Consider the following 110,773-nt stretch of genomic DNA (forward strand, 5'->3'; position numbering starts at 1 on the left):
AACCGCTCGCGAGACGCTGCGGCCGGTCGCCCCGGCGCTGGAGGAAATCCTCTACCAGGCGCTGCCGGTGCTCGATCACGGCTTCGTCCGGGTGGTGGACTATATGGGTGACGACGCGGCGGTCGTGCAGGCGGCGCGCGTGAGCTACGGCCGCGGAACCAGGAAGGTGAGCGAGGATCGCGGGCTGATCAACTATCTCATGCGTCATCGCCACACGACGCCCTTCGAGATGTGCGAGATCAAGTATCACGTGAAGCTGCCCATCTTCGTGGCGCGACAGTGGATCCGCCATCGCACGGCCAACGTGAACGAATATTCGGCACGCTATTCGATTCTCGACAACGAATTCTACGTGCCGAGGCCCGAGCACCTCGCGGCTCAAAGCAAGGCCAACCGCCAGGGCCGCGACAAGGTCCTGGGCGGCAGGGAGGCCGAACGCGTCTTCACGCTCCTCAGGAAGGACGCCGAGCTGGTTTACGAGCACTACATGGAGATGCTGAACGAGGGCGAGGCGGGCGAGCCGCTCGATCCCGAGCGTTCGGGCCTCGCCCGCGAGCTTGCGCGCATGAACCTCTCGCTCGCCTTCTATACGCAGTGGTACTGGAAGACGAACCTGCACAATCTCATGCACTTCCTGTCGCTGCGCGCCGACGCCCATGCGCAGTACGAGATCCGCGCCTATGCCGAGACCATGATCGAGACGCTCAGGCGCTGGTGTCCGATTTGCCACGACGCCTTCATGGAATACCGCATGGGCGGGGCGCACCTGTCGAAGACCGGGCTTGCCGCCGTCAGGCGCATGATCTCGGGCGAGAAGGTCGACCAGAAGTCGAGTGGTCTCAATCCGCGCGAATGGCGCGAGCTGATGGCTTCCCTCGGCCTGCCGTCGCAATGACCGGCATGCGCCCGGTCCGCGATCCCGGCCGGCTGCGGCTGTTGCGCGAGCGGCCGCGCGACCGTGAAGCGATCGAGGAGATGACGGCGGCGGCCTTCGGGCCCGACCGTTTCCACAAGACGGTCTACCGGCTGCGCGAGGATGTGCCGCCGCTGCGCGATCTCTGCTTCGTGGCCCTCGATCAGAAGGGCAGGCTCGTCGCTTCGATCCGCAACTGGCCGGTCCTGATCTACGAGCGCTGGCCGGCCGTCATGCTCGGTCCGCTCGCCATCGCACCGGAGCTGCGCGGCCTGGGCTACGGCAAGGCGCTGATGTGGCATTCGATGGCCCAGTCGCGCATCCAGGGTCACAGTCGCGTCATCCTCGTGGGCGATCCCGAGTACTACAACCAGTTCGGCTTCCGCCGCGACCTCGCCCTCAACATCCAGCTCCCCGGCTGGGTCGAGGAGCGCCGCTTCCTGGCCCTCGAGCTGGTCGCCGGCTCGATGATCGGCGTGCACGGCATGGTCGGCAAGGCGCAGCCGCCGAAACGTCCGGCCGCCAGGAAGAGAAGAAGCGGCGGATAGCCGGTCAGCGCATCACGATCCGCGGCGCCGCGCGCGGGCCGCGCTGGTTGGCCGAGAGCTGCTTCCAGACGCGGCCGGCGATGTTCCTGTAGGTCCGGGCGTGAGCGCTGTCGGGCTGAGCGACGACGATGGGGTTGCCGCCGTCCGACGTGGTGCGGATGTCGAGATGCAGCGGGATCTCGCCCAGGAACGGCACGCCCAGCCTCTTCGCCTCCTCACGCGCGCCGCCATGGCCGAAGATCTCCGACCGCTCGCCGCATTTGGGACAGAGGAAATAGCTCATGTTCTCGACAATGCCGAGCACCGGCACGGCGACCTTGCGGAACATGTTGAGTCCCTTGCGGGCGTCGACCAGGGCAATATCCTGCGGCGTCGAAACGATCACCGCGCCCGACAGCGCCACCCGCTGCGCTAGCGTGAGCTGGGCGTCGCCGGTGCCGGGGGGCATGTCGACCACCAGCACGTCGAGCTCGCCCCACTGCACATCGCGCAGCATCTGCTCGAGCGCGCTCGACACCATCGGGCCACGCCAGATCATCGGCGCTTCCTCGTTGACGATATAGCCGATCGACATGGTGCGAAGGCCGTAGCGTTCGATCGGCTTGAGCTGCCTGCCGTCGACCGATTCCGGCTTTTCCTTCACCGCCAGCATGCGCGGCATCGAGGGCCCGTAGATGTCGGCATCGAGCAAGCCGGTGCCGACGCCATTGGCGGCAAGGCCGAGCGCCAGATTGACGGCCGTCGTCGACTTGCCGACACCGCCCTTGCCCGAGGCGATCGCGATGATGTGTTTCACCCCCGGCACATCGATGCGCCCGGCCCCTGCCGCATGCGCGGCGCCGCGCGCATGGCCCGCGCGTGCCGGCCGGGCCGGCGGCGTTGGCGGCGGCGCAGGGGCGGCGCGTTCGGCGGTCATGACCGCGGTCGCGGAGAGGACGCCCGGCATCGCGCGCACGGCCTGCTCACAGGCCAGCCGCAGGGGCTCGAGGGAGGCGCCGCGCGCCGGATCGACCTCGAGGGTCACGGCGACATGGCCGCCACGGGTGGCGATGCCGCCCACCATGCCCGACGCCACGACGCTCTTCGCGGTGACGGGATCGATGACCGTGTCGAGAACGCTGCGCACGGCCGATTCGGTTATTTCCGCCATGTTCGCTCGCTCCCGGCAATAACTGTCGCGCTTGATTGAGGGTAGTGTTGCCGTCACATATATGCAGCGCGGCATGAAAGCAAAGTCCCGCTGCGGGCCCTGAGGTGATGGATGGCGTGGAACAGCAATAGCGGCGGCCCCTGGGGCGGCGGCGGAAGCGGCGGCGGAGGCGGCGGTCCGTGGGGCGGCGGCGGACGCGGTGGCGGCCCCTTCGGCTCGCGTCGGCCGCCGGACATGGACGATGTAATCCGCAAGGGCCAGGAGCGGCTGCGCAATCTCCTTCCGGGCGGCTTCGGCTCCGCCAAGGGCCTGCTGCTGATCGCGCTCGCGGCGATCGTGGTCTGGCTGCTCACCGGCTTCTTCCGTGTGCAGCCCAACCAGCAGGCGATCCAGCTCATCTTCGGCAAGCCCTATGGCGGCGCGGTCGAGCCGGGACTGCACTACAATCTGCCGGCGCCGATCGGCCACGTCGTGGTCGTGAACGTCCAGGACCAGCGGCGCACCGTGCTCGGCGCGCGCAACTCGCCGGGCTACAGCCGCAATTCGCGCGCCGCCAGCTCGTCGGAGAACCTGATGCTGACCGGCGACGAGAATATCGTCGACATCGAGTTCGCCGTCCTGTGGCAGGTCAAGGACGTGTTCAAATACGCTTTTGCCGTGCGCAACGGCGAGGAGACGGTCCGCGCCGCCTCGGAAGCGGCGATGCGCGAGGTGATCGGCCAGTCCAACCTGCAATACGCCCAGACCGAGGGTCGGACGAAGATCGAGCAGGACACCAAGGATCTGCTGCAGCGCATTCTCGACGAGTACGGAGTCGGCGTGCGCATCTCCCAAGTGCAGCTCCTGAGAGTCGATCCACCGCAGGAGGTGATCGCGGCCTTCCGCGACGTCCAGGCCGCTCGCGCCGACAAGGAGAAGAAGATCAACGAAGCCAACACCTACCGCAACCAGGTGCTGCCGCGGGCCAAGGGCGAGGCCGCCTCGATCGTTCAGAAAGCCGAGGCCTACAAGGCCGAGACCGTCGCGCGCGCCAAGGGCGACACCCGGCGTTTCGACCAGGTCTATGAGCAATACGTCAAGGCCAAGGACGTGACGACCGAGCGCCTCTATCTGGAGACGATCGAGGATGTGCTGCACAACATGAACAAGGTCGTGGTTGACAAGAAGACTGCCGGGCCGGGCGTTCTGCCCTACCTGCCGCTGCCCGAGCTCAAGCCCTCGCAACCATCGCCGCCGCCGCCGCGGGCGAGCACCGCCGACCAGGGAGGCTCGCGATGAGCAACCGCGCGATCATGGTCCTGGTCGGGCTGGCGGTCGTCATCTTCCTGCTCACCCAGACCTTCTACACGGTCGACCCGACCACCCAGGTGCTGGTCCGGCAATTCGGTGCGCTGGTCGGCAAGCCGAAGACCGAACCCGGCCTCTATGCCAAGATCCCCCTCGTCCAGGACATCGTACGGATCGACCGGCGGCTGCTCGACTACGAGGCCGACGAATTCGAGGTCATTGCCGGCGACCAGAAGCGGCTGGTGGTCGATGCGTTCGCACGATACCGGATTACCGATGCGCGCCTGTTCGCCGAGCGCGTGCCGGCCGGCGAGCCGGCGCTGCGGGGCTTGCTCGACTCGCTGATCAATTCCGAGATCCGAGGCGTGCTGAGCTCGGTGCCGCTGCATGCCGTGCTGACCGAGCAGCGCGCCTCGCTGATGGACGACATCACCAAGCGGGTGAACGGCAAGACCACCGATCTCGGCGTCCAGGTGGTCGACGTCCGCATCAAGCGTGCGGACCTGCCGCAGGCCAACTCGCAGTCGGTCTACAACCGAATGAAGACCGACCGCGAGCGGGAAGCCGGCCAGCTGCGGGCCGAGGGCGACGAGGAGAACCAGCGTATCCGCGCCACGGCCGATCGCGAGGTCGCGGTCATCAAGGCCGAGGCCGGCCTCAAGGCGCAGGTCACCCGGGGCGAGGCCGACGCCGAGGCCACGCGCATCTACGCTGCGGCCTTCGACCAGGACAAGGATTTCTATGCCTTCTGGCGGCGCATGGAAGCCTACCGGCAGGCCTTCTCCGGCGGCGGCACGATGATCCTGAGCCCGGACAACGATTTCTTCCGCTATTTCAACCAGCCACCGGCAGTGGCGATCACGGGGAAGAAATAGTCCGGCGGAAAGATCGTGCCGGCGGCTGTGGCAGACTTGCCACGCCGCCGGGCCCTTTTCGCCCGAATCGCCGAAATGGCCCGGCCTCCGGCCACATGACAGCCTCTTTATTTGCGCCATAATCGGCGCCCATGTAGACACTGGATCGAACGCGCGGTGCCGGCCGTTCCGACTTGGGCCTCGAGCGCCGCGGGAGGTCGGGCGTGAATCTGAGGGAATTCCAAAGTCTTTCGAGGGGGGCCGTCGCCTTCGTGGCGGCGCTCGGGCTCGTGCTGGTCCAGCCATTGGTGGCGGCGCCGGCCGCTGCGCGCGAGGCACCGCAGAGCTTCGCCGATCTGGTCGAGGTGCTGATGCCGACCGTGGTCAACATCACCACGACCCAGAACCTGCCGCAGCAAGGGCCGCGTTTGCGGGATATGCCGCAGCTTCCGCCGGGCTCGCCGTTCGAGGAGCTGTTCAAGGAGTTTTTCGACCGACGCGGCGGCGAGGAACAGCAGCGGCGGCGCGGCACGTCGCTTGGCTCGGGCTTCATCGTCGACCCGTCGGGCTACATCGTCACCAATAACCACGTCATCCAGGGGGCGGAGGACATCACCGTCATCCTGAAGGACGACACGCAGCTCAAGGCCAAGCTGATCGGCGCCGACAGCCGGGCGGACCTCGCGGTGCTGAAGGTCAATCCGCCGGGCGGCAAGCCGCTGCCGGCCGTGAAGTTCGGCGATTCGGACAAGGTGCGGGTCGGCGACTGGGTGATCGCGATCGGCAATCCATTTGGCCTCGGCCATTCGGTGACGGCGGGCATCATCTCCGCCCGCGGGCGCGCCCTGTCCGATTCGCTCGACGACTACCTGCAGACCGACGCTGCCATCAACAAGGGCAACTCGGGCGGGCCGCTGTTCGATGCCGACGGCGAGGTGATCGGCGTCAACACGGCGATCTATTCGCCCTCCGGCACCAATGCGGGCCTCGCCTTTTCCATCCCGTCGAACCAGGTCAAGCAGGTCGCCGAACAGCTGCGCGAGTACGGTCGCGTGCGGCGCGGCTGGATCGGCGTCAGCTATCAAAGCGTGACCGACGACATCGCCGACAGCTTCGGTCTCGATCGTGCGCGCGGGGTGCTGGTGGCCAACGTGGTGGCCGACAGTCCGGCGGCCAAGGCCGGCATCAAGCGCAACGACATCATCCTGTCCTTCAACGGTCACGACGTGGCGGATCTGCGGCATTTCCCGCGGCTGGTCGCCAACGCTCGCGTCGGCAGCACCGTCGAGACGGTCGTGTGGCGGCAAGGCAAGCAGCAGACGCTGAAGCTCAAGATCGGCGAGCAGGATTCGGCCGAGAAGCAGAACGCCTCGGTGCAGGAGTCGACGCCCTCCAAGAAGCCGGCGGAGCACGACCGGTCGGTCAGTTCGACGGTCGAGCAGCTCGGGCTCACGTTGCAGAAGGTGAGCGACCAGTTGCGCGAGAAATATGGCCTCAGCGACAATGTGAAAGGTGTCGTGGTGACCCGCGTTGCGCCCGACAGCCCGGCGGCGGAGAAGCAGCTCCAGGCCGGCGACGTGATCGTCGAGGTCGACCAGAAAGCGGTGAGCACGCCGCAGGAGGTGGCCGATATAGTGGCCAAGCTGCAGGCGCAGAAGAAGCGTTCGGTCCTGCTGTTCGTCGAACGCCAAGGCGACCCGCGCTTCGCCGCTCTCAAGCTGACCAAGTAGCCGGATAAGGCCGCAGCACCGCCCTGACGACCGGCGGGCCCGATCTGTTCATGCTGTTCTGCGGCGCGCCGATCGACCGGACGCGGCGGCGCTCGTTCTTCAGCGAGTTCCCGCGTGCGGCGCCTCTCGACGCGTGAGGAACTAAGCGTCGATCTTCACCACCAGCTTGCCGAAGTTCTCGCCCTTCAGCAGCCCCATGAAGGCCTGAGGCGCCCGGGCGAGCCCCTCGACGATGGTCTCGCGGCTCTTGAGCCTGCCGGCCTTCAGAAGGCCACCGACCTCGTTCACGAACTCGCCCATCAGCGCCGTGTGGTCGGAAATGATGAAGCCCTGCAGGGTCAGCCGTCGCTGCACGATGGTGAACATCTTGGGCGGCCCCGCCATCGGCTCCTTGTCCTGGTACTCGGAAATGGCGCCGCAGAAGGCGACCCGGCCGAAGTTGTTGAGCCGCGCGAACACGGCGTGGAAGATCGGCCCGCCGACATTCTCGAAATCCGCGTCGATGCCCTGCGGACAGAGCCTGTCGAGCACGGCGCCGTAGTCGCGCTCGGTACGATGGTTGAAGCAGGCGTCGTAGCCCGCTTCGCGCACGGCCCAGACGCATTTGTCCTCGCCACCGGCGCAGCCCACCACCTTGGCGCCGGCAAGCCTGGCGAGCTGGCCCGCCACCTGGCCGACCGCGCCGGTCGCCGCCGACACGAACGCCGTCTCGCCCGCCTTGGGCTTGCAGATATGCTTCATGCCGTACCAGGCGGTGAAGCTCGGCATGCCGAGCACGCCGAGATGGGCCGGCAGCGGCGCGACGGCCGGATCGATCTTGCGCAGGCCCTTGCCGTCATGGACGGTATGAGTTGCCCAGTTCAGCATGCCGATCACGGTATCGCCCTTGGCGAAGCGGTCGTTGCGCGAGTCCACGACTTCGCCGACCGAGCCGCCGGTCAGCGGCTTGCCGACCTCGAAGGGCGGGGTATAGGAATGCAGCTCGCTCATGCGCGGCCGCATGTAGGGATCGAGCGAGAGGAAGCGCTGGCGCACCAGGATCTGGCCCTCGGCGAGCGCCGGAATCGCAACCGTCTCCTGCCGGAAACAGTCGCCGTTCACGTCGCCCACCGGGCGCTTGGCGAGAACGATCTGCAGGGCGTCGGTCATGGACATGTCCTCATGGGTCGGGCCTTTCGATGAAGTCGCTGCGGCGATAGCCCTGGAGATAGAGCAGGGCCGTGAGATCGCCATGGATGATTCGCGCCGGGACCTGGGCCGCCACGACGGGCTTGGCATGGAAGGCCACGCCCAGCCCTGCCGCCTGCAGCATGGGCAGGTCATTGGCGCCATCGCCGACGGTCAGGGCCGCGCCGACCGCCACCTGCCGCTCGACGCACAGCCGGTCCAGCGTCGCGAGCTTCGCCTCCCTGCCCAGGATCGGCGGCTCGACGTCACCCGTGAGCGCTTGCCCGTCATGGCGCAGCACGTTGGCGACATCGAGGTCGAAGCCCAGCGCCTGGCGAACCTTGGAGGTGAAATGGGTGAAGCCGCCGGACACGAGCGCGCAGAACGCGCCGTTCTTGTGCATCGTGGCCACCAGCGTGGCGGCGCCCGGCGCATAGCGAATGCGTTTCGCCGCCTCGTCGAGCTTCGCGACCGGCAGGCCCTTCAGGAGGCCAACCCGTTCCTCGAGAGCGCGGGCGAAGTCGATCTCGCCGTTCATGGCGCGCGCCGTGATGCCCGCGATCTTCTCGCGCAAGCCCAGGAAATCCGCGAGCTCGTCGAGCATCTCGTTCTCGATGACGGTCGATTCCATGTCGGCCACCAGGAGCTTCTTGCGCCGCAGAAGGGCCGGCACGACGACGGCGTCGATGCCCGGCAATGAGACTTCCGGCGGCCGGCCCTCGAACGGCACATCGCAGGCGATGCCGGGGGAGAGCCAGTCGGGATTGCCGACGGCGACGCCGCTGGCATGCAAGGCCTCGGTCGCCCGCCGGACATGCGCTTCGTCGAGCCTGGCTGCGGCGGGATTGGAGATCAGGACCAGGACGTTCTTCACGCTCCGCCTCTAGCGGCGCGCTGCAGGATTTGCAAACGCAGCGGCGTCATGGCCAAAAGAAGCATGGCCAGACCGGATGTGATCATCGTCACGGGACCGACCGCGAGCGGGAAGTCGGCGCTGGCCCTGGCGCTGGCGCAACGCCGCCATGGCACGGTGATCAATGCCGACGCGATGCAGACCTACGATGCGTTCCCGATCCTGACCGCCCAGCCGAGCGCGGCGGAACGCGCCGTCGCGCCGCATCTTCTCTACGGCGTGCTGCCTGTCGGCGAGACCCTGTCGGCGGCGCGCTGGCGAGCGCTCGCCGAGACCGCGATCGAGCGCTCTCTCGGGGAGGGACGATTGCCCGTCCTATGCGGAGGTTCCGGTCTCTACCTGCGCGCCCTGATGCAGGGCTTCGCGGAGATTCCGTCAGTGCCGGCCGGCCTTCGCGCGCAGGCCAATGAAGACTGGCTCCGGCTGGGGCCGGCGATCTTTCGCGCCCGGCTGGCCGAGCACGATCCCGAGATCGTGGCACGCCTCGCACCCGGCGACCGGCAGCGGCACGTGCGCGCCTGGGAGGTCTGGCAGGCAACTGGCCGGCCGCTCAGCGACTGGCAGGAAGGTCAGGTGCCGCCCGCGCCCTGGCGCTTCGCATTGATCCTTCTTGCCCCCGAGCGGGCCTGGCTGCGCGACAGGATCGCGGCGCGCTTCGATGCCATGTTGCGGGCGGGCATGCTGGACGAAGTGCGCGCCGTGTTCGACCGCCATCCCGATCCGTCCTGGCCGGGGCTGAAGGCCCATGGCGCGCCCGAGCTCTTCCGCTATTTCCGCGGCGAGCTCACGCTCGAGGAGGCGCGGCGAATCGCCATCGATCACACGCGCCAATATGCTAAACGCCAGATGACGTGGTTTCGGCATCAACTGACCCCAGACCTTGTGGTCGAAGCTTGTTCAAATCTGGCTTTAGAGGCGGCTGAGAAATTTTTGGATAAAATCGAGGTCTGAACCTTTGCGTTTCGTGCCGATTTTGATTGACCCTCCGGACCCCCATCTCTACCTTCCGCGCCGCCGCAAACCTCGTTTTGCGGCGCATTTGTCCCAGAGGAGACCCGTGTCATGAAGCCCGAGGAGTCCGCCACGACTGGCGCCGATCTGTTGGTGAAAGCCCTGATCGACGAGGAAGTCGAGGTCGTCTTCGGCTATCCAGGCGGCGCGGTCCTTCCGATCTACGACTCGCTCTTCAAGCAGAACCGGCTGCGCCACATCCTCGTGCGCCACGAGCAGGCGGCGGTGCATGCGGCCGAGGGCTATGCCCGTTCGACCGGGAAGGTGGGCGTGGTGCTGGTGACGTCCGGCCCGGGCGCGACCAATGCCGTGACCGGGCTCACCGACGCGCTGATGGACTCGATCCCTGTCGTCTGCCTCACCGGCCAGGTGCCGACGCACCTGATCGGCAACGATGCCTTCCAGGAAGCCGACACGACCGGCATCACGCGTCCCTGCACCAAGCACAATTATCTGGTGAAGGCGGTGGGCGATCTCGCACGCACGGTCCATGAGGCGTTCTACGTGGCGCGGTCGGGCCGGCCCGGCCCGGTCGTGATCGACCTGCCCAAGGACGTGCTGATGAACAGGCACGAGTACGAAGCGCCCAAGAAGCCGGTGCAGCACAAGAGCTATCGCCCGCAGGTGAAGCCCGACCCGAGGAAGATCGAGCAGGCGATCGACCTGATCGCGGCAGCCAAGCGCCCGGTCTTCTATACCGGGGGCGGCGTCATCAATTCGGGCCCCAAAGCCAGCAAGCTGCTGGCGCAGTTCGTGCGGCTGACCGGCTATCCCATCACCAACACGCTGATGGGGCTCGGCGCCTTCCCGGCCTCGGACAAGCAGTTCCTTGGCATGCTCGGCATGCATGGGACCTACGAGGCGAACCTCGCCATGTACAATTGCGACGTGCTGATCGATATCGGCGCGCGCTTCGACGATCGCATCACCGGCAAGCTCGCCGAGTTCTCGCCGAAGTCGAAGAAGATCCATGTCGATATCGATCCCAGCTCGATCAACAAGAACGTGCGCGTCGACCTGCCGATCGTGGGCGACGCCGCGCATGTGCTGGAAGAGCTGATCCGCGTCTGGAAGGCCCGGCAGCCGCGCACCGACCAGAAGGCGTTGAAGGCGTGGTGGGCGGAGATCGAGAAATGGCGCGGCCGCAACTGCCTCGCCTACAAGCAGGACAAGGAAACGATCAAGCCGCAATACGCGCTCGAGCGCCTCTACCACCACATCAAGGACCGCGACCACTACATCACCACCGAGGTCGGCCAGCACCAGATGTGGGCGGCGCAGTTCCTGAAGTTCGAGCAGCCCAACCACTGGATGACCTCGGGCGGACTCGGCACCATGGGCTACGGCTTTCCGGCGGCGATCGGCGTGCAGATCGCCCACCCCGATTCGCTGGTGATCGACGTCGCCGGCGAGGCCTCGATCATGATGAACATCCAGGAACTCTCCACCGTGGCGCAGTACCAGCTTCCGGTGAAGATCTTCGTGCTCAACAACCAGTACATGGGCATGGTGCGGCAGTGGCAGGAGCTGCTGCACGGCGGCCGCTACTCCGAGAGCTACATGGAATCGCTGCCCGACTTCGTGAAGCTCGCCGACGCGTTCGGCGCGGTCGGCCTGCGGACCGGCAATCCGGCCGAGCTCGACGGGGTCATCCAGGAGATGATCAAGATCAGGAAGCCGGTCATCGTCGACGTACTGGTCGACAAGGCCGAGAACTGCTTCCCGATGATCCCTTCGGGAGCGGCGCACTACGACATGCTGCTGGGTCCGAACGACCGCGCGGAGAAGCCGGTGTCGGAGGAAGGGATGGTGCTGGTGTGAGCGCCGTCGAGACGGCCTCGCGCCATACCATCTCCATCCTCGTCGACAACGAACCCGGCATCCTGGCAAGGGTGGTCGGCTTGTTCTCCGGCCGCGGCTACAACATCGAGAGCCTCACGGTCGCCAGGACCAACGAGAAGGAGAACCTTTCGCGCATCACCATCGTCACCGCCGGTACGCCGATGGTGATCGAGCAGATCAAGGCCCAGCTCGACCGGCTGGTGCCGGTCCATCGCGTGCGCGATCTCACGCTCGAGGGCGCCCATGTCGAGCGCGAGCTGGCGCTGGTGAAGGTGAAGAGCACCGGCGAGAAGCGTGTCGAGGCGCTGCGGCTGGCCGACGTGTTCCGCGCCAAGGTGATCGACGCCAAGAACGATTCCTTCGTCTTCGAGGTCACCGGCGCCTCCGACAAGGTCGACACCTTCATCGGCCTGATGGAGGCGCTGGGCCTGGTCGATGTCGGCCGCACCGGCATCGTCGCCACCACCCGCGGCGGCGAGGCGATCTGATGATTTGGCTGGGCGCGCGCCACTCCAATGGCCCTCATGGTCTTCTGGACCGCGCGCTTCCAGCGCGCCTCATGAGCGTGCTGGAAGCGCGCGGTCCGATATGACCGATCTGCTGCCCCTTCTTGGTCTCGCGGCCGTCCATCTGATGGCCGCGGCGAGCCCGGGCCCGAGCTTCGTGCTGGTGGCGCAGACGGCCGTCGGCTCCGGCCGGCGAGCCGGGCTGCTGGCCGCCTTCGCCATGATGCTGGGAGCGGTCCTGTGGGCGGCCGCCGCGCTCTACGGGCTGCAGGCGCTGTTCGCGCGCTTCGAGTGGCTGTATCTCGCCATGCGCGTCGGCGGCGGTCTCTATCTCCTGTATCTCGCCGTGATGCTGTGGCGCCACGCCCCCGAGCCGCTGCCCGAGCCGACGGCCGATGGCGCCGAGACGGGGGCGATGCAAGGCTTCGTCCGCGCGTTGCTGCTGCAGCTCAGCAATCCCAAGGTCATGGTCTTCTTCGGCAGCATCTTCCTGGCGCTGTTGCCGGCCGATCCGCCCCCGGAAATGCAGGCCGCGACGCTCGCCATCGTGGCCTTCAACGAATTCACCTGGTACGCGCTGATCACCTTGCTGTTCTCCGGCGGGCCGGCACGGGCCATCTATCGCCGGGCCAAGTTCTGGCTCGACCGGCTGATGGGCAGTGCGCTGGCGCTTCTTGGCTTGCGCCTCGCCCTGCTCAGCCGCTAGACAGCGCGCCATTCGAGAGGAGCAGGAAAATGCGGGTCTACTACGATCGTGACGCCGACGTGAACTTGATCAAGGGCAAGAAGGTCCTGATCGTCGGCTACGGCAGCCAGGGCCATGCCCATGCCATGAATCTCCGCGATTCGGGCGTGAAGGACGTGCGCATTGCGCTGAAGCCGAGCTCGGCCACGGTCAAGAAAGCAGAGGGCGCGGGCTTCAAGGTCATGAGCCCGGCCGAGGGCGCCAAGTGGGCGGACATCGTCATGGTGCTGACGCCGGACGAGCTGCAGAGCGACATCTACAATGCCGATCTCGCGCCCAACATGCGCGCCGGCTCGGCCCTCGCCTTCGCCCACGGCCTCAACGTGCACTTCAACCTGATCAGCCCGCGCGCCGACATCGACGTGTTCATGATCGCGCCCAAGGGGCCCGGCCATACCGTGCGCTCCGAGTATCTGCGCGGCGGCGGGGTGCCCTGCCTCGTGGCGGTGGCGCAAAACGCCTCGGGCAACGCGCTCGAGATCGGGCTCAGCTACTCCTCGGCGATCGGCGGCGGTCGCGCCGGCACGATCGAGACGACCTTCAAGGAGGAGTGCGAGACCGACCTGTTCGGCGAGCAGGTGGTGCTGTGCGGCGGCCTCGTCGAGCTGATCAAGGCGGGCTACGAGACGCTGGTCGAGGCGGGCTATGCGCCGGAGATGGCCTATTTCGAGTGCCTGCACGAGGTGAAGCTGATCGTGGACCTGATCTACGAGGGCGGCATCGCCAACATGAACTACTCGATCTCCAACACGGCCGAGTACGGCGAGTACATGTCCGGACCGCGGATCGTGACGGCCGAGACCAAGGCCGAGATGAAGCGGGTGCTGGCCGACATCCAGTCCGGCCGGTTCGCGCGCGACTGGATGCTCGAGAACAAGGTCAACCAGGCCTCGTTCAAGGCGATGCGCAAGCGCATGTCGGAGCACCCGATCGAGGAGATCGGCATGAAGCTGCGCGGCATGATGCCCTGGATCAAGGAAAAGGCGCTGGTCGACAAGACGCGCAACTGACGGCTTTTCTGGACCGCGAGCGTCCCGCTCGCTCTTGCTCATGAAGCGGGCAGGATGCCCGCGGTCCGGAAGATTCAGATGATGTACCCGCCGCCGGCGGCATCGAGCATGGCGCCGGTGATGAAGGAAGCTTCATCCGAAAGAAGCCACAGGATCGCCTCGGCAATTTCGTGCGTTTCGCCGACGCGCCGCATCGGGATCGAGGCCTCGATGCCCGAGCGGAAGGCCTTGTCGCTCAATCGGCCCTCGGTCATCTCGCTCAGCACCATGCCGGGCCGGATCGAATTCACGCGAACGCCCTCGGAGGCGACCTCTCGCGCGAAGCCTTTGGTGAAGGCGTCGACGGCGCCCTTGGTGGCGGCGTAGGCGGACGAGCCGGACCGCCCGCCCAGCGTCGCTGCCATCGACGAGACGTTGACGATCGCACCGCCCTTGCCGCCACGGCGGGTCGACATGCGGCGGCCGGCTTCCCGGCAGCACAGCATCAGGCCGACGACATTCACCGCGAAGACCTCGGCAAGGGCCGCCGCGTCGTAGTCCTCGACGCGCCCGCGCCGACCGTTGATACCGGCGCTGTTCACGAGGTGGGTGATGGGGCCCAGTGATTTCTCGGTCTCGTCGAACAGCCGCACGATCTCCGCTTCGCGCGCCATGTCGGCCGGGATGGCGATGGCCTCGCCGCCTCCGGCCTCGATCTCGGCCACGATGGCCTTCGCCTGCGCCTCCCGCGAGCGGTAGTTGATCGCGATCCGGTAGCCCCGCGCCGCCGCGCGGCGAGCGGTCTCGGCGCCGATGCCCGAGGCGCCGCCGGTGATCAGGAGAGTTCTTGCCATGGAACGGATGATATACTCGCGAATGCCCAGGGAGGACCATCGATGAAGGCTGCCATTCTGTTCGAGCCCAATACGCCGCTCCAGGTCGTCGACTGCGAGCTCGATCCGCCCAAGGCGAACGAGGTGCGTGTGAAGATGAAGGCCTCCGGCGTCTGCCAGAGCGACTGGCACGTCATGAACGGCGACTGGCCCTCGCCGATGCCGATCGTGCCGGGCCACGAAGCGGCTGGCGAGATCGCCGAATGCGGACCGGGCGTCACCACGGTGAAGCCGGGCGACCACGTCATCTTCTCCTTCCGCCCGCATTGCGGCCGCTGCCGGTACTGCACGCAGGGACGCACCGTCCTCTGTATCGGCCGGTCGGGTGCGCCGCCGGGCGCGCTCTACGACGGGACCCTGCGGCTGAAGCACAGGGGCCAGGGCATCAACCAGATGGCGCGCATCGGCACCTTCGCCGAGGAGGTTGTCGTCCCCGAGGAGATGGTGGTGCCGATCCGCAAGGACATGCCGTGGCCGCAGGCGGCGCTGGTCGGCTGCTGCGTCGCCACCGGCGTCGGTGCCGTCACACGGCATGCGAAGATCGAGGCGGGGTCGTCGGTGCTGGTGATCGGCTGCGGGGGCGTGGGCCTCAACGCCATCCAGGGCGCGATGCTTTCGGGCGCCCGCATCATCGTTGCCGCCGACATCCTCGACAACAAGCTCGAGATGGCGAAGACCTTCGGTGCCACCCACACCATCAACACGGCCAAGGACAACGATCCGGTGAAGAAGGTCAAGGAGATCGCGGGCCTCGGCGTCGACTATTCCTTCGATGCGGTTTCCAACGACAAGACGCAGGCGCTGGCCTTCGACGCCCTGGCGCCCGGCGGCCATGCCGTCGCCGTCGGCATTTCGGCCGCCTCCATCAAGGCGCAATACTCGCCCTTCATGATGGTCTTCACCGAGAAGACGGTCAGCGGCACGTTCTATGGCTCGGTGCGGCCCAACGTCGACTTCCCGGTGCTGGTCGATCACTACATGAACCGCAAGCTCAACATCGACGGCCTGATCAGCCGCACGTACAAGCTCGGCGAGATCAACGAGGGCTTCAAGCGCATGATGGCCGGCGAGGTGGCGCGCGGCGTCGTGGTGTTCGAGTGAGTTGTCCCGCGCCGATATTTGAATCGCCTTGCGGGACTCTGCGCGCCGGTTTAAACCCAGCGCATCTTGGCGCCCATGTCAGGCGGACGCCTCTGTCGAAGTTTATCCAATAATAACAGAGACTTAAGCGAATGCTGTCGAGAGTGATCGGGCTGTTTTCGGCGGACATGGGCATCGACCTCGGGACAGCCAATACGCTGGTCTATGTGAAGGGGCGGGGGATCGTTCTCAACGAACCGTCAGTGGTTGCGCTCACCACGCAAACCGGCAAGCGCCAGGTCCTGGCGGTCGGCGAGGAAGCCAAGATGATGCTGGGCCGCACGCCCGGCAACATCCAGGCGATCCGCCCGCTGCGCGACGGCGTGATCGCCGACTTCGAAGTCGCCGAGGCGATGATCAAGCACTTCATCAGCAAGGTGCACAACCGCCGCTCCTTCGCCCATCCGCAGATCGTGGTCTGCGTGCCATCGGGCTCGACCGCCGTCGAGCGCCGCGCCATCCAGGAGTCGGCGGAGAGCGCGGGCGCCCGCAAGGTCTGGCTGATCGAGGAACCGATGGCCGCCGCGATCGGCGCCGGTCTGCCGGTCACCGAACCCACCGGCTCGATGGTGGTCGATATCGGCGGCGGCACGACCGAGGTCGCCGTCCTGTCGTTGGGCGGCATCGTCTATCCGCGCTCGGTGCGCGTGGGCGGCGACAAGATGGACGAGGCGATCATCGCCTATATCCGCCGCAACCATAACCTGCTGGTCGGCGAGAGCTCGGCCGAGCGCATCAAGAAGACCATCGCCTCGGCCTGCGCCCCGGACGACGGCGAGGGCCGGACGATGGAGATCAAGGGCCGCGATCTGATGAACGGGGTTCCCAAGGAGCTGGTCATCACCGAGCGCCAGATCGCCGAGAGCCTGCAGGAGCCGGTCAGCGCGATCGTCGAGGCGGTCAAGGTGGCGCTGGAGAACACTGCGCCCGAGCTTGCGGCCGACATCGTCGACAAGGGCATTGTGCTCACCGGCGGCGGCGCCATGCTCACGAACATGGACACCGTCCTGCGCCAATCCACCGGCCTGCCGGTCTCGGTGGCCGAGGATCCGCTTCTCTGCGTCGCTCTCGGCACGGGGCATGCAGTGGAGAACATCGACCGTCTGCGCGGCGTCTTGTCGTCCATGTACTGAGACACCGCGCGCCGCGGCCCGCTTGGAGTAGAATGGGTCGGACATGGCGATTCGCGACGATTTCGAGGTAGCGACCCAGCAACTGCGCACGGTCCTGCAGCGCTTTGCGCTCGTGCTGCTGGTGGTCGCGGCCTTCGTCGCCATGTTGATCGGCAAGGCCGATTCCGTGCTAGTCGAGAAAGCGCGCGTGCTGGCGCTCGATCTGGCCAGTCCGGCGCTCGAGGCCATCGCCCGGCCGGTCGCCGCTGCCAACCGCGCCATCGCCGACCTCAAGGAGTTCGCCTCCCTGCGCGAGGAGAATGCGCGCCTGCGCGAGGAGAACAGCCGCCTGCTCGCCTGGCAGACCGCCGCGCGCCGGCTGGAGAACGAGAACGCACGGCTGCGCGAGCTGGCCCATTTCCGCGAGGGGCCGGAGGCCGCCTACATCACCGCGCGCGTGGTCGGCGACAGCGTCAGCGCCTATGTGCGCGGCGCCCTGCTGAATGTCGGCCGCAAGGCCGGCGTGACGCCGGGCCAGGCCGTCCTGACGGGCGAGGGGCTGGCCGGCCGCATCGCCGAGGTCGGCGAGAACAGCGCGCGCGTGCTGTTCGTGACCGACGTCAATTCGCGGCTGCCCGTCCAGGTCGAGCGTACGCGCGAGCGCGCCATTCTCGCCGGCAACAATTCGGCGTTGCTGCGACTCACCCTCCTGCAGGGCATGGCGGGCGTTCAGCCGGGCGACCGCATCGTCACTTCCGGCAGCGGCGGCAGCTTCCCGATCGGCATTCCCGTCGGCGAGGTGGTGCGCGGCGGCAAGGAGGGCAGCATCCGAGTCCGGCCGTTCGCCGACTTCTCGCGGATGGAATTCGTGCGGGTCGTCGACTACGGCATCACCGGCCTGGTCGATACGGGCGCCACGGCGTCCGACAGGCATTGAGATGCGGGCCGACGGGGTCCTCGCCAGGCTCGATCGGGTGGGGCGGCTCGCGCTGCCCGGCACGGTGCTGCTCTTCTTCGTGATCCTCACCCTGGCGCCGCTGCGCGTTCCCTATCTCTCCGACACCCTGCCGCTGCTGCCGGCGTTGGTGGTGTTCCAGTTCAGCCTCGCCACGCCCGAACGCCTGCCGGGGCCGCTGCTCCTGGCGATGGGCGTGCTGCTGGATCTGCTGCTGGGCGGGCCGGGCGCGCCGGTCGGGGTGAGCGCGCTGGGGTTCGTGCTGATCCGCGCCGCCGTGGTCGCCAATCGCCGCTATCTGGTCGGCGTGCCGTTCCTGTTCCAGTGGATCGGCTTCTGCATCCTTTGCTGGCTCTTCATGGTGCTGGTGTGGGGCTTCACGGCCCTCTGGACCTGGACGCCGATCGATCCGGTGCCGGCCATGGCGCAGTATGCCGTGGTGATCGTGATCTATCCGCTGCTCGCGCCGTTGATTGCCCGTGTGCGGCCGCGCGACCCGCTCAACGTGCCCGAGCTGTCGCGCGGCACCGCCGAGCCGGGGGAGACCGCGACGTGATCCGCTTCCGCAAGGACGACGGCGCGCGGGCGGGCCTCTTCACGCGCCGCGCCCTGCTGCTGGGCGGCGCGCAGCTCACGCTGATGTCGGCGCTGGCGGGCCGCCTCTATCAGCTCCAGATCCTCGAAAGCGAGCGCTTCTCCACGCTCGCCGAGGAGAACCGGGTCAACGTCCGGCTGCTCGCGCCGACGCGCGGCCTGATCTTCGATCGCACCGGCGAGCCGCTCGCCGTCAACCGCAACAACTTCCGCGCCATGCTGGCCTCCGACCGCGACCGCGGCCGCAGCGCCGAGATCGTGCTCGGCCGGCTCGATCAGATCCTCGACATCGGCGAGGCCGAGCGCACCCGCCTGCTGCGCGAGCTTCGCCGCAGCCGCAACTTCCAGCCCGTGGTGGTGCGCGAGAATCTCGACTGGGAACAGGTGTCGCGGATCGAGTTCAACGCGCCTGATCTGCCCGGCGTGTTCATCGATATCGGCCAGACGCGCGACTATCCGCAGGGCGAGCTCATGAGCCATATCGTGGGCTACACGGGCCGCGTCTCGGAGGAGGATCTCGCCGGTCGCGACGATCCCCTGCTGCAGCTCCCCACGATACGCTTCGGCAAGAAAGGGGTGGAGCGGGCGCTCGAGGACGACCTGCGCGGTCATGCCGGTGCGGTGCAGGTCGAGGTCAACGCCGTCGGCCGCATCGTGCGCGAGCTCGATCGCACCGAAGGGCAGCCCGGCGACAATGTGCTGCTGACGGTCGATGTCGAGCTGCAGCGCTTTGCCGCCGACCGCCTGCGCGCCCAGCAGGCCAACGCCGAGCACAAGAGCGGCTCGCTGGTCGTGATGGATATCGTCACCGGCGACATCCTCGCCATGGTCTCCGAGCCGGGCTTCGATCCCAATGTCTTCGCCCGCGGCATCACGCCGGCCGAATGGCGCGATCTGCTGGAGGATCCGGCCCATCCGCTCAACAACAAGGCGATCGCCGGCGTCTATCCGCCGGGCTCGACCTACAAGGTCGCGGTCGCACTCGCCGCGCTCGAGTCGGGAGCCATCGACGGCGGGACCATCCTCAACTGTCCCGGCTTCATCGAGCTCGGCAACATCAAGTTCCATTGCTGGTGGAAGGGCGGCCACGGCGGACTCAACGTGGTCGGTGGAATTTCCAATTCCTGCGACTGCTTCTTCTACCAGGCGGCGCAGCGCACCGGTGTCGACAAGATCGACGAGATGGCGACGAAGCTGGGCTTCGGCCAGGTGAGCACGCTCGGCCTGCCGGGCGAGGCGGCGGGCAACCAGCCGTCGCGCGCCTGGAAGCAGGACAAATACAACGTGCCCTGGCAGCCGGGCGACACCTTCAATCTCGGCATCGGCCAGGGCTACATGACGGCCACACCGCTGCAGCTTGCCATCATGACGTCGCGCATCGCCAACGGCGGCTACGACGTGCAGCCGAACCTCCTGCTCGCCAAGGCGGCGCCGCGCCAGGAGCTGGCGCCGCCCACGCCGCAGCTCAAGGTTTCGGCCTCCTCGCTGCGCATCGATCGCAGGCATCTCGCCCTGGTGCACGAGGGCATGAACCAGGTGGTGAACTCGCCCACCGGCACGGCAGCCCAGCTCCGCCTCGATGCCGAGAACAAGCCGATCGATCCCGCCTTCCACTTCGCCGGCAAGACCGGCACCGCGCAGGTCAAGCGCATCACCGAGCGTGAGCGCGCCATGGGCATCACGCAGGAGCAGCTTCCCTGGCACCTGCGCCACCACGCGCTGTTCGTCTGCTTCGGTCCGGTCGACAATCCGCGCTATGCCTGCGCCGTCGTGGTCGAGCACGGCATGGCGGGCGGCGCGACCGCCGGCCCGATCGGCCGCGACGTCCTGCTCGAGACCATGAAGCGCGATCCGTCGCGCCGGCTCGACCGCTTCCGCAAGACGGCCTCGCTATGACCTCGCTCTCGCTCGGCGCGCCCGCGCCCATCGGCTTCGGCGAGAAGCTCTGGCGCATCAACTGGGGGCTGGTCCTGGTCCTCAGCCTGATCGCCGGCATCGGCGTGGTGGCGCTCTACTCGGCGGCCGGCGGGCATTTCGAGCCGTGGGCGGCCAAGCATGCCATCCGCTACGGCGTCGCCCTCGCGCTGATGCTGGTGGTGGCGCTGGTGCATCCGAAGGTCTGGCTGTCGCTCGCCTGGCCGCTCTATATCGCCTCGCTGCTGCTGCTGGTCGCGGTCGACGTCGCCGGCAAGATCGGCATGGGCGCCCAGCGCTGGCTGGTGATCGGGCCGCTGCAGGTGCAGCCGTCGGAGATCACCAAGGTCGCGGTGATCCTGGTCCTGGCGCGCTACTATCACGGCCTCAGCCGCGAACAGGCCGGCCGCCTGGTCTACACGCTGGCGCCGGTCGTCGTGATCCTGGCGCCGGTCGGGCTGGTGATGGTGCAGCCCGATCTCGGCACGGCCATGATGGTGATGCTTGGCGGGGCGGCGCTGCTGTTCGTAGCCGGGGTGCGGCTCTGGATGTTCCTCGCCGCCGCCGTCTGCGCGGTCGGCTGCCTGCCGATCGCCTGGACCTTCATGCACGAATACCAGCGCAAGCGGGTGCTGACCTTCCTCGACCCCGACCGCGATCCGCTGGGCGCGGGCTATCACATCACCCAGTCGAAGATCGCGATCGGTTCGGGCGGCCTGTTCGGCAAAGGCTTCCTGCACGGCACGCAATCCTCGCTCAACTTCCTGCCCGAGAAGCAGACCGACTTCATCTTCACGACCTTCGTCGAGGAATGGGGCATGGTCGGCGCCTGCGTGCTGCTGGCGCTGTTCGCCCTGGTGCTGATCTGGGGCTTCTCGATCGCGCTGCGCAGCCAGCATCACTTCGGCCGCCTGGTGGCGCTCGGCGTGACCGCGATGATGTTCCTCTACGTCTTCATCAACACCGCCATGGTGATGGGGCTCCTGCCGGTGGTCGGCGTGCCGCTGCCGCTGGTGAGCAACGGCGGCACGGCCATGGTCTCGGTCATGTTCGCCTGCGGCCTGCTGATCGGGGTGAATGTCTACCGCGATGCGCAGTTGCCGCTGGCGCGGTGAAATCGCCGCAGATTCGCCGAAATTCCCCGGCCCGGGGCTATCGACAAGCCGGAACCGCCTTGCTATAGCCCGCCCGCTTGCGGCAATGGCCCGAACGAACGGGCGCATAGCTCAGTTGGTAGAGCAGCTGACTCTTAATCAGCGGGTCCCAGGTTCGAGCCCTGGTGCGCCCACCATTGCCGGACAGAGCAAAGGCCCCGCTGTGCGGGGCTTCTTGCTGTCTGATGGGTATGTCACCAATGATGACGAGGCAGGGGAGACGGACGGTCGGGCTCACCCGCGGCGACAGCCAGAGGCGAAAGAAGAATGACTGACATTCCGGATGGCTACCAGCCGCTCTTGGAGACGGAGGGATTCATCGGTCTGTCGGGGCCGTTCTTCTGGCGTCGTGACGAGGAAGGGCATTTCGTCTACGGCTTTCGCAGCGACGCCCGCCATGGCAATCCCAACGGCGTGCTTCACGGGGCCGCTATCATAACGCTCGTCGACACGATCCTCGGCCATGCCGTTGTCTGCGCCACGGGCCGACAGTGCGCCACGGTTGCGCTCACGTCGCAGTTCGTCGCCGGCGTTCCGACCGGAGGATGGGTATCGGGCCGGGCGGAGATCCGCAAGCTGACGAGGTCGCCGGCCTTTCTCGATGCCGAAGCGTGCGCCGGCGACACGCTGCTTCTGACGGCGACCGGCATATTCCGGGTGTTCGAGCCGCAATAGGCCGGCCGCACGCAACGCTCCGGCCTCAGCCGAATGCCCGGGTGTAGGTCGCCATGTCGAAATAGTCGCGCCACACGTTGATCTTTCCGTCCCGCATCTCGAATACGCCGGTGCAGGGAAGCTCCACGCGGCGGTCGCCGATCCGGGTCCTGTCGACGCGCTCGGCGACGACGATATCGTCGTGCGACAGGAGACTGACGATTTCCCATGCCGTCTCCGACCAGCCCGAGACGAACCGATCGATGTAGGGCAGCAGTTTTTCTCGGCCGGTCACCGGCGGCAGCATCATGTTGTGATAGGTGCCGTCGTCCGTGAAGAAGGTGACGAGTTCCTTTGCGTCCAGCCGCGACCATGCGGCGATGAATGAACGAACGGCCGCCTCGTTCTTCGACATGGCGATGCTCTCCGTAGCGAGTCCTCTCCCGACGCCGGCCGGTGGATCGGTGCCGTCATTGGTTCGGGCCCACGCGAAGAAGATTGGGCGAATGCCGCCGGCTTGTCCCGATCCGAGCGACCACGGATGGCGTTCCGAGCGCCGATTGCGCCCGAACGCGGTCGCCCTCCGGTCACGCCGTAGAGATGGCGCCGAGGCGCTGGAAGTAGAGCAGGTCGAGTTCGGGCGCGGGCTTGCCGAGCGCCGTCAGGATCGTGTGGGCCTGGCCGCGATGATGGGTCTGGTGGTTGAACCAGTGGTCGAGTGCGGGCATCAGCGGCTGGACGAATTCCTCCGGCGTGGAGACGCGACGGTAGCGGATGACGCCGGCGAGCCGCGCCTCGTCGAGGCTCTCGACGTAGGCGACGATCCGGCGGTCCTCGTCCTCGCGCGCCTGCCGCAATTCATCGAAGCGATCGTGCAGGATGGCGTCGAGCCGTTGCGGCGCATCGCCTTCGCCGGTGAAGCGATGCAGCCAGATGCGGTCGGTCGCCAGCAGGTGGTTGAGCGTGCCGTGCATCGACCTGAAGAAGGCGCCCTTGTCGGCGCGGTACTCGCGGTCGGAAAGTGTCGCGGCGGCGTCGTAGAGCCGCCGGTTGGCCCACGCATTGTAGGCCGCGAACCGGAGATAGTGCGCTCTCATGCGCGTATCCTGCGGCCGCCGGGGTCCGCTGCTCAAGATTGATCGAGCCGGTCAATCGAATTTTTGGCCGATCTTCAAGGGCACCACCGCCGCGAAGCCCAGCATGCCCGCGGCCAGCGCGAACGCGATCGCCCATCGATGGTCTCCCGAGAGATCGACGATCGCGCCGGCCAGGGGCGGCCCGATGACCGCGGCGATGCCCGAGGCGGTGAAGAAGGCGCCGAGCACCGCACCCAGATCCCGCGTCCCGAAGGCCTCGATCAGCACGCCCGGCATCAGGGCGATACGGACTCCGTAGGCCAGGCCCAGAACGACGGTGAATCCGACCAGCGACGCGTAGGACGTCGCCGCGAGCCACCAGCCATAGCTCGCGGCCATGGCGAAGACCGAGATCTTGAAGAGGGTCACGATGCCGATCCTGCTGCCCAGGGCGCCGATGCCGACGCGGCCGAGAATGCTTACGCCGCCGAACAGCGAGAGCAGCGCCGAGGCCGCCACCGGGCCGACGCCGCGCTCGAGCGCGAATGCCGGCAGGTACACGAAGGGCACGAACAGCGCCGTGGTGGCGAGCACCCACGAGACGTAGAGCAGGACGAACGCGCGCGAGCGGACCGTCCGACCCAAGGGGCGGTGTTCCTCCGCCCCTGCCAGCGGCGGCGACGCCACCACGGCGGCGCAGATGGCGAGCAGGCCGGCGCTACCGACACCCAAGACCATGAAGGCGGTGCGCCAGCCGAAGGCGGCGATCAGGGCGGCGGCGGCCAGCGGCACGATCAGCATGCCGCATCCCGTTCCGGCGGCGGCAAGACCGAGCGCGGTGGTGCGGTGCCTGGCGAACCATCCGCCGACCAGCGCGAGAGTAGGCACGTAGACGCAGGCCGCGCCGAGGCCGACTCCGAGACCATAGACGAGGTAGCCGATCCACAGCTGCTGCAGGAGGCTGGCAAGCACCAGACTCGCGCCCATCAGGGCGGCGCCCGTGCCGACCACGGGGGCCGGGCCGAATCGATCGCTCAGACGGCCGGTGAGCGATCCGGAGAGGTAGAAGACGAGGCCGGTGATCGAGAACAGGACCGAGGTGGCTGCGTGGCTCACCTGGAATTCCGCCGCAATGGGCTCGAGAAAGACGCCGAAACTGTAGGTGACGCCGAAAACCACGAAGCCCGCCACGAAGGCTGCCGCCACGATCAGCCAGGCGCGCACCGAGTCGGGTTTTCCCGTGGCGCGGGGGAGGGCCGGCTTGCGTCGGGCGGCGAATTCGGCTGGTTTCACGGCGTGCGCGTCTTCCGGTTGAACGGGCGACGGACATTCCTTCGCCGACCGCAAGGTGATGGCGCGCCGACATGCCCGCTATCCGGTTTCGTCCGTCATATTCGGTGGCGGCCGAATGCCGGGGTTCGGGTGGAGGACGCCATGACGAAGCGGATCGGCATTCTCACGAGCGGCGGCGACTGCGCCGGCCTGAACGCCACCATCCGGGCCGTGGCGCTGCGCGCCCATCACGGTTACGGCTGGCAGACGGTGGGCATCCAGCGCGGCACGCTCGGCCTGCTGTCGCGCCCGGTGGGCGCGATCCCACTCGATCCGAGCCGGCTGGATGCGGCCATTGCCCGCCAGGGCGGGACGTTCCTCGGCAGCACCAACTGGGGCAATCCCTTTGCCTTCCCGATGCCGGACGGCAGCGTGAAGGACAGGTCGGGCGAGATGGTGGAGGGGTTGCGCAGCCTCGAGCTGGACGGGCTGATCGGCGTCGGCGGCGACGGCAGCCTCGCCATCCTTCGGCGGCTGCTGGAGCCCGTCGACATTCATTTTATCGGCGTGCCCAAGACGATCGACAACGACGTGCACCGGACCGAGCGTGCGGTCGGCTACTCGACCGCCGTGGCGATCGCGACGGAAGCGCTCGACCGCCTCCATCCCACGGGCGCGAGCCACGACCGTGTCATGGTGCTGGAGGTGATGGGCCGCGATGCCGGTCACATCGCGCTGGCGGCGGGCATCGCCGGCGGCGCCGACGTGGTGCTGATCCCCGAGGTGCGCTGGCGGCTGCCGGTCGTCGTCGATCACATCGCCACCCTGCGGCGCACGGCCCGCACATCGGCGCTGGTCGTCGTGGCGGAAGCGGCGGGCAGCTCCGAAGAAGGCCGACCGAAGGCCGAGACTATCCCGGCCGAGGTGAGCGTCGGCGAATGGCTGGCCCACCGCCTGACCGCCGCGACAGGAGCGGAATCGCGCGCCACCGTGCTGGGCCACGTCCAACGCGGCGCCATGCCGACCGCCGAGGACCGCCTGCTTGCCTCGGCGCTCGGCGTGCGCGCGGTCGATCTCCTGGCCGCCGGCAAGGCCGACCGCATGGTGGCCTGGTGGAACCGCACCGTGATCGACGTGCCGCTGGAGAAGGTGGTCGGCCGCTCGCGCACGCTCGACATCGACGGCGCCATGATCCGCACCGCCCGCGCGCTCGGCATCTGCCTGGGCGACGGCGCCTAGAGATCCGCGCGCGCGATCCAGAACACCTCGCCCTGGCTGAGCTCGGTGTCGAGCCAGACGAAAGGCAGTCGGGGGCAGGCGCGCTCCAGCGCCCCTCGGCCACGTCCGATCTCGCAGACGAGGCCACCGTTCTTCGTCAGGTGGCGATTCGCCTGGCCGAGGATGCGGCGCACCAGGTCCAGTCCATCGTCGCCGGCCACCAGGGCCATGCGCGGCTCGTGCCGGTACTCGGGCGACAGCCTCGCCATGCCGGCCGCATCGACATAGGGCGGGTTGCTGATGATCAGGTCGTAACGCTTGCCGCTCAGCGGCTGGAAAAGGTCGCCGCGATGCAGCGCGATGCGGTCCGCCAGGCGATGCTTGCCGACGTTGCGCCGGGCCAGCGCCAGCGCTCCGGCGGAAAGGTCGACGGCGTCGATGCGGGCGCGCGGGAAGGCCAGCGCCGCCAAGATCGCGAGGCAGCCCGAGCCCGTGCAGAGGTCGAGCACACGCCTCACGCGGCGCGGATCGGCGATGGGCAGGGCGGACCGGGCCAGAAGATCGCCGATGAAGGAGCGGGGAATGAGCGACCGCCGGTCGATCTGGAACCGCACGCCGTGCATATAGGCGGCGCCCAGCAGATAGGGCGCCGGCATGCGCAGGCTCACGCGCGCATCGATCAGCGTGAGAAGCCGCGCCCGCTCCGCCGCGGTCGGCCGGAGATCGAGCCAGGGTTCGATGTCGTGGATGGGCAATCGCAGCGCTTCGAGCACCAGGAAAGCCGCCTCGTCGACCGCGTTGGTGGTACCGTGACCATAGGCGAGGCGCGCGGCCCGAAAGCGCCGCACCGCCAAATGGAAGAAATCGCCCAAGGTGACGAGAGAAGATTTGGAGGCCGCGCGCATGCCAGCCTAGATTAGCCGACATGGCAGGCGCACTCGACGGCTTGGTGGTTCTCGACCTGACGACGCATCTGTCGGGTCCCTTTTGCGGCATGCAGCTCGGCGATCTCGGTGCCGACGTGATCAAGGTGGAGAGCCCGCAGGGTGATTCGATGCGCGGTGCGCCGCCCTTCGTCGAGGGCGAATCGGCGCCCTTCATGCTGTGGAACCGCAACAAGCGCGGCGTCCGCCTCGACCTCAAGGACGCGGCCGACCTCGAGATTTTCTGGGGCCTCGTCGACCAGGCCGACGTCATGCTGGAGAATTTCCGGCCGGGCGTGATCGACAAGCTCGGCATCGGCTGGAAGGCGCTGCATGCGCGCAATCCCAGACTGGTGCTGGGCTCGATCTCGGGCTTCGGCCAGACCGGACCCTATGCCCGGCGCGGTGGCTTCGACCTCGTGATACAGGCCATGTCCGGCCTGATGTCGGTCACCGGGCCGAAGGACGGGCCGCCCTATCGCATTCCGCTCGCCATCTCCGACGTTGGCGCAGGGCTCTATCTCACGATTGCCGTGCTGGCGGCCCTGCAGGCTCGGCAGAAGACGGGGCAGGGCCAGTGGGTGGAGACGTCGCTCCTGGAGGCGACGGTGTCGCTCGGCGCCTACGAGGCGGCGAACTATTTCGCCACCGGCAAGCGGCCGGAGAAGCTCGGCCAGGGTCATCGCGGCTCGTCACCCTACCAGGTGTTCCAGACCGCGGACGGCTGGCTGACGATCGGTGCGGCACAGCAGAACTTCTTCCGCCGGCTTTGCGAGATGATCGGCAAACCCGACCTCGCCGACGATCCGCGCTTCAAGACCAATGCGCTGCGCGTCAGGAACAACGACGCGATCGTGGCGATCCTGCAGACGGAGCTTGCGAAGCGCACGACGGCCGAGTGGATGACGGCCCTCGAAGCGGAAGGCATTCCGGCCGGCCCGGTGCTGCACCATGACGAGGTCTTCGCCGACCCGCAGATGCTGGCCCGCGACATGGTCGTCGAGGTCGAGCATGCCAGGGCGGGCCGGCAGAAGACGCTCGGTGTGCCGATCAAGATGTCGGCGAGCAAAACCGGCGTCCGTCGCGCCGCGCCGACGCTGGGCCAGCACGACGGCGAGCTGAAGAAACGTCGGCGTTGAGCCGCTCGAGGCGCCATTAACAAGAAACAGCGGTTGAGGGGGTGTCCTCCCGATCGGCCGCTTCGCATGCGCCGGCACTGCATGAGCGCAACTGGAGTTGCGCGCTCCGATGAGCGTTCGGAGGAGCGCGCCACTCCCGTGGCGCAATCTTCGCGTTTCGTTCCCGAGGGTCGGCTTCGCCGGCGGCGAACTCAGTGGTGCAGTCTTCCTTTTCGTGGCTCTCGCGAGGGGCGAACGCCGGACGGCACATCGCAAACGTGACCAGAGCCGCGCACTCGGTCGGGCATCACCAGTGGCGCTGCCGGCGGTCGGGCACGCCGTCGCCGTTCTTGTCGCGGTCATAGCGATCCGGGACGCCGTCGTGATCGCGGTCGCGCGCGTGGTAGCGCGGCGGCGATGCCACCGGCACGGGCACGTAGCGCGTCCGGGTCACGACCGGCGGCCGCGGCGTGTAGGGCGTGTAATAGTAGTTGGTGACCGGCGCCGGCCGGTAGTAGCGGGGCTGGCTGTAGTAGCTGCTCGAATAGTAGCCGCCGCTGTAGCCATTGTAGTAACCGGGGCTGCTGTAGCCGTAGCCCGTCGGATAGCCGGCCGCGACGCAGCCCGCCGTGGAAAGCCCGAGTGCCGCCGTGATCAGCCAGATTGCCTTGCCCATGTCGCCTCCGCGGGGGTCGCTGTCGAGAGACCTTCCCATCAGGCATCTACGGCGGCGACAATGGCGGGCGGGCGGCGCAATCGGGTTATGTTGAAGGCAGCGCGTCCTGCCGACCGGCATTCGGCCTAGCCGTCGGATCGCCGATCCTGCCAGAAGCCGTAGTCGTAATGGTGGTGATGGTGATGATGCCACCGATGGGCGTAGCCGTACGGCCCATATCCATAATAGGATGGCCGGTACCCATAGTAGGACGACCGGTATCCATAGCCGTAGTAGGCTGGTCGGCCATAGTAGTAACTGTTGGGATAGCCGTAACCACCATAGTAGGCGCAGCCGGCCGTCGAGATCAGCAGGCCGGCGCCGATGACCAGCTTGAGCATGCGCATGATCGCCTCCCTGGGCAGCCCGCATTCGGGCTCCAGGGAGATAACGAAACCGATGGTGGCGGCTCGGCGGCGTTACGAAGGTTTGATGAAGGCCGCGGGGCCGCGCCGACGACGCCGATCTAGAGAGCGGCCGGTGCGGGTCCGCGCGTCGGCTTGGCGTTGCGCTTGGGCGGATGGGTGACGATCGATTTCAGCGCCGGCACCGACTTCTCGAGCTTCTTCAGGTTGGGCAGCGGGCGCCGAAGCTCCGGAATGCCGTTGAAGGCCTGCTCCATCGCGTGTGCGGCGCCCAGCACCTCGCCGTCGCCGCGGAAGCGGCCGATCACCTGGAGGCCGAAGGGCATCTTCTTGTGGTCGGTGCCGCAGGGCAGCGAGACCGCAGGATTGCTCGTCAGGGTGATCCAGTAGGTGGGCGCGAGCCAGTGGTAGTAGTTGCGCAGCTTCTTGCCTTCCAGTTCCTCGACATAGAGCTGCTTCCACGGGAACGGCGTCACGCCGATCGTGGGCCCGAGCACGAGGTCGTAGTCCTTGTAGAGCTCCTGGAACATGCGGAAGATCCTGGTCTGCTCGCCATGGGCCCAGGCGAAGTCCGCGAGCGTCATCTTGGCGCCGATCTCGTAGTTGGCGCGGATGTTGGGGCCGAGCAGCGCCTTGTTCTTCTCGTAGGCCTCTCGGTAGCGCGCGACGAAGTTGACGGCGCGGATGACGTCGAAGCAGCGGTCGGCCTCGCCGAAATCCATCGTCACCCGATCGACGCGGCGGAAGAGATGCTTCATCGCCTTAATTTTGGCGCGCATCGTGGCGCGGATGCCCTTCTCGACCGGCGTGCCGCCGAAGTCCTCCGTCCAGGCGACACGCAGGCTGCCGAGATCGACCGGCCACGGCTCGGCGAAGGCGGCGCCCTCGACCGGGAAGGACAGCGGATCCGTGTCGTGCTGGCCGATCTGCGTCGCGTAGAGCAGGCAGGTGTCGGCCACCGTGCGGCCCATCGGTCCCAGCACCGAGATCGGCGTCCAGCCCATGCCGCGGCGCTCGACCGCGACCATGCCAGGCGAGGGACGGAAGCCGACCACGCCGCAAAGCGCGGCCGGAATGCGCAGCGAGCCGCCGGTGTCCGAGCCGGTGCAGACTGGCAGCATGTCGGTCGCCAGTGCCACCGCCGAGCCGCCCGACGATCCGCCGGGATTGAGCATCGGATTGAAGGGATTGCCCGTCGCGCCCCAGACAGGGTTGCGGCTGTTGGCGCCGGCGCCGAACTCCGGAACGTTGGTCTTGCCGACCACCACCGCGCCCGCCGCGCGCACGCGCGCCACCATCACATTGTCCCAGGCCGGCACGAAATCGCGGTAGAGCGGCGAGCCGTAGGTGGTGAGAAGACCCTTGGTCTCCTCGAGATCCTTGATGCCCGTCGGCAAGCCGTGCAGCAGCGGCAGGTCCTCGCCGCGACGCACCGCCGCCTCGGCTGCCTTCGCTTCCTTGCGTGCGCGCTCCACGCACATGGCGGTCACCGCATTGACTGCCGGATTGATTCTCCTGATGCGCCGGAGACTCGCTTCCAGCAATTCGACCGGCGAAATTTCCTTCGTCCCAATACGCCGGCGCAGCTCCACCGCCGACAATGCAAGCAGCTCTTCGTTGGCCATCGATCTCCCTTTCGTTGGCCGGACCTTAGCCCTTCCCGTCTCGCCGAGGGAAGGGCACGATGGCCGCGGAGGATAAGAGCATGGCGCATGCGCTCCGCGACAAGGCCGCCATCAGCGGCATCGGTGAGACGGCTTACACGCGCGGCACGACCAAGAGCGGGCTTGCCCTGCAGCTCGAGGCGAGCCTCAAGGCGATCGACGATGCGGGATTGAGCCCGCGCGACATCGACGGCGTCGTTCCTTATTTTCCCGGCGGCGGCATCGCCGAGGACTTCATCGCCAATCTCGGTCTGCCCGACCTCGCCGTGTCGGCATTCGTTCCGATGGGCGGCGCCAGCTGCGTGGCGGCGTTGCAGATGGCGGCGATGGCGGTCGCGACCGGCGTCTGCCGGAACGTGCTGATCTCCGTGGGCCGCACAGGCTATTCCGGCGCGCGTGTCAGCACGCGTCTGCAGCAGTTCCCGCAATTCGCGCTGGCGGCCGAGTTCGAGGCGCCGATCGGCATGTTCGCGCCGGCCCAGCTCTACGCCCAGGGCGCGCGCCGTCACATGGAACTCTACGGTACCACGACGCGGCAGTTCGCCGAGGTCGCCGTGGTGACGCGCCGGCACGCGATCCTGAACGGCAATGTGGTGATGAACAAGCCGCTCACCGTCGAGGAGCATCACGCCTCGCGCATGATCGCCGATCCGTTCCGGCTCTACGATTGCAGCCTGGAGAGCGACGGCGGCGCCGCCGTGGTCGTGAGCGCCAGCGATCGGGCGCGCGATCTGCGGCAGCGGCTGGTGACGATCTCGGGTGTGGCCGAGGGCCATCCCGAGTCGCCGGCGTCAATCGCCCAGCGTCCGGACCTGCTGGAATTCGGCCTCGCCAAGGCCGCGCCGCGCGCTTTCGGCATGGCCGGTGTGGGGCCGAAGGACATCGACGTGGCCGAGATCTACGACTGCTTCACCTTCACCGTCATCAACCAGCTCGAGCTGCTGGGCTTCTGCAAGAAGGGCGAGGGCGGGCCATTCGTGATGGACGGCCGCATTGCGTTGGGCGGCGAGCTGCCGATCAACACCCATGGCGGCCTTTTGAGCCAGGGCCATGTCGTCGGCCTCAACCACGTGGTCGAGCTCACGCGTCAGCTTCGGCACGCTGCCGGCAAGGCGCAGGTGAAGGATGCCGAGCTGGGGCTCGTCACCGGCTACGGCGACATGGGCGACGGCTCGGTCGCGATCCTGAGGAGGGCCGCATGAGCACCGTCTCCGCCGCGACTCCGCCAGTGCCTGAACGGCCGCTGCCGACGCCGACGCGCGACAGCCAGCCCTACTGGGATGGCCTGCGCGAGGGTCGGCTCATGCTCCAGCACTGCGCCGGATGTGGAAAGGTGCGGCACTATCCGCGCCCCGTCTGCCCGCACTGCTTTTCGATGGAGAGCCAATGGCGCCAGGCCCCGCTCGACGGCCGCATCCATAGCTGGACCGTCTGTCATCATCCGTTCAACTTCTTCTTCAAGTCGACGACGCCCTACACCATCGCGCTGGTCGACATGGCGGCCGGCGTCCGGATCAATGCACCCTTGCGTGGGATGGCGGAGAGCGCGCTGAAGATCGGCGCACCCGTGCGGCTGGCGTTCGAGCCGGTGAGCAAGGACGTGACCCTGCCCTATTTCGTCCCGGGCTGATCGAATGTCATGTCATTCCTCGCTAGGCTCGGGGTGACATCGTACGATGGTCACCGGCATGGACCGGCGCATCGCCTTGCGCCACCATGACGGTGCATGCCCTCCGCCGCCTCCCGCCGCCCGTCGCCGATCGCCTGGCTGATCGCGCCGGCACTGCTGCTGTTCGTGCTCTTCTTCGTCCTGCCGTTCGCCATCATGGCGGCGATGTCGTTCTTCTCGTCGAACCCGATCGGCAACCCCCACGCCGTGATGACGACACGCCATTACGAGCGCTTTATCGTAGATTCGGCCGGCATCTTCCACGATGCGCTGTGGGAGACGCTGCGCATCGGCCTCGTCACGACCGTGGTTTCGCTCCTGATCGGCTATCCGCTGGCGCACTGGATGGCCCGCATGCAGTCCCGGCTCGGCCATGCGCTGGCGCTGATGGCGGTGATCACGCCGCTGCTCACCGGCATCGTCGTGCGCACCTTCGCCTGGATGACGATCCTGCAGGACAAGGGTGTCATCAACACGACGCTGATTGCCTGGGGCCTCATCCATAAACCCCTGCCGCTGATGTACAACGAGTTCGGCACGGTGGTGGCGCTGGTCCATATCTACGTGCCGTTCATGATGCTCACCCTGATCGGGGTCATCGGCCGCATCGACGAGCGGCTGGAGCAGGCGGCGCGCAGCCTGGGGGCGGGCCGCCTGCGGGCCTTCGTCGAAGTCACCTTGCCGCTCAGCCTGCCGGGCATCCTGGCCGGCTCGCTGCTCGTGTTCGCGCTCTCGATCAGCGCCTACGTGACGCCATCTCTGATGGGCGGGACGGCAGTGCTCACTCTGCCCATGCTGATCGCCCAGCAGGTCGGCACCAGCTTCAACCCGGGTTTCGCCGGCGCGCTGGGCGTGGTTCTGCTCAGCGTCTCGCTCGTGATCGTGATCGCCTACAACCGCATCCTGGCGCGGCTCGCCGGCGAGCAGGGGCTGGCATGAGCGCCGCCCTCAACAGACGGCCGTTCGATCTCGGCAAGGCGGCCTATCTCGGCCTCAATCTCCTGCTGCTGGCGTTCTTGCTGGTGCCGATCGCGATCATCCTGGTGTTCGCGCTCAACCCGACGCCCTACATCTCCTTCCCGCCCGTCGGCGTCACCCTGCACTGGTTCGACAAGTTCTTCGAGACCGGCGACTTCATGCGCTCGTTGTGGCTGTCGCTCTGGATCGCCGCCTGCGTGCTGGTGCTGTCGGTCGTGATCGGCGGGGCCTGCGCCCTAGCGCTGGCGCGCGGCCGGCTGCCGGGACAGGCGTTCCTCACCGCCTTCTTCATGTCGCCCTTGATGCTGCCCGCCATCCTGACCGGCCTGGCGCTGTTCCAGAGCTATCTGCTGGCCGGGATCGGCCGCCCGGTCTGGGGCCTGATCATGGCCCATACGCTGATCGCGGTGCCCTATGTGCTGCGCACGACGCTGGCCGTCCTGCACAATTTCGACCGCCGCATCGAGGAGGCGGCCTCGGTGCTGGGAGCGAGCCCAGCCCGCGTCTTCTTCGAGGTCACCCTGCCGCTCATCCAGCCAGGCGTGTTCGCGGGCGGCGTGTTCGCCTTCATCGTCTCGTTCGACCAGTTCCCGGTCTCGCTCTTCCTCGTCGTTCCCAAGGGCGAGACGCTGCCGGTGGTGCTGTTCAACTACATGAAATTCGACCTCGACGGCGCGATCGCGGCGGCGTCGATGGTCTCCATCCTGCTGGCGCTTGCCGTCGTGCTGACGCTGGAAAGGCTGATCGGCCTCAAGGCCTACGTTAAACTCTGATCGTCAAACAGGAGATTTCGACCATGACCTCACGTCCTCCCGTCTCAAGACGGACCATGCTGCGGGCCGGCGCCAGTCTGGCCGCCGCCGCGTCGTTCGGCGCGCCCGCGATCCTCCATGCCGAGACCAAGACGCTCAAGATCACCACCTGGGGCGGCAAGTGGGGCGACATCATGAAGGGCACGGTCCTGCCGGCCTTCGAGAAAGAGCATGGCTGCACCGTGTCGGCCGACCAGGCCTTCCCCTATGTGCCCAAGCTGCAGGTGAGCCCCAGGAACGATCCGCTCTACGACGTGCTGCACACCAACTCCAACGAGCAGTGGCTCGCGGTCGTCGACGGGCTGGTGATGGACAGGATCACGGCCAAGGAGGTGCCGAACGTCGCCGATGTCTACCCCTATGCGGTGAGCGACAAGATCGTCGGCGTCTCGATCTTCACCAGCGCGATCGGGCTCGGCTACCGCACCGACAAGGGCATCACGCCGCCCAGGTCGTGGAAGGACCTGGCCGATCCCAAGCTCGCCGGCGCCCGCGGCGGCTATCTCATCCCGGTGAACAGCCTCGGCCAGTGCCATCTCATGATGCTGGGCAAGGTCTACGGCAAGGGGCTGCAGGATCTCGACGCCGCCTACAAGGCGCTGGAGCAGCTCAAGCCCATCAAGCTGGTCGATTTCACCGGCCAGATGGAGAAGATGCTGCTGTCGGGCGAGGTGACCGAGGGCGTCATCCACGATTCCGGCGTTTACCGCTACGACGGCCAGAACCAGCCGGTGGACTTCGCCAGCCCGAGCGAGGGCGTGATGGCGCTGGAGCAGGTGCTGAACGTGACACCGGGCTCCAAGGTGAAGGAGCTGGCCTTCGCCTACATCGACTACATGCTGCGGCCCGACGTGCAGAAGCTGCTGGCCGAGGGTGTCTGGTACTCGCCGGCGAACAAGAAGGTGAAGCTCGAGGCCAAGTATGACGCCAAGCTCCTCACCACACCGGCGAAGGTCGCGACCCTGATCCAGCCCGACTGGAAATGGTACAACGCCCGCAAGGACGATATCGACGCCCGCGTGACGAAGATTCTGAAAGGCTGATCGAGGGTGTCATCCCGAGCGCAGCGAGGGATCTTTAAGAGCCCTCGGCCTTCGGCCTCGAATGACACTGTGTAGTGCATGACTTCCGCCGCCATCAAGCTCCAACACGTCACCAAGACCTTCGACGGCAAGGTGGTTGCCGTCGACGGTGTCACACTCGACATCAGGGCGGGCGAGTTCTTCTCGCTGCTGGGGCCGTCGGGCTGCGGCAAGACCACGTCGCTGCGCATGATCGCGGGCTTCGAGATGCCCGACACCGGTCGTGTCCATGTCGGCGGCCAGGACATCACAGACGTTCCCGTGCATCGCCGCGACATGGGCATGGTGTTCCAGTCCTATGCGCTCTTTCCCCATCGCACGGTCGCGGAGAACGTGGCCTTCGGCCTGCGCATGCGCGACGTGCCCAGGCCCGAGATCGCCAAGCGCGTCGCCGCTGCCCTGGCGCAAGTCGCGTTGACGGGACTTGAGGATCGGCGGCCGGGCCAGCTTTCCGGCGGTCAGCAGCAGCGCGTGGCGCTGGCGCGGGCGCTGGTGATCGAGCCGCGCGTGCTGCTGTGCGACGAGCCACTGGGCGCGCTCGACCGCAAGCTCCGTCAGCAGATGCAGTTCGAGCTGAAGGAGCTGCAGCGGCGGCTGGGCGTCACGCTGGTGTTCGTGACGCACGACCAGGAAGAGGCGCTCGCGATGAGCGACCGCATCGCCGTCATGAACAAGGGCAGGGTCGAGCAGGTCGGCGCGCCGACCGAGATCTACGAGCGCCCGCGCACCCGCTTCGTCGCCGACTTCATCGGCGAGATCAATCTCCTGGACGACGGTCCCCGTCCCGGTGCGCTGCGGCCCGAGAAGATCCGGCTGGTGCCGGCCGCCCAGGCGCGGCTCAGGGGCACGGTCGAGACGGCGAACTTTCTGGGCGGCGCGACGCTTTATCGTGTGGCGGCGGGCGGTCGCACGTTCCTTGCCCGCGAAACGCATTCCGGCGACCGCAGCCCACGGGCGGCCGGCGATGCGGTGGGACTTGCCTGGAACGACGCCGACGTGGTGCCGTTGGAATCATAGGAGGGGAGCATGGGTCGCACTCTCGGCATCGTCACCATCGGTCAGGCGCCGCGCGACGACATCGCCGCGCTCTTTGCCCGACATGCGCCCGCGAGCACCAGGGTCGTGCTGCGTGGCGCGCTCGACGGGCTGAGCGATGTCGAGGTCGACAAGCTCAGACCCGAGAGTGGCGGGGATACGCTTTACACGCGCCTGCGCGGCGGCCGCGACGTGAAGATCTCCAAGAAGGCGGTGATCGCCCGCTCGCCGCGAGCGCTGGCCAGGCTGCGCGAGGACGGCTGCGATGCGATCGTCTATGCCTGCACCGGCGACTTCCCGCCCATGGAAGGCGACGAGGGCGTCCTTTTCCCGTCTCGCGTCCTGAACGGGCTCGCGACCGGCCTGCTGCCCAAAGGCCGTCTGGGGCTTCTGATCCCGCTTGCCGAGCAGGCCGAGAAGCTCGCCTCCAAATGGGCGCGTCCGGGACTCGAGGTCGTGGCCGAGGCGCTGGCGCCGAGCGCCGACGCAAAGGAAGCCGACGCGGCGGCACAGCGGCTGGCGGCCAAGAAGCCCGACCTCGTCGCCATGGATTGCATGAGCTACACGCCCGCGACCAAGGAGCAGGTGAAGCCGGCGCTCGGCGTGCCGACCTTGCTTGCCATCACGGCGACCGGCCGCGTGCTGCGCGAAATGCTCGAATGAAGGTCGGCTGCTGCATCGTGGGCGGCGGCCCGGCCGGCATGATGCTGGGCTTCCTGCTGGCGCGCGCCGGCGTCGATGTGGCGGTGCTCGAAAAACACGGCGATTTCCTCCGTGACTTCCGCGGCGACACGGTCCATCCCTCGACGCTCGGCGTGATGGACGAGCTCGGCCTGCTCGACGATTTCCTGGCGCTGCCGCACCAGAAGCTGTCGCACTTCGCGGCGCAATTCGGTGAAGAGTCGGTCGATATCGCCGACTTCAGCGGCCTGCCGCCACGCATCCGATACATCGCCATGATGCCGCAATGGGATTTCCTCGATTTCCTGGCCGCGAGGGGCAAACGATATCCCCGCTTCAAGCTCCTGATGAACGCCGAGGCGAACGCGTTGGTGGAGCATGGAGGTCGCGTGGCGGGCGTGCGCGCGACCGCGGAAGGCCGGGATCAGGAAATCCGGGCGGATCTGGTGGTGGGGGCCGACGGCCGGCACTCGACCGTCCGGGCCGCGGCGGGGCTGCAGGTGGACGATATCGGCGCGCCGATGGATGTCTTGTGGTTCCGCTTGCCGCACCGCAATGGCGATCCGGCCGAATTCATGGGCCGGTTCGATATCGGCAGCATCCTGGTCCTGCTCGATCGCGGCGACTACTGGCAGTGCGCCTATGTCATTCCCAAGGGCTCGGCGGAAAAGGTGCGGGCCGAGGGCATCGGGAAGGTGCGGCAGACGGTGAGTCGCCTGATGCCGGCTTTTGCCGACCGCGTCGGCGAGCTTCGGACAATGGACGATCTCAAGCTCCTCACCGTCGGCGTCGATCGGTTGCGGACTTGGTGGAAGCCGGGCGTGCTCTGCATCGGCGATGCCGCCCATACGATGTCGCCGATCGGCGGCGTCGGCATCAACATCGCCATCCAGGACGCGGTCGCCGCCTCGAACATCCTCGCCGCGCCGCTGCGCGAAGGGCGGCTGAAGGACTCCGACCTCGCCGCGGTCCAGCAACGCCGGCTGTTCCCGGCGCGGGCGACGCAGGCGATGCAGGTGTTCCTGCAAAAGCGCGTGATCGCGGCGTCGCTCTATGGCCGCGGCGGCACGATGAAGGTGCCGTTCTTCATGCGCCTGCTGCAGTGGTTCCCGTTCCTGCGCCGACTGCCGGCCCGGCTCCTGGGCCTCGGCGTGCGGCCCGAGCACGTCCGTACAAGCCCTGCTTAACGGGCGGCTGCGACCAGCAGGAAAGGCGGGCGTTCGCGTTCGCAGGCCCATTCGGGATGCGCGGCGACCTGATCGTCGGTCGGTCCCCACTCCTCCATCCTCAGGATGGAGAAGCCGGCGGCAATCAGCAGGTTGAGATAGGTCGCGATCGTGCGATGGTGCTTGACGACACCCTTGGCGAGCCAGTCGGTCGTGCGCGGCCCTTCGTCGAGATAACGATCGACCGCCCAGACCTCGCGGTTGTCCTCCGTTCGCCAGCCCGGCCGGTCAGGCGCGGTGTAGATCGGGTGCTCGATCGAGAAAACGAACCGGCCGCCAGCGACCAGGGTGCGATGGATCTGGCGAAACAACACAGCAAGCTTGTCGAGGTAATGCAGCGTGAGGGAGCTGTACACGAGATCGAATGCGGCGTCGTCCAGGGTCAGCGTCTCGAGGTCGGCCCGGCGATAGCCGATGGCGCGATCCGACGTCATCTCGCGGGCGCGCGCCAGCATGTTCTCCGAGACATCGATGCCCAGCACCTGGCGCGCGCCGGCCTCGCGCGCGAAGCGGCAGAACCAGCCGAAGCCGCAGCCGAGATCGACCACCCGGCGGCCTCGCAGTTCCGGCAGCATGGCGCGCAAGGCCGGCCATTCCGGCGCTCCATCCAGGCCATGGATGGAACGCGGCAGCGCGCTGTAGCCCGCGAAGAACTCCGGGTTGTCGTAGACGTTCTGCGTCACTTCACCGTGGCCGCCGCCTTCGCCTGACGGATGGCGAGCGCCAGCGCGACACCGAAATCCACCAGCAGCTTGCCCGTCGCCTCGTCGGTGAGCTTGCCGTCGACGAACTTGCTTTGCGCCACGCCGATCATGACCTCGGGCTTGTTGATCGGCCGGCCGTCGAGGAACACCAGCGTCTGGCGCAGTTGATACTGTGCCCGCGCGGTCCCGAGTGCGCCGCCCGAAGCGCCGAACAGGCCGATCGTCTTGCCGGCAAAGGGTTGGGGCGTCATGCGCGACAGCCAGTCGATGGCGTTCTTCAGCACGCCCGAGATTCCGTAGTTGTACTCCGGGGTCACGAACAGAACTCCGTCGGCCGCCAGAATGGTCTTTTGCGCCGCCTGCACCTTGTCCGGAAAGCCCTGGGCCTGGATGTCCGCGTTGTAGAGCGGCCAATCGCCGATCTCGATGGTGTCGATCGTCATGTCCTTGGGGGCACGCTCGATGAAGGCCTGCAGCGCCATCCGGTTGAACGATCCCTTGCGCAGGCTGCCGCAGAAGGCGGCGAGCTTGATGGACTCAGGCATTGCGTATTGTCTCCGCTGGAAGTGGTCCCTTTGTCAGCCGTGAGGCAGCCGGCTACATAGAAGGCGCTGGAGGAGTTGGCAAACGCAATGCCGCTAAGCGACATCACACTTGATGACATCGAATCGCTGGCCGTGGGCGCCTGGATCCTGGGCACCGGCGGCGGCGGCAGCCCTTATCTCGGCCTGCTCAACATGCGGGCGCTCTACAGGGAAGGCTATCGCGTTCGGCTCATGCCGGCTTCCGAGCTCGCCGACGACGACTGGGTGGCGGCTGTCTCGAACATGGGCGCACCGCTGGTGGGCCAGGAGCGCCTGACGGACAGCCGCACCATCGCTCGCGCCGTCGATCTGATGGAGCGTCATACCGGCTACACCTTCCGCGGCATCATGGCGCTCGAGATCGGCGGCGGGAACTCCATCCAGCCCTTCATGGCGGCGGCACACCTCAAGCGTCCCGTGATCGACTCCGACATGATGGGTCGGGCCTATCCGGAGGCCCAGATGACCTCGGTCGCGGTCGGCGATCTCAGGCCCTGTCCGCTCACCACCGTCGACGTGCGCGGCCTGGAATCGGTGGTCGAGAAGGTGCCGACCTGGAAATGGATGGAGCGCGTGAGCCGCAAGATCTGCGTCGAGTACGGCTCGATCGCCTCGACCTGCAAGGCCCCGCGCACCGGCGCCGAGGTCAAGAAGTGGGGCATCCACGGCACGACGACCAAGGCGATCGCCATCGGCCGCGCCGTGCGCGAGGCCCAGCGCAAGCACGAGGACCCCGTCGCCGCGATCCTGAAGGTCGAGCCTGGCAAGGTCCTGTTCCGGGGCAAGGTGGTCGACGTCGAGCGTCGCGCCACCGAAGGCTTCCTGCGTGGCAGGACGAAGTTCGACGGCATGGACGACGATCGCGGCTCGGTATTCGAGATTGCCTTCCAGAACGAGTGGATCGTGGCCTGGCGCGATGGCAAGCCGGTCGCCATGTCGCCGGATTTGATCTGCGTGCTCGACTCGGTGGCCGGCGAAGCGGTCGGCACCGAGACCATTCGCTACGGCCAGCGGGTCACGGTGATCGCACTGCCGCCGCCGCCGGTGTTCCTGTCCGAAAAGGGCCTGCAGCATGTCGGCCCGCGCGCCTTCGGCTACGACATCGACTTCAAGAGCGTGTTCGCGTGAGCCTGCGCGAGATCACATCGGACGACATCGAGTCGCTCGCCGTCGGTGCCTGGATCCTGGGAACCGGTGGCGGCGGCAATCCCTATCTGCCGCTTCTCAACATGCGGGCGCTCTACCGCGAGGGCCATCGCGTGCAGCTCATGGACGCCGCCGATCTCGCCGACGACGACTGGGTCGGCACCGTCGCCAACATGGGTGCGCCGCTCGTGGGCCAGGAGCGGCTGACGGACAGCCTGACGCTGGCGCGCGCCGTCAGCGTGATGGAGGAGCATATCGGCCAGCGCTTCCGCGCCCTCATGAGCATGGAGATCGGCGGCGCCAACGGCGTTCGCCCGCTGATGGCGGCGGCGCACCTCGGGCGGCCGGTGCTCGATTGCGACACCATGGGCCGGGCCTATCCCGAGGCCCAGATGACCTCGGTCTCGGTCGGCGGCCTCACACCCTATCCGCTGAGCGCCGTCGATGTGCGCGGTCTCGAATCGATCGTGAAGAAGGTGCCGAGCTGGAGATGGACCGAGCGGATCGCCCGCAAGATCTGCGTCGAGTACGGCTCGGTCGCCGCGACCTGCCAGCCGCCGCGCACCGGCGCCGAGGTCAAGAAATGGGGCATTCACGGCACGACGACCAAGGCGATCGCCATCGGCCGCGCCGTGCGCGAGGCCCAGCGCAGGCATGACGATCCCGTTGCCGCCATCCTGTCGGCCGAGCCGGGGAAGCTGCTCTACAAGGGCAAGGTGATCGACGTCGCCCGCCGGGCCACCGAGGGTTTCCTGCGCGGCGTGGTGCGCTTCGACGGTCTCGACGACTGGAGGGGCTCGGCGATGACGATCAACTTCCAGAACGAATGGATCGTGGCGTCGCGCGACGAGGCGCCGGTCGCCATGACGCCCGACCTGATCTGCGTCCTCGACTCGGTGTCGGGCGAGGCGGTCGGCAGCGAGACCATCCGCTACGGCCAGCGCGTCACCGTGATCGCCCTGCCGCCACCGGCGGTCTTCCTTTCGCCGAAGGGGCTGGAATATGTCGGCCCGCGCGCTTTCGGCTACGACCTCGAGTTCAGGAGCGTGTTTTCGACATGAGACGCATCGGCATCGACGTGGGCGGCACCAATACCGACGCCGTCCTGATCGAAGAGGGCAAGGTGATCCGCGCCGTCAAGGCGCCGACCAGCGAGGATGTCACGACCGGCATCCTGGAGTCGCTCGGGAGCCTGGGCGCGACCGGCGTGCTGAAGGGCAAGCAGATCGACGGCGTGATGATCGGCACCACGCATTTCATCAATGCCGTGGTGCAGCGCCGGCAACTGACGAAGGTCGCGGCGCTGCGGCTCGGTATGCCGGCCTCGGCCTCCCTGCCGCCGTTCTGCGACTGGCCGGAGGACCTCGCGATGCTGGTGCGCGGCGGAGTCTGGATGGTCGAGGGCGGGCACGAATACGACGGCCGGCCATTCATGCCGCTCGACGAGGCGGCCGTGACGGAGGCGGCCCGGGAGATGAAGGCGGCCGGGCTGAAGTCGGTCGGCATCTCGGCGATCTTCTCGCCGCTCGATCCGTCGCACGAGCGCCGCGCGGCCGAGCTGGTGGCTGAGGTGATGCCTGACGCCGTCATCACCTGCTCGTCCGATCTCGGCCGCATCGGCCTCCTGGAGCGCGAGAATGCCGGCCTGCTGAATGCGGCGCTCGCCGATCTGGCGCGCGACACGATCGCCGCCTTCGAGCAGGCGATCCGCGATTCCGGCATCGCCGCGCCGCTGTTCATCACCCAGAACGACGGCACCGTCGCCGAGGCCGGCCAGGCGCGGCGCCTGCCGGTCTACAGCTTCGCCTCCGGCGCCACCAACTCCATGCGCGGCGCGGCCTATCTCTCCGGGTTGCAGGACGCCATGGTGATCGATGTCGGCGGCACCACGACCGATGTCGGCCAGCTCAAGCACGGCTTCCCGCGCGAGGCCAACTCGGTGGTGAAGGTGGGCGGCGTGCGCACGCTTTTCCGCATGCCCGACCTGCTGTCGATCGGGCTGGGCGGCGGCAGCCATGTCGAGCTCGATCCCGTGAAGGTGGGGCCTGTATCGGTCGGCTACCGCCTGCTGATGGACGGCATCGCCTTCGGCGGCAGGCAGCTCACCACGACCGACGTCGCGATCGCCGCCGGCCTGCTGGCGCTGGGCGACAAGGCGAAGGTGGCGCATCTCGATGCGGCCGCCTGCCGGAAGGTGTTTGCCGAGGCGGCAAGAATGGCCGAGGAGGCGATCGACCGCATGAAGACGGAAGCGGGTGATGTGCCGCTGATCGCCGTGGGCGGCGGTGCTTTCCTGATCCCCGAGAGACTTCCGGGTGTCTCCCGGGTGATGCACGTCGAGCATGGCGACTGCGCCAATGCCGTGGGCGCGGCCATCGCCCAGGTATCGGGCGAGTGCGATCAGATCTTCAAGGATCTGTCCCGCACCGAGGCGCTGTCGGCCGCGCAGGGCATCGCCAACGATCGCGCCGTCGCCGCGGGCGCCGAGCGCGCGACGCTCAAGACGATCGAAAGCGAGGACATGCCACTCGCCTACCTGCCCGGCAATTCGGTCCGCGTCCGGGTGCGCGTGGTGGGCGACGTCGCGGCGAGTTGATCGTCACACGACCTCGGCCGGCGCCAGCCGGCAGGGATGGTCGGGATCGCCCGACTCGACCTGGATGGTGCTGTGCGCGATGCCGAACCGCTCCGAGAGCTCGCGGGCGGACCGGCCCAGCAGCCCGTCGTCGACCGGGCAGGCCGGCCGGACGAGGTGGGCCGTCAGCGCCACCTCAGTCGTGCTCATGGCCCAGATGTGGAGGTCGTGCACCTCGGCGACCCCGGGAAGGCCTGCAAGATAGGCCTCGATCGCCGGCCGGTCGATATTCTCCGGCACGGCATCGAGGGCGAGATTGAGCGACGACCTGAGAAGCGACCACGTGCCCAGCGTGATCACGATCGCGATCGCGATGCTGACCGCGGGATCGAGCCACAGCCAGCCGGTCGCCATGACCGCGAGCGCGGCGATCACGACGCCGAGCGATACCGCCGCGTCGGCCGCCATGTGCAGGAAGGCGCCGCGGATGTTGATGTCGTTCTTGCCGCCGCGTACGAACATCAGGGCGGTGACGGTGTTGATGACGATGCCGATGGCGGCGACCCAGAGGACCGTGCTCTCGGCCACAGGCTGGGGCTCGCCGAGCCGGCGCACCGCCTCCCATACGATCATGCCGACCGCGACCAGCAGCAGGATCGCATTGGCGAGCGAGGCGAGGATGGAGCTGCGCTTCAGGCCATAGGTGTGGCGCGCCGTCGGCCGTCGCCTGACGAGGGCGGCGGCCCCCCAGGCGAGCAGCAGGCCGAGCACGTCGCTGAGATTGTGGCCGGCGTCGGCCAGCAGCGCCAGCGAGTTGGCGATGAAGCCGTAGGCCGCCTCGACGGCGACGAAGCCGACGTTGAGGGCGACGCCGACGGCGAAGGCGCGGCTGAAGTCCCGCGGCGCGTGGTCGTGCGTGTGGCCATGCTCATGGCCGGCGTGCGAATGATCGTGCATGGCAGTCGGCATCGTTATAGTGTTGCATATAATTGTTCATTTGAACAATCGTTTGAATATATAGGGTTTCGCGAAGGCCGGCAAAGGGCGAGGCTGGAAGCCCGCGGTATTCAATCCTTCGTGATGGTCCCGCGGTAGCCTTCATTCGCCGCCCAAGGTGCTAAACTCCGGGCGGCCTGCTCGGTCGAGATTCTTGGAATTGAGGAGGAGCACCCCATGAGGATCGCTTTACGTTCCAGTGTCGCAAGCCTCGCCGCGGTTGCCTTTCTGGTCGCTGCGCCGGCGGCTTTCGCCGAAATGCAGCACTACACGGCGGAGCTGAAGGGCTCGGCGGAGGTGCCGCCCAACGACAGCAAGGCGACCGGCATGCTCGATGCGACCTATGACACGGCGAGCAAGAAGCTCACTTACACCGCCAGCTACTCCGGCCTGACGGGGCCGGCGACGGCGGCGCATTTCCACGGCCCGGCCGCGGCCACCGCCAATGCGGGCGTCGTCGTGCCGGTGAAGGATGTCCATAGTTCGCCGATGAAAGGAGAGGCGACGCTGACCGATGCGCAGGCCGCCGACCTCCAGGCGGGCAAGTGGTACTTCAACATCCACACGGCGGCCCACCCCGGCGGAGAGATCCGGGGCCAGGCCATGAAGAAGTAGTGTCGCTCCCGAGAGCGAGGGCCGCCGGCGTTACTTCTCGCGGCGATAGAGGAAGCAGTTGTCGGCATGGGGCATCTTGATGCCCTGATAGAAAGTCATGGCCGTCGGGGCGGAGAGAAGCAGGGTCGTCGTCATCGGCCCGCCTGCCTGTGCGCGCGTTTCCTCGATCAGGCGCCGCCCGATGCCCTGGCCCTGGCAGGCCTTGTCGACGGCCAGATCGGAAAGGTAGCAGCAGAAGCAGAAGTCGGTGAGCGAGCGGGCAAAGCCGACCAGCCGGCCGTCCTGGCGCGCCGTCACGATCAGATTGGCATGGGCCAGCATGCGCTCCACCCGGCCACGATCCTCGATGGGCCGATCGAGGCCGGACTTGTTCACGATATCGATATACTCGTCGGCGCCGAGGTAATCCTCGCGGGCATACGCTGTCGTCATGTGCTGAGCCACCTCCTGAGGGCATCCGTCACTTCGTCGGGCTTCTCGAGCGGGGACATGTGCCCGCATTCCTCGATCACAACCAGACGGGCGTTGGCGATGTCCGCCGCCATTTCCTGCGCGCGCGAAAGCGGCGTGGGCTGGTCCTGTCGTCCGACGATCACGACGGTAGGGACGTCGATCCCGACCAGCAGCGGCCGGCTGTCCGGCCGCGCCATGATGGCTTTCTGCTCACGCACGAAGCCTTCGGCGCCGACTTCCTGCGCCATGTCGAGGACGGGCTGGACCACGGTTGTATCCTTGAGGCGGGCCGGATGAACAAGGGTGGGGAGGAGCGCGGGCTGCACACCATGGAAGCGGCCGATGCGCGCCTGCTCGATGAAGCCGCGGCGCCGCGCGGTGGTTTCCGGCGCATCGGGCGTGGCCTGGGTGTCGATCAGGGCCAGCCGCTCCACGCGCCGGGGCGCGCGGCGCAGGATCTCGAAGGCGACGTAGCCGCCCATCGAGAAGCCGCCGAGCGCGAAGGTCGAGGGCGCGACCGCGAGCGCGGCTTCGGCCATCGCGCCGAGTGAATCGTGCGGGTAGAGCTCCGGCACCACGATATCGGCCACGTCGCCGAGCGCGGCGATCTGATGCTCGAAGAGACGACGTGTGTTCAGGAGCCCCGGCAACAGGACGAGAGTGGTTCGCGACATCCTTTGATCCGTCTTCGGCCGAGGGCGCTATGGTGAGCGAAATGCCATGCAGCCGGCGAGTGCGCAAGGCGGGACGAGATTCCCTCGTCGCGGCCCGGGAAAAGGACTTGACTCTCGGTCGGCGCGAAGGCGCGCTTGCCGCATGAGCGATCACATCGATGTCGGCGATCCGGCGCTCTATCGGGAGGATCGCTGGCGGCCGCACTTTGCGCGCCTGCGGCGCGAGGATCCGGTCCACTATCATCCCGAAAGCCCGTATGGGCCTTACTGGTCGGTCACGCGCTATGCCGACATCATGAAGGTCGAGCTCGACCATCGCACCTATTCGTCGGCTTCCGCCCTGGGGGGAATCCAGATCCAGGATCAGCTGCAAGGCGAGGAGCTGCCGAACTTCATCCGCATGGATCCGCCCCGCCACACCGCGCAGCGCAAGACCGTGGCGCCGATCGTGGCGCCATCCAACCTCGCCAATATGGAAGGCTTGATCCGCGAGCGCACCGCGCGCGTGCTCGACGGCCTGCCGCGCGGCGAAGTGTTCGACTGGGTCGATCTCGTCTCGACCGAGCTCACGGCGATGATGCTGGCGACCTTGTTCGACTTTCCCCAAGCCGACCGGCGCAAGCTCACCCACTGGTCCGATGTCGCGATCGCCAACGTCAAGGCGCCGGATGCCGTGGTGAGGAGCGAGGCGGAGCGCATGGCCGAGCTGCGCCGCATGGCCGATACCATGGCGGCCCTCTGGAAGGAGCGCGCCGCCCAGCCGCCCAGGTTCGACTTGATCTCGATGATGGCGCACGCCGAAGCGACGCAGAACATGCCGCTCAACGAGTTCATCGGCACCTTCGCGCTCCTGATCGTCGGCGGCAACGACACGACGCGCAATTCCATGAGCGGCGGCCTGATGGCGCTTGGCGATCATCCGGACGAATACGCCAAGGTGCGCGCCGACCGCAGCCTGATCCCGAATCTGGTCTCGGAGATCATCCGCCACCACACGCCGGTCATCCATATGCGCCGCACCGCGACGACCGACACCGAGCTCGCCGGCAAGACCATCCGCAAGGGCGACAAGGTCGTGATGTGGTACGTGTCAGGCAATCGCGACGAGACGGCGATCGAGGAGCCGGAGCGTCTCGACGTCAACCGACCCAAGGTGCGCCAGCACCTGTCGTTCGGCGCCGGCATCCATCGCTGCGTCGGCGATCGCCTGGCCGAGATGCAGTTGCGCATCCTGTGGGAGGAGATCCTGGCGCGCGATCTGCAGATCGAGATCGTGGGTCCGCCGGTGCGGCTCTATTCCAACTTCATTCGCGGCATTCGCGCGCTGCCCGTGATGCTGCGGCACTGATCACCTCCAAGAAACCGCGCCGCCAGTGCTGGCTTTGTCGGGCCGCGATCCTTGATGGAGATCGACGGAGCCACTAGCGTGGCCGATCGCTGAGACCATCCAAGGGAGTGAGCAATGAAGCTCTATTACATGCCAGGCGCCTGTTCGATCGGCATCCATGTGCTGCTGGAGGAGATCGGCAAGCCGTACGATCTGCAGAAGATCGACGGCGCCAAGCAGGAGCAGTACGGGCCGGACTTCGTGAAGATCAACCCCAAGTCGAAGGTGCCGACCCTGGTGCGCGACGATGGCTCGGTGCTGACCGAATTTCCCGCCATCGCCACCTGGCTTGCCCGCAAGAATCCGGACAAGAGCCTGCTGCCCAGCGATGCCGACGCCGAGGCGCGGGCGTTCGAGGCGATGGACTATGTCGTCTCGACCATGCACATGCAGGGCTTCTCGCGCATGTTCCGGCCGGCCAACTACGCTCCGACCGAGGCCGACCACGACAAGGTCAAGGCGCGCGGCAAGGAGATCATGGAGAAGGGCCTCGCCATCATGGACAAGGCGCTCGAGGGCAAGGAGTACGTTGCCGGCAAGTTCTCGATCGCCGATGCGGCGCTGTTCTACATCGAGTTCTGGGCGGCGGCGCGCATGAAGATGACGCTGCCCAAGAACTGCGCCGCCCACTATGAGCGCATGAAGGCCCGGCCCGCCGTGAAGCGCGTGCTGGAGCAGGAAGGCCTGGCGCAGGCGGCATAGGAGTCAGGGGAGCGCGCCACTCCAGCGGCGCATCTGCTCAACGATGAGCGCGACTGGAGTGGCGCGCACCCATGACGTCATGTCTCTTCCCGCTGCTCTGAAGTCCCGCCTCCGGTTGCCGCTGATCGCGGCACCGATGTTCCTCGTCTCGGGCCCGGCCCTGGTGAAGGCGGCGTGCCGCAGCGGCGTGATCGGTGCATTCCCGACCGCCAACTGCCGGACGGCCGACGAGCTCGACCGCTGGCTTGCCGACATGAACGACGACCAACGGCGCGCCGCCGACGAGACCGGGCGCGCACCGGCGCCGATCTGCCCCAACCTGATCGTCCATCGTTCCAATCCGCGGGTGGCCGAGGATCTGGCGTCGGTGCTGCGGGCGAAGGCGGAGATCGTGATCACGAGCGTGGGCTCGCCCGAGCCGGTGATGAAGCCGCTGAAGGACGCGGGCTCCCTGGTGCTGGCCGACGTGGCGTCGGTGCGCCATGCCGAGAAGGCCGTGGCGGCGGGCGTCGACGGCCTCGTGCTGCTCACCGCCGGCGCAGGCGGTCAGACGGGCTGGGTCAATCCCTTCGCCTTCGTGCGCGCGGTCCGCGCCTTCTGGGACGGCATCGTGGTGATGGCTGGCGGCATGTCGGACGGGCACGCGGTGGCTGCGGCCCGAACCTTGGGATGCGATCTCGCCTACATGGGCACGAAGTTCATCGCCACGCGCGAGAGCCTGGCCAAGGACGAATACAAGGCGATGCTGGTGGCGAGCCGCCTCGACGATGTCCTGCTGACCCGCGCCTTCACCGGCCTCGAGACCAACATGCTCAGGCCGTCGATCGCGGCGGCCGGTCTCGATCCCGATCAGCTGCCGGCCCGCGGCGCGATCGACATCGCCCGGGACATCAACGCCGCCGAGCGCGACAAACCCCAGGCCCGGCGCTGGAAGGACGTCTGGAGCGCCGGTCACTCCGTGTCGGGTATCGCGGATATTCCCTCGGTAGCCGAACTCGTCGAGAGAACCGCCCGCGAATACGCCGTCGCCCGACCCTCAGTGTAGATGGTACAAGCCGTTGGCGAAGCCGAACTCCGCGGGCTTGATGAGTTGCGCGCTGGCGACCCGCACGCGGTGCAGCCTGCCTTCCAGGTTTCGCTCCCAGAAATCGAGGAATTTGGTCAAATTGGGAAAACGAGGGGCAAGATCGAGATTCTGCCAGATATAGCTTTGCAGGACGTGCCGGTGGTCCGGCATCCAATAGAGAATTTCAGCAGTTGTGATCCGGTAGTCGACGAGCTGAGCAACAAAAGAACGATCCATCGATCACTCCTTGACGCGGCACTCCGCCGGGAATAGTCACGCACCCTCAACGAGATTCCAATAAAATTCGTTCCGCATCAAAGGCTTGGCAGCAATCTCGGTCGGTTGCTGCTACTGCGAGATGACTTGATGCAACTTTTTGTCCCTCGCCTTGACTCGCCCCGGGCACGACCTTAAATGCCGTACGCCTTTGGCACTCCTCGATGGCGAGTGCTGACAGGCCCGAAATCGCGGCCAGTCCCGGCCGTGCAGGCGAAACCAGGGTTTATGGAGGCAGCAGCATGAAGTTCCGTCCGCTTCACGATCGCGTCGTGGTCAAGCGCGTCGCGGAAGAAGAGAAGACCAAGGGCGGCATCATCATTCCGGACACGGCCAAGGAAAAGCCGATGGAGGGCGAGATCATCGCCGTCGGTCCGGGCGCCCGCGACGAGAAGGGCACGCTTGTCCCGCTCGACGTCAAGGCCGGTGACCGCATCCTGTTCGGCAAGTGGTCCGGCACCGAGATCAAGCTCGACGGCGTCGAGTATCTGATCATGAAGGAGAGCGACATCATGGGAATCCTCGAGGGTTCCGCCGCGGTCAAGAAGGCCGCCTGATCGCTTTCCCATCCACCAAGACATCAACACATCCATCCAAGAGGGATTGAACAATGGCAGCCAAGGAAGTCCGCTTTAGCGGCGATGCCCGCCAGCGCATGCTGCGCGGCGTCGACATTCTCGCCGACGCGGTCAAGGTGACGCTGGGCCCGAAGGGCCGCAACGTCGTGCTCGACAAGAGCTTCGGCGCGCCGCGCATCACCAAGGACGGCGTGACCGTCGCCAAGGAAGTCGAGCTCGCCGACAAGTTCGAGAACATGGGCGCCCAGATGGTGCGCGAAGTGGCCTCGAAGACCAACGACACCGCCGGCGACGGCACGACCACGGCGACCGTGCTGGCGGCGGCGATCGTGCGCGAGGGCGTGAAGTCGGTCGCGGCCGGCATGAACCCGATGGACCTCAAGCGCGGCATCGACATCGCGGTCGATGCGGCCGTCGAGGAGATCAAGAGCCGTGCCAAGAAGATCACCGGCTCCGACGAGGTCGCGCAGGTCGGCACCATCTCGGCCAACGGCGACAAGTCGATCGGCAAGATGATCGCCGAGGCGATGAAGAAGGTCGGCAACGAGGGCGTGATCACGGTCGAGGAGGCCAAGAGCCTCGAGACCGAGCTTGATGTCGTCGAGGGCATGCAGTTCGATCGCGGCTATCTCTCGCCGTACTTCATCACCAACGCCGACAAGATGATCGCCGAGCTCGACAGCCCGTACATCCTGCTGTTCGAGAAGAAGCTCTCGGGCCTGCAGGCGATGCTGCCGGTCCTCGAGGCGGTCGTGCAGTCGGGCAAGCCGCTGCTGATCGTGGCCGAGGACGTCGAGGGCGAAGCGCTCGCGACCCTGGTCGTGAACAAGCTGCGCGGCGGCCTCAAGATCGCCGCCGTCAAGGCGCCGGGCTTCGGTGACCGCCGCAAGGCGATGCTCGAGGACATGGCGATCCTGACCGGCGGTCAGCTGATCTCCGAGGATCTCGGCATCAAGCTCGAGAACGTCACGCTCGACATGCTCGGCAAGGCCAAGAAGGTCATCGTCGAGAAGGAGAACACCACGATCGTCGACGGCGCCGGCAAGAAGAGCGACCTCGAGGCGCGCTGCGGCCAGATCCGTCAGCAGATCGAGGAGACCACGTCGGACTACGATCGCGAGAAGCTCCAGGAGCGCCTGGCCAAGCTCGCGGGCGGTGTCGCGATCATCAAGGTCGGCGGCGCGACCGAGGTCGAAGTCAAGGAGAAGAAGGACCGCGTCGACGACGCCATGCATGCCACCAAGGCGGCCGTGGAAGAGGGCATCGTCGCCGGCGGCGGCGCGGCTCTGCTCTACGCGATCCGCGCGCTCGACAAGCTGCGTGCCGGCAACGACGACCAGAGGGTCGGCGTCGAGATCGTGCGCCGCGCGCTGCAGGCGCCGGTCCGCCAGATCGCCGAGAATGCCGGCTTCGACGGCGCGGTGGTGGCGGGCAAGATGCTCGACCAGAAGGACGCCAACTTCGGCTTCGACGCCCAGAAGGGCGACTACACCGACATGGTGAAAGCTGGCATCATCGATCCAGTCAAGGTCGTGCGTACCGCGTTGCAGGACGCCGCCTCGGTGGCCGGCCTGCTGGTGACGACCGAAGCCATGATCGCCGAGAAGCCGGAGAAGAAGGCTCCGCCGATGCCGCCGGGCGGCGGTGGCATGGGCGACATGGACTTCTAGGTCCAGCCGTCTTCTGAGACATGTGGAAAGGCCGGGAGAAATCCCGGCCTTTTCTTTTTGCTTGGAAGGAAGGATCCCTCGCTCACGCTCGGGATGACACCGACTTCGCAATCGGTATCGTGTCATTCCGAGCGCCAGCGAGGAATCTTTGCGACAGCCCATGCGTACAGACCCCGTTTCTGTGAAAGGCATCCTCTTCCACCAGCACCGTGTCCTCCTGTTGCTCAACGATCGCGGCGAATGGGAGCTGCCGGGCGGGCGGGCGGAGCCGGGCGAGGATCATCGAGCCGCGCTCGGGCGCGAGGTGCGGGAGGAGACCGGGCTCGATGTCGAGGTCGGCGCGCTGGTCGGCAGGCATCGGTTCGAGGTGCTGCCCCGCCGTTTCGTGCAGATCGTCGCCTACGCCTGCACGCTCGCGGGCGCCTCGGCCGTCATGCTGAGCTGCGAGCATGTCGAGATGTGCTGGGTGCCGCTGGCCGAGCTCGGCGAAACGATAGCCGGCCGTCGCTTGCCGGCCGGCTATCTCGGCGCGATTCGCCAGGCGATGTCCCAGCCGCGTGGGCCGAGCGAGCGGGTGGTCTGAACCTTCAGGAACCGATCGCAGGCGGCGGCGGCGCCCAGCCAGAGCTCGTTCCAGGCGTCGAAGGCTTTCAACGGGTCGGCAAGGACAAGGTCCCGTGCGACGCGCCATCCGACGGCGCGGACCACGACCGAATCCTGCGCTTCCGTCGTCTCGATCTCCTCGCCCTGAGCGGCAAGCACCGCCGCCAGCCAACGTCCGAAGTCGCGGGCGCTCTGCAGATCGCCACGCTCGACGTCGGTCGGCAGGTCCATGTCGCGCGCCGTCTCCTCGTGGAACTGCAGGCCGACCAGACGCCCCACGCGGCCCAGTTCCTGCTGGGCGTCGTCAACGCCCAATAGCTCCTGCAGCGTCGGCAGCATGGTGCGCAGATACTCGACGGCATAGGCGCGGAAGGTCTTGAGCCGCCGCTCTTCGGGCCAGTTCGCCGTCTCCAGCCGGGGCTGCCTGCTCCAGTCGAGGCGCGGCATCTCTTCGTCGCCGTAGGCGAAGCGCACGCGCTCCTCCTCCTTCAGTGGCCGGTCGTATTCACAGTAGTAGCCTTCGAGGCCCGGCATCCCGTCCACTGTCATGCCGGTGCAGACGAAGCCGAGACCGGGCTTGCCGAGCGACTGGCCGTTGTGGCCGTGCCAGCCGTGCAGCATCGCCGCCGACACCGAATGCGGCACGGCGGCGATGGCTGTGCCGCGCCAGATCCAGCGCGGCGGCGGATAGCGCACCCAGGCCTTGCGGTCGCTCTCGCGCAGATAGCCGGTCTTCACGCCGCCCAGCGCATTGGAGTGGTAGTGGTAGAGCGCGCAGGCGGGCGCCGGCGGCTGGTCACCGAGGCCGAGCTTCTGCAGGCCGGGCAGGAACTTCTCCAGGTGCTGGCGGCGGAAATGCCGGAACATGTACGCGCGCGCCGTCTCCTCGCCGCGCCGGGTGACGAGTCCCAGCACGAGCGCGGTCATCAGCGCATTGTAGAGCGTGCCGACGGCGCGATGGGCCGCCAGCGTCGAAGGAGACGCCATCAGCCGGAATGGCCCTCGACGGCGATGGCGCGGCATTTGCCCGCCTTCAGTCGCATGGCGAGGACAGGCTTGTATTCGGGCGAATGGTAGAAGCGCTCGAGCGACGCCATGTCGGGGAACTCGATCACCACGACGCGCGGCGGCGTCCAGTCGCCTTCCAGGCAGGTCGTCCTGCCGCCGCGCACGATGAACTTGCCGCCGAACTTGGCGATCAGGCCCGGCGTGTGCTTGCGGTACTCGGCCATCAGGGCCTCGTCCGTGGTCTCGACCTCGACGATCATATAGGCGGGCATCGCTCCTCCCTCAGCCGGTTTCCATCGGCAGACTGGCGTCGTTCGACCATTCCTGCATGGAGTTGTCGTACACCGATACGTTCTTGTGACCCAGGATCGCCGTCAGCACAAATGCATCGAGCGTGGCCGCGATGCCGCCGCCGCAGTAGACCAGCACGCGCTTGTCGGGCGCGGCACCCACGCCCTCGAAGGCCGCCCTGAGCTCGGCGATCGGCTTCAGGGCCTTGTCCGGCCCGAGCAGGCTCGCCGCCGGAACGCAGGACGAGCCCGCGATGCGGCCGGGCCGGCCGTAAGTGACGCCGCCCGTTCCCTTGTGCTGCTCGTGGCTCAGCGCGTTGAGCGTGAGCGCGCCCTTGTCGCCGATCGCCGCTTTCACCTCCTCCTTGTCGACGAAGATCCCGGGCCGGGCGCGCAAGGTGAGCGTCGCTGGCGGGTAGCTCGAGGGCTCGCTCGAGAGCGGCCGCTTCTCGGCCTTCCATTTGTCGAGGCCGCCATCGAGAAGCGCGGCATCGTCGAATCCGATCGCCCGCAGCATCCACCAAATTCGGCTCGCCCAGACCGGCGAGGCGTGGCTGTAGAGAACCACGAAAGTGCCGTGGCCGATGCCCTTGGCGGCAAAAGCCGGGGTGAGCACGTCGAGCGGCGGCAAGGTGAAGCGCAGCTTCGAGCTCGTGTCGGACAGCTCGCTGCCGAGATCGAGATAGGCGGCGCCCGGAATGTGCCCTTTGTCGTAGTTGGCGTGGCCGCTTTCGGCGTTGTAGCCGCCCTCGGGACGAGGCTTGAGGTAGGTGGTACAGTCGAAGACCCGCAGGCCGGGCGCGCCCAAACGGCGCGCGAGGTCCTCGGTCGAAATCAAGGCGGCGGAATGGACGGACATCGCGCTCTCCCTCGCTTGGGAGGGCGCAGACTAGCGTGCCCGGCGCGTCCTCGCGATGCCGACGAAGCGGATTGCTACAGCGTCTTCTGCGGCAGCGGCGGAACGGCGATCGGCTGCGAAGGTGAAGGCGAGGGCGCAGATTGCGCGGCCGGCACGCTGTCGGTCGGCGCGACGCGGGGCGCCGCCGGCGCCTTCGACGCCACCCTCTTGGTCTTCTTGTGGTGCGGCTTGGTGGCGTGGGCATGGGCCCGCTTGAGGCAGGTCGCCTTGGCGCTCTCGCTCTTCAGAGCGCTGCACGAGGCCTTGTGTTTGACGTGCTTGACCGTCGGGGTCGGGGCTGGCGGCGTATCCTGGGCGAAGGACGGGGCGGCGAAGGCAACCGCGGTCACCGCCGCGAGGCTGGCGAGCAAAAGACGCATGCGAACATCTCCCGGGCCGCTGTCGGAGGAGGGGCGGTGCGGCCTCTGATGAAAAAATATTATTTGATTTGTATCTGTTGTGTCAAATTCTTAATGTCTTGCTAAAAGCAGACAGCGTGCAGGCCATCCTCAACGTCGCCGCGCCGATCTTCGCGGTCATCCTTGCCGGCTACCTCGCGGGCCGGTTCCGCTTGCTGGGCGCCGAGGCGACGACCGCGCTCAACCGGTTCGTCAGCCTCTTCGCGCTGCCGCTCCTGTTCTTCGGCACCCTGGCGCGCACGCCGGTGGCGACGGTGCTGAACCCTGCGCTTCTCGGCGGCTTCGGCCTTGCGGTGCTCGCGACCTTCGGCCTCGGCATGCTGTCGACCCGCGTCGCGAGCCGCGGTGGCGGCGGGCTCGCGGCCATGAGCCTCCAGGGCATCGCCGCGTCGTGGGGCAATGTCGGCTACATGGGCGTGCCGCTTTGTCTCGCCGCCTTCGGCGACGCCGGGTTGCCGCCTGCCATGCTGACGGTGATCGTCACCGCCGTCGTGGCGATGGTGCTGGGCGTGATGATGATCGAGCTCGAGGTCGCGGCGGGCCATGGTCCGTTCAAGACCTTCCTGCGTGCGGCCTGGAACGTGGCGCGCAATCCGCTGCCGCTGTCGATCGCGCTCGGCCTCGCGGTCTCGGCGATCGGGCTCGAGGTTCCCGTGCCGGCCGCGAAGTTCGTCGATCTGCTGGGCGCCGCGGCCGCCCCGTGCGCGCTCTTCGCCATCGGTCTGTTCCTCGCCGACAAGTCGATCAGGCACGGCCTCCTCGAGGCCGGGCTCGCGACGCTGATCAAGCTCCTCCTGCAGCCGCTGCTCGCGGCCGTGCTGCTGTCGCTGTTCGTCGATCTTCATTCCGTGCCCGGAAAGGTGGCGCTCCTGATGGCGGCGCTACCGACCGCGGCCAACGCCTTCGTGCTGGCCAAGCAGTTCGACATCTCTATTGAGCAGAACACGGCGGCCGTGTTGTTATCGACGATAGCGTCGGTGTTCACGGTCTCGGCCGTGCTGGTCTGGCTTCGAGTCACCTGACAACAGGGAGATAGGGTCATGCTTCAGGAATTCAAGAAGTTCGCGATGCGCGGCAACGTCGTCGATCTCGCCATCGGCGTGATCATCGGCGCGGCGTTCGGCAAGATCGTCGGGTCCATGGTCGACGACATCATCATGCCGATCATCGGCTGGATCACGGGCGGGCTCGACTTCAGCAACTACTTCATCGGCCTCACCTCGGCCTCGAACCAGGCGGCGACCTACGACGCCGCCAAGAAGGCGGGCGCGACGCTGGGCTACGGCACCTTCATCACCGTGACGGTGAACTTCATCATCATCGCCTGGGTGCTGTTCCTGATCATGCGCGGCATCAACCGCCTGTTCGCCAAGCAGGAGGCGGCCGCGCCGCCGCCGCCCACCAAGCAGGAAGAACTGCTGACCGAGATCCGCGATCTCCTGAAGGCCCGGGCCTAGGCCGCGCGTCTCTCGGCGAAGACCCGGTCGAGCCGGCGTGCGAGGGCATCGGAGACGCGCGTCAGCGGCAGGCGGCACTCGGGTGACGCGATCAGGCCCTGCCGCCACAGGCAATACTTGATGGGCATCGGATTGGCTTCGGCGAACAGCAAGGGCACGAAGTCGGCGAGCGGCGCCCAGACTTGGCGTGCGCCCGCGACGTCGTTGGCCGCGAAGCGACGTCCGACCTCGACGAAGCGCTCGGTCGCGAGATGGCTTGCAGCAAGAACACCGCCGTCGGCACCATTGGCCATCATGGTGAAGTAGAGCGCGTCCTCGCCGGTGAGGACCGAGAAGCCCGCCGGCTTGCGCGCCAGAAGATCGAGCGATTGGACGATGCTGCCGGAACTGTCCTTGACGCCGACGATGTTGGCGACCTGCGCCAGCTCGATCAGCGAATCGTTGGAGAGGTTGACCGCGGTCCGGTAGGGGATGTTGTAGATCATCACCCGCCGGTCGGTCGCGCCGGCGATGGTGCGGAAATGCTGCACGAGGCCGTCCTGGCCGGGCCGGTTGTAGTAGGGGCAGACCGACAGGATTCCATCGAAGCGCAGATGGCTCAGCCGCTGCAGCGTGCGCGCGACCTTGTGCGTGGCGTTGCCGCCGATACCGACGAGCACCGGCACCCGTCCTGCCGTCACCGCCAGCGTGCGCTCGATCACCGCCTCGGCCTCGCTTTCGTCGAGCGTCGGCGATTCACCTGTCGTGCCGAGCGGCAGCAGACCGTCCGCGCCGCAGGCGAGGTAGTGCGACACCAGGCGCTCGTAGCTCGCAAGATCGACCGCGCCATCCTTGAACGGCGTCACCAGCGGCACCCACAGGCCGGAAATCTTTGTGTTCATGATCTCCCTCCGATCGCGGACAAGCTTGGCGTGCTTCAATAAATAAGAATATCGAATATTTTTGATATGATTTTTCAAGATTGGTTATGATTTGTTCATGCTTCGCAATCTCGATATCGGGCTGCTGCGCTCCTTCCTGACCGTGATCGACTCGGGCGGCGTCACGCATGCCGCGTCGGCGCTGGCTGTCAGCCAGGCCGCGGTGTCCCAGCAGATCAAGCGGCTGGAGGAGGTGCTGGGGCAATGCCTGTTCGAGCGCGAAGGGCGCCGGCTGGCGCTGGCGCCTGCCGGCGAGCGGCTGATCGCGCAGGCGCGGCGCCTCGTGGCGCAGAGCGACGACCTTCTCGCTGCCATGCGCGCGCCGCCATGCGAGGGCGAGGTCCGGCTCGGCGTGCCCTACGACATCATCGCCAGCGTCGTGCCACCGATCCTGCGCGGCTTCGCGAAAGCGCAGCCGCGCGTGCGCGTGAGTCTCGTGTGCGAGGATTCTCAGGTGGTGCGCCACGCGTTGCGATCGGGCGGCGTCGATCTCGCGCTCACGACCGAGACCGAATGCGGCCGCCACGGCGAGACCATGCGCACCGACCGGCTGGTCTGGGTGGGCGCTGCCGGCGGCGATGCCCATCTCAAGGATCCGCTGCCGGTGTCGCTCGGTGCGCCGACCTGCGTCTTCCGGCCGGTGGCGATCGAGGCCCTGGGCAAGGCGCGCCGCGACTGGCGGCCGGTCTGTGAGGTGAGCCGACTCGAGCCCGTCTATGCCGTGCTCGAGGCGGGTCTCGCTGTGGCGCCTCTGCTGCGCTCGACCGTGCCCGACCGGTTCGAGATCCTCGGCCGCGAGGCGAAGCTTCCGGCCCTGCCTGAATTCCGCATCAATCTCTATGCGCCGCCCGGCCTCGATCCCGCCGCACGCGATCTCGCCGAGCATGTGCGGGCCGCCTTTTCGAGCCGACGCGGGAAGCTCCACAACAATTGATACGATCGGGCGCTGTATGCGCAGCGCCGCGGAACCTATGCTTCGCGCGTGGTTTGGAGGTTTCGATGCGCTTCCTGCTGCGTTGGTCGATCAAGCTGTCGCTCGCGGGCCTGCTCTACATGGGCGTGACCAGCGGCGCGACAGAGACGCTGGCGGACACGCTCTTCGGCTTCAAGATGCCGGGGAGCATCCAGCATTCGGCCGATCGCGACATGCAAAGTGGTGCGTTCGGGGAATAGGAGATAGCTCGAGGGGGCGTCGGGCCCGGCGGACGGTCTTCGGACCATCCGCCGGGCCCGTTCTTTTTTGGAGATCGTGCGAAGAAACTCGCATGGCCGAGGCGCGTTCCCACTTCATGGAGACCGAGCTCAGGTTCGCCCTTTCACCCCACGCACGGCGTATCATCGAGCGATATGTGGCCTTGCATGAGGAGGCTGCGAGCCCTGCCGCCAGCCGGGCCGAGCGCACGACCTATTACGATACCGCCGACCTCGCGCTACGGCAGGCGGGCCTCGATTTGACAATAAGACATCGTGCCGATGGTGCCGGGAAGTATGTGCAAACCGTCGAGACAGGCGAGGACGGTTCGAGCCTGCATCACCAGAAGTGGGAATGGTCGATTGCCGATGCCGCTCCGGATCGAGCGTGCCTGGAAGAGGTTCCCGGCCTTTTGTCGGTCTTGAAGAACGGCGACGATCTGCGGCCGCTCTTCCATGCCGACGTGCAGCGCTGCCGTCGGCTCCTGCACCCCGATGGCGGCAATGTCGAGCTCACACTGGATCAGGGAGTGGTCGTCGCCGAGCGACAGAGCGAACCGTTGAGCGAGCTCGCGCTCCAACTGAAGCAGGGATCGGAGGAGAGCCTCCTGCATCTCGGCCTCGACCTCGTGCAGGCGGCGCCGCTGTCGCTGCAGATCGAGAGCACGGCCGGCCATGGCTACCGGCTGTGTAACAGCCACGGGTTGCGCGCTCATAAAGCCGTGCCCGTCGCGGTCGATCGGCATGCTTCGGTGGATGATGGCTTCACGCGACTCGCCGGCTCCGTTCTGGCGCATCTGCTTGCCAATCAGCCGGCGGCGCTGCGCGGCGAGCAGACGGAAGGCGTGCATCAAATGCGAGTCGCCATCCGGCGCCTGCGCTCGCTGCTGGTCCTGTTCGCGCCACTCGTCGAGGAGTACGGCCGTCGTCGCTTCACCGGCGAGCTGCGTCGCCTCGGCGATTGCCTGGGGCTCGCGCGCGACTGGGATGTCCTTGCGAGCGAGACCTTGCCGCAGGCAGAGGCCGATGGCGTCGATCGGGGCTGGATCGAGCCATTGCGCATCGCGGCCGATGGGCAGCGGCACGCCGCCCATCAGGCGGCCAAGAAGGCAATCGGCGAGCCCGAGTTCGCGCGTTTCGTGCTGGCCTTTCGCCTCTGGAGCGGCGGCCCGGCGGTCGCGCTGGCGCCGCATGATCGGAATTTGCCGCTTCGCCAGTTGGCCCCGCATCTGCTCGACCGTTTGGAGGACAAGGTGGCCAAGCGGCTCGACCGCAGCGATGCCGACGATCCGGCCAGCCTCCATGCCTTGCGCAAGAGCACAAAGAAGCTGCGCTACGGCATCGAATATCTCGATGCCCTGCTCGGATCGAAGGCCTCTCGCTACGTGAAGCGCTGCAATGTCCTGCAGAGGAAGCTCGGCGCCCTGAACGATCTCGAGACGGCGCAGCGTCGGCTCGTGGGACTTGCCGGCGATGGCCGCCTCGACCTCGTCCCGGCGACGGGGGCGCTGATCAACTGGGTCGAGGCGAGGCGGCCGAAGCTCCTCGAGAAGGCGCTCAAGGCGCGCGCGGCGTACTGCCGGGAAGATCCGTTCTGGCGCTGAGCGGTTGGGGAGCGGCGCGGTCGGCGATCAGGAAGGACGGCGCGGTCAGCAAGATCCGCTCGATCGCCCGCGCGACCAGGTCGACGGCGGCGAGGCCCAGACCCAACCACAGCGCGGCGACGCCGATCTTGCGCACGACATCCTCCCTGTCGTCGCCTGTCACGGTACGCTCCGGGTCGGGGATGCGGCGTGTGGCCAATCGAGGGCCGGTCGCCACGCGTTGTGATCAATCCGGGGCGGTCGGCGGCTTACCGGGGCGGCAGCAGGCGCTTCGCCTGCATCTCGGCGAAAGCCTTGGCGAACATGGCCTCGGTATCGATGACGTCGTGGAAGCCCGCCTGCATGAGCTTGATCGTCGAGACGAGGGCCGGCGGACCGGGCTCGGTGCGGCCGTGGCCCATGGTGTAGTCGGCGTATTCGAACGACAGGCCGACGAATTCCTTCAGCGAGCCCGACCGCAGGCCGTGGGTCTTGCGGATCTCCGTCCACTCGGCTTCGCGGGGACGGATCTGCCGGTCGAGCGACAGCGGCACGTGGTTGCCGCCGGCGAAACCCAGCGCCTCGGCGATCGCCGGCCACACATTCGGCCAGACGAAGACGTCGCCGTTGGTGACATTGAAGATCTCGTTGCGCGCCGCCGCTGCTTCCCCTGACCAGGCGATGCAGCGCGCCAGAAGATCGGCGTCGACGGCCTGAGCCACGCGGCCCACGCCGCCGGGATAGTCGAGCGTCTTCTTTCCTGCGTGGCGCGCCATGGCGGCGTAGACCCCGAGGGCCGGGATGACGTTCATGGCGCTGCCGACGGAATCGCCCACGATCAGGACGGGCCGCAGGATCGACCAGCTCCAGCCCTGGCCCTGCTGGCGCCCGCGGATGTAGCGCTCCTGGTTCCAGTAGAAGTTCGGCTGCTCGTGCATCTCCGAACGGTTCTCGCGCGCCGGCACGAGCATGGGACGCACGTGGACGCCATAGGCCTTGGTTCCCTGCAGCAGCGCGACATGCCGCAAGGCGGATGTTGCGCGTTCGAGGACACCGAAGAGATTGCGCAGCATCCGGTCGTTGGTCCGGATTTGCTCGTCCTCACGCCAGCCGGCCACCAGCCCCGGCCGTTCATGGAGTGCGGCATAGACGAGATGCGTAACGCCGGCAAAGTACGGGGCAAGCGCGGCACAGGCGGCCTCGTCGCCGAGGTCGAGCGGCAGCCAGCGTGCGCCGAACGACTCGTCCGGCCTGCGGCGCGACAGGGCGATCACCTCGCACTTCTCGTCTCGCGCGAAGTGCTTCATGGCGGCGTAGCCGACGAGGCCGGTGGCGCCGGCGACCAGGACTTTCTTGGCGGGCATGACGCAGATCGTAGCGCACGGTCGGCGCGCTCGTCGTCAGAATCGATCCTCACCCGGCCGGCCTGCGAAAGCCGCCCGTTTTCGTCACTGCGTGCCGTCGTACTCGGCGGAGATGTCCTGGCCGGTGTAGTCCGGCATCAGCGCCGCGGAGATCAGGCTGACGACGGCGCAGGCCGCGATATAGATCGCGATGGCGTAGCCCGATTGGTAGGCGGCGAACAAGGCGGTCGCGATCAGGGGAGCCGGGCCGCCGGCGATGATCGAGGCGAGCTGGTAGCCCAGCGATGCGCCGCTGTAGCGCAGCCGCGGCGTGAAGGCCTCGGCGATCAGCGCGGCCTGCGGACCGTACATCATGTCGTGCGGGATCAGCGACAGCACGATGGCGATGAACACCGCCGACGGGTAGGCCGTGTCGATCATGCCGAAATAGAGGAAGCCGAACAGGCCGGTCACCGCGGCACCGATCAGGTACATCTTGCGCCGGCCGATGCGGTCGGAGATATGGCCCGAAAGCGGAATGGTCACGAACGACAGCACCGAGGCGCACAGCACGGCGGTGAGGACGAAGTCGCGCGACATGTTGAGCGTGCGGGTCGCGTAGGCGAAGACGAAGGCGGTGAAGATGTAGAACGGCGCCTGCTCCGCCATACGCAGCAGCGCCGACAGGAGGATCTCGCGCGGCTGCCGGCGGATCACCTCGGCGATCGGCGCCTTCTCGATCTTGCGTTCGGACATCAGCTTCTGGAACACCGGCGTCTCGAGAATGCCGAGCCGAACCCACAGGCCGACCCCCACCAGGATGATCGACAGCAGGAAGGGAATGCGCCAGCCCCAGCTCAGGAAATTGTCGCCGGCCCAGGCGCTGAAGGCGAGGATCACGAGGTTGGAGAGGAACAGTCCGGCGGGGACACCGAACTGCGGCCACGAGGCCACCAGTCCGCGATTGCCGTGGCCGCGTGCCCACTCCATCGAGATCAGCACCGAGCCGCCCCATTCGCCGCCGACGCCGATGCCCTGGATCACGCGAAGGATGGTCAGGATGACGGCACCCCAGATGCCGATCGAGTCGTAGGTCGGCACCAGCGCGATGGCGAAGGTGGCGAGACCCATGCACATCAGGGTCGCGATCAGCGTCGCCTTGCGCCCGATGCGATCGCCGTAGTGGCCGAAGATAGCGGCGCCGATCGGCCGGCCGACGAAGCCCACGAAATAGGTGCCGAAGGCCGCGAGCGTCGCCGTCAGCGGATCCTCGTTGGGAAAGAAGAGCTTGCCGAAGACGAGACCAGCGGCGGTGCCGTAGATGAAGAAGTCGTACCACTCGATGGTCGTGCCGACCGTGGCGGCGATCACGGCCTTGCGCAGCTGCGCGCCGTGCTCAGCTTCGGGAAGCCTGCCGAACCCTTCCGCAGTCACCATCGCGCTGCCTCCGTGGCCTCGTGAAACCCGTAACGCAGATGCGCCGACGAGGTTCCCTGTCGGCGCTCAGAGCCGCAAGGTGATTGTGCGGGCGGAGCTTCGGACCGGCCGGAAGCCCAGCCGTTCGTAGAGGAGGCGGGCGCGATTGTTCTTCATCACATCGAGCGTGAAGTCCTTGGCCTTGCGCCGGGCGCGATCGCTCATCCAGGTCAGGAAGGCAGTGCCAAGGCCCTGGTTGCGCTTCTCCGGCCTCAGATAGAGGTGGCCGAGATGGATGGCGAAGCGCGTTTCGCTGACATGCAGCCAGCCGGCGTCGCTGCCCTCGCTCACCAGCACTGAAGCGCCCTCGTCGGCGAGCGCTTCCCGGACGTGGCGCTGCTGGAGGGCATCGTCCCAAGCGAAGACGCCCACGCTCAGCGGTTGCAGCGCCTCGCGATAGAGGCCCCAGCAGAAATCGAAGTCGTTGCCGCGCACCCGGCGGAAATCGAAGGGCGGTGTGCTCGTCGCGTCTGGGGCCATCGCAGCCAGCCTATCCTCCCGCCGCGGCAAGGCCAATCCTCCATCCCTTCGGGGGAGGGATCAGTGGATCAGGGGCTCCTTGTCGCGATCGATATCCTTCTGCGCCGGCGGAGGGAGAGCCGGATCGAATCTTCTGTCACGATCCCTGATGTTGGGATTGTCGCGCGTGCCCGGCACCTCGGCCTGGTTGGGATCACGGGTGTTCGGCTCGGCCGGTCGGATCACGCCATGGCGGTCCATAGGCAGGGCATTGTCCTGGCCGGGCCGGGTTGTGCCGGTACCGGGAGTCCGGTCATTGTCGCCGGCAAAGGCGAGCGTACCGAGGCCGGCGAGGGCGAGACCGGCAATGGCAGGCAACAGAATGATGCGCATCGTCGCTTCCTTCGATCGTTGGCGTCGGAGAACAACGCCTCGTCAGGGGCTGCCGATGCGGTCGGCGATCTGTGAGGGAATGCGGCGCCCGTTAGGCGCACAGCCGTCCGAAGCACCGACGCAGCGCGGCAATCGACATGGCCTGCCGTCGAGGTGCCTGTCGCGGCGATGCGGAAGGTGGGGTGCGGACGGAGTCGACGAGGGCGCAAGCCAGCTCGAACTCTTTCATCGCCGCCGCCCCCAGTGCGCTCAGCAGGCTCTCGGCCTCCCAAGCCTCCGGTTCACGGCCCCTGCGGTCCAGCCGAACGAGCTCGCGCTCGAAACGGTCCTCGAAGGCGGCCCGTCGCGGCGTTCCCGCCATCGTTGCCTCACCGGCGTCAGTCGGAAATAATTCGCTCGTCTCGAGAATATCGGCATTCATGACAGTATCTGCTCGGCAAATATCCAATTCGTCACCGATAACGGCATACGGTCAGGCCGGTTGCGGCCGCGACGACTCGTCTCGATGGGCAACGGCCGGTCCTGCGATTTGGGCAGGATGTCGCGCCCCGGGATGCCGGCTGGGTTTTGCCCGTAGTCTCTCCATGACCATGTGCATCCGGAGATGATCGAAGCGGCTTCCCGTCTGCCGACCACCGCCGAACTCGTGGCCGACGGCGTGGTGCATGCCTTGGGCGTGGGCCTCGGCCTGCCGGCGGCGATCGCGCTGGTCGTGTTGGCGGCTTTCGACACGACGCCGGCCGACCTGGCGCCGATCGCGATCTATGCCGCTGGCCTCGTCGCCATGTTCGGCTGCTCCGCGGCCTACAATCTGCTGCGCGGGAGCCGGCTGCGCGCCTGGCTGCAGCGCCTGGACCATGCCGCGATCTTCGCCATGATCGGCGGCACTTACACCCCGTTCGTCGTGCTGCGGCTGGAAGGGATCTGGTGCGCCGCGCTCGCCAGCGCGGTGTGGGCGATCGCCGGGCTCGGCATCGCGGCGAAGCTGCTGCGGCCGCGCTGGATCGAGCCGGTCTCGACCGGCCTCTACCTGGCGCTGGGCTGGATCGGCCTCGTCGCGATCGGGCCGTTCGTGCACGCGATGGACATCACGACCCTTGCCCTGCTGGGCGCGGGCGGCCTCCTTTACACGGTCGGCGTGATCTTCCATCTCTGGCGCGCGCTGCCGTTCCAGAACGCGATCTGGCACGCCTTCGTGCTGCTCGGCGCCGGCCTGCACTACGGCGCCGTTCTCACCATGGTCGGCTGATCGTCGCATCGGCCGGGCCGGTGGGCAATTTCCTGGCGACATCGAACGCCGGATGGTGCTAAGCGAATCGGAACCTCCGACGACCCCCAATCACGTGGCCCTTGCAGGCCGCCAACAATTCGTGCTGATGACGGGCAGTTCCCATTCGTCGGGCCGACATCGCGTCGCCATCGCGCCACCGCCATGGCCGGTCCATTGCTTCCTCCTGATCATGGCCGCGGTCTGCGCGGTGATCGCCCTGCGTCCGCGTCCGCCCGTTGCGGCCATCGAGGCGCCCATCGCCGAGGCCCCGGTCGCGGAGGTGCCGGTTTCCGAACGCGTGCAGGTCGTTCCCCAGATCGCGTCCTATGAACCGCCCTCGCCGCCGACCTCGGCCGACTTCCAGCTCGCGGTCGCAGTGGACGAAGCGGTGGGCCGGGATGTCGCCGCGGCGGGGCCGGACGCGGCGGTGGACCAGGATGCCGTTGCGGCGAGGCAGGCAACGCCGCCCCCGGCGCTCGACGAGCCATACGACATGACGGTGGAGCTCCAGCGCGGCGACACGCCGGCCGACGTGCTGGATGAGATCGGTATTGCCGACGAGGATCGCGCCGCCGCCGTGGTCGAGCTCGACCGGCTGCTGAAGAAGCAGACCCTCGCCGCCCGCGAGCCATTGCGGCTGTCACTGCGGCCCTCGCCCGATGCCGGCGGCGCGCCGATCCTACTGTCGCTGCAGGTGCGGCCGCAGGCCGAGCGCGAATATGTCGTCACCCGCCAGGACGACGGCTCCTACGACGGCGACGTCACGGTCTACGAGGTGCAGCCGCGCATCGTGCGCGTGGCGACCCACCGCGTCGGCTCGCTGTTGGCAAGCGGTGTGCGGGCCGGCGCGCCGGCTGAGGCCCTGCACGAGTTCATCCGGGCGCTGTCCTACGACGTCGACTTCGAGCGCGAGCTGAAGCCGAACGCGCCCTACGCCTTGTTGCTGGAGGAGGGCGTGACCACGGATGGCCGGGTGGCGCGCCGCGCGCGCCTCCTGGCGGGCGAGCTGCAGCTTGCGAAGCGGAAGGTGATGGTCGTCGCCTTCACGCCCGCCCATGGCTCGCGCCAGTTCTATACGCCCGACGGCAACAGCGTCGTGCGGGCCTTCCTGCGCACGCCGATGGACGCCTCCCATATCAGCTCGCGCTTCGGCATGCGCCGCCATCCCATCCTGGGCTACAGCCGCATGCACGCGGGCGTCGACTTCGCCGCGCCGAAGGGCACGCCAATCCTCGCCGCGGGTCGCGGCGTCGTCGTGCAGGCCGGCTACTATGGCGGCTACGGCCTCTACGTGGAGCTCAGGCACACTGCCACCATCGCCACCGCCTACGGGCACATGTCCCGGCTGGCCCGCGGCATCCGGCCCGGCGTGCATGTGCGGCAGGGCCAGGTGATCGGCTATGTCGGCTCCACCGGCCTCGCGACCGGCCCGCATCTGCACTACGAGTTCCATCGCCGCGGCCGGCCGGTCAATCCGCTGACCCAGCGCGCCTCGATCCGACGGCATCTGACGGGCCGCGACATGAAGCGCTTCTCGGCCCTCGTGCGCGAGTATCGCGTGCAGCTCCGCAAGGCCCCGCTCATTGAGGCCGCCGCCCGGCGCTGAGCGCCGCCCATACAGGCACCGGCACCTCCGGTTCGTTTGAGCATGGCCGTCCGCGGGGTCTATGCTGGCAGGAGACTTCCTCTCCGGGAGGGGAGCCGATGGAATTCGGCATGTTCCATGAGTTCCAGCAACCGCCGGGCGCGACGGCGGCCGAGGCGTTCCGCCAGTCGTTCGCCCAGGTCGACGCCGCGGAGCGTCTGGGGCTCGACGCCATGTGGCTGGCCGAGTTGCATTTCGTCCCCGAGCGCTCGGTGCTCGCCTCGCCGCTGATCCTGGCCGCCGCCATCGCCCAGCGCACCAGGCGCATGAGGATCGGCACGGCCGTGCAGGTGCTGCCGCTCTGCCATCCGCTCAGGCTCGCCGAGGAGGTCGCGACCGTCGATCAGCTCTGCGACGGCCGGCTGATTTTCGGCGTCGGCCGCTCGGGCTTCGCCCACACCTACGCGACCTACGGCGTCGACTACGGCGAGAGCCGCGAGCGCTTCGCCGAGACGCTGCTGATCGTGAAGCGCGCCCTGAGCGAGGAGCGCTTTTCGTACCAGGGCAAGTACTTCGCCTACGAGAACGTGCGGCTGGCGCCGAAGCCGGTGCAGCAGCCATGGCCCGAGATCCGGGTCGCCGCCGCGAGCCCCGACACCTACGAGGAGGTGGCGACACTCGGCCATCCGATCTTCGTCGCCGCCCGCACCGGCGATCTCTCCGAGCTCGCGCCGCACGTGAAGCGCTACCGCGCCGCCTGGGCGAGGGCGGGCCATGCCGGAGGCGGCGCGGTCTATCTGCGCGTGCCGGTCTATGTCGCGGCGACGGAGGAGACCGCGCGCGAGGAGCCGCGCGAGAGCATCATGCACCTGCTGCGCCATATCGGCGACCGGCTGGCGGCGTCGGCGACGGCCTCGGGCGCGCGCGCCATCGAGAACCGCGCCGAACGCGGCGCGCGGATGCAGTCGATCGACTACGAGGAGGTGCTGCGCGAGCGCATGATCGTCGGCACGCCGGCCGTCGTCGTCGAGCGGCTGCAGCAGGTGCGCGACGAGCTCGGCCTCGACGGCATCCTGGCCGAGCTCAATCCGGGCAGCCTGATCCCGCACGAGCGGGTGATGATGGCGCTGCGGCTCCTGTGCGAGCAGGTGATGCCGCGCTTCAAATAGAGGCCGTCCGGCAAGCAGGCCGATTGCGCCAATGGAGTTCGTCACCGGCGAAGAGCCGGCCCTCGGGTATGAACAAGTGCTTTTGGCAAGGCTGTGTCATCCCGAGCGCAAGGATCCTTGGTTGACGTCGCGAAAGATCCCTCGCGTCGCTCGCGATGACACGACACTGGTTGGATGCCTGATCTTGCTTCTTGTTAGCGGCGCGCTCCGATGGGCGCTCGGGGGAGCGCACTTCGGCGTCGCTCAGGCGCGGACCGACAGGGCGTCGCTTGATGGCGCGGCCGCGCCGCCAGCGTCGTCCTCCCAGCGATAGCCGAACGATGGATAGTTCTCGATCCGGTCGAAGGTGGGATCGACGGCGCGGATCTTCATGCGGATGCGCTTGATGGTGGAGCGCACGTTGCTGCGGTAGCCGTTCTCGCCGCTGCCGGCGATGAAGCCCGCATGATGGACCACGTCGTAGACGGCGCGATAGCTGACGAAGTCGCCGGCGCTGGTCACCAGCAAGCGCACCACGCGGAACTCCATCAGCGTCAGGTTGATGTCGGCGCCATCCCAGAAGGCACGCTTGGTGCTGCCGTTCAGCAGCAGCGGGCCGCGCTGCACGATGTCCTCCGTCGCGGCCGCCTCGGCGGGCGCCTGCGCGCTCTGGAGAATCTTGCGCACGCGCCGGGCCAGGATCGGCAGGCCGCGGGTCTTGTCGACGAAGTCGAGCGCCCCGTGATCCAGCGCCTCGCTTTCGAGCGAGGGCGTCGACCGGCCGGTGAGGAACACGACCGGCCACGGCACACCCGCCTCGCGCAGGCGCTTCAGCAGGTCGAGGCCGGCCATCGCCGGCATCATCCAGTCGAGCACGACGATGTCGGCGGCGAGCCCGTTGGCGGCCGCGGCCAAAAGCCGCCAGCCGTCCGCGAAGCTCGTGACGGAAAAGCCGAGATCCTCCAGCTCGGCCGAGGCGGCGTCGCGGAAATCGACGTCGTCGTCCACCAGGATCAGTCGGATTGGCTTGGTCGCGGTGTCCACGGTCGGCACCGCACGCGCGCGCTCGGGCGCACGATTGCCTGCGATTTCGAGCATTTCGAGTCTCTCCACACACTAGCGGAGAGTTCCGTACCCCTACGGAAGTGCCCCCGCCCCCGCCCGTCTAATAACCAAATTTGCCCGCACACGGAAAGCGAAAAGTTCGAGTGCCGGAACTACCGGTTGCGGCGTTGTCCCATTGAAATCGCTGCAAATTTCTGCGATGAACACCGGTTTCGCGCGATTGTGACAATTTTGCGCCCTCCTTCCCTTTCCGTCAGGGCAGAAGATATCTTGCCAGCAGAGGCGTCGGTGCTGGCCAAGAGAGCGCAGACTCTCGCTGAGTGGGGGTATTCGGCTGAATGATGAATTACATGGGGCCATCGCGGACCGTGGCTAGCTGTGGGCCCAGCCTGACCGGTCACCACCGGCCAATCGATCTTGTCCTGGTCGACGACGACGACGATTTCCGCGAAGCCGCCTCCGGCGAGCTGGAAGATCTCGGTTTCACGGTAAGAAGCTTCGCCGACGGCGCCGACATGCTGGCGGCCTTCGCGCGCGGCATGCGGGCCGACGTGATCGTGCTCGACTGGTACATGCCGGCCATGATGGGCATCGACGTGCTGGCGCATGCCCGCCGGGCGGGCAACTGGCTGCCGGTCGTGTTCCTGACTGGTCATTCGACCGCCGGTCTCAAGGAGATGGCGCTCAAGGGCGGCGCCATCGACTTCATGGACAAGACCGGCGGCATCCCGAGCCTCGCCGAGCGCCTGCACGCGTTGCTGGAGACCTCGAAGGTCTCGAGCTGACGACCCGCCCGCCGGGCGGCCAGCCTAGAAGTGCATCGCCGCATAGAGCGCAGCGACGAACAGGACGCCCAACGTCAGGATCGTCCAGGTCGCTAGTCCGGATCTATGCCGTGGGCCGCCGTGCAAGGGGGCGTCTTTCAGCGTCGGGATCGGCGGGACGCTGCCGGCAGGCAGCCAAGCCACCAAGCGTGCGGCAATGGCGGTCGCATCCGACGCCGTCCAGTTTCCCTCGGGAAGGCCCGCGATCGTGCCAGCGAACGATCGGATGGCCGCGTTTCGCGGCAGGTCGGCCAGGCGGGCCGCCTCCTGCCACGGGTCGAAGCCCAGCCGCGTCAGGGCCGACAGCACTGTCAGCGGGCCGGTCTTCTCCTCGCCGATCGCGGCGAAGAGGAACTCGTTGTACTGCGAGTGGCCGAGGGAATATTCCGGACGCAGGGCCATGCGCGCCTCCCGGTTACGAACGCGGCCGGGGTCTAGAACCCCATACCGCCCATGCCCCCCATCCCGGCCGACGGCGCGGGCGGGGTCGGCTCCGGCCGCTCGCCGATCATCGCCTCGGTGGTGATCAGCAGCCCCGCCACCGAGGCCGCACCTTCCAGCGCCGTGCGCACGACCTTGGTCGGGTCGATGATGCCCGCCTTGATCATGTCGACATACTCGTCCTTCTGGGCATTGAAGCCGAGATGGACGTCCTTCTGGTCGAGCAGCCGGCCGGCCACCACCGCGCCGTCGAAGCCGGCGTTCTCGGCGATCTGGCGCAGCGGCGCCTGCAGGGCGCGCCGCACGATGTCGATGCCGACCTGCTGGTCGTGGTTGCCGCCGCGCCGGCCCGCCAGCGCGCGGGTGGCATAAAGGAGCGCCGCGCCGCCACCTGCGACCACGCCTTCCTCGACCGCAGCCTTGGTCGCGTGCATGGCGTCCTCGACCCGGTCGCGACGCTCCTTGACCTCGGTCTCGGTGGCGCCGCCCACCTTGATGATCGCCACGCCGCCCGCGAGCTTGGCCAGCCGCTCCTGCAGCTTCTCGCGGTCGTAGTCCGACGTCGTCTCCTCGATCTGCGCCCTGATCTGCGCCACGCGCGCCTGGATGTCCTTCTTCTTGCCGGCGCCGTCGATGATGGTGGTGTTGTCCTTGTCGATCCGCACCCGCCGGGCGTTGCCCAGCATGTCGAGCGTCACGCTCTCGAGCTTGATGCCGAGCTCCTCGCTCACGAGCTGGCCCGCGGTGAGGACGGCGAGATCCTCGAGCATCGCCTTGCGGCGGTCGCCGAAGCCCGGCGCCTTGACCGCCGCCACCTTGAGGCCGCCGCGGAGCTTGTTCACCACCAGCGTCGCGAGCGCCTCGCCCTCGATCTCCTCGGCGACGATCAGCAGCGGCTTGCCCGACTGCGCCACCAGCTCGAGCAGCGGCAGCAGCGGCTGCAGGGCCGCCAGCTTCTTCTCGTGGATCAGCACGTACGCCCCCTCGAGCTCGCAGGTCATCTTCTCGACGTTGGTGATGAAATAGGGCGACAGGAAGCCGCGGTCGAACTGCATGCCCTCGACGATGTCGAGCTCGGTCTCCAGGCTCTTGGCATCCTCGACGGTGATCACGCCGTCGGAGCCGACCTTGTCCATCGCCTTGGCGATCATGTCGCCGATCGACTTGTCGCCGTTGGCCGACACGGTGCCCACCTGGGCGATCTCCTCGCGGGTCGAGACCTTGCGCGAGCGCTCCCTCAGCTCCTCGACCACCCAGTCCGCCGCGATGTCGATGCCGCGCTTGAGGTCCATCGGGTTCATGCCGGCGGCGACCGACTTGGCGCCCTCGCGCACGATCGCCTGGGCCAGCACGGTCGCCGTGGTGGTGCCGTCGCCGGCCGTGTCGGAAGTGCGGGTCGCGACCTCGCGCACGAGCTGGGCTCCCATGTTCTCGAACTTGTCGGAAAGCTCGATCTCCTTGGCCACCGTCACGCCATCCTTGGTGATGCGCGGCGAGCCGAACGATTTGTCGAGCAGGACGTTGCGGCCCTTGGGGCCGAGCGTCACCTTCACCGAGTCGGCCAGCAGGTCGACGCCGCGCAGCATGCGGTCGCGGGCGTCGGCACCGAAATGCAGATCCTTTGCAGTCATGTCTGTCTTCCTTCGATTGGAGGTCGGGCGGGAGGGGGCGGCATCGCGTGATTTGTCGCCGACGGCGGCGACGGGAGATCGGTACGGCCGGCCTATTTGCGGGACTTCTTGAACTCGCGGTTGCCGCGACGACGTCGAGCCATGGGCTCCTTTCCGCCGGCCTCCGGCGCGCGGGAAATCCGCGTGGCTCAGCCTAGGCTCTTTCCATGCAGGAGTCCGATTTGTCTTGCGGTGGCATTCGCCGGCGCCGGCGCTGGCGGCGAGGACGCACCACGCGCGAAGGGAGGCCGTTTGCCGGCTTGCCGGAACGTCCGGCCTGCTGCACGTTCCTTCGGAGGGACGTCAGGAGAATGGCTCGCCACTTCACCCGCGACTGGTTCTCGCACAATATCGAAAACTGGCGCTGCTGGCTGGCCGAGTTCAAGGACAGGCCCGGCGTCCGCGCCCTCGAGATCGGCAGCTTCGAGGGCCGCGCCACGGCGTGGCTGCTCGAGAACGTCTTGACCGACGGGACGAGCCGCATCGACTGCGTCGATCCCTTCCGGAACGACTATTACCGGCGCTTCCTGTCGAACGTCGAGCCTTGGCGCCGTCGCGTGACCATCCATCGCGCATCGAGCGACGCGGTTGTGCCGACCCTGAGCGGCGCGTTCGACTTCATCTACATCGACGGCGATCACCGGCCCTTTGCCATCCTGTCGGACGCGGTCCATTCGTGGCCGCGCCTGAAGGTGGGCGGCATCCTGATCTTCGACGACTACCTGTTCGTGCCGCACGAGATCGACCGGCAGCGGAACGTCGAATGGTCGGAGCAACGGGCGCGCCGGCAGATCGCCCGGCATCCGGCGCAATGCCCGAAGACCGCCATCGACGGCTTCCTGATGGCGATGAGGGGCCAGTACGAATTGCTGGGACAGGGATACCAGCTTGCCCTCCGCAAGCTCGCCGATCCGGGGGCGGACTTGTCCTCGTTGACGTTCGCGACAGTTCCCGAGGATCGACCATCGGCTCCAGGCCCTGGTCCGCGGCGCCGCGGTTCGCTAAAGCGCTAACGGTAGTCCTCTCGAACAATCGCTTCCTCCACCCCCGCATGAAACCACTTCAAGTTCTGTTCCAGCCGCCCGAGGACCAGCCGGTCGTTGGCACCGCTCTTTAGCCCGCGCTGGATCTGTTCGCAGGTGGCGAGGTCCTCGTCGTTGAAGACGCCGCTGTCCATCAGCTCGAAGGAGCGCGCCCAGTGCGTCTCGGCCTTCTCGTCGGCGGGCTTCTCGGGCGTCAGCATCGTGTGCACGAACAGCGTCTCGTCGGCCGCCGTCGGGAACAGGCCGAGATGGCTGATGTAGTCGGGGTGGTAGACGATCACCGAGTTGGGAAAGACGAGATGCACCATCGTGGCGTGGCGCTGCGGGCTCCAGCGCCCGGGCGGCAGGGTGCGGATCTCGTCCGTCGTCTCGCGCGCCACGAGGTAGCGCAGGTGCCGGCCCACCGGCTCGCCGGCCGACACCGAATCGCGGAAGAAGGGGCCGATCGTGCCGGCGTGCAGGCGCGTCACGTGATAGACCTCGAGGAAGGCGTCGACGATCAGCTTCCAGTTGGTGGCGCGCCGGACGGCGTGCTGGCGGTAGAAGCGGTGCCGACCCATGCCGATCGCGTCGAGGTCCCGGTCGAGGCCGCCGAGATGATCCGCGAGGTCGATCGGGCCGGCCTCGGGATCGAGCACGGCGAAGATCAATCCGTGGCGCACGGCCGAGGGCAGGGCGCGCAGGCCGAGCCGCGCCTTGTCGATTCCCGGAAAGGCTTCCGCCCGCGGAATGCCGGCGAGGCCGCCGTCGAGGCGATAGGTCCAGTTGTGGTAGGGGCAGGCGAGGCTCTGCCGCCGGCACACCGTCTCCTGCTCGGGCAGCACGCGCGCGCCGCGATGGCGGCAGACGTTGAGCAGCACATGCGCCGCGCCGTCACGCGCCCGCGCGATCAGCAGCGGCACGCCGCACACCTCGCGGGCGATGACGCTGCCCGGCGCGAGCTGGTCGATATGGCCGAGGCAGAGCGGCAGGCGGAGGAACAGCCGCTCGCGCTCGCGCGCGAAGTGGGCGGGGTCGCCGTAGATCGCGGGATCGAGGCTCGCCGTCCCACCCTCGGCCGCTGCGGGCGCCCCTCCGTCGAGCTCGGCCAGCAGGCGTTCGAACAGGGTGTGCCACGGCGCCTCGAGCGGTGCCTCGGCGGGAGCGGCGATGTCGGTCGTGCTGAGCATCGTCATGAGGATGACTCCACGGGGCGAAGGGTGGGCGTGCGGGCATAGGGATGTGCCGATACGGCCTGCAGGCAGAAGGCGACGATCGCGTCGACCAGCGCCTTGATGGTCGGCGCATCGCCTTTCTGCGGCTTGGCCTCGGGCGCGAGCGGGCCGATCAGCGCCTCGTTCAGCGCGCCCATCACGCAGGCCGCGGCGGCGCGTGCATTCTGCGGCGGGAACTCGCCGTTCCTGACGCCGTCCGCGATCAGGGTCTCGAACACGTCGGCGAAGGCGCGGCGATAGACCAGGCGGGCGGCGTCCACTTCGGGCTCGGCGGGCTCGGCGATCATGGCGTAGGCGAGCCGGCGCGCCCGCACCGCACGCAGCGCGAAAACGCGCAGCGCATCGGCGAGCCGCGCCGCCGCCGGACCGTCGCTCTTGGCCACCGCGGCCACGACCGCGACCTCGTGGCCGGCATTCAGCGCCAGCGCCTCGGCGAACAGCTCGCCCTTGGACGGGAAATGGCGATAGACCGTGCCGGTCGCGACCTCGGCGGCCTCGGCCACCATCGCCACCTGCGCGCCGCGGAAGCCGACCTCGGCCACCACCGCGCGCACCGCCTGCAGGATGCGGTCCCGCTTGTCCTGCAGTTGCTCCTGCACCCGCTCGGTCCGGCGATAGGCCATGCTCTGAACCTCGGTTCAGTTCTTGGCCAAAGAAATGAACCTCGGTTCAAATTATGTCAAGCAACGTGTGCGACAGGAAAGGGACGCCCGCCGTCCCGCTTACTCCACCTTCGCGCCCGACGCCTTGATGACGGGCGCCAGCCGCTTCTCGTCGGCGGCGCGATAGGCGGCGGTGTCGGCCGGACTCAGCCAGAAGGGGACGGCGCCCTGCTTTTCATACGCCACCTTCACGGCGTCGCTTTCCAGCGCCTTCTTGGCGAGCGCCGCGCACTTCTCGACCATCGCCGGCGGTAGGCCGGCCGGCCCGCAGATGCCGCCCCAGGAGGTGATCTCGAAGCCGGGCAGGAACTCCGCCATGGTCGGCACGTCCGGCACGGCGGGATGGCGCTTGAGCGACGTCACGGCGAGCCCGTTCACCTTGCCGCCGCGCATCAGGTTCAGCGGGCCGGGGATGTTGTCGAACATCATGTCGACCTGGCCCGCCAGCAGGTCCTGCCAGGCCGGTGCGCTGCCGCGATAGGGCACGTGCAGCAGGTTCACCTCGGCGAGCTGCTTGAAGAGCTCTCCGGTGATGTGCGGCGTGGTGCCGGCGCCGGACGAGGCGAAGGAGTACTTGCCCGGGCTCGCCTTCACCAGCTTGATCAGGTCGGGCACGGTCTTGGCCGGCAGGTCGAGCCGCGTCATCAGCATGTTGCAGACCGACCAGAGCATGGCGACGGCGGTGAAATCCTTCTCCACGTCGAAGCTCAGCTTGGCGTAGAGCGTGGGCGCGATCGACTGCGAGGCGATGGTGTAGAGCCCGATCGTGTAGCCGTCGGGCGCGGACTTGGCGATGGCGTCGGTGCCGATATTGCCGCCGGAGCCGGCCTTGTTCTCGACGATGAACTGCTGGCCGGTGAGCTCGGCGAGCTCGTTGCAGACGATGCGGGACAGCGTGTCGGTCGGACCGCCGGCCGGAAAGACGTTGATGTAGCGCACCGGCTTGCTCGGCCAGTCGTCGGCGGCGCGCGCGATCCCCGACGCGATCATGGGGGCGACCAGAGCGCCACCGGACAGGACGAGCGCCCGACGGCGCGGCAACACGAATCTGCTCACTGAACGATCCTCCCGAACTTTTCTGTTCTTCGTGGACGGTAGCAGATTTCGGCCGGAGTGAATCACGGCTGATGCAGGAATGCCCGCACGGCGGTAACGGCCTCGGCGAGTCCGAGGCGCTCGACCGGCACGCCCGGCGGGAAGGCGCCGAGCAGGCGGGACGGCAGGCGCGAATCGAGCATCACGAACACGCCGCGATCGTCGGCCCGCCGGATCAGCCGGCCGTAGGCCTGCTTGAGGCGCAGCCGCGCCAGCATGTCGTCGTAGGCGTTGGCACCCGCGCCGGCGGCCTTCCACGCCGCCTTGCGGGCGCGGTGCAGGATGTCGGGGCGCGGCCAGGGCACGCGGTCGAACACGATCAGCCTGAGCGAGCGGCCCGGCACGTCGACGCCGTCGCGCACCGCGTCGGTGCCGAGCAGGCACGATTGCTCCTCGGCCCGGAAGATATCGACCAGGGTCGCCGCATCCATGCCGCCGACATGCTGGGCGTAAAGCGGCAGGCCCGCCTCCTCCAGCGCAGCGGCGATGCGCTGGTGGGTGGCGCGCAACCGGCCGATGGCGGTGAACAGGCCGAGCGCGCCGCCGCCCGCCGCCAGGAACAGCTCGCGATAGGCCGCCGCCACCTGCTCGGCATCATCGCGCCTCACGTCCCGCACGATCAGCACACGCGTCGAGCGCGCATAGTCGAAGGGCGAGGCCATCGCCGCGCGCATGGCGGGTGCCAGCAGATGCCGCGTGCCCGTGCGTGCCTCGGCCGCGAACCAGTCGGCAGGCGCTTCGCTGGACCGCGGGCTTCCAGCCCGCTCGTGAGCGTGCTGGAAGCCCGCGGTCCGTTCGACGTCGTCGTTGGCCGGGGCCGGCAGGCCCAGCGAATCGCGCAGCGTCGCCGAGGTGATGACGGCGCCGTGCGCCGGCTTGATCACCGCGTTCACGAACGGCTCGGTGGGGTCGAGGTAGTGGCGGTACATGCCGACATCGATCTCGCGGTTCTGGCTGCGCTCGATCGCGAACCAGTCGACGAAAGCCGGATCGGTGTCCCCGTGCAGGCCGCGCAGCATGGCGCGCCAGGCCTCAAGCGTGAGCTCGCAGCGGTTGGCGAGCGAGCGGGCCACGCCTTCGATGCGCCCGCGCTGGCCGGAGTCGAGCTTGTCGGCCTCGGCCTCGAGCTTCGCCCGCAGCGTGGCCCGCAGCCGGCGCACCGGGACCAGCATCTGCTCGAAAAGGCTGGCCACCGCATCGGCCGCCTCGATCAGGCCGGGATTGAGCGGACGGATGTCGCATTCCAGGCCGAAGCCCTGGTCGTCGCCGGCGGCGCGCGCGCGCACCTGCTGGCGTACCAGCGCCAGGAACTCCTCCGCCGGTCCCAGCACCGTGCCGTCAGCGAGGCGCGTCTGCCAGTTGGGGGCGGGCAGGCGGCGCGCCAGGTCGAGCAGGCGTCGCAGCGCGTTCTGCGCCTCCTGGTCCTCGCCCAGCAGATCCTGCACGCGGCGCTCGAGGCCGCGCGCGCGGCTGCCACGGCGGCCCTCGGCGCCCAGGATCCAGCGCCTGAGATCCGAGCCCTCGACGCCGCTGAGATGCGCCCCGAACGCGCCGTCGGCGGCGTCGAACAGGTGATGGCCCTCGTCGAACACGTAGCGCAGCGGGCGCGTGGCGTCGTCGAGCCCGCCCATAACCGCCTGCACCATGACGAGCGCGTGGTTGGCGATCACGATGTCGGCCTGCCGGGCGCGGCGGATGGTGCGTTCGACGAAGCACTTCCGGTAGTGCTCGCACGCCGAGTAGATGCATTCGCCGCGCCGGTCGGCGAGGCGCCCGACGCGGTTGCGGCCGACCAGGTCGATCAGCCAGGCCGGCAGGTCGCCGCCGATCATGTCGCCGTCGCGCGAGGCCAGCGCCCAGCGCGCCAGCAGCCCGAGGCCCACTGCGTTCTCGGGCACCAGCCCGGTGCGCAGCACGGCTTCCTGGAAGTTCAGCAGGCAAAGATAGTTCTCGCGTCCCTTGCGGATCACCACGCGGCGGCGCTTTTCGGCCGAATCGCGATGCAGCCGGTCGAGCTCGCCGTCGATCTGGCGCTGCAGGTTGCGGGTGTAGGTCGCGATCCAGACCGGCGCGCCGTTCTTCTCGGCCCATAGCGAGGCGGGCGCGACATAGCCCAGCGTCTTGCCGACCCCGGTGCCCGCCTCGACCAGCACCACCTTGGGCTTCTCCTCCTCCTCGCGCGGCGCGAAGGCCTCGGAGGCGGCGGAAGCATAGTCGCTCTGCGTCGGCCGCGCTTCGGCCATGTTGGGGCCGGCCGCGACGAGCTGCGCCAGCCGCAGGCGGGCCTCGCGCGGCTCGACCGGCAGCGACCCTGGCGGCGTCGCCGGCGGCGGCTCTTCCCAGGCGGGCAGGCTCTTCCAGACATCGAGGCCGGCGCCGAGCCGCGGCTTCTTCGCCGCATCGGCGTCGAGGCCGAGCGCCGCGAGCACCTCCTTGCCCCACGGCCAGTTGCCGCGCGCCATGACGAGCGCCGTATCCTTGAGATCCGCCGAGGCGAGAGCCGCCATGTCCTCGAGCTCGAAGAGCAGGGCGCGCGCCGCGTCGGGCAGCCGCGCCAGCGCGTCCTCCAGTGTTGCGGGAAGCGGCAGATCGAGCGCCTCGCACAGGCCGCGCACGGTCGGCAGGCAAAAGCGCGCCGGCCGCACGAAGGCGTAAAGCTCCAGCAGGTCGCGCACGGCGAGGGCATCGCTCCCCAGGCGCGCCGCCGTCGCCGGCCCGTGGCAGACCAGAGGGAAGGCCCCGGCCGCGCGCGACACCGCTTCCGCGACGGCGATCCGCTCGATCTCGCCGTCGGCCGACAGCCACAACGCGCCGCGCGCGGTGGCGACAAGAGCCGGCCAGGAAGGCGGGAGGGACATCGCGTGGTGAATAGCACACCGCTTTTGCCCGATGCAGCGAACGTCGGTTGCAACTACACTCACGCGCCATGAAGCCGCCGACCGCGTTCGCCAGATCGACCGCCATCTTCCATCAATCGGGGGCGCTGCAGCCCGGCTACGGCAAGGTCACCGGCGTGATCGCCTTTGCCCTGTCGGGCATGGCGGTGCTGGCCGTGCTCGCCTTCCACTTTCCCGAATATCTGACGACGCCCGACCTCCGGAAAAAATACGACGTCGAGGTGCTGCGCGAGATCATGCTGGTGGGCATGGCGGTCGCCGGCGGCCTCGCCGTCGCCAACCTGATCCGGCTGCGCAATCGCTGGCTGAACGGCGCGGCGCTCACGCTGCTGGCGATCGCGGTCGCGTTCGGCGGCCATCGCGTGCCGATCGGCGATTTTCCCGACAACACGCCCTATATCGGCCTCGACTGGTTCCTGCTGGACCTCCTCGGCTCCAGCATGGTGTTCATCCTGATCGAGAAGATGTTCCCGCTGCATCGCGAGCAGCCGGTGTTCCGGCCGGGCTGGCAAATCGATTTCACGCATTTCATCGTCAACCACCTGCTGGTCGGCCTGGCGCTGGTGATCGTGAACTTCGCCATCCACCGCCTGTTCGGCTGGTTGGTCTATCCGCCGCTGCAGAAATGGGTCGGCGGGCTGCCGTTCTTCGCCGAGCTGTTCGGCGTGCTGCTGGTGGCCGACCTCGTGCAGTACTGGACGCATCGCGCCTATCACGAGATCCCGTTCCTGTGGCGCTTCCATGCCGTGCACCACAGCGCCGAATACATGGATTGGATGGCGGGCTCGCGCCTGCATCTGTTCGAGCTGCTGACCACGCGCGTCTCGATCCTGGGCGTCCTCTACGTGCTGGGTTTCACCGAAGCGGCGATGAACGTCTATATCGTGATCGTGGGCTTCCAGGCCGTGTTCAACCACGCCAACGTCGCCTTGCCGCCGGCTTTCGCCCGGGCGCCGCTCAAATGGCTGGTCGTAACGCCGGACTTCCATCACTGGCATCACAGCTCCGAGCGCGAGGCGATCGACCGCAACTATGCAGCGCACTTCGCCTTCCTGGATTATCTGTTCGGCACGGCGGTGAAGGCGGACCGGCGCTTTCCCGGAAAGTACGGCGTGCTGGGCGACTACATGCCTGCGAGCTATCTCCGCCAGCAGCTCTTTCCCTTCACCTGGAAGCATTGATCGTGCGTCGACGTAGCCTGCTGGCGGCTCCGGCGCTGGCGCTGCTGCCGCGCCCGGCCGTCGCCGCCGATCTCGATGTCGCGATCGTCGGCGCCGGCATGGCAGGCCTGTCGGCCGCCAGGACGTTGATGGCCAAGGGCAAGCGGGTGCTCGTCGTGGAGGCCCGCGATCGCATCGGCGGTCGTACCTTCACCGATACCTCGCTCGGCTTCCCGTTCGACACGGGCGCGGCCGGCCTGGTGCCGGGCAGCGCGCTCGCGCGCGAGCTCGGCGCCAAGGCAGCGCCACCGCCGCGTGCCGGCGCGATCCTGGTGAACGGCAAGGAACTTGGTCGCGAGGACTATGCGCACTACGACAAGGTCTCGCAGGAGCTGGAGAAGAAGATCGAGGAGGTGCGCAAGCTGTTGCCGGGAGTCGATCCTAGACAGGTCGTGATCCCCAAGGAGCCATTGGAACAGGTGGCGCTGGCCGAGCTTCTGAGACGGCCGCCCTTCCAGGGCGAGCAGGACGTGCCCGAAGGCGTCGGCCTCCTGGTTTCACGCTGGGCGGCGCATGTGCCGGTGAAGAAGGGCGCGCGTGTGGTGCGCATCGATTCGACCGGTCCTTTGGTGCGGATCGTGACGCCGGTCGGCGAGATAAAGGCGCGGGCGGCGATCGTCACGGTGCCGGTCGGCGTGCTCGCGGCCGGCGCGATCGGCTTCGCGCCACCCCTGAAGCCGGACAAGCGCGCGGCGATCGCGGCCCTGCCCATGGCGCTGTTCGACAAGGTGGCCGTCGGCTTCTCGCGCCGTGCCATCGAGGCGCCGGCCGATGCACGCGTGATGGCGCTGACGCCGCATGGCCGCGTGCTGCAGGTCATCGCCCAGCCGGGCGGACGCAACGGTGCGGTCATCCTCGCCGACGGCGACGAGGCGCGGCAGCTCGAGGCGAACGGCCCCAGCGCGGCCGGCGCCTGGGCGCTGTCCTCCCTGGCGGAGATCTTCGGCAAGAACCTGCGGTCCGCCTTCGCGGGCGCCGTGGCGACGCGTTGGGGGCGGGACGTCTATGCGCGTGGCGCCTGGTCGGTCGCGCGCGAGGGGCAGGTGGGCGACCGGGACCGCATCGTGCTCGCCCAGCCGCACGATGGCCGCGTCTACTTCGCGGGAGAGGCCACCGAGGGCGGCGATCTCGCCGGGGCCCATTCGTCAGGTGTGCGCGCGGCGACCGAGGCGTTGACCTTGCTCGGCCACGCCTAGCTATAGCTAGCGCCGGCGCGGGCGGCAGAGCACCGCCGCCAGCACGAGCGCCGCCGCGGCGCACCAAGAGGGAACGGCGAAGCTGCCGGTGAGGTCATGGGCGTAGCCCGCGAAGGCCGGGCCCAGAATCTGGCCGGCGCCGAAGGACGACGTCATGAGGGCGATGCGGCCGCGCGGATCGCCCTCGCCCTCGCGGGCGGCGATGAGGCCGAGGGCCGTGAGGCCCATGAAGGTGCCGCCGACCAGGATCGACGACAGGATCACGGTGGCCTCGGTGATCCAGAGGGCCGAGGCTGCGACACCGACGGCCTCGACGATCGCCGCGGCCGCATAGGCCTCGAGAATGCCCCAACGCCAGCCCAGCCGCGTCCACAGCGCCACCGACGGCACCGCGGCGAGGCCGAACATCACCCAGATATACGGCTCGAGGGCTGCGATCTCCTGCGAGCCGCGCACCATGGCGACGATGAAGGTCGCGGTGATGATGTAGCCGAAGCCGAACAGTCCATAGGCCGCTGCGGTCCGAAGGAAACGGCCGTCGAGCTTCGTACGCCCTCCCGGCATCGTTGCCGGCGCGCCCGGACGGTCCGCCGGGACCAGCGCCCACGCCGCAATGCTGGCGACGAGCGCCAGCGCGGCACCCGCGAGCCACATGGTACGCCAGTCGCTCAATGGTGCGACCAGGGCGGCCGACGCCGCGATGCCGCTGCCGACTCCGGCGAAGTGCACCGCCGACAGCGGGCTGCGACCGGCCGCCGCCAGCCGGTCGAGCACCAGCGCCGAAGCGAAGATCAGGATGAAGGCCGAGGCGATGCCCGCGATCAGGCGCAGCAGCAGGAAGAGGGTGAGCGAGACGGTGAGTCCCATCGCGGCCAGGCAGGCGACATTCACCGCGAGGCCGGCCAGCAGCCAGGCGCGCCGCGATCCCGGCAGGCGCAGCGCGGCCAGCAGGGCGCCGGCGAGATAGCCCACGAAGTTCGCCGAGGCGATCAGGCCTGCCTGGCTCTGGCTGAGACCCAGCGCCTCGACCATGGGCGGCAGGATGGGCGTATAGACGAAGCGGCCGATGCCGATTCCGGCCGCGATGGCCAGCAGGCCACCGAACGCAAGACCTAGGGGTGTTCTTGTCATGACAGGCCATGCAGCTTGGCGTCCTCGTCACATTGACGCAAATGGCCTCGGCACCTAGTTTCGCCGCTCCATGTCATCGTCCGATCGCACCATCGCCGAGGCCGCGCGCGCGTGGCCGTTCGAGGAAGCCCGCAAGCTCGTCGCCCGCATCGGGGGCAAGGCGCCGGCGAAAGGCTACGTGCTGTTCGAGAGCGGCTACGGGCCGTCGGGTCTGCCCCACATTGGCACCTTCGGCGAGGTCGTGCGCACCACCATGGTGCGCCACGCCTTCACGCGGCTGAGCGACGTGCCGACGCGGCTCTTCTGCTTCTCCGACGACATGGACGGCTTGCGCAAGGTGCCGGACAACGTGCCGAACAAGGAGATGCTGGCCCAGCATCTCGGCAAGCCGCTCACTTCGGTGCCCGATCCGTTCAGCAACGAATATCCGTCGTTCGGCGCCGCCAACAATGCACGCCTGCGCGCCTTCCTCGACTCGTTCGGCTTCGAGTACGAGTTCCAGTCGGCGACCGACTGGTACAGGTCCGGACGCTTCGACCGGATGCTGCTCGCCATGTTGCGCCATTACGACGAGGTGCAGGCGATCATGCTGCCGACGCTGGGCGAGGAGCGGCGCGCGACCTACTCGATCTTCCTGCCGATCTCGCCCAGGAGCGGCCGCGTGCTGCAGGTGCCGCTGATCAAGACCGATCCCGATGCCGGCACCATCGTCTATCGCGACGAGGACGGCTCGACCGTCGAGACGCCGGTGACCGGCGGCAACGTCAAGCTGCAATGGAAGGCCGACTGGGCGGGCCGCTGGTTCGCGCTCGACGTCGACTACGAGATGTACGGCAAGGATCTCATTCCGACCGCCGAGCTCAGCACCCGGATCGTGCACGTGCTGGGCGGCCGGCCACCGGAGGGTTTCAACTACGAGCTCTTCCTAGATGCCGGGGGCAGGAAAATCTCCAAATCCAAGGGCAATGGACTCTCGGTCGAGGAATGGCTGCGCTATGCGCCGCCGGAGTCGCTGGCCCTCTACATGTTCCAGGCGCCACGCCGCGCCAAGCGGCTCTATTTCGACGTGATCCCGCGGGCGATCGACGACTATCTCGCCTCGGTCGAGAAGATGCCGACCGAGGAGCTGGCGAAGGCCGTCGAGAATCCGGCCTGGCACATCCACAACGGCAAGCGTGTCGACCATCATGCGGCCGGTGTCAGCTTCGCCATGCTGCTCAATCTCGCCAGCGTCGCGCACACGGACGACAAGAACGTGCTGTGGCAGTATCTGCGCCGCTACGTGCCGGGCGCCACGCCGGAGAACGCGCCCTATCTCGACCGCCTGCTGCAGGGCGCGGTGGCCTACTACCAGGACTTCGTGAAGAGCACGAAGAAGTTCCGGCTGCCGACCGAAGAGGAGCGTGTGGCGCTCGGCGATCTCGCCGACACGCTGCGCCGCATTCCCGACAGCGAGAGCGCCGAGTTCATCCAGAACGAGGTCTACGAGACCGGCAAGCGCCACTTCGCCAAGGAAGAGCTGCGCCAGTGGTTCAGGACCCTTTACGAAGTGCTGCTGGGCAGCGAGCAGGGGCCGCGCATGGGCGCCTTCATCAAGCTCTATGGCCGCGACAACGTCGTGCGCCTGATCGAGCGTGCCCTCGCGGGCGAGGATCTTTCGCAGGCCGCCTGAGGGGCAGGCCACTGACAAGGGGACAGCGCCGTCCTTTCCTCGACGCCCATGAGCGCCACTGCAGTGGCGCGCTCCAATGAGCGCTCGTCGGAGCGCGCCGCCCGGGGTCGCGTCATCCCGAGCGAATGCGAGGGATCCTTTATCGACGCAGCCAAAGATCCCCCTGACACAACCTGTTGCGACTTAAGGCACCCATTTCATTTCCGAGGGTCGACGCTGCCGGTGACGAACTGCAGTGGCGCAATCTTCCTGTTCGCTGGGCGGCTGGCGCCGCATTTTCCCGGCCGCGTCGGCTTGCGGGCCAATTGATTAGCATCCTATCTTTCTGCCCATGGCCCGGCCCAAGCAGATCGACTTCGGCTTCAGCGTGGCGCGCATCGCGCGCCGGCTGCGCCAGGCGGTCGATGGCGAGCTGCGGGCCTACGGCCTGACCGAGGCGACCTGGCGGCCGCTGGCCTATGTCGGGCGGCTGGGCGGCGGCGTGCGGCAGAAGGAGCTGGCGACGGCGCTTTCGATCGAAGGCCCATCGCTCGTGCGGCTGCTCGACAATCTCGAACGTCGCGGCCTGATCGAGCGCCGCGAGGACGAGACCGACCGCCGCGCGCGAGGCATCCATCTCACGCCGGCCGGCCGCGATCTGGCGATACGCGTGGCGAAGGTCGGCACCGAGATCCAGAGCCGCCTGCTGGCCAAGGTTCCGCCGACCGATCTCGAGATCTGCCAGCGCGTGCTGGGCAGCATCGAACGCGAGCTGGAGGAGCGGCAGGAGAGCGCCTCCGCCGCGGACCTGAAGCGAGGTGAGTAAGGCGTCGACGCAACAAGTCGCAAGGAGGAAACGATGAACCAGATCGAGGTCAATGCGCCGAACCTTTGGCGTCTCGACACGCCCGGCGCCTCCCACTGGCCGCGCAGCGCCCGCCCCGACGCTGCGAAAAAGTACTTCATGGTGTCGGCCGACGGCCATGCCAACGAGCCGGCCAATCTCTGGTTCGAGCGGATGGACAAGAAGTATCACGAGCGCCTGCCGCGCGTCGTGACCGACAAGGATGGTGTGCAGTGGCGTGTGTGCGAGGGCTATCGGCCCGATCGTCTGCGGCTCTCGACCCTCGAGGGCGAGGACATGGCGCGCAACAAGGCCGGCGCCGATCCGCTGGGGCGGCTGGCCGATCACGACCGTGACGGCATCGACGTCGAGCTGATCTTCCCCAACAAGGGTCTGGCCATGTGGGCGACGCCCGACCCGCAGTTCGCGATGGCGCAGTGCCGCGTCTGGAACGACTGGGCCTGGGAGCAGTTCGGCGCGCACCAGGACCGCATGATCCCGGCCGGCGCGCTCGCGACCGGCGATCTCGAAGGCTCGATCGCCGAGGTGCAGCGGCTGGCCAAGCTCGGCTTCAAGTGCCTGACCCTGCCCTGCAAGCCGGTGTGGGGCAGCCACGACAGCAATCATGTGAATTACAATCTCCCGCACTTCGATCCGCTATGGGCGGCAATCACCGACGCCAACCTGCCGATCACCTTCCATGTCTCGACGGGACGCGATCCTCGCGCGGCACGCGGCAATGGCGGCGCGGTCGTGAACTACGTCTCGCATTCGCTGTCGCCCACCATCGAGCCGGTGGCCAATCTCTGCGCCTCCGGGGTGCTGGAGCGTTTCCCGACGCTGCGCTTCGCGACCATCGAGGCCGGCATCGGCTGGGTGCCCTGGCTGCTCGAGGCGATGGACGAGGCTTACAAGAAGCATCACTTCTGGGTGCGGCCCAAGCTCAAGAACCTGCCCAGCGAATATTACAGGGCGCACGGCTTTTCCTCGTTCCAGGAGGACAAGGCGGGCCTCGACCTCGCCGAGAGCCACGGTCTTTCTGGCAACTTCATGTGGGCCAACGACTACCCACACCATGAAGGGACCTGGCCGCACTCGGCCGAGGCGATCGAGCGCACGATGGGGCAGCTCTCCGACGAGACGCGCGCCAAGGTGCTGGGGCTGAATTGCGCGCGCTTCCTCGGCATCGAGGTCCCGGCGCGCTACCGCGCGAACTGAGCAGCGCGGCATGAGCAAGCGCACGCTGCGCGGCAAGGCGGCCATCGTCGGTGTCGGCGAGACCACCTACTACAAGCACGGCAAGGCGCCGGTCTCGGAATTCAAGCTCGCCCTGCAGGCGATCCTGGCCGCCTGCGAGGATGCCGGGATCGACCCGCGCCGCATCGACGGCTTCGCCTCGTATTCCAACGATCGCAACGATCCGTCGCGGATCGCGGCGGCGCTGGGGCTGCCGGCATTGCGCTTCTCCAACATGAACTGGGGTGGCGGCGGCGGCGGTGGCTCGGCAGCGGTGGGCAATGCCGCGGCAGCGGTGGCCTGCGGGATCGCCAACTGTGTCGTCGTGTTCCGCGCCCTGGCACAAGGCCAGTTCCAGCGCTTCGGCGCCGCGCCGCCGGGCGGCACGGCCACGGGCGAGATGGCGCTCAACGCGCCCTACGGCGTGATGTCGCCTGGCCAACGCTACGCCATGCGGGCGATGCGCTTCCTGCACGAGAACAGGATCGCGCCCTCGGCGCAGCGCGCGATCGCGCTCGCCTCCTACCACCACGCGCAGGCCAATCCGCGGGCCGTCATGCACGGCCGGCCTTTGACCCCTGAGGCGTATGACTCATCGCGTTGGATCGTCGAGCCCTGGCGACTGTTCGACTGCTGCCAGGAGAACGATGGCGCTGCCGCACTCATCATTGTGCCGGCGGAGGAGGCGCGCGATCTGCGCCACGTGCCGGCCTATCTCCTGGGCGCCGCTCAGGGCTCGGAGTACCGCAACGGCGCGCGCGGCCACAACGCACCGCTCTATGCGACCTCGAGCTTCACCACTGTCGCCCCGCAGCTCTACGAGATGGCGGGCGTGAAGCCATCCGAGGTCGACGTGGTGCAGAGCTACGAAAACTTCACCGGTGGCGTCCTGATGAGTCTGATCGAGCACGGCTTCTTCTCGGCCGAGAAGGCGAACGAGTTCCTGACGGTCGAGAACCTGATCGCACCCTCGGGCAAGCTGCCGCTGAACACATCGGGCGGCAACCTGGCGGAATGTTACATGCACGGTCTCGAATTGCAGGTCGAGGCGGTGCGGCAGTTGCGCGGCCAGTCGACGTCGCAGGTGCCCGATGCCGAGGTCTCGGTGGTGATCTCCGGTCCCATGGTGACGCCGGTTTCCAGCATGATTCTCGGCACCGGAGCGACGCTATGAGCTATCTGCCGAAAGGTTTGCCCGCGCCGGTGCCGGAGAATGACGGCCTCGACCAGCCCTACTGGGAAGGAACGCGGCGCGGCGAGCTGCTGGTGCAGCGCTGCAACAAGTGCGGCACCTTCCAGTGGGGGCCGGAATGGATCTGCCACAAATGCCTCGGCTTCGATCTCGGCTGGCACAAGGTGTCGGGCAGGGGGCGTATCTATAGTTGGGAGCGGCCGTGGCATCCGGTGCATCCGGCGCTGAAGGACCACGGCCCCTATGTCGTCGTCCTCGTCGAACTGCCCGATGCCGGCAATGTGCGCATGCTCGGCAACCTGCTGGGTGACCCCAGGCAGGAGGTCAAGATCGGCGCCGAGGTCGAAGCGGTGTTCGAGCCGCACGACGACGCCAAGCCGCCCTTCACCCTGGTGCAGTGGAAGCTCGCGTTCCCTCGGTAACGGCCCGACCTGGGACGTTCAACCAGGTACGAAAGCGCACGAACCGAGCCCATCGTCTGCGTCTCGGGCAACAGCATCGCCGAATTGGTCGTTTAGTGGGGGCCACCCAAACAGGAGGAGCGGCCCCATGGCGAAATCGACCAAGCAATCCCAATCCAGGAAGACCGGTGGCACCTCCCAAAGCCCGAATAATCTGGGCGCAACGGTCGGCGGTCCTTCCGGCAGCGCCATTGAAATGCTGAAGCAGGACCATCGCAAGGTCGAGGGCCTGTTCCAGCAATTCGAGCAGAGCGACGACCAGCAGGAGAAGGAGCAGCTCGCGGATCGCATCTGCGCCGAGCTGATCGTGCACACCCGCCTCGAAGAGGAGATTTTCTACCCGGCATGCCGCCGCGCCGAGGTCGAGGACGATATGCTGGACGAAGCACAGGTCGAGCACGACGGTGCGAAGGTCCTGATCAACGATCTGCTCGACGACGACTCCGACTCACCGTTCTGGGAGGCCAAGGTGTCGGTGCTCAAGGAGATGATCAAGCACCACGTGGCCGAGGAAGAGAAACCGGACGGCGTCATGGCCAAGGCGAAGGAGAACGGTATCGACGAGTCCGATCTCGTTCAGGAACTGAAGGAGCGCAAACAGGAGCTGCAGGAGCGCGGCATCGGTCGCCGCCCCGCCCGCCCCATCGCGCTGCACTTCGAGCAGGAGGGCGCCATGGGCCGGGGGATGCCGGATCGCGATGAACGCGGTCGCTTCATGAGCGACGAGGACGATCGCTCCTACCGCGGCGGCCGCTATGGGCAAAGTGAGCGAGGCGGCTACCGGGGACATGGCGGGTGGTACGGGGATCCGGAAGGACATTCCGAAGCGGCGCGCGAACGCTGGGGCGAAAGCCGCCGCGGCGGACGCCACGACTATGAGGATCGCCGGTCGGGTCGCGGTCGCTACGACGAGGACTATGACGACCGACGGAGCGGACGCCACGGCGGCTGGTACGGCGATCCGCGCGGCCACACCGCGGCCTCGCATCGAGGATGGGAGGAGCGCCGCGGCGAATACGATAACGACGACGACGGTCGCCGAGGTCACGGTGGCTGGCACGGCGATCCGCGTGGCCATGCCGAAGCCTCGCGCCGCGGCTGGCAACATCGGCGATAGTCGACAAGCAAGCGCTGTTCGATCGCCCGGCGGCCCGGCCGCCGGGCGTTTCGGTTTGCTCAATCCTCGATTGCCCGTCGCCAGTCCGGGCGGATGAGCCGGCAATACACCTGCTCGGCGACGCCGTAGGAACCGTTGGCCTGCTGCTTGAGGCCGGCGCGGTCGAGAATGATGATCTGGCCGCGGCGGGCGCGGATCAGCCGCCTGGATTCCAGAACCTGGAGCGCAATGGTCACGCCGGCGCGCCGCACACCCAGCATCTGGGCCAGGAAGTCGTGCGTGATGCCAAGCTCGTTCGAGCCGAACCGGTCGTGCGACATCAGCAGCCAGCGCGCCAGGCGTTCCTCGAGCTTGGACCGGCCGTTGGCGAGGGCGGTCTGCGTCGTCTGCGCCATGAAAGCGTGCACATATCGCAGCAACAACGCCGACAGTGCAGCGCTCCTGTGCATCAGCCCAACAAGCGATGTGGTCGCCACACGCCAGCCGTGGCCCGGCACCTGGACAATCGACTCGTTGATGGAGAGCTCGTCACCCAGGAGCGCCCCGAAGCCGATCATGCCGTCGAGGCCGACCAGGCCGACCTCGATCCGGCGATCGTACGGGGCTCGCGCCATGACGGAAACAATGCCGCTTTCCGGAAAGAGGACGGTCGAGATCGCCGACCCCGGCGATTCGAGGATCTGCCGACGGGGCAGGGCGATCGATTCCAGATCCGGAGCGAGGGCGGCAAGGTCGGCGGCAGACAAGCTGTCGAGGAGCACGTTGCGAAAAGTCGGGCGCGCGGACGTCTTCCTCGTCTCTTGCGATACGCCGTCCGGCATTGTCTCACCCAGATTCGATGAACCGCGATGGCCGACCTCGCAGCGGCAGCCGATGCCGATCAAGCAAGGCAGGTCCAGTCATGCCTCCAACGTCCTCTCCTTCCAGCGAGTTGCGAAGGCGAGTTGGCGCATCAGCCAAATGAAAACGCCGCGGCGAAAGCCGCGGCGTCTTGCGAAGGCCCGTGCGCCTGCAACCGGGGATTTGCTATCAGTAATAACGCCGCGGCGTCGTCGCGGCACCCGCACCGGCGCCCACCGCGCCACCGATCAGCGCACCGGGCAGGACGCCGAGGCCGGTCACGCCGCCGATCACGGCACCTGAACCAGCGCCGATCGCGCCGCCGGTCACCGCCCGTTGACCCCAGGTCTCGCCGCAGGCGGTCGCGGTCAGAAGAATGGCTGCAAGAACGATATAATGACGCATGGCAATCCCCTGTTATTAAAGCGAAGACCGCGTGATTGGCCTCCTTCTCCTAATACGCGGTAAAATGGGGCGAAAAGTCGGCGCAGGGCATGGCGGAGTTGGGGCGCGTGCGGGATAACTTCCGCCCGTCACAACTGCGAAACGGCGGTTCGCACCTTCCTGAGGAAGGCCTCGCGCGAGCGGGCCGTCGAGTGATCCATGTCGTAGTGCGCTAGATAGAAGGACCGGACATCCTTGGCGCATAAAGGCTTCATCCCGCGCATCAACACCTTGTACCCGGCATTGCCGGCAAAGAGGTGCACGATCCACCAGGGCGAGCCGTAGCTCGTCACCACACCGAACAGCTTGATGTTGCGCAGCGCGGGCTCGAGATGGTTGTCGTCGGAGCGGTACGTGAACGCGACGCCGGGCCCCCAGACGCGATCGACCCAGCCCTTGAGCATGGCCGGCATCGAGAACCACCAGTGCGGGAAGCAAAGGATCACGCCTTCCATTCGCTTAAGGGTCGCGGCATAGCCTGCGATGCCGCTGGCGTCGTAGGCGTTTCCCATGTAGCTGCGCCGCTCCGGCTCCGTCATGGCCGGCTGGAAGCCCTCGCGGTAGAGATCGGTCGCCACGACCTCGTGTCCGTTGGTCTCGAGCATCTCGACGATGGCCCGAAAAAGCGCGTGATCGTAGCTGTCGGTCAGTGGATGGCAGTGGACGACCTGGATGCGCATGGCTCGGGGCAAACGCCCCGGCTCTGCCCGAGTTCCGCTCAGACAATGCGCTGCGTGCGGGCGAAGCTCATGTAGAGCTCGTGCGCCTGGCGAGCGACCGGCCCCGGCTGCAGGTCGCGGCCTTCGTAGCGACTGACCGGCTGCACCTTTCCGGCATTGCCCGTGGTGAAGATCTCGTCTGCCTCGTCGAGGTCGGTGGTCGTCACCGTGCGCTCGTCGACGCGGATGCCGGCATTGCGCAGGAGCTTTATCGTGCGGTTGCGCGTGATGCCGGCGAGAAAGCTGCCGTTCGCCACCGGCGTGGCGACGGTCCCGTCCTTGACGAGGAAGATATTGGAGCTGCAGGTCTCGGCGACGTTGCCCAGCGCATCGAGCACCACGCCGTTCTGAAAGCCGCGCTTCAGCATCTCGGCCACGCCGCGCGAGGAATTGGGATAGAGGCAGCTCGCCTTGGCGTCGGTCGGCGCGCTCTCCGGCGTCGGCCGGCGAATCGAGCGGCAAAGGCCCAGGGTCAGAGGAGTGCCCGCGCGCATCGGCGACACGTAGAGGCACAGCAGAAACTGCGTCGATTCGGGATCGACGGAGATCGGCCCGGCGCCGCCCTTGGCGGCCCAGAACATCGGCCGCACGTAGAGCTCGGCCCTAACTCCGAAGCGGCGCACCCCGTCGTGCATCAGCGCCAGGATCTCGGGCGCGGTCTTGGTGGCCTTCAGCCCCAGCGCGTGGGCAGAGCGCACCACGCGCTCGGCGTGCAGGTCGAGGTCCGGTCCACAGCCCTCGAAAGCGCGGCCGCCGTCGAACACCATGGATCCCAGCCAGAAGGCGTGATCGCGCGGCCCCAGGATTGCCGGGTTGCCCTCATGCCAGGTGCCATTCCAGTAGGTGAGTGTGTCCATCTATTCCTCGTCCGCGCAAGGCGGCGGGAATAGCAGACAACGGCCCCGCTGTGCCAGCGTTACGGCCGATGCGGCTTGGGCTCGTCGAGCAGCTGCGGCGACCGCCTCATGGCCGCCCATGACCGTTCGACCGGGCCACGCCGACTCCGCACCGTCGTCCAGTGGGCGAGGTCATGCGCGAGGCCTGCTGCCTCGCGGCGGCGCAGCATCAGCCGCGCCGATGCGCCCGGTTCGGTTGCGAGGACCGGCGACGGCCGGCCCTTCTCGAATGCGGTGTTGCGATAGCGACTGGATGTCATGCCATGACAACTGCACTGCAGGCTTTTGGTTCCCGCGTCAGATGGCCAAAACAAGGCCGCCGCCGGGCGCAAATACCCCAATCGGGCGGGCACGGCGTCTGCCCCGCTTCCGTACATCCATCTGAGGCGGCGCGGATGCCGCCGATGTCAGGAGGCAAGTCATGATGATGCGTTCCTTGATCACCGTTCTTGCCGCCGCTGCGATTTCCACGTCGGCGGTGGTCGCTCCGGCGGTATTCACGCCGGCGTCCGCCCAGGCAGGCATGCGCATTGGCGTGACGATCGGCGTGCCGCCGCCGGCACCAATCTACGAGCCGGTTCCTCCGCCGCGACCGGGCTTTGCCTGGGCGCCGGGCTACTGGCGATGGGAGGGTGGCCGCCACGTCTGGGCGCCCGGCTACTGGGTGGCCGCTCGCCGGGGCTATCACTGGGTGCCGGACCGTTGGGTGCATGTCCGTCGCGGCTGGTACTACGAGCGCGGTCACTGGGACCATGATTGGGATCGTCGCGGCTAGCGAGCCATGATGGGCCGGAAGGGAGCGGGGCGGGATGCCCCGCTTTCCTTTTGGCCCGATGTTGGGCGGCGCTATCATGGGCGTTGGTCGCGTCGCGCGGCCGGACGAACCGGAGGACATCATGGCCGCTCCCATCGCGCTTCGCCTGCACAAGAGCGACAATGTCGTCGTGGCGAGGATGGATATCCTGCCCAACACCAGGGTCGAGGACGGGGTCATCGCGGCGACACGCATTCCGCCGGGTCACAAGATCCTGACGCGCGCCGTGAAGAAGGGCGAGCCGCTGCGCAAGTACAACCAGATCATCGGCTTCGCGACCGACGACCTCGTGCCGGGGGCGCATATCCACACGCACAATTGCGCCATGGGCGATTTCGAGCGCGACTATGCTTTCGGCGCCGACGCCCATCCGACGGACTTCGTGCCGGAGGCCGAGCGCGCCGTCTTCCAGGGCTATCGCCGCCCCGATGGGCGGGCGGCGACGCGCAACTACATCGGCATCGTCACCACGGTGAACTGCTCGGCGGCCACCAGCCGCATGATCGCCGCCAAGCTCGCGCCGACGGTCGGCGACTATCCCAACATCGACGGCATCGTGCCGCTGACGCATGGCGGCGGCTGCGGCATGGCAGCGGCCGGACTCGAGATGGACGTCCTGCGGCGAACCCTCGCGGGCTATGCCCGTCATCCCAATATGGCGGCCGTCGTCGTCCTGGGCCTGGGCTGCGAAGCCAACCAGATCGCGGGTCTTATGAAGGCCGAAGGTCTCAAGGAAGGACCCAGGCTCATCCCGATGACCATCCAGGACGAGGGCGGTGTGGCCAAGACAGTGACGCGGGCCGTGGGCTTTCTGAAGGAGCTGTTGCCCGACGCGAACGATGTGGTGCGCGAGTCGATCCCGGCCAGCGAACTGATCCTGGCGCTGCAATGCGGCGGCTCGGACGGCTATTCCGGCATCTCGGCCAATCCGGCGCTCGGCGCCGCGGTCGATCTCCTGGTGCGGCACGGCGGCACGGCGGTCCTGTCGGAAACGCCGGAAATCTACGGCGCCGAGCATCTGCTGACGCGGCGCGCGGTATCCCGCGAAGTCGGCGAAAAGCTCGTCCGCCGCATCAAGTGGTGGGAGGACCACTGCGCCCGCACCGGCGGCGAGATGAACAACAATCCGTCCCCCGGGAACAAGGCAGGCGGGCTTACCACGATCCTCGAGAAGTCCTTGGGTGCAGTTGCGAAGGGCGGCACGACCAACCTCGTCGAGGTCTATGAATACGCCCAGCCGATCGCCGCCAAGGGCTTCGTCTACATGGACTCCCCGGGCTACGATCCGGTCTCCGCGACGGGACAGGTAGCCGGCGGCGCAAATATCCTCTGCTTCACGACGGGCCGTGGCAGCGTGTTCGGCTGCAAGCCGACACCGTCGCTCAAGCTTGCAACGAATACCTCGCTCTATCGCCGCATGACGGACGATATGGACATCAACTGCGGCTCCATCGTCGACGGCGACGAAAGCGTCCAGGAAAGCGGCAAGAAGATATTCGATCTGATCCTCGAAACGGCCTCGGGGCGGAAGACGAAATCGGAAGCCCTGGGCATCGGCGACGACGAGTTCGAGCCGTGGAAAATCGGTGCAACAATGTGACTGCTGGAGCGTTTGGGAGAGGCGACCTTGACTTGGCGGCGGTAGCCTCCCACATGCCCGTCACGACTTACGAAGCAGGCCTAGCCTTGGTGGCCCCACCCTCGACAGCGCGCGGACCTGTACCAACGAGCTGTTTCCCCAAGTTCCCTGCGTTGCCGCAGAACGATGCCGCGAGCGCACCGTCTGCGCTTGTTTGCGTGTGCTCGCGACGCTAGCCAAGGAGAGAGTAATGCCCACAGGTACCGTGAAGTGGTTCAACGCCACGAAGGGTTTCGGGTTCATCCAGCCATCGGAGGGCGGCAAGGACGTTTTCGTCCATATCAGTGCGGTCGAGCGATCCGGCCTGAACGGTCTCAACGAAGGCCAGAAGATCAGCTACGAGATCGCGACCGAGCGCGGCCGTTCGGCGGCCGTCAATCTGAAGGCGGCAGACTGACCTTTTTCGATGTCGAGTAACCGACGGCGGCACCTCCGGGCGCCGCCGTTGTCGTTTTGGGCGCGCGGAGAGGCCTGAGGCCAATCCTGTTCATGGCGAGCATACCGCGCGGTAGCGTCTGCGACTATTGCTCGGCGCCGTGATGCGCTGTCTGGAGCATCCGTTGTCCTGACCACCGGCCCGCCCGCTGCATGGACGCTGAATCGCGGCTGCGATAGAATAGCAATTTGCTGCCCGTGGATGCGACCCAAGACAGCCGGCCTATGAATTTCTTCGTCAAGCACAAGTGGCGGCTGAAGCCCAGCATCCTGACCTTGTTCATCGTGCTCACCGTGCCGGTGACGGTTACTATCGTGGCCGTGACGTATTTCTCCAACCAGTCGATCGCCCGCGCCCATGCCGGCGCTCTGGTGGAGCACTTTCAACGCGCCGCGTTCAAGGACGTGCAAAGCGATTTCGAGCCCATCAAGACGATGGCCGCCTCCGCAGCCGTCATCGGGGAGGCGCAGCCCGACTTCTACTTCAGCGACCGCTCGCTCGAATATCTGGACAGCCTGTTGCGTCCCAACGACAAGATCGTGAGCGTCTATGTTGGTCTGAAGGACGGCACATTCCGCCAGGTCCGCCGGGTCGACCCCAAGGTCAAGGTCTTCGGCGAGCTGCCGCCCGAAGGCACGCGCTTCGCCTATCGCTGGATCCTGCACACCAGCGATGGGCAGGTGATCGACCGATACCAGTTTCGCGATCCCGAAGGCCGCGTGCTCGGTGTCGCGGAGCAAGCAACCAACTACGACCCCCGGATACGGGGCTGGTACCGGCATACCGTCGACGCCCGGTCGACGTTCGTCACCGATCCGGACGTCTTCTCCGCCCTCGGTCTCATCGGGTTCACGGTCGCCGCGCCGATCTTCGCCGACGGCAAGCCCCTGGGCGTGGCCGCCATCGACATCACCCTGCATGGCCTGTCGGAATACCTGGCCGAACGCAAGATCAGCCCGAACACGCTGAGCTATATTCTCGATTCCCACGGCCAGGTCATCGCCAATTCCAGTCTGTCGAAGACCTACGCCAACGAGCACGGCCGGGTCGAGCTGCAGCACGTGACGGAAACCGGGGACGGCTTGCCCGCCGCGGCCATCGCCGCGCGCCCGCGCGACCGGCCGTCATTCTATTCGTTTTTCCAGGGCAATCGGGAGTATGTCGCCAGCCTGGCGGCCGTGCCGCCTGCGCTCGGCAAGCACTGGCAGGTCTTCATCATCGCACCGCTCTCGGATTTCACGAGCGGGCTGCAGCGCAACAACGAACGTCTTCTGGTCTTCGGCCTGCTGGCCATGGCGGTGCAATTGGCGATCGTCTATTTCCTGACAGGGGTCATGTCCGCCCCGCTCGAGAGGCTGGCGAGGAAGGTGAATCGCATCCAGGAGTTCGAGGGGGAAAGCCTGCCCAGCCGCGATTCGCCGATCCGCGAGATCTCCGTCCTGTCGCAGGCGGTCGACAAGCTCGATGCGGCGTCGCGGGCGTTCTCCGCCTTCGTCCCTGTGGGACTTGTGAAGCAGCTCCTGCAGTCGGACCAGAAGCTGGAGCTGGGCGGCCACAGCCGCTTCCTGACGATCTTCTTCTGCGATCTCGAGGCCTTCTCGACCCTGTCGGAGGAGGTGCCGTCGCAGGAGCTGATGCTGCGCCTCTCCGCCTATTTCGGGCTGGTGACGCACGCGGTGAACGCCGAGCACGGGACGATCGACAAGTTCCTCGGCGACGGGGTGATGGCCTTCTGGGGCGCCCCCGCCTTGCTCGAGGATCATGCCTGGCGCGCCTGTGTCGCGGCGTTGCGAATCCAGCGTGGAATGGATCGTCTCAACGAACGGTGGCGCGAGCAGGGGCTGAGGCCGCTCAATCTGCGCATCGGCATTCACAGCGATGCCGTGCTGGTCGGCAACGTCGGCTCGGCCGAACGCATGAGCTACACAGTCGTGGGCGACGGCGTGAACGTGGCCGCGCGGCTGGAGGGCATCAACAAGGAGTACGGCACGCGCATCTGCATCAGCCACAGCGTCTTCAAGGAAGCGGGTGAGCGGCTTTGCGTGCGGCCCATCGACGAGGTCGCGGTGAAGGGCCGGCGCGCCAAGATTCCGGTCTACGAGCTGCTGGGCGCCTATGGCACCGACGCCGAGCTGGAGCCCGACGCGGCGGCGCGGCGGCTCGGCGATCTTACGCGCTCGGCCTATGCGGCCTGGGCGGATCAGGACGCCGCCGCACGGGATCTCTACGAGAAGGTGCTTTGCGAATTTCCAGACGATCCGGTGGCGCGGACCCTGGCAGGCCGGATCGGCGCGGCATGAGCGCCGCGGCCGACGTCGCGCTCGAGAAGGCCGTCGCAGCCCTTCGCCCGAGCGAATATACCGGCGCCCTGATCCAGGCGCTGCTCGCGGCGCCGCAGCGCGTCGCCGGCGCCAGGGCGCTGGAAGTCGGCTCGGGCAGCGGCGTGGTCCTGGCGGCGCTCGGCGCGCTGGGAGCGGCATCGCTCTGCGGCGTCGATATCGAGCGCGAAGCGGTCGTCGCGGGCGGTCGGCTGCTGGAAGAGCTCGGCCATGGCCCCGCCGCGCAGCTCCATCATGGCGACATGTGGCAGCCCGTGGAGGGACGATGCTTCGACCTCGTCGTTGCCAATCTGCCGCATTTCCCGATGACACGCGGCGCGCCCGGCGGCCGCTGGCCGAGCTGGAGCTGCGGCGGTGTCGACGGCCGACGGCTTCTCGATCCTTTCCTCGACGGGCTCGCCCGGCACCTGTCGCCGCATGGTTGCGCGCTCATCACGCACAATGCCTTTGTCGGGCTGCACGAATCGCGGGACATCCTTCGGCGCCACGGCCTCGGCCTGAAGATCGTATCGACCATCCTCGTGCATATCCCGGCCGAGAAGATCGCGCTGATGACGAGAGACATCCTCGATGCCGAAGAAGGGCGGACCATCCATCGCTACGGCCCCTATATTTTCGCCGAGGTGCACATCGTCGAGATCGCGGCCCCGGCCGATCTTGGCTGAGATGACGCATTGGCGGAGGTTCGCGGCCGCTGCCCGGGTCGCCTTGGCGATCGTGGTCATGGGGGCCTGCCTGCCTGCCTGGGCCCGCGAGCCGCTGTCGCCCGATGCTGCGCTGGCGCATCTGCTCGAAGCGGCACGCAACGCCGGGCCGGAGGCCTGCGCCGCGCCCGACGCCGACCGGCTGGTCCGCATTGTCTGCACCGGGCACATCCGGGTCGGCCTGCGCGACTACTATCCGCTGTTCTCGATGCGGGTCGGGTCCATCCGGAAGGGCTACGAGGTCGACGTCGCGGAAGCGCTGGCCGCGAGGCTTGGCGTCGCAGTCGAGCAAACGAGGGTGAATGCGGCAAGCCGCATTCCGCTGCTGGCCGAGGATCGCATCGATCTCATCATCGCCACGATGGGGCACAATACGCAGCGCGACAGTCAGGTTCGTTTCATCCGGCCGCACTACTATCGGTCGGAGACGATCCTGGTCGGACCCAGGAACCTAGCCATCTCCGGCTGGAACGACATTCCCGGACGCACGGTCTGCGTCACGATCGGCAACGGCTCGAATGCCAACCTCGTGTCGCGCGGCGCGCGGCTCCTGCTGTTCGACGAGGCGGGCGTGCTGCCCGAGCGGCTCAAGGACGGGACCTGCACCCTGGCCGCGCAGGACGACAGCTTCTTCGCCGAGATCTTCACGCATCCGGACTTCGCCGATCGCTTCGAGAAGAAGTTCGGCTTCGCCCAGGTGCCGTGGGGCATGGCCGTGCAGAAGACGGGCAGCGACAAGCTGGCGCGTGCACTCGACCTGATCAGCCAGATCTTCCACCGCGACGGCGTGTTCCTCGAGCTCGCGCGCCGGCATCGGATCGCGACCGGATTCCTCGAGGAGCAGCAGAAGGTCTGGCGCAGCCCTGCCTGCAACACCGCGAACGGCAGCACCGACCCTCACTGCATCCTGCCCGCCCTCAATGCCCGGCTCGAGCCGACATCGTTCGCGGGCGCCGTCGCTTCGTTCGAGGACTGGTTCTCCGCCGCCACCGGCATCGACCTGTCGCTCCCCATGCTGACGACAGTGCCGGCCTGGTCGCTGCTTCTGAGCGGCATCGGCAATACGCTGATCCTGATCGGCGGGGCGCTGCTGGCCACGCTGCTGTTCGCGCTGGGCATCGGCGCGGCACTGAGCTCCCCGGTCCCGCCGCTGCGGTGGCTGGCGAAGGGAATTGTGGTCCTGCTGCAATCCTCGCCGATCGTGCTGACACTGGTCGTCGCCTCGGCGATCGCCCATGCCCTGTTTCCGTTCTCGGCAACGGTCGCGATCGGCACCGCGATCGCGGCGCTGGGCCTCGCCAATGGCAGCAATGCGGGCCAGGCCATTGCCGAGGCCGAGATGACGCTGCAACTCGAGCGGGCCGCCGGCGCGCAGGTCGGTCGCGCCCCGTTCGTCCGCGCCGTGGGCCGCTCGGCGACCCAGATCGTCGCCTTCCTGATCAATGCGGCCAAGGGCACGCCGATCGCAAGCTTCATCGGAGCGCCGGAACTGCTGAGCGCGCTCACCGACATCACGTCGTTCTCGAGCGGCCGGGCCACGACCTACACGTTGCTGCTGATCTTCTACACGCTGGTCGTGATGCTCGTCGTGTCGGTCTGCCGGCGCCTGCAGGTGCTTCTCGAAAGCGGCCGGGCAGCGACATGATCGCGCTGGTCGAGCGGCTGTGGTCGGGCTTCATGCCGTCGCTGCTGGCCGGCATGGCGGTGAACTTCGAGATCGCAGGCATCGCGATCGCGCTGGGCCTTGCCCTCGGGTTCCTGATGGCGGTTGCGCGCCTGCGCGGCGGCATGACGGGCACGGCCGCCGCCTCCGCCATCACCCTGATGCGTGCGGCGCCCACCTTCGTCGTCATGTTCTTCCTGCTGAACGCCCTTCCCAGGGACGCCTCGATGTCGGGCGTGATGACGGTGGCGCTTTCGCTGGTGCCCTATTCGGCGGCCTTCGTCGCCGATGCCGGCCTCGACGCGCTGCGTCATCTGCGCGGCGGCTCGGCGCTGGCGGCCTTGCAGTTCCTGCCCAATGTGATGCGGGCCTTCTTCGTGCTGGTCATGTCCTCGAGTGCCGGCGCGGCCATCGGTGTGGGCGAGGGCATCACGGCGATCCTGCATGAGGCCGAACAGCTTCCGGCGCTCGGCGATCGCCTCATCCTGTTCGCGATCGGCGTGGTGGCGTTCGGCGTGCCGCTGCAGCTGGGCTTCCTGCTGCTGCGCCTGCTGCAACGGCGGCTCGGTGCGTTCCTTACCCTCGGCCGCGCCCACAGCTAGGATGGCGCCATGGAATACCGCTCCGTTTTCCGTCCCGGCCTGTTTGCCGGACAGACGATCGTCGTGACCGGCGGCGGTTCGGGTCTCGGCCGCTGCACCGCCCACGAGCTCAAGTCACTGGGCGCGCGCCTCGCCCTGGTCGGCCGGACGGCGGACAAGCTCGAGCGCGTGAAGGAGGAGCTCGGGGATCCCGACACCTTCACGTTCGCCGCCGACCTGCGCGAGGAGGACAAGGTGAAGGCGGCGATCGAGGGGGTGATGGCCTGGAGCGGCCGCATCGACGGCCTGGTGAACAATGCCGGCGGCCAGTTTCCGGCGCCGCTCAAGGACATCTCGTTGAACGGCTGGAACGCGGTCGTCGCCAACAACATGACCGCGACCTTCCTCGTCTCCAAGGAAGTCTATCTGCGCTCGATGGAGCGGAACGGCGGCGCGATCGTGAATGTCGGCGCCGACTGGGAGCTCGGCAATCCCGGCATGGGGCACAACGGTGCGGCCCGCGCCGGGCAGACCAACTTCACCTATACCGCCTCGGTCGAATGGGCGCATTCGGGCGTGCGGGTGAATTCGGTGATCCCGGGCTTCATTGCCTCGTCGGGATTCGACCGGTATCCCGAACGCGCCCATGACGTGCTGCGCAACGTCAAGGACCGCATTCCGCTGAAACGGCACGGCACGGAATCGGAGATCGCGGGCGCCATCGTTTTTCTCCTGAGCGAGGCGGCTTCCTACATCACCGGCGCCACGCTGCGGATCGATGGCGGCCTGCACAACAACGGCAGGTCCAACTTCTACGAAGTGCCGGATCACGACAGGTCGAAACCGTACAACGGCTTCCCGCTCTACCGCCGGCCCGACGTCCTGAGGCGCTGAGCTCATCGCACTGTGATCCGTCGCGACCGATCCATCGGCTGGATGGTGACGTATAGATAGGCCATGCGGACCACCTGGACCTGGCACTTCGACCTGCCGCCGGAGCAGCTCTGGCCGGTGCTGGCGGACACCAGCCGCCTCAACGAGGCGATGGGGCTGCCGGCATACGCTCTCGAGGAGACAGCGCAAGCCAACGGCACCGTCCAGCGGCGCGGCCGGACCAGGTTGGCGGGCTATGCCTTCGAGTGGGAGGAGAGGCCCTTCGAATGGATCCAGGGCCAGCACTTCCGGCAGGACCGCCTCTTCGACAGGGGTCCCTTCGGTCGCGTCGGCTCGGCATTCCAGGTCGAGCACGACGGGCAGGGCGCGCGAGTGACCTGCACCATCGATCTGGAGCCGCGCCTGCTCGTCGGGCGGCTGATCGGCGCCGCTCTTGCCCGTCACGCGGCCACAGGTCTCCATAAGCGCATTGGGCAGGCGGTCGACTTCGTGAAGGGTGAGCGGCTGTCGAGATTCGACCTGCCGTCGCCGCGATTGCCCGCCGGTGCGCGTGATCGAGCGGCGGGACTGGCCGACGCGATTGACCGAAGCGTCTACGGCAACGGCCTCGGCCGCCGGCTCTGCGACTATGTGCTGGAAGGCATGGCCGGCGACCTCGTTCGCCTCCGACCCAAGCTGCTGGCGCGCGAATTCGGCATCGGCCAACGGCCGACCGTCGAAGCCTGCCTCGCCGCCGCGCGCGCCGGGCTGCTCACCATGAGATGGGAAATCCTTTGTCCCAATTGCCGCGGCGGCAAGGCCGGCACATCGTCGCTCAGCGACCTGCCGCGCGGAGCGCATTGCCCTTCGTGCAACATCGACTACGAACGCGACTTCGAGCGCAATGTCGAGCTTGCCTTCTCGCCAGCACCTGCAATCCGCCCGCTGCCGCAAGGCGGCTACTGTCTCAGCGGTCCCATGGGAACGCCGCATGTGCCGGTGCAGCTCCTGCTGTCGCCGGGCGAACGGCGCACCATCTCGGTCGAGTTGCCGTCCGGCCCCTATCGCCTGCGCACCTTGCATCCCGGAGCCTATGTCGACGTCGATCATGAAGGTGAAGCCTTCCCTGGCCTGCGCGTCACGCCGCTCGGTGTCGAAGCCATGGAAAGCGGAAAGCCGAACGAAATCACCTTTCTGAACGACACGACTTTCGAGCTGGCTGCCCTGATCGAGGACCGTCGCTGGACGCGGGATGCCCTGACCGCGCCGGAAGTCATCTCCCTGCAGGCTTTTCGCGATCTCTTTGCCGAAGCGACGTTGCGGCCGGGCGACGAAGCCGCGGTGGGGCAGGTCGCTCTACTCTTTTCCGACTTGCGGGGATCGACGGCCCTTTACGAACGCGTGGGCGATGCCGCCGCCTTCAACATCGTGCGCGATCATTTCGCCTTCCTGGCCGCCATCGTGCGCGATCACGACGGCGCGGTGGTGAAGACGATCGGCGACGCGGTCATGGCATCATTCGGCGATCCGGTCGATGCGGTGCAGGCCGCGCTCGCCATGCAGGCGCGCATCGCCGACTTCAATCGCGACCACGGCGGCAGGAGCGATCGCTGTCTCGTGCTCAAGCTCGGCATCCATGCCGGCCCGAGCGTCATGGTGAGCCTCAACGATCGGCTCGACTATTTCGGCTCGACGGTGAACATGGCGGCGCGCCTGCAGGGACAGAGCCAAGGCGGCGACATCGTGCTGAGCGAGGCTGTCGCCCGGGATCCCGCCGTGAAGCCGTTGCTTGCTTCCGTGCCGGCACGCCTGGAAAAGGTGACGCTGAAAGGGTTCGACGGGCCGGTCGACTTCGTGAGGATACTCCCGGCTCAAGTGCCGAAGTGAGCCGCCAGCACGCCCGCCGCCTCGTCGTTGGCTTTGAGGCCCTGCTGCAGGAACCGCGTCAGCGAGAAGAAGCCGTGGATCGTCCCGGGATAGTTGACGTAGGTGGTCTTGACGCCCGCGTCGATCAGGCGGTTGGCGTAGGCGCGGCCTTCGTCGCGCAGCGGGTCATAGCCGGCGGTCAGCACGAAGGCCGGCGGCAGGTTCGAGAAGTCGCGCGCCAGCAGCGGCGAGAGGCGCAGGTCGGCGGGATCGGTGCCGGCCGGGACATAAGCCTTCCAGAACCAGTCGATGAGGTCCTTCGTGAGGAAATATCCTTCGGCGAACTCGCGCCGCGAGCGGCTCTGCTTGCTGGAGTCCGTGGCGGGATAGATCAGCATCTGGAAGGCCGGCATGACCTCGCCCGCATCGCGGCAGGTCTGGCAGACCACGGCGGCGATCGCGCCGCCTGCGGAATCGCCGCCGACGGCGATGCGTGCGACGTCTGCTCCAAAGGAGGCGGCCTGGTCGCGCATGTGGCGGAAGGCCGCGATGCCATCGTCGATCGGCACCGGGAAGGGATGCTCGGGCGACAGCCGATAGTCAATGGCGATCACCTGGCAGCGGCTCCTGTTGGCAAGGCGCCGGCAGGTCGAATCATGGGTGTCGAGATTGCCGATCACGAAGCCGCCGCCGTGATAGTAGATCAGCGTGGGCAGCAGGCCGGCGCGGGCATCCAGCGGCCGATAGCGACGAAAACGGATCTCGCCGGCCGGCCCGGCAAAGGCGCCGTCGGCAACCTCGCCGACCGCAGGCGGCGGCGCTTCGCTGTCCTCGGACAGTTTGTCGACTGCCAGCCGACCTTCCTTGTAAGGCAGCGTATGCAGCGCGGGGCGCCCCTCCTGTACGGCCTTGTCCATCAGGTCGAGCAGGGTGCGGGCCTCGGTATCGAGCATCTCGTTCACTCCAGGGTCAGTCGAACAAATGGCGATAGGCGAAAAGCGCGGGCGCGCCGCCTGTATGAATGAAGACGACGTCCTGGCCGCTCGTCCATCGGCCCGACCGGACCAGCGCGATCAGCCCGGCCAGTCCTTTGCCGGAATAGACGGGATCGAGCACCAGCCCCTCGAGGGCGGCGCCGAGCCTGATCGCCTCGATCGTCGCCTGATGCGGCACGCCATAGGCCGGTCCGGCATGACCGGCGACCACTTCCACGTCTGCCGGATCGAAAGGCTGGCCAAGCTGCGCGGCCGCCGCCTCGGCATAGGCGAGGACGTCGGCGCGGACGCGCCCGGGCTCCGCGTCGATGTCGATGCCCACGATTCGGGTGTGCGGCAGGCAACGGCGCGCGGCCACGAGGCCCGCCTGCGTGCCGCCGCTGCCCGAGCAATGCACGACCGCGGCGGGAAGAAATCCCAGCGCCTCCGATTGATGGGCGATCTCCAGCAAGGTCGAGGCATAGGCGACAGCGCCGAGCGGGTTCGACACGCCATAGGGGACGATGTAGGGCCTGTGCCCGCGGGCGCGCAGCCCGTCGGCGAGCGCGGTGATGGCGCCGTTGCGATCGCCATTCCAGGGAACGTCGTGCAGAACGGCGCCGAACAGGCGGTTGAGCAGGGCATTGCCCGTTGCCTCGTACTCCACCGTCGACGGCGCGAGCCGGCCATGATAGACGGCAAGATGGCAGGCAAGGCCAAGCTTTGCCGCGGCCGCCGCGACCTGGCGCTGGCTGTTCGACTGCACGACGCCGCCGGAGACCAGGGTATCGGCCCCCTGGTCGATCGCCTCGCGCAACACATAGTCGAGCTTGCGCAGCTTGTTGCCGCCAAGACCAAGGCCGGTGCAATCGTCCCGCTTCACCCAAAGACGGGGGCCGCCAAGATGGGCCGACAGGCGCTGCAGCGGCTCGAGCGGCGTCGGCAAATGCGCAAGCCCGAGGCGCCTGAAACCGGAAAGAGCATCCTCGACGATCATGCGATGGGATCGAGCCATCTGGGTCAGCGGGTGATGATCAATCGAACTTGATGTTGGCGACCCTGATCAGCTGGCTCCATTTCTCGGTTTCGCGGCGCTGGAAACGCGCGAACTCTTCCGCCGTGCCGCCGGCGGCGATGCCGCCCACGGCGGCATAGGCCTCGATCAGGGCGCGCGACTTCAATGCTTCGGCCGCCGCGGCGTGCAGGCGGTCGCGATTGGCGCGGATCGACGCGCCGGGCGAGACCAGGCCGTACCAGTTGTCCGAGTTGACGCGGGGATAGCCGAGTTCGCGCATGGTCGGCACGTCCGGCAACAGGGCGGCGCGACGGTCGGAGGTGACGGCGATCGCCTTCAGCGCGCCCGAGCGAACGTGCGGAAGGACCGCCGGCAGATCGAGGATCGCCATCTGGACATTGCCGGCGATGAGGTCCTGCGTGGCCGGAGCGGCGCCGCGATAGGGCACGTGCAAGGCCCTCGTGCCGGTCTCCCGCTCGAACAGTTCCATCGCGAGGTGGGTGATGCTGCCGATGCCGGCGCTGGCGTAGGAGAGCTTACCCGGCGCCGCCTTCAGGCGCGCGATCAGCGCCTCGAGGTCGGCGATGCCGAGCTTGGCGGTGACGACCAGGATTTCCTGCACGCGCGCGATCAGGATGATTGGCGCGAGGTCGTGGATCGGGTCGTAGGGGACGATCGGGTCATAGGGCGTATCCGCCAGCACGCTCGGCATGATGGCGCCCGTCGAGGCGCTGATGATGCCCATGACATGGGCATCGAGGCCGGCCTTGGCGACGAGATTGAGGGCCGCGACCACGGATATGTTGTCCTTGTTCTCGGCCACCACCGGCTTGCCGAGCCGCTCCGCCATGCCCTTGGCCAGGTATCGGCCGAAGATGTCGGCTGGCCCTCCCGGCGGAAAGGGGATGATCATGGTGAGCGGCTTGTCGGGAAATGCCGGGGGCTGCGCCCGAGCGCCGGCGGCCGGCAGCAGCGCCAGGCCCGCAAGCGCGTGGCGGCGGGTCATCATGAGAGGGTCCTCCACTTTCGGCACGCAGAATCTCTATTCTATCTTGATGTTCGCGAGCTTTATCACGCCTGCCCACTTCTCGATCTCCTGGTGCTGAAAGCGTGCGAATTCCTGTGACGAGCCGCCGGCCACGATGCCGCCGACCGCGGCATAGGCGTCGCTCAGCTTTTTCGATTTCAAGGCTTGCGCTGCTGCATCGTGCAGCCGCGCCCGATCGGCGCCGGGCGACGCACCTGGAGAGGCGAGACCGTACCAATTGTCCGAATTGACCTTCGGATAGCCGAGCGCGCGCATGGTCGGGACATCGGGGAGCAGCGGCGCAGGCACGTCGGAGGTAACGGCAATCGCCTTGAGCGCGCCGGACCGGACATGCGGCAGAAGCACGGGGATGTCGAGGATCGCCATCTGCACCAGGCCTGCGAGCAGGTCGTTGGTGGCGGGCGCCGCGCCGCGGTAGGGTACGTGCACCGCATCGGTGCCGGTCTCGCGCTTGAACAGTTCCATCGCGAGATGGGTGATGCCGCCGGCGCCTGCGCTGCCATAGGAATACTTGCCCGGTTCGGCCTTCAGTCGCGCGATCAGCGTCCTGGCATCGGAGATGCCGAGCCTGGCGTCGACCACCAGCACCTCCTGGACGCGTGTGACGAGGATGATCGGCGCGAGGTCGTGCGCCGCATCGTAGGGCATGTTGGGCATCAGCGTGGGCATGATCGCCCCGGCCGATGCACTCATCAGGCCCATCACATGCGCGTCGGTCGCCGCCTTGGCCACGAAATCCATGCCTGTGACGCCGGCCACGCCGCTCTTGTTCTCCACGACGACCGGCTTGCCGAGATCCGCCGCCATTCCCTCGGCGAGGAAGCGGCCGAAGATATCGGCCGGCCCGCCCGGCGGAAAAGGCACGATCAGGGTGAGGGGCTTGCTCGGGAAGGTCGGCTGCTGGGCCGATGCGTTGGCGACCGGCAAGGCAGCCAGGCCGCCAAGCGCGGCACGGCGTGTGATCATGGCTAGTCTCTCCCATTCCGCGAGGGGAGTCTGCGCAGCGACGACTTGATCGGCAAGCGACGTTCGTTATTGGCCGAAGCCGCTCCAGCCGATGGCGGCGCCCGCCGCCAGCAGCCACAGGGGATGCAACCGTGTCCTCGCGGCGACCAGAGCGACGCCGGCGCTGATCGCAACAAGGACCCAGGTGCGATCGGCGGCGCGCACGATCAGCACCGCGCTCGCCGCAACGAGACCGACCGAGATGGGAACCAGCCCGGCCTGCACGGTCCGCCGCCAGGAATTGTCCTTGAAGCGCCGCCACAGCCTCAAGGCGACCGCGGTGAGGATCGAGGACGGACCGAAGATCGCGACCGTCGACACCAGCATGCCGGCTAGGCCCGCGACATGCCAGCCGATCAGCGGCACCACCATCATGTTCGGACCCGGCGCGGCCTGCGCGAGCGCAAACAGCGCCGCGAAATCGGCGTCCGTCAGCCAGCGATGGACCTCGGTCACCTGGCGGTGCATTTCGGGCAGGATCGTGTTGCCGCCGCCGAAGGCAATCAGCGAGAGCTGGGTGAAGATCAAGGCCAGGGCGGCGAGCGTTGCGTTCATGCGCCCAGCTTCCTCGTGAGGGCGATGCTGAGCGGCGCGAGGACGAGCATCGTCGGCACAAGCGGCCACTGGAGGACCGCGATTGCGACCAGGCAAAGGATGGCGACGCCAACGGCGATCGGCCGGCGGCGCATCGGCAGCGCGATCTTGACGGCCATGGCGACCAGCAGGCCGGCGGCTGCGGCGGCGAGCCCCCCGAACATGTGCACCACGTGCGGATCCGACTGGAAACGGGCATAGACGATGCCCAGCACGATCACGATGGCAGTGGGCGCGGCAATCAGGCCGACCAGCGCCGCCACGGCGCCGGCGACGCCCCTGAAATTCATGCCGATCGCGACGGCGAGATTGATGATGTTGCCGCCAGGGAGGAACTGGCAGAGGCCCAGCAGCTCCGTGAATTCGACACTGCTCAGCCAGCGGCGTTGCTCGACAATCATGTGGTGGGCGAGCGGTAGCACGCCGCCGAATCCGGTCAGGCCCAGCACGAGGAAGCCGCGGAACAGCTCGCCGACCGTCAGCGTGCCCGCCAATTCCGTCTCGCTTCCCTCGCTGCCGCGCACGACCATGCACAAGAGCTAGAAGCGGTTCACGAAGATGTCCAATATATGTTTTCAGGCGTGCCCATACGGGACGAATCTCGGCCCGCAGGGGCCGGTCCCTCGCTGCGGAACGCCCTATCGGAACGCGAATCGAGTGCTGTTTTCGCGGTTGCGAGCGTTTATTGTTGATTGGAACCAGCGGAGATTCGCCTGCTCTGGACGCCGCTGGCCAGCGCTCGTGACGACAAGTGGGACTCATGGCTGACTTTCCGAACAAGACCCTCGCCGACTGGGAAAAGCTCGCGACCAAGGAGCTGCGCGACCGGCCGCTTTCGTCGCTCGACTGGACGACGCCCGAGGGCATCGTGGTGAAGCCGGTTTATACGGCGGCCGATCTCGAGGCGCTGGAGACCGTGGGCACGCTGCCGGGCTTCCCGCCCTTCACCCGCGGACCGAAGGCGACGATGTATGCCGGCCGGCCCTGGACGGTGCGCCAGTACGCGGGCTTCTCGACGGCGGAGGAGAGCAACAGGTTCTATCGCGCCAATCTCGCCGCGGGCCAAATGGGCCTCTCGGTGGCGTTCGATCTCGCCACCCACCGCGGCTACGATTCCGATCATCCGCGCGTCGTGGGCGATGTCGGCAAGGCCGGCGTGGCGATCGATTCGGTCGAGGACATGAAGATCCTGTTCGATGGCATCCCGCTCGACAAGATGAGCGTGTCGATGACCATGAACGGCGCCGTGTTGCCGGTGCTGGCCGGCTACATCGTGGCGGCAGAGGAGCAGGGGGTGCCTCAGGAGAAGCTCTCGGGCACGATCCAGAACGACATCCTCAAGGAGTTCATGGTCCGGAACACCTACATTTATCCGCCCGGACCCTCCATGCGCATCGTGGCCGACATCATCGAGCACACGGCCAGGCACATGCCGAAGTTCAACTCGATCTCGATCTCCGGCTATCACATGCAGGAGGCGGGCGCGACGCTGGTGCAGGAACTCGCCTTCACCCTGGCCGACGGCCTCGAATATGTGCGCGCGGCCAAGGCCAAGGGGCTCGATATCGACGCCTTCGCGCCCAGGCTCTCGTTCTTCTTCTGCATCGGCATGAACTTCTTCATGGAGGTGGCGAAGCTCAGGGCTGCGCGCTTCCTGTGGGCCGAGCTGATCAGGCCGTTCGAGCCGAAGAAGGCCGATTCGCTGTCGCTGCGCACCCACTGCCAGACGTCGGGCGTGTCGCTCACCGAGCAGGATCCGTTCAACAACGTGATCCGCACCGCCTACGAGGCGATGGCGGCGGTGCTGGGCGGCACGCAGTCGTTGCACACCAACTCCTTCGACGAGGCGATTGCCCTGCCGACGCCGCAGTCGGCCCGCATCGCGCGCAACACCCAGCTCATCCTTCAGCATGAAACGGGAATCACGAAGGTCGTCGATCCGCTGGCCGGCAGCTACTACGTCGAATCGCTGACCGCGAGCCTGGTCGCCGAGGCGCGCAAGCTGATCGGCGAGGTAGAGGCGCTGGGCGGCATGACCAAGGCCGTGGAGGCGGGCATGCCCAAGATGCGCATCGAGGAGGCGGCCGCGCGCAAGCAGGCCCGCATCGACCGCGGCGAGGAAGTGATCGTGGGCGTGAACAGGTTCCAGCCCAAGGAAGACGCCAAGGTTGAGATTCTCGAGGTCGACAACGACGCCGTGCGCAATGCTCAGGTGGCGCGCCTGCAGAAGATCCGGACAAGCCGCGACGAGGCGAAATGCGTGGCGGCCCTGAAGGCGCTGGGCGAGGCCGCGCGCAACGGCACGGGCAACCTGCTGACCCTCAGCATCGAGGCGACGCGCGCGCGGGCCACCGTCGGCGAGATCTCGTCGGCGCTCGAAGGCGTCTACGGCCGCTACCAGGCGACCATCCGCTCGATTTCCGGCGTCTATGCCGGCGAGTGGGAGGGCGACGAGGGGCTGGCGCGCATCCGCACCGACATCGCCTCCTTCGCCGAGGAGGAGGGGCGCCGGCCGCGCCTGATGGTCGTGAAGATGGGGCAGGACGGCCACGACCGCGGCGCCAAGGTGATCGCCACCGCCTTCGCCGATCTGGGCTTCGACGTCGACATCGGCCCGTTGTTCCAAACGCCGGCGGAAGCGGCGCGCGCGGCGATCGAGAACGACGTGCATGTGATCGGCGTCTCGAGCCAGGCCGCCGGTCACAAGACGCTGGTGCCTCAGCTCATCGAGGAGTTGGGCAAGCAGGGCGGATCCGACATCCTGGTTGTGGTGGGCGGCGTGATCCCCGCCCAGGACTACGACTTCCTGAAGAAGGCCGGCGTGGCGGCGATCTATGGTCCCGGTACCAACATTCCGGCAGCGGCGGCCGAGATCCTGGCGATCCTGCGCCGACGCGATCACAAGCGCGCGGCGTGACATCTTCTGGTCCGCGCGCATCTTGCGTGCGGATGGGCGGGCTGGAAGCCGGCGGTCCGATCGGCGACCGCCGAAGATCGCTACCGCTGCATCGCGATCTTCTCCTCTTCCGTGAGTGGGCGTTCGCGGAAGTAGAGCATCTTGCCGTAGATCGTGCCGAAGCCGGTCTCCGCCTCGAGCTTGACCGGATAGCGGAAGGGCAAGTCGTCGAGCCGCGCAAACCAGAGCTTCATCGGCCGTTCGCGCTTGCTCTCTGCCTCCTTCGGTGCGTCGTCGAAATCGCCGGCGATCCGTCGGGTATAGACGCCGCAGACCAGTAGATCGCCCTTGGCGGCGGGAACGCCGGCCGTCGCTGCCGACTCGGTACCGATCTTCGTGAGCACGACATCGATGCGGCGCTTGCCGTCATTGGAGGGGATCGTGCGGTCACAGGCGGCATCGCCGGCCACGCCGGCCTCTATGGCCGCGGAAAGGGGATCGAGCGACCTGGCGCGCTTGTCCTCGGGGATGGCCTTCCCGGGCGGCGGGTTCCAGGCGGGATCGCTTGTCTCCCGGACCATGCCGCCCGCCCCGTAGAGCGCACGCCACGAACGCTGCTTGTCCCCGACCACGATCGACAGAGAGCCGCCAGCCGGTCGGGCGCCGTGCGGTCCGAAGGCGCCCCAGGCCCGGTTCCGGCCTTCGTAGTTGATGGTGATCGCCTTGATCAGCCCTTCCTTGAAGGTGTGGCTCTGGATGTCGTAGCGGTGGTCATCGTCGAAGCGTGCCTTGAAGTCGATGCGAAATCCGGTGAAGCCGAGATAGGTGATCGCATAGCCGACCTCCACCTCTCGCGCTTCCTGGGCCGTGGCCACCGTCGGCACTGCGCCGCACAAGGCAAAGGCCAGCAAGGCCCTAAGAAAAGTCATGAAATGGCGCTCCATCGGGGGACTTACCCGAGCCCGGCCGACACGATAGAAGGCCCACACCCCCTCCGCCACCGAGCCTGCGCGCCCGAACCGGCCTTTTGTCCATGTCGCCTCCCGCCAACGATCGTCCTCCCGCCATCGGTCTCGGCCGGTCGTGGTCCGTGC

Annotated in this window: 112 protein-coding genes, 1 tRNA gene and 1 pseudogene (1 of these 114 running past the window's edge); 66 read left to right on the plus strand and 48 right to left on the minus strand. The window is 67.5% G+C overall.

Features of this window, described 5'->3' with window-relative positions:
* Together thyX and OJF58_RS13130 are read left to right on the plus strand one after the other, a co-directional pair.
* Positions 1-895 carry the 3' portion of an FAD-dependent thymidylate synthase gene (thyX, locus tag OJF58_RS13125; RefSeq protein WP_300784927.1) on the plus strand. 47 nt of this gene lie to the left of the window's left edge, so only the last 895 of its 942 coding nucleotides appear in the window; the start codon falls outside the window, past its left edge; it ends in the stop codon at positions 893-895.
* A 5-nt stretch (positions 896-900) separates the two neighbouring features.
* Complete coding sequence (locus OJF58_RS13130) at positions 901-1,461, plus strand: N-acetyltransferase (RefSeq protein WP_300784928.1); 561 nt, start codon at positions 901-903, stop codon at positions 1,459-1,461.
* 4 nt (positions 1,462-1,465) lie between these two features.
* Here OJF58_RS13130 and apbC read toward each other — a convergent pair whose 3' ends face one another.
* Positions 1,466-2,611 (minus strand): iron-sulfur cluster carrier protein ApbC, encoded by a 1,146-nt coding sequence (apbC, locus tag OJF58_RS13135; protein ID WP_300784930.1) that lies wholly within the window; start codon positions 2,609-2,611, stop codon positions 1,466-1,468.
* A gap of 111 nt (positions 2,612-2,722) precedes the next feature.
* On the opposite strand from apbC, the gene hflK reads away from it, so the two are divergent.
* From hflK to OJF58_RS13150, 3 genes are all read left to right on the plus strand, one after another.
* Positions 2,723-3,889, plus strand: coding sequence for an FtsH protease activity modulator HflK (gene hflK / locus OJF58_RS13140; RefSeq protein ID WP_300784932.1), 1,167 nt, complete (start codon positions 2,723-2,725; stop codon positions 3,887-3,889).
* Positions 3,886-4,773 (plus strand): protease modulator HflC, encoded by an 888-nt coding sequence (gene hflC / locus OJF58_RS13145; RefSeq protein ID WP_300784933.1) that lies wholly within the window; start codon positions 3,886-3,888, stop codon positions 4,771-4,773. Before hflK ends, hflC begins: the two co-directional genes overlap by 4 nt.
* 203 nt (positions 4,774-4,976) lie before the next feature.
* Positions 4,977-6,482 (plus strand): DegQ family serine endoprotease, encoded by a 1,506-nt coding sequence (locus tag OJF58_RS13150; RefSeq protein ID WP_300784934.1) that lies wholly within the window; start codon positions 4,977-4,979, stop codon positions 6,480-6,482.
* A 141-nt stretch (positions 6,483-6,623) separates the two neighbouring features.
* Here the strand turns inward: OJF58_RS13150 and OJF58_RS13155 are convergent, their stop codons facing one another.
* Positions 6,624-7,631 (minus strand): NADP-dependent oxidoreductase, encoded by a 1,008-nt coding sequence (locus OJF58_RS13155; RefSeq protein ID WP_300784936.1) that lies wholly within the window; start codon positions 7,629-7,631, stop codon positions 6,624-6,626.
* A 10-nt stretch (positions 7,632-7,641) separates the two neighbouring features.
* Complete coding sequence (gene serB, locus OJF58_RS13160; RefSeq protein WP_300784938.1) at positions 7,642-8,523, minus strand: phosphoserine phosphatase SerB; 882 nt, start codon at positions 8,521-8,523, stop codon at positions 7,642-7,644.
* On the opposite strand from serB, the gene miaA reads away from it, so the two are divergent.
* The 5 genes from miaA to ilvC all read left to right on the plus strand — a co-directional run bounded on the left by miaA (position 8,464) and on the right by ilvC (position 13,676).
* Entirely contained in the window at positions 8,464-9,513 is a 1,050-nt protein-coding gene (gene miaA, locus OJF58_RS13165) for a tRNA (adenosine(37)-N6)-dimethylallyltransferase MiaA (RefSeq protein WP_300784940.1), read from the plus strand. The two genes, serB and miaA, sit on opposite strands and share 60 nt — an antisense overlap.
* A gap of 111 nt (positions 9,514-9,624) precedes the next feature.
* Positions 9,625-11,394, plus strand: a complete 1,770-nt coding sequence (locus OJF58_RS13170; protein WP_300784942.1) for an acetolactate synthase 3 large subunit — start codon at positions 9,625-9,627, stop codon at positions 11,392-11,394.
* Entirely contained in the window at positions 11,391-11,903 is a 513-nt protein-coding gene (gene ilvN / locus OJF58_RS13175) for an acetolactate synthase small subunit (RefSeq protein WP_300784943.1), read from the plus strand. Before OJF58_RS13170 ends, ilvN begins: the two co-directional genes overlap by 4 nt.
* Before the next feature lie 100 nt (positions 11,904-12,003).
* Complete coding sequence (locus tag OJF58_RS13180) at positions 12,004-12,627, plus strand: LysE family transporter (protein ID WP_300784945.1); 624 nt, start codon at positions 12,004-12,006, stop codon at positions 12,625-12,627.
* Positions 12,628-12,656: 29 nt separating this feature from the next.
* Entirely contained in the window at positions 12,657-13,676 is a 1,020-nt protein-coding gene (gene ilvC, locus OJF58_RS13185; RefSeq protein ID WP_300784947.1) for a ketol-acid reductoisomerase, read from the plus strand.
* 74 nt (positions 13,677-13,750) lie between these two features.
* On the opposite strand, the gene OJF58_RS13190 is transcribed toward ilvC, so the two are convergent.
* Positions 13,751-14,509, minus strand: a complete 759-nt coding sequence (locus tag OJF58_RS13190; RefSeq protein ID WP_300784948.1) for an SDR family oxidoreductase — start codon at positions 14,507-14,509, stop codon at positions 13,751-13,753.
* A gap of 42 nt (positions 14,510-14,551) precedes the next feature.
* On the opposite strand from OJF58_RS13190, the gene OJF58_RS13195 reads away from it, so the two are divergent.
* The 8 genes from OJF58_RS13195 to OJF58_RS13230 all read left to right on the plus strand — a co-directional run bounded on the left by OJF58_RS13195 (position 14,552) and on the right by OJF58_RS13230 (position 22,092).
* The gene (locus OJF58_RS13195) at positions 14,552-15,649 is read left to right on the plus strand and encodes a Zn-dependent alcohol dehydrogenase (RefSeq protein WP_300784950.1); all 1,098 of its coding nucleotides are present in this window, start codon (positions 14,552-14,554) and stop codon (positions 15,647-15,649) included.
* A 131-nt stretch (positions 15,650-15,780) separates the two neighbouring features.
* A complete protein-coding gene (locus OJF58_RS13200; protein ID WP_300784952.1) occupies positions 15,781-16,821 on the plus strand; it encodes a rod shape-determining protein in 1,041 nt (346 codons plus the stop codon).
* Between the two features lie 43 nt (positions 16,822-16,864).
* Positions 16,865-17,737, plus strand: a complete 873-nt coding sequence (gene mreC / locus OJF58_RS13205; protein ID WP_300784953.1) for a rod shape-determining protein MreC — start codon at positions 16,865-16,867, stop codon at positions 17,735-17,737.
* A gap of 1 nt (position 17,738) precedes the next feature.
* Entirely contained in the window at positions 17,739-18,311 is a 573-nt protein-coding gene (locus OJF58_RS13210) for a hypothetical protein (protein WP_300784954.1), read from the plus strand.
* Positions 18,308-20,245 (plus strand): penicillin-binding protein 2, encoded by a 1,938-nt coding sequence (gene mrdA, locus OJF58_RS13215; protein ID WP_300784956.1) that lies wholly within the window; start codon positions 18,308-18,310, stop codon positions 20,243-20,245. Before OJF58_RS13210 ends, mrdA begins: the two co-directional genes overlap by 4 nt.
* A complete protein-coding gene (rodA, locus tag OJF58_RS13220) occupies positions 20,242-21,378 on the plus strand; it encodes a rod shape-determining protein RodA (protein WP_300784958.1) in 1,137 nt (378 codons plus the stop codon). Before mrdA ends, rodA begins: the two co-directional genes overlap by 4 nt.
* A 100-nt stretch (positions 21,379-21,478) precedes the next feature.
* Positions 21,479-21,554: transfer RNA gene (locus tag OJF58_RS13225), tRNA-Lys, on the plus strand.
* 130 nt (positions 21,555-21,684) lie between these two features.
* Complete coding sequence (locus tag OJF58_RS13230; RefSeq protein ID WP_300784959.1) at positions 21,685-22,092, plus strand: PaaI family thioesterase; 408 nt, start codon at positions 21,685-21,687, stop codon at positions 22,090-22,092.
* A gap of 25 nt (positions 22,093-22,117) precedes the next feature.
* Here OJF58_RS13230 and OJF58_RS13235 read toward each other — a convergent pair whose 3' ends face one another.
* The 3 genes from OJF58_RS13235 to OJF58_RS13245 all read right to left on the minus strand — a co-directional run bounded on the left by OJF58_RS13235 (position 22,118) and on the right by OJF58_RS13245 (position 24,440).
* Positions 22,118-22,486: a limonene-1,2-epoxide hydrolase family protein gene (locus OJF58_RS13235; protein WP_300784961.1), complete on the minus strand. Its 369-nt coding sequence runs from the start codon at positions 22,484-22,486 to the stop codon at positions 22,118-22,120.
* A 172-nt stretch (positions 22,487-22,658) separates the two neighbouring features.
* Positions 22,659-23,168 (minus strand): DinB family protein, encoded by a 510-nt coding sequence (locus OJF58_RS13240; RefSeq protein WP_300784962.1) that lies wholly within the window; start codon positions 23,166-23,168, stop codon positions 22,659-22,661.
* Positions 23,169-23,219: 51 nt separating this feature from the next.
* Positions 23,220-24,440: an MFS transporter gene (locus OJF58_RS13245; RefSeq protein ID WP_300784963.1), complete on the minus strand. Its 1,221-nt coding sequence runs from the start codon at positions 24,438-24,440 to the stop codon at positions 23,220-23,222.
* Between the two features lie 141 nt (positions 24,441-24,581).
* On the opposite strand from OJF58_RS13245, the gene OJF58_RS13250 reads away from it, so the two are divergent.
* Positions 24,582-25,658, plus strand: a complete 1,077-nt coding sequence (locus OJF58_RS13250; RefSeq protein ID WP_300784965.1) for an ATP-dependent 6-phosphofructokinase — start codon at positions 24,582-24,584, stop codon at positions 25,656-25,658.
* On the opposite strand, the gene prmB is transcribed toward OJF58_RS13250, so the two are convergent.
* Positions 25,655-26,542 (minus strand): 50S ribosomal protein L3 N(5)-glutamine methyltransferase, encoded by an 888-nt coding sequence (gene prmB, locus OJF58_RS13255; RefSeq protein WP_300784968.1) that lies wholly within the window; start codon positions 26,540-26,542, stop codon positions 25,655-25,657. The two genes, OJF58_RS13250 and prmB, sit on opposite strands and share 4 nt — an antisense overlap.
* A 20-nt stretch (positions 26,543-26,562) precedes the next feature.
* Here prmB and OJF58_RS13260 point away from each other — a divergent pair, with 20 nt between their 5' ends.
* Complete coding sequence (locus OJF58_RS13260) at positions 26,563-27,699, plus strand: CoA transferase (RefSeq protein WP_300784971.1); 1,137 nt, start codon at positions 26,563-26,565, stop codon at positions 27,697-27,699.
* 286 nt (positions 27,700-27,985) lie between these two features.
* On the opposite strand, the gene OJF58_RS13265 is transcribed toward OJF58_RS13260, so the two are convergent.
* The 3 genes from OJF58_RS13265 to OJF58_RS13275 all read right to left on the minus strand — a co-directional run bounded on the left by OJF58_RS13265 (position 27,986) and on the right by OJF58_RS13275 (position 30,383).
* The gene (locus OJF58_RS13265) at positions 27,986-28,354 is read right to left on the minus strand and encodes a thrombospondin type 3 repeat-containing protein (protein ID WP_300784973.1); all 369 of its coding nucleotides are present in this window, start codon (positions 28,352-28,354) and stop codon (positions 27,986-27,988) included.
* A gap of 125 nt (positions 28,355-28,479) precedes the next feature.
* A complete protein-coding gene (locus tag OJF58_RS13270; RefSeq protein WP_300784975.1) occupies positions 28,480-28,740 on the minus strand; it encodes a hypothetical protein in 261 nt (86 codons plus the stop codon).
* Positions 28,741-28,859: 119 nt separating this feature from the next.
* Positions 28,860-30,383, minus strand: a complete 1,524-nt coding sequence (locus tag OJF58_RS13275; protein ID WP_300784977.1) for an amidase family protein — start codon at positions 30,381-30,383, stop codon at positions 28,860-28,862.
* 80 nt (positions 30,384-30,463) lie between these two features.
* Here OJF58_RS13275 and OJF58_RS13280 point away from each other — a divergent pair, with 80 nt between their 5' ends.
* The 8 genes from OJF58_RS13280 to OJF58_RS13315 all read left to right on the plus strand — a co-directional run bounded on the left by OJF58_RS13280 (position 30,464) and on the right by OJF58_RS13315 (position 37,866).
* Complete coding sequence (locus OJF58_RS13280) at positions 30,464-31,624, plus strand: thiolase family protein (RefSeq protein ID WP_300784979.1); 1,161 nt, start codon at positions 30,464-30,466, stop codon at positions 31,622-31,624.
* On the plus strand, positions 31,621-32,052 hold the full coding sequence (locus OJF58_RS13285; protein WP_300784981.1) for a Zn-ribbon domain-containing OB-fold protein: 432 nt from the start codon (positions 31,621-31,623) through the stop codon (positions 32,050-32,052). The genes OJF58_RS13280 and OJF58_RS13285 overlap by 4 nt, the downstream gene beginning before the upstream one ends.
* A 96-nt stretch (positions 32,053-32,148) precedes the next feature.
* Complete coding sequence (locus tag OJF58_RS13290; RefSeq protein ID WP_300784983.1) at positions 32,149-33,030, plus strand: ABC transporter permease; 882 nt, start codon at positions 32,149-32,151, stop codon at positions 33,028-33,030.
* A complete protein-coding gene (locus OJF58_RS13295; protein ID WP_300784986.1) occupies positions 33,027-33,842 on the plus strand; it encodes an ABC transporter permease in 816 nt (271 codons plus the stop codon). Before OJF58_RS13290 ends, OJF58_RS13295 begins: the two co-directional genes overlap by 4 nt.
* 23 nt (positions 33,843-33,865) lie before the next feature.
* A complete protein-coding gene (locus OJF58_RS13300) occupies positions 33,866-34,924 on the plus strand; it encodes an extracellular solute-binding protein (protein ID WP_300784987.1) in 1,059 nt (352 codons plus the stop codon).
* Between the two features lie 78 nt (positions 34,925-35,002).
* Complete coding sequence (locus tag OJF58_RS13305) at positions 35,003-35,980, plus strand: ABC transporter ATP-binding protein (RefSeq protein ID WP_300784989.1); 978 nt, start codon at positions 35,003-35,005, stop codon at positions 35,978-35,980.
* 9 nt (positions 35,981-35,989) lie between these two features.
* Positions 35,990-36,661: an AroM family protein gene (locus tag OJF58_RS13310; RefSeq protein ID WP_300784991.1), complete on the plus strand. Its 672-nt coding sequence runs from the start codon at positions 35,990-35,992 to the stop codon at positions 36,659-36,661.
* Complete coding sequence (locus tag OJF58_RS13315; protein ID WP_300784993.1) at positions 36,658-37,866, plus strand: FAD-dependent oxidoreductase; 1,209 nt, start codon at positions 36,658-36,660, stop codon at positions 37,864-37,866. Before OJF58_RS13310 ends, OJF58_RS13315 begins: the two co-directional genes overlap by 4 nt.
* On the opposite strand, the gene OJF58_RS13320 is transcribed toward OJF58_RS13315, so the two are convergent.
* Positions 37,863-38,588 (minus strand): class I SAM-dependent methyltransferase, encoded by a 726-nt coding sequence (locus tag OJF58_RS13320; RefSeq protein ID WP_300784995.1) that lies wholly within the window; start codon positions 38,586-38,588, stop codon positions 37,863-37,865. The genes OJF58_RS13315 and OJF58_RS13320 overlap by 4 nt on opposite strands.
* Complete coding sequence (locus tag OJF58_RS13325) at positions 38,585-39,154, minus strand: NAD(P)H-dependent oxidoreductase (RefSeq protein WP_300784997.1); 570 nt, start codon at positions 39,152-39,154, stop codon at positions 38,585-38,587. The genes OJF58_RS13320 and OJF58_RS13325 overlap by 4 nt, the downstream gene beginning before the upstream one ends.
* A gap of 87 nt (positions 39,155-39,241) precedes the next feature.
* On the opposite strand from OJF58_RS13325, the gene OJF58_RS13330 reads away from it, so the two are divergent.
* The 3 genes from OJF58_RS13330 to OJF58_RS13340 are packed head-to-tail and all read left to right on the plus strand — an operon-like array spanning position 39,242 to position 42,935.
* Positions 39,242-40,321, plus strand: a complete 1,080-nt coding sequence (locus OJF58_RS13330) for a DUF917 domain-containing protein (RefSeq protein ID WP_300785000.1) — start codon at positions 39,242-39,244, stop codon at positions 40,319-40,321.
* The gene (locus OJF58_RS13335; RefSeq protein WP_300785002.1) at positions 40,318-41,400 is read left to right on the plus strand and encodes a DUF917 domain-containing protein; all 1,083 of its coding nucleotides are present in this window, start codon (positions 40,318-40,320) and stop codon (positions 41,398-41,400) included. Before OJF58_RS13330 ends, OJF58_RS13335 begins: the two co-directional genes overlap by 4 nt.
* Complete coding sequence (locus OJF58_RS13340; RefSeq protein ID WP_300785004.1) at positions 41,397-42,935, plus strand: hydantoinase/oxoprolinase family protein; 1,539 nt, start codon at positions 41,397-41,399, stop codon at positions 42,933-42,935. The genes OJF58_RS13335 and OJF58_RS13340 overlap by 4 nt, the downstream gene beginning before the upstream one ends.
* 3 nt (positions 42,936-42,938) lie before the next feature.
* On the opposite strand, the gene OJF58_RS13345 is transcribed toward OJF58_RS13340, so the two are convergent.
* On the minus strand, positions 42,939-43,871 hold the full coding sequence (locus OJF58_RS13345) for a cation diffusion facilitator family transporter (RefSeq protein WP_300785006.1): 933 nt from the start codon (positions 43,869-43,871) through the stop codon (positions 42,939-42,941).
* A 216-nt stretch (positions 43,872-44,087) separates the two neighbouring features.
* On the opposite strand from OJF58_RS13345, the gene OJF58_RS13350 reads away from it, so the two are divergent.
* Entirely contained in the window at positions 44,088-44,525 is a 438-nt protein-coding gene (locus OJF58_RS13350) for a CHRD domain-containing protein (RefSeq protein ID WP_300785008.1), read from the plus strand.
* Positions 44,526-44,555: 30 nt separating this feature from the next.
* Here OJF58_RS13350 and OJF58_RS13355 read toward each other — a convergent pair whose 3' ends face one another.
* Both OJF58_RS13355 and OJF58_RS13360 read right to left on the minus strand, forming a co-directional pair.
* The gene (locus OJF58_RS13355; RefSeq protein WP_300785010.1) at positions 44,556-44,957 is read right to left on the minus strand and encodes a GNAT family N-acetyltransferase; all 402 of its coding nucleotides are present in this window, start codon (positions 44,955-44,957) and stop codon (positions 44,556-44,558) included.
* Positions 44,954-45,652: an alpha/beta fold hydrolase gene (locus OJF58_RS13360; RefSeq protein ID WP_300785011.1), complete on the minus strand. Its 699-nt coding sequence runs from the start codon at positions 45,650-45,652 to the stop codon at positions 44,954-44,956. Before OJF58_RS13360 ends, OJF58_RS13355 begins: the two co-directional genes overlap by 4 nt.
* A gap of 142 nt (positions 45,653-45,794) precedes the next feature.
* On the opposite strand from OJF58_RS13360, the gene OJF58_RS13365 reads away from it, so the two are divergent.
* The 3 genes from OJF58_RS13365 to OJF58_RS13375 all read left to right on the plus strand — a co-directional run bounded on the left by OJF58_RS13365 (position 45,795) and on the right by OJF58_RS13375 (position 48,786).
* Positions 45,795-47,000, plus strand: coding sequence for a cytochrome P450 (locus OJF58_RS13365; protein ID WP_300785013.1), 1,206 nt, complete (start codon positions 45,795-45,797; stop codon positions 46,998-47,000).
* Between the two features lie 114 nt (positions 47,001-47,114).
* The gene (locus tag OJF58_RS13370) at positions 47,115-47,741 is read left to right on the plus strand and encodes a glutathione S-transferase C-terminal domain-containing protein (RefSeq protein WP_300785015.1); all 627 of its coding nucleotides are present in this window, start codon (positions 47,115-47,117) and stop codon (positions 47,739-47,741) included.
* Positions 47,742-47,820: 79 nt separating this feature from the next.
* On the plus strand, positions 47,821-48,786 hold the full coding sequence (locus OJF58_RS13375) for a nitronate monooxygenase (protein WP_300785264.1): 966 nt from the start codon (positions 47,821-47,823) through the stop codon (positions 48,784-48,786).
* Here OJF58_RS13375 and OJF58_RS13380 read toward each other — a convergent pair.
* Positions 48,778-49,044: a hypothetical protein gene (locus OJF58_RS13380; protein WP_300785017.1), complete on the minus strand. Its 267-nt coding sequence runs from the start codon at positions 49,042-49,044 to the stop codon at positions 48,778-48,780. The two genes, OJF58_RS13375 and OJF58_RS13380, sit on opposite strands and share 9 nt — an antisense overlap.
* Positions 49,045-49,325: 281 nt before the next feature.
* On the opposite strand from OJF58_RS13380, the gene groES reads away from it, so the two are divergent.
* The 3 genes from groES (at position 49,326) to OJF58_RS13395 (ending at position 51,914) form a co-directional block, all read left to right on the plus strand.
* Positions 49,326-49,640: a co-chaperone GroES gene (groES, locus tag OJF58_RS13385; protein ID WP_300785019.1), complete on the plus strand. Its 315-nt coding sequence runs from the start codon at positions 49,326-49,328 to the stop codon at positions 49,638-49,640.
* 53 nt (positions 49,641-49,693) lie between these two features.
* Entirely contained in the window at positions 49,694-51,331 is a 1,638-nt protein-coding gene (gene groL / locus OJF58_RS13390; RefSeq protein ID WP_300785020.1) for a chaperonin GroEL, read from the plus strand.
* A gap of 160 nt (positions 51,332-51,491) precedes the next feature.
* Positions 51,492-51,914: an NUDIX domain-containing protein gene (locus tag OJF58_RS13395; RefSeq protein ID WP_300785022.1), complete on the plus strand. Its 423-nt coding sequence runs from the start codon at positions 51,492-51,494 to the stop codon at positions 51,912-51,914.
* Here OJF58_RS13395 and OJF58_RS13400 read toward each other — a convergent pair.
* The 4 genes from OJF58_RS13400 to OJF58_RS13415 form a co-directional block, all read right to left on the minus strand.
* Positions 51,851-52,921, minus strand: coding sequence for a hypothetical protein (locus OJF58_RS13400; RefSeq protein WP_300785024.1), 1,071 nt, complete (start codon positions 52,919-52,921; stop codon positions 51,851-51,853). The genes OJF58_RS13395 and OJF58_RS13400 overlap by 64 nt on opposite strands.
* Positions 52,921-53,214 (minus strand): DUF1330 domain-containing protein, encoded by a 294-nt coding sequence (locus OJF58_RS13405; protein WP_300785026.1) that lies wholly within the window; start codon positions 53,212-53,214, stop codon positions 52,921-52,923. The genes OJF58_RS13400 and OJF58_RS13405 overlap by 1 nt, the downstream gene beginning before the upstream one ends.
* Positions 53,215-53,224: 10 nt before the next feature.
* On the minus strand, positions 53,225-54,091 hold the full coding sequence (locus tag OJF58_RS13410) for a sulfurtransferase (protein WP_300785028.1): 867 nt from the start codon (positions 54,089-54,091) through the stop codon (positions 53,225-53,227).
* A gap of 74 nt (positions 54,092-54,165) precedes the next feature.
* Complete coding sequence (locus tag OJF58_RS13415; protein WP_300785030.1) at positions 54,166-54,510, minus strand: hypothetical protein; 345 nt, start codon at positions 54,508-54,510, stop codon at positions 54,166-54,168.
* 116 nt (positions 54,511-54,626) lie between these two features.
* On the opposite strand from OJF58_RS13415, the gene OJF58_RS13420 reads away from it, so the two are divergent.
* Positions 54,627-55,571, plus strand: a complete 945-nt coding sequence (locus tag OJF58_RS13420; RefSeq protein ID WP_300785031.1) for an AEC family transporter — start codon at positions 54,627-54,629, stop codon at positions 55,569-55,571.
* An 18-nt stretch (positions 55,572-55,589) separates the two neighbouring features.
* Positions 55,590-56,006: a large conductance mechanosensitive channel protein MscL gene (gene mscL, locus OJF58_RS13425; RefSeq protein WP_300785032.1), complete on the plus strand. Its 417-nt coding sequence runs from the start codon at positions 55,590-55,592 to the stop codon at positions 56,004-56,006.
* Here mscL and dapA read toward each other — a convergent pair.
* Positions 56,003-56,887 (minus strand): 4-hydroxy-tetrahydrodipicolinate synthase, encoded by an 885-nt coding sequence (gene dapA / locus OJF58_RS13430; RefSeq protein WP_300785034.1) that lies wholly within the window; start codon positions 56,885-56,887, stop codon positions 56,003-56,005. The genes mscL and dapA overlap by 4 nt on opposite strands.
* 97 nt (positions 56,888-56,984) lie before the next feature.
* Here dapA and OJF58_RS13435 point away from each other — a divergent pair, with 97 nt between their 5' ends.
* The 3 genes from OJF58_RS13435 (at position 56,985) to OJF58_RS13445 (ending at position 59,721) form a co-directional block, all read left to right on the plus strand.
* On the plus strand, positions 56,985-57,860 hold the full coding sequence (locus tag OJF58_RS13435; protein WP_300785036.1) for a LysR substrate-binding domain-containing protein: 876 nt from the start codon (positions 56,985-56,987) through the stop codon (positions 57,858-57,860).
* A gap of 65 nt (positions 57,861-57,925) precedes the next feature.
* Entirely contained in the window at positions 57,926-58,099 is a 174-nt protein-coding gene (locus OJF58_RS13440; protein ID WP_300785038.1) for a hypothetical protein, read from the plus strand.
* 92 nt (positions 58,100-58,191) lie between these two features.
* A complete protein-coding gene (locus tag OJF58_RS13445; protein WP_300785040.1) occupies positions 58,192-59,721 on the plus strand; it encodes a CYTH and CHAD domain-containing protein in 1,530 nt (509 codons plus the stop codon).
* Here the strand turns inward: OJF58_RS13445 and OJF58_RS13450 are convergent.
* The 6 genes from OJF58_RS13450 to OJF58_RS13475 form a co-directional block, all read right to left on the minus strand.
* Positions 59,675-59,884, minus strand: a complete 210-nt coding sequence (locus OJF58_RS13450; protein ID WP_300785042.1) for a hypothetical protein — start codon at positions 59,882-59,884, stop codon at positions 59,675-59,677. The genes OJF58_RS13445 and OJF58_RS13450 overlap by 47 nt on opposite strands.
* An 85-nt stretch (positions 59,885-59,969) precedes the next feature.
* A complete protein-coding gene (locus OJF58_RS13455; RefSeq protein WP_300785043.1) occupies positions 59,970-61,064 on the minus strand; it encodes an NAD-dependent epimerase/dehydratase family protein in 1,095 nt (364 codons plus the stop codon).
* Between the two features lie 84 nt (positions 61,065-61,148).
* A complete protein-coding gene (locus OJF58_RS13460; protein WP_300785045.1) occupies positions 61,149-62,480 on the minus strand; it encodes an MFS transporter in 1,332 nt (443 codons plus the stop codon).
* A gap of 66 nt (positions 62,481-62,546) precedes the next feature.
* Positions 62,547-62,999, minus strand: a complete 453-nt coding sequence (locus tag OJF58_RS13465; RefSeq protein WP_300785046.1) for a GNAT family N-acetyltransferase — start codon at positions 62,997-62,999, stop codon at positions 62,547-62,549.
* A gap of 60 nt (positions 63,000-63,059) precedes the next feature.
* Positions 63,060-63,371: a hypothetical protein gene (locus OJF58_RS13470; protein WP_300785048.1), complete on the minus strand. Its 312-nt coding sequence runs from the start codon at positions 63,369-63,371 to the stop codon at positions 63,060-63,062.
* A 91-nt stretch (positions 63,372-63,462) separates the two neighbouring features.
* The gene (locus OJF58_RS13475) at positions 63,463-63,792 is read right to left on the minus strand and encodes a hypothetical protein (RefSeq protein ID WP_300785050.1); all 330 of its coding nucleotides are present in this window, start codon (positions 63,790-63,792) and stop codon (positions 63,463-63,465) included.
* Between the two features lie 183 nt (positions 63,793-63,975).
* Between OJF58_RS13475 and OJF58_RS13480 the strand changes: the two genes are divergently transcribed.
* The 3 genes from OJF58_RS13480 to OJF58_RS13490 all read left to right on the plus strand — a co-directional run bounded on the left by OJF58_RS13480 (position 63,976) and on the right by OJF58_RS13490 (position 67,395).
* Positions 63,976-64,620, plus strand: coding sequence for a hemolysin III family protein (locus OJF58_RS13480; RefSeq protein ID WP_300785052.1), 645 nt, complete (start codon positions 63,976-63,978; stop codon positions 64,618-64,620).
* A gap of 127 nt (positions 64,621-64,747) precedes the next feature.
* Positions 64,748-66,247 (plus strand): peptidoglycan DD-metalloendopeptidase family protein, encoded by a 1,500-nt coding sequence (locus OJF58_RS13485; RefSeq protein ID WP_300785054.1) that lies wholly within the window; start codon positions 64,748-64,750, stop codon positions 66,245-66,247.
* A 98-nt stretch (positions 66,248-66,345) separates the two neighbouring features.
* On the plus strand, positions 66,346-67,395 hold the full coding sequence (locus OJF58_RS13490; RefSeq protein ID WP_300785055.1) for an LLM class flavin-dependent oxidoreductase: 1,050 nt from the start codon (positions 66,346-66,348) through the stop codon (positions 67,393-67,395).
* 243 nt (positions 67,396-67,638) lie between these two features.
* Here the strand turns inward: OJF58_RS13490 and OJF58_RS13495 are convergent, their stop codons facing one another.
* Complete coding sequence (locus tag OJF58_RS13495; protein ID WP_300785057.1) at positions 67,639-68,472, minus strand: response regulator transcription factor; 834 nt, start codon at positions 68,470-68,472, stop codon at positions 67,639-67,641.
* 317 nt (positions 68,473-68,789) lie between these two features.
* On the opposite strand from OJF58_RS13495, the gene OJF58_RS13500 reads away from it, so the two are divergent.
* Positions 68,790-69,224: a response regulator gene (locus OJF58_RS13500; RefSeq protein ID WP_300785059.1), complete on the plus strand. Its 435-nt coding sequence runs from the start codon at positions 68,790-68,792 to the stop codon at positions 69,222-69,224.
* A 24-nt stretch (positions 69,225-69,248) separates the two neighbouring features.
* Here the strand turns inward: OJF58_RS13500 and OJF58_RS13505 are convergent, their stop codons facing one another.
* Both OJF58_RS13505 and groL (OJF58_RS13510) read right to left on the minus strand, forming a co-directional pair.
* Complete coding sequence (locus OJF58_RS13505) at positions 69,249-69,665, minus strand: hypothetical protein (RefSeq protein ID WP_300785061.1); 417 nt, start codon at positions 69,663-69,665, stop codon at positions 69,249-69,251.
* Positions 69,666-69,697: 32 nt separating this feature from the next.
* Positions 69,698-71,335 (minus strand): chaperonin GroEL, encoded by a 1,638-nt coding sequence (gene groL / locus OJF58_RS13510; protein WP_300785063.1) that lies wholly within the window; start codon positions 71,333-71,335, stop codon positions 69,698-69,700.
* 350 nt (positions 71,336-71,685) lie between these two features.
* On the opposite strand from groL (OJF58_RS13510), the gene OJF58_RS13515 reads away from it, so the two are divergent.
* Positions 71,686-72,387, plus strand: coding sequence for a class I SAM-dependent methyltransferase (locus tag OJF58_RS13515; RefSeq protein ID WP_300785064.1), 702 nt, complete (start codon positions 71,686-71,688; stop codon positions 72,385-72,387).
* On the opposite strand, the gene OJF58_RS13520 is transcribed toward OJF58_RS13515, so the two are convergent.
* From OJF58_RS13520 to OJF58_RS13535, 4 genes are all read right to left on the minus strand, one after another.
* The gene (locus OJF58_RS13520) at positions 72,384-73,592 is read right to left on the minus strand and encodes an SRPBCC family protein (protein ID WP_300785066.1); all 1,209 of its coding nucleotides are present in this window, start codon (positions 73,590-73,592) and stop codon (positions 72,384-72,386) included. The two genes, OJF58_RS13515 and OJF58_RS13520, sit on opposite strands and share 4 nt — an antisense overlap.
* The gene (locus OJF58_RS13525) at positions 73,589-74,254 is read right to left on the minus strand and encodes a TetR/AcrR family transcriptional regulator (RefSeq protein ID WP_300785067.1); all 666 of its coding nucleotides are present in this window, start codon (positions 74,252-74,254) and stop codon (positions 73,589-73,591) included. The genes OJF58_RS13520 and OJF58_RS13525 overlap by 4 nt, the downstream gene beginning before the upstream one ends.
* Before the next feature lie 99 nt (positions 74,255-74,353).
* The gene (locus OJF58_RS13530; protein ID WP_300785068.1) at positions 74,354-75,349 is read right to left on the minus strand and encodes a tripartite tricarboxylate transporter substrate binding protein; all 996 of its coding nucleotides are present in this window, start codon (positions 75,347-75,349) and stop codon (positions 74,354-74,356) included.
* Positions 75,350-75,411: 62 nt separating this feature from the next.
* Positions 75,412-78,246, minus strand: coding sequence for an ATP-dependent DNA helicase (locus tag OJF58_RS13535; RefSeq protein ID WP_300785070.1), 2,835 nt, complete (start codon positions 78,244-78,246; stop codon positions 75,412-75,414).
* 68 nt (positions 78,247-78,314) lie between these two features.
* On the opposite strand from OJF58_RS13535, the gene OJF58_RS13540 reads away from it, so the two are divergent.
* Positions 78,315-79,466 (plus strand): sterol desaturase family protein, encoded by a 1,152-nt coding sequence (locus OJF58_RS13540; protein ID WP_300785072.1) that lies wholly within the window; start codon positions 78,315-78,317, stop codon positions 79,464-79,466.
* Between the two features lie 74 nt (positions 79,467-79,540).
* A pseudogene (locus tag OJF58_RS13550) lies at positions 79,541-80,665 on the plus strand (NAD(P)/FAD-dependent oxidoreductase); the annotation flags it as partial.
* Positions 80,666-80,707: 42 nt separating this feature from the next.
* On the opposite strand, the gene OJF58_RS13555 reads toward OJF58_RS13550, so the two are convergent.
* Entirely contained in the window at positions 80,708-81,832 is a 1,125-nt protein-coding gene (locus OJF58_RS13555; protein ID WP_300785074.1) for a YbfB/YjiJ family MFS transporter, read from the minus strand.
* A 70-nt stretch (positions 81,833-81,902) separates the two neighbouring features.
* Between OJF58_RS13555 and OJF58_RS13560 the strand changes: the two genes are divergently transcribed.
* The 6 genes from OJF58_RS13560 to OJF58_RS13585 all read left to right on the plus strand — a co-directional run bounded on the left by OJF58_RS13560 (position 81,903) and on the right by OJF58_RS13585 (position 88,333).
* Positions 81,903-83,504, plus strand: a complete 1,602-nt coding sequence (locus OJF58_RS13560) for a lysine--tRNA ligase (protein WP_300785076.1) — start codon at positions 81,903-81,905, stop codon at positions 83,502-83,504.
* 331 nt (positions 83,505-83,835) lie between these two features.
* The gene (locus OJF58_RS13565; RefSeq protein WP_300785079.1) at positions 83,836-84,309 is read left to right on the plus strand and encodes a MarR family transcriptional regulator; all 474 of its coding nucleotides are present in this window, start codon (positions 83,836-83,838) and stop codon (positions 84,307-84,309) included.
* A 33-nt stretch (positions 84,310-84,342) separates the two neighbouring features.
* Entirely contained in the window at positions 84,343-85,545 is a 1,203-nt protein-coding gene (locus OJF58_RS13570) for an amidohydrolase family protein (protein WP_300785081.1), read from the plus strand.
* Positions 85,546-85,555: 10 nt separating this feature from the next.
* Complete coding sequence (locus OJF58_RS13575) at positions 85,556-86,737, plus strand: acetyl-CoA acetyltransferase (RefSeq protein WP_300785082.1); 1,182 nt, start codon at positions 85,556-85,558, stop codon at positions 86,735-86,737.
* Positions 86,734-87,177 (plus strand): OB-fold domain-containing protein, encoded by a 444-nt coding sequence (locus OJF58_RS13580; protein WP_300785084.1) that lies wholly within the window; start codon positions 86,734-86,736, stop codon positions 87,175-87,177. Before OJF58_RS13575 ends, OJF58_RS13580 begins: the two co-directional genes overlap by 4 nt.
* A 127-nt stretch (positions 87,178-87,304) precedes the next feature.
* Positions 87,305-88,333 carry a hemerythrin domain-containing protein gene (locus OJF58_RS13585; RefSeq protein ID WP_300785086.1) on the plus strand — a complete coding sequence of 343 codons (1,029 nt, stop codon included), beginning with the start codon at positions 87,305-87,307 and terminating at the stop codon, positions 88,331-88,333.
* Positions 88,334-88,392: 59 nt separating this feature from the next.
* Here the strand turns inward: OJF58_RS13585 and OJF58_RS13590 are convergent, their stop codons facing one another.
* The 5 genes from OJF58_RS13590 to OJF58_RS13610 form a co-directional block, all read right to left on the minus strand.
* Positions 88,393-89,079 carry a Crp/Fnr family transcriptional regulator gene (locus OJF58_RS13590; RefSeq protein WP_300785087.1) on the minus strand — a complete coding sequence of 229 codons (687 nt, stop codon included), beginning with the start codon at positions 89,077-89,079 and terminating at the stop codon, positions 88,393-88,395.
* A gap of 283 nt (positions 89,080-89,362) precedes the next feature.
* The gene (locus tag OJF58_RS13595) at positions 89,363-89,578 is read right to left on the minus strand and encodes a YMGG-like glycine zipper-containing protein (RefSeq protein WP_300785089.1); all 216 of its coding nucleotides are present in this window, start codon (positions 89,576-89,578) and stop codon (positions 89,363-89,365) included.
* A 128-nt stretch (positions 89,579-89,706) separates the two neighbouring features.
* A complete protein-coding gene (locus OJF58_RS13600) occupies positions 89,707-90,297 on the minus strand; it encodes an NAD(P)H-dependent oxidoreductase (protein ID WP_300785091.1) in 591 nt (196 codons plus the stop codon).
* A gap of 38 nt (positions 90,298-90,335) precedes the next feature.
* On the minus strand, positions 90,336-91,193 hold the full coding sequence (locus OJF58_RS13605; protein WP_300785093.1) for a branched-chain amino acid aminotransferase: 858 nt from the start codon (positions 91,191-91,193) through the stop codon (positions 90,336-90,338).
* 59 nt (positions 91,194-91,252) lie between these two features.
* Positions 91,253-91,492: a hypothetical protein gene (locus OJF58_RS13610; RefSeq protein WP_300785095.1), complete on the minus strand. Its 240-nt coding sequence runs from the start codon at positions 91,490-91,492 to the stop codon at positions 91,253-91,255.
* Positions 91,493-91,653: 161 nt separating this feature from the next.
* Between OJF58_RS13610 and OJF58_RS13615 the strand changes: the two genes are divergently transcribed.
* The 9 genes from OJF58_RS13615 to OJF58_RS13655 all read left to right on the plus strand — a co-directional run bounded on the left by OJF58_RS13615 (position 91,654) and on the right by OJF58_RS13655 (position 102,168).
* Positions 91,654-92,007 carry a YXWGXW repeat-containing protein gene (locus OJF58_RS13615; protein ID WP_300785097.1) on the plus strand — a complete coding sequence of 118 codons (354 nt, stop codon included), beginning with the start codon at positions 91,654-91,656 and terminating at the stop codon, positions 92,005-92,007.
* Positions 92,008-92,128: 121 nt separating this feature from the next.
* Positions 92,129-93,646 (plus strand): altronate dehydratase family protein, encoded by a 1,518-nt coding sequence (locus OJF58_RS13620; RefSeq protein ID WP_300785099.1) that lies wholly within the window; start codon positions 92,129-92,131, stop codon positions 93,644-93,646.
* A gap of 229 nt (positions 93,647-93,875) precedes the next feature.
* Entirely contained in the window at positions 93,876-94,082 is a 207-nt protein-coding gene (locus tag OJF58_RS13625; RefSeq protein ID WP_300785101.1) for a cold-shock protein, read from the plus strand.
* 263 nt (positions 94,083-94,345) lie between these two features.
* On the plus strand, positions 94,346-96,421 hold the full coding sequence (locus OJF58_RS13630) for an adenylate/guanylate cyclase domain-containing protein (RefSeq protein WP_300785103.1): 2,076 nt from the start codon (positions 94,346-94,348) through the stop codon (positions 96,419-96,421).
* The gene (locus tag OJF58_RS13635; protein WP_300785105.1) at positions 96,418-97,125 is read left to right on the plus strand and encodes a methyltransferase domain-containing protein; all 708 of its coding nucleotides are present in this window, start codon (positions 96,418-96,420) and stop codon (positions 97,123-97,125) included. The genes OJF58_RS13630 and OJF58_RS13635 overlap by 4 nt, the downstream gene beginning before the upstream one ends.
* A gap of 1 nt (position 97,126) precedes the next feature.
* A complete protein-coding gene (locus OJF58_RS13640) occupies positions 97,127-98,809 on the plus strand; it encodes a transporter substrate-binding domain-containing protein (protein WP_300785107.1) in 1,683 nt (560 codons plus the stop codon).
* The gene (locus OJF58_RS13645) at positions 98,806-99,429 is read left to right on the plus strand and encodes a hypothetical protein (RefSeq protein WP_300785109.1); all 624 of its coding nucleotides are present in this window, start codon (positions 98,806-98,808) and stop codon (positions 99,427-99,429) included. The genes OJF58_RS13640 and OJF58_RS13645 overlap by 4 nt, the downstream gene beginning before the upstream one ends.
* Positions 99,430-99,438: 9 nt before the next feature.
* Positions 99,439-100,302 (plus strand): SDR family oxidoreductase, encoded by an 864-nt coding sequence (locus tag OJF58_RS13650; protein ID WP_300785111.1) that lies wholly within the window; start codon positions 99,439-99,441, stop codon positions 100,300-100,302.
* Positions 100,303-100,365: 63 nt separating this feature from the next.
* Positions 100,366-102,168, plus strand: a complete 1,803-nt coding sequence (locus OJF58_RS13655) for an adenylate/guanylate cyclase domain-containing protein (RefSeq protein ID WP_300785113.1) — start codon at positions 100,366-100,368, stop codon at positions 102,166-102,168.
* Here the strand turns inward: OJF58_RS13655 and OJF58_RS13660 are convergent.
* The 6 genes from OJF58_RS13660 to OJF58_RS13685 form a co-directional block, all read right to left on the minus strand.
* Positions 102,153-103,100 carry an alpha/beta hydrolase gene (locus tag OJF58_RS13660; protein ID WP_300785115.1) on the minus strand — a complete coding sequence of 316 codons (948 nt, stop codon included), beginning with the start codon at positions 103,098-103,100 and terminating at the stop codon, positions 102,153-102,155. The genes OJF58_RS13655 and OJF58_RS13660 overlap by 16 nt on opposite strands.
* A gap of 16 nt (positions 103,101-103,116) precedes the next feature.
* Positions 103,117-104,118, minus strand: a complete 1,002-nt coding sequence (locus OJF58_RS13665) for a D-cysteine desulfhydrase family protein (protein WP_300785116.1) — start codon at positions 104,116-104,118, stop codon at positions 103,117-103,119.
* A 37-nt stretch (positions 104,119-104,155) separates the two neighbouring features.
* Entirely contained in the window at positions 104,156-105,145 is a 990-nt protein-coding gene (locus OJF58_RS13670; protein ID WP_300785118.1) for a tripartite tricarboxylate transporter substrate-binding protein, read from the minus strand.
* Between the two features lie 33 nt (positions 105,146-105,178).
* The gene (locus OJF58_RS13675; protein ID WP_300785119.1) at positions 105,179-106,150 is read right to left on the minus strand and encodes a tripartite tricarboxylate transporter substrate-binding protein; all 972 of its coding nucleotides are present in this window, start codon (positions 106,148-106,150) and stop codon (positions 105,179-105,181) included.
* A gap of 66 nt (positions 106,151-106,216) precedes the next feature.
* Positions 106,217-106,744, minus strand: a complete 528-nt coding sequence (locus tag OJF58_RS13680; protein ID WP_300778160.1) for a chromate transporter — start codon at positions 106,742-106,744, stop codon at positions 106,217-106,219.
* A complete protein-coding gene (locus tag OJF58_RS13685; RefSeq protein WP_300778162.1) occupies positions 106,741-107,313 on the minus strand; it encodes a chromate transporter in 573 nt (190 codons plus the stop codon). Before OJF58_RS13685 ends, OJF58_RS13680 begins: the two co-directional genes overlap by 4 nt.
* 230 nt (positions 107,314-107,543) lie before the next feature.
* On the opposite strand from OJF58_RS13685, the gene scpA reads away from it, so the two are divergent.
* Positions 107,544-109,700 (plus strand): methylmalonyl-CoA mutase, encoded by a 2,157-nt coding sequence (scpA, locus tag OJF58_RS13690; RefSeq protein ID WP_300778163.1) that lies wholly within the window; start codon positions 107,544-107,546, stop codon positions 109,698-109,700.
* Between the two features lie 80 nt (positions 109,701-109,780).
* Here the strand turns inward: scpA and OJF58_RS13695 are convergent, their stop codons facing one another.
* On the minus strand, positions 109,781-110,608 hold the full coding sequence (locus OJF58_RS13695; protein WP_300778164.1) for a DUF3108 domain-containing protein: 828 nt from the start codon (positions 110,606-110,608) through the stop codon (positions 109,781-109,783).
* Positions 110,609-110,773 lie beyond the last annotated feature (165 nt).

It is taken from the genome of Enhydrobacter sp. (genome assembly GCF_030246845.1).
Classification (GTDB): domain Bacteria; phylum Pseudomonadota; class Alphaproteobacteria; order Reyranellales; family Reyranellaceae; genus Reyranella.

Bases quoted from the DNA above. Each gene is read 5' to 3' on its own strand.
- OJF58_RS13130 (WP_300784928.1), top strand. From the start codon at position 901: ATGCGCCCGGTCCGCGATCCCGGCCGGCTGCGGCTGTTGCGCGAGCGG.
- apbC (WP_300784930.1), bottom strand. From the start codon at position 2,611: ATGGCGGAAATAACCGAATCGGCCGTGCGCAGCGTTCTCGACACGGTC.
- hflK (WP_300784932.1), top strand. From the start codon at position 2,723: ATGGCGTGGAACAGCAATAGCGGCGGCCCCTGGGGCGGCGGCGGAAGC.
- hflC (WP_300784933.1), top strand. From the start codon at position 3,886: ATGAGCAACCGCGCGATCATGGTCCTGGTCGGGCTGGCGGTCGTCATC.
- OJF58_RS13155 (WP_300784936.1), bottom strand. From the start codon at position 7,631: ATGACCGACGCCCTGCAGATCGTTCTCGCCAAGCGCCCGGTGGGCGAC.
- miaA (WP_300784940.1), top strand. From the start codon at position 8,464: ATGCGCTTCGTCGAGCCTGGCTGCGGCGGGATTGGAGATCAGGACCAG.
- OJF58_RS13170 (WP_300784942.1), top strand. From the start codon at position 9,625: ATGAAGCCCGAGGAGTCCGCCACGACTGGCGCCGATCTGTTGGTGAAA.
- OJF58_RS13180 (WP_300784945.1), top strand. From the start codon at position 12,004: ATGACCGATCTGCTGCCCCTTCTTGGTCTCGCGGCCGTCCATCTGATG.
- ilvC (WP_300784947.1), top strand. From the start codon at position 12,657: ATGCGGGTCTACTACGATCGTGACGCCGACGTGAACTTGATCAAGGGC.
- OJF58_RS13190 (WP_300784948.1), bottom strand. From the start codon at position 14,509: ATGGCAAGAACTCTCCTGATCACCGGCGGCGCCTCGGGCATCGGCGCC.
- OJF58_RS13195 (WP_300784950.1), top strand. From the start codon at position 14,552: ATGAAGGCTGCCATTCTGTTCGAGCCCAATACGCCGCTCCAGGTCGTC.
- OJF58_RS13200 (WP_300784952.1), top strand. From the start codon at position 15,781: ATGCTGTCGAGAGTGATCGGGCTGTTTTCGGCGGACATGGGCATCGAC.
- mreC (WP_300784953.1), top strand. From the start codon at position 16,865: ATGGCGATTCGCGACGATTTCGAGGTAGCGACCCAGCAACTGCGCACG.
- OJF58_RS13210 (WP_300784954.1), top strand. From the start codon at position 17,739: ATGCGGGCCGACGGGGTCCTCGCCAGGCTCGATCGGGTGGGGCGGCTC.
- rodA (WP_300784958.1), top strand. From the start codon at position 20,242: ATGACCTCGCTCTCGCTCGGCGCGCCCGCGCCCATCGGCTTCGGCGAG.
- OJF58_RS13230 (WP_300784959.1), top strand. From the start codon at position 21,685: ATGACTGACATTCCGGATGGCTACCAGCCGCTCTTGGAGACGGAGGGA.
- OJF58_RS13235 (WP_300784961.1), bottom strand. From the start codon at position 22,486: ATGTCGAAGAACGAGGCGGCCGTTCGTTCATTCATCGCCGCATGGTCG.
- OJF58_RS13240 (WP_300784962.1), bottom strand. From the start codon at position 23,168: ATGAGAGCGCACTATCTCCGGTTCGCGGCCTACAATGCGTGGGCCAAC.
- OJF58_RS13250 (WP_300784965.1), top strand. From the start codon at position 24,582: ATGACGAAGCGGATCGGCATTCTCACGAGCGGCGGCGACTGCGCCGGC.
- prmB (WP_300784968.1), bottom strand. From the start codon at position 26,542: ATGCGCGCGGCCTCCAAATCTTCTCTCGTCACCTTGGGCGATTTCTTC.
- OJF58_RS13260 (WP_300784971.1), top strand. From the start codon at position 26,563: ATGGCAGGCGCACTCGACGGCTTGGTGGTTCTCGACCTGACGACGCAT.
- OJF58_RS13265 (WP_300784973.1), bottom strand. From the start codon at position 28,354: ATGGGCAAGGCAATCTGGCTGATCACGGCGGCACTCGGGCTTTCCACG.
- OJF58_RS13270 (WP_300784975.1), bottom strand. From the start codon at position 28,740: ATGCGCATGCTCAAGCTGGTCATCGGCGCCGGCCTGCTGATCTCGACG.
- OJF58_RS13275 (WP_300784977.1), bottom strand. From the start codon at position 30,383: ATGGCCAACGAAGAGCTGCTTGCATTGTCGGCGGTGGAGCTGCGCCGG.
- OJF58_RS13280 (WP_300784979.1), top strand. From the start codon at position 30,464: ATGGCGCATGCGCTCCGCGACAAGGCCGCCATCAGCGGCATCGGTGAG.
- OJF58_RS13285 (WP_300784981.1), top strand. From the start codon at position 31,621: ATGAGCACCGTCTCCGCCGCGACTCCGCCAGTGCCTGAACGGCCGCTG.
- OJF58_RS13290 (WP_300784983.1), top strand. From the start codon at position 32,149: ATGCCCTCCGCCGCCTCCCGCCGCCCGTCGCCGATCGCCTGGCTGATC.
- OJF58_RS13295 (WP_300784986.1), top strand. From the start codon at position 33,027: ATGAGCGCCGCCCTCAACAGACGGCCGTTCGATCTCGGCAAGGCGGCC.
- OJF58_RS13300 (WP_300784987.1), top strand. From the start codon at position 33,866: ATGACCTCACGTCCTCCCGTCTCAAGACGGACCATGCTGCGGGCCGGC.
- OJF58_RS13305 (WP_300784989.1), top strand. From the start codon at position 35,003: ATGACTTCCGCCGCCATCAAGCTCCAACACGTCACCAAGACCTTCGAC.
- OJF58_RS13310 (WP_300784991.1), top strand. From the start codon at position 35,990: ATGGGTCGCACTCTCGGCATCGTCACCATCGGTCAGGCGCCGCGCGAC.
- OJF58_RS13315 (WP_300784993.1), top strand. From the start codon at position 36,658: ATGAAGGTCGGCTGCTGCATCGTGGGCGGCGGCCCGGCCGGCATGATG.
- OJF58_RS13325 (WP_300784997.1), bottom strand. From the start codon at position 39,154: ATGCCTGAGTCCATCAAGCTCGCCGCCTTCTGCGGCAGCCTGCGCAAG.
- OJF58_RS13330 (WP_300785000.1), top strand. From the start codon at position 39,242: ATGCCGCTAAGCGACATCACACTTGATGACATCGAATCGCTGGCCGTG.
- OJF58_RS13340 (WP_300785004.1), top strand. From the start codon at position 41,397: ATGAGACGCATCGGCATCGACGTGGGCGGCACCAATACCGACGCCGTC.
- OJF58_RS13345 (WP_300785006.1), bottom strand. From the start codon at position 43,871: ATGCACGATCATTCGCACGCCGGCCATGAGCATGGCCACACGCACGAC.
- OJF58_RS13350 (WP_300785008.1), top strand. From the start codon at position 44,088: ATGAGGATCGCTTTACGTTCCAGTGTCGCAAGCCTCGCCGCGGTTGCC.
- OJF58_RS13355 (WP_300785010.1), bottom strand. From the start codon at position 44,957: ATGACGACAGCGTATGCCCGCGAGGATTACCTCGGCGCCGACGAGTAT.
- OJF58_RS13360 (WP_300785011.1), bottom strand. From the start codon at position 45,652: ATGTCGCGAACCACTCTCGTCCTGTTGCCGGGGCTCCTGAACACACGT.
- OJF58_RS13365 (WP_300785013.1), top strand. From the start codon at position 45,795: ATGAGCGATCACATCGATGTCGGCGATCCGGCGCTCTATCGGGAGGAT.
- OJF58_RS13370 (WP_300785015.1), top strand. From the start codon at position 47,115: ATGAAGCTCTATTACATGCCAGGCGCCTGTTCGATCGGCATCCATGTG.
- OJF58_RS13375 (WP_300785264.1), top strand. From the start codon at position 47,821: ATGTCTCTTCCCGCTGCTCTGAAGTCCCGCCTCCGGTTGCCGCTGATC.
- OJF58_RS13380 (WP_300785017.1), bottom strand. From the start codon at position 49,044: ATGGATCGTTCTTTTGTTGCTCAGCTCGTCGACTACCGGATCACAACT.
- groES (WP_300785019.1), top strand. From the start codon at position 49,326: ATGAAGTTCCGTCCGCTTCACGATCGCGTCGTGGTCAAGCGCGTCGCG.
- groL (WP_300785020.1), top strand. From the start codon at position 49,694: ATGGCAGCCAAGGAAGTCCGCTTTAGCGGCGATGCCCGCCAGCGCATG.
- OJF58_RS13395 (WP_300785022.1), top strand. From the start codon at position 51,492: ATGCGTACAGACCCCGTTTCTGTGAAAGGCATCCTCTTCCACCAGCAC.
- OJF58_RS13400 (WP_300785024.1), bottom strand. From the start codon at position 52,921: ATGGCGTCTCCTTCGACGCTGGCGGCCCATCGCGCCGTCGGCACGCTC.
- OJF58_RS13405 (WP_300785026.1), bottom strand. From the start codon at position 53,214: ATGCCCGCCTATATGATCGTCGAGGTCGAGACCACGGACGAGGCCCTG.
- OJF58_RS13410 (WP_300785028.1), bottom strand. From the start codon at position 54,091: ATGTCCGTCCATTCCGCCGCCTTGATTTCGACCGAGGACCTCGCGCGC.
- OJF58_RS13415 (WP_300785030.1), bottom strand. From the start codon at position 54,510: ATGCGTCTTTTGCTCGCCAGCCTCGCGGCGGTGACCGCGGTTGCCTTC.
- mscL (WP_300785032.1), top strand. From the start codon at position 55,590: ATGCTTCAGGAATTCAAGAAGTTCGCGATGCGCGGCAACGTCGTCGAT.
- dapA (WP_300785034.1), bottom strand. From the start codon at position 56,887: ATGAACACAAAGATTTCCGGCCTGTGGGTGCCGCTGGTGACGCCGTTC.
- OJF58_RS13435 (WP_300785036.1), top strand. From the start codon at position 56,985: ATGCTTCGCAATCTCGATATCGGGCTGCTGCGCTCCTTCCTGACCGTG.
- OJF58_RS13440 (WP_300785038.1), top strand. From the start codon at position 57,926: ATGCGCTTCCTGCTGCGTTGGTCGATCAAGCTGTCGCTCGCGGGCCTG.
- OJF58_RS13445 (WP_300785040.1), top strand. From the start codon at position 58,192: ATGGCCGAGGCGCGTTCCCACTTCATGGAGACCGAGCTCAGGTTCGCC.
- OJF58_RS13455 (WP_300785043.1), bottom strand. From the start codon at position 61,064: ATGCCCGCCAAGAAAGTCCTGGTCGCCGGCGCCACCGGCCTCGTCGGC.
- OJF58_RS13460 (WP_300785045.1), bottom strand. From the start codon at position 62,480: ATGGTGACTGCGGAAGGGTTCGGCAGGCTTCCCGAAGCTGAGCACGGC.
- OJF58_RS13465 (WP_300785046.1), bottom strand. From the start codon at position 62,999: ATGGCCCCAGACGCGACGAGCACACCGCCCTTCGATTTCCGCCGGGTG.
- OJF58_RS13470 (WP_300785048.1), bottom strand. From the start codon at position 63,371: ATGCGCATCATTCTGTTGCCTGCCATTGCCGGTCTCGCCCTCGCCGGC.
- OJF58_RS13475 (WP_300785050.1), bottom strand. From the start codon at position 63,792: ATGAATGCCGATATTCTCGAGACGAGCGAATTATTTCCGACTGACGCC.
- OJF58_RS13480 (WP_300785052.1), top strand. From the start codon at position 63,976: ATGATCGAAGCGGCTTCCCGTCTGCCGACCACCGCCGAACTCGTGGCC.
- OJF58_RS13485 (WP_300785054.1), top strand. From the start codon at position 64,748: ATGACGGGCAGTTCCCATTCGTCGGGCCGACATCGCGTCGCCATCGCG.
- OJF58_RS13490 (WP_300785055.1), top strand. From the start codon at position 66,346: ATGGAATTCGGCATGTTCCATGAGTTCCAGCAACCGCCGGGCGCGACG.
- OJF58_RS13495 (WP_300785057.1), bottom strand. From the start codon at position 68,472: ATGCTCGAAATCGCAGGCAATCGTGCGCCCGAGCGCGCGCGTGCGGTG.
- OJF58_RS13500 (WP_300785059.1), top strand. From the start codon at position 68,790: ATGGGGCCATCGCGGACCGTGGCTAGCTGTGGGCCCAGCCTGACCGGT.
- OJF58_RS13505 (WP_300785061.1), bottom strand. From the start codon at position 69,665: ATGGCCCTGCGTCCGGAATATTCCCTCGGCCACTCGCAGTACAACGAG.
- groL (WP_300785063.1), bottom strand. From the start codon at position 71,335: ATGACTGCAAAGGATCTGCATTTCGGTGCCGACGCCCGCGACCGCATG.
- OJF58_RS13515 (WP_300785064.1), top strand. From the start codon at position 71,686: ATGGCTCGCCACTTCACCCGCGACTGGTTCTCGCACAATATCGAAAAC.
- OJF58_RS13520 (WP_300785066.1), bottom strand. From the start codon at position 73,592: ATGACGATGCTCAGCACGACCGACATCGCCGCTCCCGCCGAGGCACCG.
- OJF58_RS13525 (WP_300785067.1), bottom strand. From the start codon at position 74,254: ATGGCCTATCGCCGGACCGAGCGGGTGCAGGAGCAACTGCAGGACAAG.
- OJF58_RS13535 (WP_300785070.1), bottom strand. From the start codon at position 78,246: ATGTCCCTCCCGCCTTCCTGGCCGGCTCTTGTCGCCACCGCGCGCGGC.
- OJF58_RS13540 (WP_300785072.1), top strand. From the start codon at position 78,315: ATGAAGCCGCCGACCGCGTTCGCCAGATCGACCGCCATCTTCCATCAA.
- OJF58_RS13555 (WP_300785074.1), bottom strand. From the start codon at position 81,832: ATGACAAGAACACCCCTAGGTCTTGCGTTCGGTGGCCTGCTGGCCATC.
- OJF58_RS13560 (WP_300785076.1), top strand. From the start codon at position 81,903: ATGTCATCGTCCGATCGCACCATCGCCGAGGCCGCGCGCGCGTGGCCG.
- OJF58_RS13565 (WP_300785079.1), top strand. From the start codon at position 83,836: ATGGCCCGGCCCAAGCAGATCGACTTCGGCTTCAGCGTGGCGCGCATC.
- OJF58_RS13570 (WP_300785081.1), top strand. From the start codon at position 84,343: ATGAACCAGATCGAGGTCAATGCGCCGAACCTTTGGCGTCTCGACACG.
- OJF58_RS13575 (WP_300785082.1), top strand. From the start codon at position 85,556: ATGAGCAAGCGCACGCTGCGCGGCAAGGCGGCCATCGTCGGTGTCGGC.
- OJF58_RS13580 (WP_300785084.1), top strand. From the start codon at position 86,734: ATGAGCTATCTGCCGAAAGGTTTGCCCGCGCCGGTGCCGGAGAATGAC.
- OJF58_RS13585 (WP_300785086.1), top strand. From the start codon at position 87,305: ATGGCGAAATCGACCAAGCAATCCCAATCCAGGAAGACCGGTGGCACC.
- OJF58_RS13595 (WP_300785089.1), bottom strand. From the start codon at position 89,578: ATGCGTCATTATATCGTTCTTGCAGCCATTCTTCTGACCGCGACCGCC.
- OJF58_RS13600 (WP_300785091.1), bottom strand. From the start codon at position 90,297: ATGCGCATCCAGGTCGTCCACTGCCATCCACTGACCGACAGCTACGAT.
- OJF58_RS13605 (WP_300785093.1), bottom strand. From the start codon at position 91,193: ATGGACACACTCACCTACTGGAATGGCACCTGGCATGAGGGCAACCCG.
- OJF58_RS13610 (WP_300785095.1), bottom strand. From the start codon at position 91,492: ATGACATCCAGTCGCTATCGCAACACCGCATTCGAGAAGGGCCGGCCG.
- OJF58_RS13615 (WP_300785097.1), top strand. From the start codon at position 91,654: ATGATGATGCGTTCCTTGATCACCGTTCTTGCCGCCGCTGCGATTTCC.
- OJF58_RS13620 (WP_300785099.1), top strand. From the start codon at position 92,129: ATGGCCGCTCCCATCGCGCTTCGCCTGCACAAGAGCGACAATGTCGTC.
- OJF58_RS13625 (WP_300785101.1), top strand. From the start codon at position 93,876: ATGCCCACAGGTACCGTGAAGTGGTTCAACGCCACGAAGGGTTTCGGG.
- OJF58_RS13630 (WP_300785103.1), top strand. From the start codon at position 94,346: ATGAATTTCTTCGTCAAGCACAAGTGGCGGCTGAAGCCCAGCATCCTG.
- OJF58_RS13635 (WP_300785105.1), top strand. From the start codon at position 96,418: ATGAGCGCCGCGGCCGACGTCGCGCTCGAGAAGGCCGTCGCAGCCCTT.
- OJF58_RS13640 (WP_300785107.1), top strand. From the start codon at position 97,127: ATGACGCATTGGCGGAGGTTCGCGGCCGCTGCCCGGGTCGCCTTGGCG.
- OJF58_RS13645 (WP_300785109.1), top strand. From the start codon at position 98,806: ATGATCGCGCTGGTCGAGCGGCTGTGGTCGGGCTTCATGCCGTCGCTG.
- OJF58_RS13650 (WP_300785111.1), top strand. From the start codon at position 99,439: ATGGAATACCGCTCCGTTTTCCGTCCCGGCCTGTTTGCCGGACAGACG.
- OJF58_RS13655 (WP_300785113.1), top strand. From the start codon at position 100,366: ATGCGGACCACCTGGACCTGGCACTTCGACCTGCCGCCGGAGCAGCTC.
- OJF58_RS13660 (WP_300785115.1), bottom strand. From the start codon at position 103,100: ATGCTCGATACCGAGGCCCGCACCCTGCTCGACCTGATGGACAAGGCC.
- OJF58_RS13665 (WP_300785116.1), bottom strand. From the start codon at position 104,118: ATGATCGTCGAGGATGCTCTTTCCGGTTTCAGGCGCCTCGGGCTTGCG.
- OJF58_RS13670 (WP_300785118.1), bottom strand. From the start codon at position 105,145: ATGATGACCCGCCGCCACGCGCTTGCGGGCCTGGCGCTGCTGCCGGCC.
- OJF58_RS13675 (WP_300785119.1), bottom strand. From the start codon at position 106,150: ATGATCACACGCCGTGCCGCGCTTGGCGGCCTGGCTGCCTTGCCGGTC.
- OJF58_RS13680 (WP_300778160.1), bottom strand. From the start codon at position 106,744: ATGAACGCAACGCTCGCCGCCCTGGCCTTGATCTTCACCCAGCTCTCG.
- OJF58_RS13685 (WP_300778162.1), bottom strand. From the start codon at position 107,313: ATGGTCGTGCGCGGCAGCGAGGGAAGCGAGACGGAATTGGCGGGCACG.
- scpA (WP_300778163.1), top strand. From the start codon at position 107,544: ATGGCTGACTTTCCGAACAAGACCCTCGCCGACTGGGAAAAGCTCGCG.
- OJF58_RS13695 (WP_300778164.1), bottom strand. From the start codon at position 110,608: ATGACTTTTCTTAGGGCCTTGCTGGCCTTTGCCTTGTGCGGCGCAGTG.